At 57.8% G+C, this 115,343-nt stretch carries 94 protein-coding genes and 5 tRNA genes (2 of these 99 cut by a window edge); 76 read left to right on the forward strand and 23 right to left on the reverse strand.

From position 1 onward, the window contains the following. The 4 genes from metE to AC1AX7_RS02295 form a co-directional block, all read left to right on the forward strand. Nucleotides 1-536, forward strand: partial view of a 5-methyltetrahydropteroyltriglutamate--homocysteine S-methyltransferase gene (gene metE, locus AC1AX7_RS02280; RefSeq protein WP_476508495.1) — the 3' end only. The gene continues 1,789 nt to the left of window position 1, outside the view; 536 of the gene's 2,325 nt are visible here — the last part of the coding sequence; its start codon lies beyond the left edge, outside the window; its stop codon occupies nt 534-536. A gap of 5 nt (nt 537-541) precedes the next feature. Continuing rightward, nucleotides 542-1,396 carry a methylenetetrahydrofolate reductase [NAD(P)H] gene (gene metF / locus AC1AX7_RS02285; protein ID WP_476508496.1) on the forward strand — a complete coding sequence of 285 codons (855 nt, stop codon included), beginning with the start codon at nt 542-544 and terminating at the stop codon, nt 1,394-1,396. Nucleotides 1,397-1,516: 120 nt separating this feature from the next. After that, nucleotides 1,517-4,678: a bifunctional [glutamine synthetase] adenylyltransferase/[glutamine synthetase]-adenylyl-L-tyrosine phosphorylase gene (locus AC1AX7_RS02290; RefSeq protein ID WP_476508497.1), complete on the forward strand. Its 3,162-nt coding sequence runs from the start codon at nt 1,517-1,519 to the stop codon at nt 4,676-4,678. A gap of 68 nt (nt 4,679-4,746) precedes the next feature. Further along, a complete protein-coding gene (locus AC1AX7_RS02295) occupies nt 4,747-5,430 on the forward strand; it encodes a class I SAM-dependent methyltransferase (protein WP_476508498.1) in 684 nt (227 codons plus the stop codon). A gap of 1,104 nt (nt 5,431-6,534) precedes the next feature. On the opposite strand, the gene AC1AX7_RS02300 is transcribed toward AC1AX7_RS02295, so the two are convergent. Further along, nucleotides 6,535-7,377 (reverse strand): SDR family NAD(P)-dependent oxidoreductase, encoded by an 843-nt coding sequence (locus AC1AX7_RS02300; protein WP_476508499.1) that lies wholly within the window; start codon nt 7,375-7,377, stop codon nt 6,535-6,537. A gap of 286 nt (nt 7,378-7,663) precedes the next feature. Between AC1AX7_RS02300 and AC1AX7_RS02305 the strand changes: the two genes are divergently transcribed. From AC1AX7_RS02305 to AC1AX7_RS02370, 14 genes are all read left to right on the forward strand, one after another. Then, nucleotides 7,664-9,106, forward strand: a complete 1,443-nt coding sequence (locus tag AC1AX7_RS02305) for a competence protein CoiA family protein (RefSeq protein ID WP_476508500.1) — start codon at nt 7,664-7,666, stop codon at nt 9,104-9,106. 44 nt (nt 9,107-9,150) lie between these two features. Further along, nucleotides 9,151-11,220, forward strand: a complete 2,070-nt coding sequence (locus AC1AX7_RS02310) for a cell division protein ZapB (protein WP_476508501.1) — start codon at nt 9,151-9,153, stop codon at nt 11,218-11,220. 16 nt (nt 11,221-11,236) lie between these two features. Further along, nucleotides 11,237-11,986: a hypothetical protein gene (locus AC1AX7_RS02315; protein ID WP_476508502.1), complete on the forward strand. Its 750-nt coding sequence runs from the start codon at nt 11,237-11,239 to the stop codon at nt 11,984-11,986. A 193-nt stretch (nt 11,987-12,179) separates the two neighbouring features. After that, nucleotides 12,180-12,896, forward strand: coding sequence for a DUF1819 family protein (locus AC1AX7_RS02320; protein ID WP_476508503.1), 717 nt, complete (start codon nt 12,180-12,182; stop codon nt 12,894-12,896). 113 nt (nt 12,897-13,009) lie between these two features. Further along, nucleotides 13,010-13,717, forward strand: coding sequence for a DUF1788 domain-containing protein (locus AC1AX7_RS02325; RefSeq protein ID WP_476508504.1), 708 nt, complete (start codon nt 13,010-13,012; stop codon nt 13,715-13,717). Nucleotides 13,718-13,856: 139 nt separating this feature from the next. Continuing rightward, nucleotides 13,857-17,477 (forward strand): BREX system P-loop protein BrxC, encoded by a 3,621-nt coding sequence (gene brxC, locus AC1AX7_RS02330; RefSeq protein WP_476508677.1) that lies wholly within the window; start codon nt 13,857-13,859, stop codon nt 17,475-17,477. 67 nt (nt 17,478-17,544) lie between these two features. Next, on the forward strand, nt 17,545-21,174 hold the full coding sequence (pglX, locus tag AC1AX7_RS02335) for a BREX-1 system adenine-specific DNA-methyltransferase PglX (RefSeq protein ID WP_476508505.1): 3,630 nt from the start codon (nt 17,545-17,547) through the stop codon (nt 21,172-21,174). A 122-nt stretch (nt 21,175-21,296) separates the two neighbouring features. Continuing rightward, nucleotides 21,297-23,948 (forward strand): BREX-1 system phosphatase PglZ type A, encoded by a 2,652-nt coding sequence (gene pglZ / locus AC1AX7_RS02340; protein ID WP_476508506.1) that lies wholly within the window; start codon nt 21,297-21,299, stop codon nt 23,946-23,948. Between the two features lie 60 nt (nt 23,949-24,008). Then, nucleotides 24,009-24,692 carry a sce7726 family protein gene (locus AC1AX7_RS02345; protein WP_476508507.1) on the forward strand — a complete coding sequence of 228 codons (684 nt, stop codon included), beginning with the start codon at nt 24,009-24,011 and terminating at the stop codon, nt 24,690-24,692. 14 nt (nt 24,693-24,706) lie between these two features. After that, nucleotides 24,707-25,720 (forward strand): sce7725 family protein, encoded by a 1,014-nt coding sequence (locus tag AC1AX7_RS02350; RefSeq protein WP_476508508.1) that lies wholly within the window; start codon nt 24,707-24,709, stop codon nt 25,718-25,720. Then, entirely contained in the window at nt 25,717-26,811 is a 1,095-nt protein-coding gene (locus AC1AX7_RS02355; RefSeq protein ID WP_476508509.1) for an RES family NAD+ phosphorylase, read from the forward strand. Before AC1AX7_RS02350 ends, AC1AX7_RS02355 begins: the two co-directional genes overlap by 4 nt. Nucleotides 26,812-26,873: 62 nt before the next feature. Beyond that, nucleotides 26,874-29,084: a BREX system Lon protease-like protein BrxL gene (brxL, locus tag AC1AX7_RS02360; RefSeq protein ID WP_476508510.1), complete on the forward strand. Its 2,211-nt coding sequence runs from the start codon at nt 26,874-26,876 to the stop codon at nt 29,082-29,084. Nucleotides 29,085-29,160: 76 nt separating this feature from the next. Continuing rightward, nucleotides 29,161-30,132 (forward strand): restriction endonuclease, encoded by a 972-nt coding sequence (locus AC1AX7_RS02365; RefSeq protein WP_476508678.1) that lies wholly within the window; start codon nt 29,161-29,163, stop codon nt 30,130-30,132. Between the two features lie 168 nt (nt 30,133-30,300). Further along, nucleotides 30,301-31,488, forward strand: a complete 1,188-nt coding sequence (locus tag AC1AX7_RS02370; protein ID WP_476508511.1) for an MFS transporter — start codon at nt 30,301-30,303, stop codon at nt 31,486-31,488. 643 nt (nt 31,489-32,131) lie between these two features. On the opposite strand, the gene AC1AX7_RS02375 is transcribed toward AC1AX7_RS02370, so the two are convergent. Further along, on the reverse strand, nt 32,132-32,383 hold the full coding sequence (locus tag AC1AX7_RS02375) for a hypothetical protein (RefSeq protein WP_476508512.1): 252 nt from the start codon (nt 32,381-32,383) through the stop codon (nt 32,132-32,134). Here AC1AX7_RS02375 and AC1AX7_RS02380 point away from each other — a divergent pair. Both AC1AX7_RS02380 and AC1AX7_RS02385 read left to right on the forward strand, forming a co-directional pair. Next, the gene (locus tag AC1AX7_RS02380) at nt 32,369-32,698 is read left to right on the forward strand and encodes an acyltransferase (RefSeq protein ID WP_476508513.1); all 330 of its coding nucleotides are present in this window, start codon (nt 32,369-32,371) and stop codon (nt 32,696-32,698) included. The two genes, AC1AX7_RS02375 and AC1AX7_RS02380, sit on opposite strands and share 15 nt — an antisense overlap. Nucleotides 32,699-32,758: 60 nt before the next feature. After that, entirely contained in the window at nt 32,759-33,637 is an 879-nt protein-coding gene (locus AC1AX7_RS02385; RefSeq protein ID WP_476508514.1) for an aldo/keto reductase, read from the forward strand. A gap of 297 nt (nt 33,638-33,934) precedes the next feature. Here AC1AX7_RS02385 and AC1AX7_RS02390 read toward each other — a convergent pair whose 3' ends face one another. Both AC1AX7_RS02390 and AC1AX7_RS02395 read right to left on the reverse strand, forming a co-directional pair. Further along, nucleotides 33,935-34,330 (reverse strand): hypothetical protein, encoded by a 396-nt coding sequence (locus AC1AX7_RS02390; protein WP_476508515.1) that lies wholly within the window; start codon nt 34,328-34,330, stop codon nt 33,935-33,937. Continuing rightward, complete coding sequence (locus AC1AX7_RS02395) at nt 34,320-34,532, reverse strand: helix-turn-helix transcriptional regulator (protein WP_476508516.1); 213 nt, start codon at nt 34,530-34,532, stop codon at nt 34,320-34,322. The genes AC1AX7_RS02390 and AC1AX7_RS02395 overlap by 11 nt, the downstream gene beginning before the upstream one ends. Nucleotides 34,533-34,874: 342 nt before the next feature. On the opposite strand from AC1AX7_RS02395, the gene AC1AX7_RS02400 reads away from it, so the two are divergent. Beyond that, nucleotides 34,875-35,210, forward strand: a complete 336-nt coding sequence (locus AC1AX7_RS02400; RefSeq protein ID WP_476508517.1) for a rhodanese-like domain-containing protein — start codon at nt 34,875-34,877, stop codon at nt 35,208-35,210. Nucleotides 35,211-35,281: 71 nt separating this feature from the next. Here the strand turns inward: AC1AX7_RS02400 and AC1AX7_RS02405 are convergent, their stop codons facing one another. Next, nucleotides 35,282-35,866 carry a methylated-DNA--[protein]-cysteine S-methyltransferase gene (locus AC1AX7_RS02405; protein WP_476508518.1) on the reverse strand — a complete coding sequence of 195 codons (585 nt, stop codon included), beginning with the start codon at nt 35,864-35,866 and terminating at the stop codon, nt 35,282-35,284. 85 nt (nt 35,867-35,951) lie between these two features. On the opposite strand from AC1AX7_RS02405, the gene AC1AX7_RS02410 reads away from it, so the two are divergent. The 9 genes from AC1AX7_RS02410 to AC1AX7_RS02450 all read left to right on the forward strand — a co-directional run bounded on the left by AC1AX7_RS02410 (nt 35,952) and on the right by AC1AX7_RS02450 (nt 46,489). After that, nucleotides 35,952-36,341, forward strand: coding sequence for a DUF4186 domain-containing protein (locus tag AC1AX7_RS02410; RefSeq protein ID WP_476508519.1), 390 nt, complete (start codon nt 35,952-35,954; stop codon nt 36,339-36,341). A 363-nt stretch (nt 36,342-36,704) separates the two neighbouring features. Continuing rightward, entirely contained in the window at nt 36,705-39,182 is a 2,478-nt protein-coding gene (locus tag AC1AX7_RS02415; RefSeq protein ID WP_476508520.1) for a DUF4855 domain-containing protein, read from the forward strand. Between the two features lie 281 nt (nt 39,183-39,463). Next, the gene (locus AC1AX7_RS02420) at nt 39,464-40,201 is read left to right on the forward strand and encodes a GntR family transcriptional regulator (RefSeq protein WP_476508521.1); all 738 of its coding nucleotides are present in this window, start codon (nt 39,464-39,466) and stop codon (nt 40,199-40,201) included. A gap of 348 nt (nt 40,202-40,549) precedes the next feature. Continuing rightward, on the forward strand, nt 40,550-41,857 hold the full coding sequence (locus tag AC1AX7_RS02425) for an ABC transporter substrate-binding protein (RefSeq protein ID WP_476508522.1): 1,308 nt from the start codon (nt 40,550-40,552) through the stop codon (nt 41,855-41,857). A gap of 68 nt (nt 41,858-41,925) precedes the next feature. Continuing rightward, complete coding sequence (locus AC1AX7_RS02430; RefSeq protein WP_476508523.1) at nt 41,926-42,831, forward strand: carbohydrate ABC transporter permease; 906 nt, start codon at nt 41,926-41,928, stop codon at nt 42,829-42,831. Continuing rightward, nucleotides 42,824-43,711: a carbohydrate ABC transporter permease gene (locus tag AC1AX7_RS02435; protein WP_476508524.1), complete on the forward strand. Its 888-nt coding sequence runs from the start codon at nt 42,824-42,826 to the stop codon at nt 43,709-43,711. Before AC1AX7_RS02430 ends, AC1AX7_RS02435 begins: the two co-directional genes overlap by 8 nt. A gap of 137 nt (nt 43,712-43,848) precedes the next feature. Continuing rightward, nucleotides 43,849-44,796, forward strand: coding sequence for a DUF4434 domain-containing protein (locus AC1AX7_RS02440; RefSeq protein WP_476508525.1), 948 nt, complete (start codon nt 43,849-43,851; stop codon nt 44,794-44,796). 29 nt (nt 44,797-44,825) lie between these two features. Continuing rightward, nucleotides 44,826-45,758, forward strand: a complete 933-nt coding sequence (locus AC1AX7_RS02445; protein WP_476508526.1) for an ROK family protein — start codon at nt 44,826-44,828, stop codon at nt 45,756-45,758. Nucleotides 45,759-45,805: 47 nt separating this feature from the next. Next, nucleotides 45,806-46,489, forward strand: coding sequence for an N-acetylmannosamine-6-phosphate 2-epimerase (locus tag AC1AX7_RS02450; protein ID WP_476508527.1), 684 nt, complete (start codon nt 45,806-45,808; stop codon nt 46,487-46,489). Between the two features lie 157 nt (nt 46,490-46,646). On the opposite strand, the gene AC1AX7_RS02455 is transcribed toward AC1AX7_RS02450, so the two are convergent. After that, nucleotides 46,647-48,749 (reverse strand): SWIM zinc finger family protein, encoded by a 2,103-nt coding sequence (locus AC1AX7_RS02455; protein WP_476508528.1) that lies wholly within the window; start codon nt 48,747-48,749, stop codon nt 46,647-46,649. 195 nt (nt 48,750-48,944) lie between these two features. Here AC1AX7_RS02455 and pyrB point away from each other — a divergent pair, with 195 nt between their 5' ends. From pyrB to pyrE, 7 genes are all read left to right on the forward strand, one after another. Then, the gene (gene pyrB, locus AC1AX7_RS02460; protein ID WP_476508679.1) at nt 48,945-49,907 is read left to right on the forward strand and encodes an aspartate carbamoyltransferase; all 963 of its coding nucleotides are present in this window, start codon (nt 48,945-48,947) and stop codon (nt 49,905-49,907) included. After that, the gene (locus tag AC1AX7_RS02465; RefSeq protein ID WP_476508529.1) at nt 49,907-50,335 is read left to right on the forward strand and encodes an aspartate carbamoyltransferase regulatory subunit; all 429 of its coding nucleotides are present in this window, start codon (nt 49,907-49,909) and stop codon (nt 50,333-50,335) included. The genes pyrB and AC1AX7_RS02465 overlap by 1 nt, the downstream gene beginning before the upstream one ends. After that, nucleotides 50,335-51,732 carry a dihydroorotase gene (locus AC1AX7_RS02470; protein WP_476508530.1) on the forward strand — a complete coding sequence of 466 codons (1,398 nt, stop codon included), beginning with the start codon at nt 50,335-50,337 and terminating at the stop codon, nt 51,730-51,732. The genes AC1AX7_RS02465 and AC1AX7_RS02470 overlap by 1 nt, the downstream gene beginning before the upstream one ends. A 67-nt stretch (nt 51,733-51,799) precedes the next feature. Then, nucleotides 51,800-52,762 (forward strand): orotidine-5'-phosphate decarboxylase, encoded by a 963-nt coding sequence (gene pyrF / locus AC1AX7_RS02475; protein ID WP_476508531.1) that lies wholly within the window; start codon nt 51,800-51,802, stop codon nt 52,760-52,762. Between the two features lie 127 nt (nt 52,763-52,889). Further along, the gene (locus tag AC1AX7_RS02480) at nt 52,890-53,702 is read left to right on the forward strand and encodes a dihydroorotate dehydrogenase electron transfer subunit (RefSeq protein ID WP_476508532.1); all 813 of its coding nucleotides are present in this window, start codon (nt 52,890-52,892) and stop codon (nt 53,700-53,702) included. 1 nt (nt 53,703) lies between these two features. Continuing rightward, entirely contained in the window at nt 53,704-54,660 is a 957-nt protein-coding gene (locus tag AC1AX7_RS02485) for a dihydroorotate dehydrogenase (protein ID WP_476508533.1), read from the forward strand. A 48-nt stretch (nt 54,661-54,708) separates the two neighbouring features. Next, nucleotides 54,709-55,404, forward strand: coding sequence for an orotate phosphoribosyltransferase (gene pyrE / locus AC1AX7_RS02490; RefSeq protein ID WP_476508534.1), 696 nt, complete (start codon nt 54,709-54,711; stop codon nt 55,402-55,404). A gap of 127 nt (nt 55,405-55,531) precedes the next feature. Here the strand turns inward: pyrE and AC1AX7_RS02495 are convergent, their stop codons facing one another. The 7 genes from AC1AX7_RS02495 to AC1AX7_RS02525 form a co-directional block, all read right to left on the reverse strand. Then, entirely contained in the window at nt 55,532-56,836 is a 1,305-nt protein-coding gene (locus AC1AX7_RS02495) for a chloride channel protein (RefSeq protein WP_476508535.1), read from the reverse strand. A 157-nt stretch (nt 56,837-56,993) separates the two neighbouring features. Beyond that, nucleotides 56,994-57,917 carry a LysR family transcriptional regulator gene (locus tag AC1AX7_RS02500; RefSeq protein WP_476508536.1) on the reverse strand — a complete coding sequence of 308 codons (924 nt, stop codon included), beginning with the start codon at nt 57,915-57,917 and terminating at the stop codon, nt 56,994-56,996. A 78-nt stretch (nt 57,918-57,995) separates the two neighbouring features. Next, a complete protein-coding gene (locus AC1AX7_RS02505) occupies nt 57,996-58,631 on the reverse strand; it encodes an HAD family hydrolase (RefSeq protein ID WP_476508537.1) in 636 nt (211 codons plus the stop codon). Nucleotides 58,632-58,771: 140 nt separating this feature from the next. Beyond that, nucleotides 58,772-59,764 carry a class 1b ribonucleoside-diphosphate reductase subunit beta gene (nrdF, locus tag AC1AX7_RS02510; RefSeq protein ID WP_476508538.1) on the reverse strand — a complete coding sequence of 331 codons (993 nt, stop codon included), beginning with the start codon at nt 59,762-59,764 and terminating at the stop codon, nt 58,772-58,774. Between the two features lie 69 nt (nt 59,765-59,833). Continuing rightward, nucleotides 59,834-62,026: a class 1b ribonucleoside-diphosphate reductase subunit alpha gene (nrdE, locus tag AC1AX7_RS02515; protein ID WP_476508539.1), complete on the reverse strand. Its 2,193-nt coding sequence runs from the start codon at nt 62,024-62,026 to the stop codon at nt 59,834-59,836. Next, the gene (gene nrdI, locus AC1AX7_RS02520; RefSeq protein WP_476508540.1) at nt 62,023-62,517 is read right to left on the reverse strand and encodes a class Ib ribonucleoside-diphosphate reductase assembly flavoprotein NrdI; all 495 of its coding nucleotides are present in this window, start codon (nt 62,515-62,517) and stop codon (nt 62,023-62,025) included. The genes nrdE and nrdI overlap by 4 nt, the downstream gene beginning before the upstream one ends. After that, nucleotides 62,517-62,798, reverse strand: a complete 282-nt coding sequence (locus tag AC1AX7_RS02525) for a glutaredoxin family protein (RefSeq protein WP_476508541.1) — start codon at nt 62,796-62,798, stop codon at nt 62,517-62,519. Before AC1AX7_RS02525 ends, nrdI begins: the two co-directional genes overlap by 1 nt. 311 nt (nt 62,799-63,109) lie before the next feature. Here AC1AX7_RS02525 and AC1AX7_RS02530 point away from each other — a divergent pair, with 311 nt between their 5' ends. Further along, nucleotides 63,110-64,276: an SLC13 family permease gene (locus AC1AX7_RS02530; protein ID WP_476508542.1), complete on the forward strand. Its 1,167-nt coding sequence runs from the start codon at nt 63,110-63,112 to the stop codon at nt 64,274-64,276. Nucleotides 64,277-64,338: 62 nt separating this feature from the next. On the opposite strand, the gene AC1AX7_RS02535 is transcribed toward AC1AX7_RS02530, so the two are convergent. The 5 genes from AC1AX7_RS02535 to AC1AX7_RS02555 all read right to left on the reverse strand — a co-directional run bounded on the left by AC1AX7_RS02535 (nt 64,339) and on the right by AC1AX7_RS02555 (nt 71,431). Continuing rightward, nucleotides 64,339-66,234: a bifunctional ADP-dependent NAD(P)H-hydrate dehydratase/NAD(P)H-hydrate epimerase gene (locus AC1AX7_RS02535; protein ID WP_476508543.1), complete on the reverse strand. Its 1,896-nt coding sequence runs from the start codon at nt 66,232-66,234 to the stop codon at nt 64,339-64,341. Between the two features lie 73 nt (nt 66,235-66,307). Then, entirely contained in the window at nt 66,308-67,423 is a 1,116-nt protein-coding gene (locus tag AC1AX7_RS02540) for a 5-methyltetrahydropteroyltriglutamate--homocysteine S-methyltransferase (protein ID WP_476508544.1), read from the reverse strand. 232 nt (nt 67,424-67,655) lie between these two features. Next, nucleotides 67,656-69,257 (reverse strand): ABC-F family ATP-binding cassette domain-containing protein, encoded by a 1,602-nt coding sequence (locus AC1AX7_RS02545; protein WP_476508545.1) that lies wholly within the window; start codon nt 69,255-69,257, stop codon nt 67,656-67,658. 166 nt (nt 69,258-69,423) lie between these two features. After that, the gene (locus AC1AX7_RS02550; RefSeq protein ID WP_476508546.1) at nt 69,424-70,788 is read right to left on the reverse strand and encodes an MATE family efflux transporter; all 1,365 of its coding nucleotides are present in this window, start codon (nt 70,786-70,788) and stop codon (nt 69,424-69,426) included. 121 nt (nt 70,789-70,909) lie between these two features. Then, a complete protein-coding gene (locus AC1AX7_RS02555; protein ID WP_476508547.1) occupies nt 70,910-71,431 on the reverse strand; it encodes an NAD(P)H-dependent oxidoreductase in 522 nt (173 codons plus the stop codon). Between the two features lie 239 nt (nt 71,432-71,670). Here AC1AX7_RS02555 and AC1AX7_RS02560 point away from each other — a divergent pair, with 239 nt between their 5' ends. From AC1AX7_RS02560 to AC1AX7_RS02585, 6 genes are all read left to right on the forward strand, one after another. Further along, nucleotides 71,671-74,235 (forward strand): excinuclease ABC subunit UvrA, encoded by a 2,565-nt coding sequence (locus tag AC1AX7_RS02560; RefSeq protein ID WP_476508680.1) that lies wholly within the window; start codon nt 71,671-71,673, stop codon nt 74,233-74,235. Nucleotides 74,236-74,311: 76 nt separating this feature from the next. After that, on the forward strand, nt 74,312-75,304 hold the full coding sequence (locus AC1AX7_RS02565) for a DMT family transporter (protein ID WP_476508548.1): 993 nt from the start codon (nt 74,312-74,314) through the stop codon (nt 75,302-75,304). Between the two features lie 195 nt (nt 75,305-75,499). Continuing rightward, on the forward strand, nt 75,500-75,898 hold the full coding sequence (locus AC1AX7_RS02570; protein WP_476508549.1) for a histidine kinase dimerization/phospho-acceptor domain-containing protein: 399 nt from the start codon (nt 75,500-75,502) through the stop codon (nt 75,896-75,898). A gap of 336 nt (nt 75,899-76,234) precedes the next feature. After that, complete coding sequence (locus AC1AX7_RS02575; protein ID WP_476508550.1) at nt 76,235-76,837, forward strand: transglutaminase domain-containing protein; 603 nt, start codon at nt 76,235-76,237, stop codon at nt 76,835-76,837. A gap of 196 nt (nt 76,838-77,033) precedes the next feature. Next, nucleotides 77,034-77,105 (forward strand): hypothetical protein, encoded by a 72-nt coding sequence (locus AC1AX7_RS02580; protein WP_476508681.1) that lies wholly within the window; start codon nt 77,034-77,036, stop codon nt 77,103-77,105. 11 nt (nt 77,106-77,116) lie between these two features. Beyond that, nucleotides 77,117-77,671, forward strand: a complete 555-nt coding sequence (locus tag AC1AX7_RS02585) for an MBL fold metallo-hydrolase (protein WP_476508551.1) — start codon at nt 77,117-77,119, stop codon at nt 77,669-77,671. Nucleotides 77,672-77,898: 227 nt separating this feature from the next. Here the strand turns inward: AC1AX7_RS02585 and AC1AX7_RS02590 are convergent, their stop codons facing one another. Continuing rightward, nucleotides 77,899-78,438, reverse strand: a complete 540-nt coding sequence (locus tag AC1AX7_RS02590; RefSeq protein WP_476508552.1) for a DNA-deoxyinosine glycosylase — start codon at nt 78,436-78,438, stop codon at nt 77,899-77,901. Between the two features lie 248 nt (nt 78,439-78,686). Here AC1AX7_RS02590 and uvrA point away from each other — a divergent pair, with 248 nt between their 5' ends. From uvrA to AC1AX7_RS02645, 11 genes are all read left to right on the forward strand, one after another. Next, nucleotides 78,687-81,626 (forward strand): excinuclease ABC subunit UvrA, encoded by a 2,940-nt coding sequence (gene uvrA / locus AC1AX7_RS02595; protein WP_476508682.1) that lies wholly within the window; start codon nt 78,687-78,689, stop codon nt 81,624-81,626. A gap of 35 nt (nt 81,627-81,661) precedes the next feature. Continuing rightward, nucleotides 81,662-84,070 (forward strand): excinuclease ABC subunit UvrC, encoded by a 2,409-nt coding sequence (gene uvrC, locus AC1AX7_RS02600; RefSeq protein ID WP_476508553.1) that lies wholly within the window; start codon nt 81,662-81,664, stop codon nt 84,068-84,070. A gap of 25 nt (nt 84,071-84,095) precedes the next feature. Next, complete coding sequence (locus tag AC1AX7_RS02605; protein ID WP_476508554.1) at nt 84,096-85,022, forward strand: shikimate dehydrogenase family protein; 927 nt, start codon at nt 84,096-84,098, stop codon at nt 85,020-85,022. Then, complete coding sequence (gene rapZ / locus AC1AX7_RS02610) at nt 85,023-85,964, forward strand: RNase adapter RapZ (RefSeq protein ID WP_476508555.1); 942 nt, start codon at nt 85,023-85,025, stop codon at nt 85,962-85,964. A 139-nt stretch (nt 85,965-86,103) separates the two neighbouring features. Beyond that, nucleotides 86,104-87,051: a DNA-binding protein WhiA gene (whiA, locus tag AC1AX7_RS02615; RefSeq protein WP_476508556.1), complete on the forward strand. Its 948-nt coding sequence runs from the start codon at nt 86,104-86,106 to the stop codon at nt 87,049-87,051. 167 nt (nt 87,052-87,218) lie between these two features. After that, nucleotides 87,219-88,424: a phosphoglycerate kinase gene (locus AC1AX7_RS02620; RefSeq protein WP_476508557.1), complete on the forward strand. Its 1,206-nt coding sequence runs from the start codon at nt 87,219-87,221 to the stop codon at nt 88,422-88,424. Nucleotides 88,425-88,507: 83 nt separating this feature from the next. After that, nucleotides 88,508-89,302 (forward strand): triose-phosphate isomerase, encoded by a 795-nt coding sequence (gene tpiA, locus AC1AX7_RS02625; protein ID WP_476508558.1) that lies wholly within the window; start codon nt 88,508-88,510, stop codon nt 89,300-89,302. A 149-nt stretch (nt 89,303-89,451) separates the two neighbouring features. Next, nucleotides 89,452-89,700: a preprotein translocase subunit SecG gene (gene secG / locus AC1AX7_RS02630; RefSeq protein ID WP_476508683.1), complete on the forward strand. Its 249-nt coding sequence runs from the start codon at nt 89,452-89,454 to the stop codon at nt 89,698-89,700. Nucleotides 89,701-89,796: 96 nt separating this feature from the next. Beyond that, the gene (locus tag AC1AX7_RS02635) at nt 89,797-90,747 is read left to right on the forward strand and encodes an L-lactate dehydrogenase (protein ID WP_476508559.1); all 951 of its coding nucleotides are present in this window, start codon (nt 89,797-89,799) and stop codon (nt 90,745-90,747) included. Nucleotides 90,748-90,758: 11 nt separating this feature from the next. After that, nucleotides 90,759-91,610: an HAD family hydrolase gene (locus tag AC1AX7_RS02640; RefSeq protein ID WP_476508684.1), complete on the forward strand. Its 852-nt coding sequence runs from the start codon at nt 90,759-90,761 to the stop codon at nt 91,608-91,610. 228 nt (nt 91,611-91,838) lie between these two features. Further along, entirely contained in the window at nt 91,839-93,392 is a 1,554-nt protein-coding gene (locus AC1AX7_RS02645; RefSeq protein WP_476508560.1) for an aminotransferase class I/II-fold pyridoxal phosphate-dependent enzyme, read from the forward strand. A gap of 158 nt (nt 93,393-93,550) precedes the next feature. Here AC1AX7_RS02645 and tal read toward each other — a convergent pair whose 3' ends face one another. Together tal and tkt are read right to left on the reverse strand one after the other, a co-directional pair. Then, nucleotides 93,551-94,654 (reverse strand): transaldolase, encoded by a 1,104-nt coding sequence (gene tal / locus AC1AX7_RS02650; RefSeq protein WP_476508561.1) that lies wholly within the window; start codon nt 94,652-94,654, stop codon nt 93,551-93,553. A gap of 98 nt (nt 94,655-94,752) precedes the next feature. Then, nucleotides 94,753-96,849: a transketolase gene (gene tkt / locus AC1AX7_RS02655; protein WP_476508562.1), complete on the reverse strand. Its 2,097-nt coding sequence runs from the start codon at nt 96,847-96,849 to the stop codon at nt 94,753-94,755. 291 nt (nt 96,850-97,140) lie between these two features. Between tkt and hrcA the strand changes: the two genes are divergently transcribed. Continuing rightward, nucleotides 97,141-98,250, forward strand: a complete 1,110-nt coding sequence (gene hrcA, locus AC1AX7_RS02660; RefSeq protein ID WP_476508563.1) for a heat-inducible transcriptional repressor HrcA — start codon at nt 97,141-97,143, stop codon at nt 98,248-98,250. A 50-nt stretch (nt 98,251-98,300) separates the two neighbouring features. Beyond that, a complete protein-coding gene (gene dnaJ, locus AC1AX7_RS02665) occupies nt 98,301-99,449 on the forward strand; it encodes a molecular chaperone DnaJ (protein ID WP_476508564.1) in 1,149 nt (382 codons plus the stop codon). 154 nt (nt 99,450-99,603) lie between these two features. Here dnaJ and AC1AX7_RS02670 read toward each other — a convergent pair whose 3' ends face one another. Further along, nucleotides 99,604-100,395, reverse strand: a complete 792-nt coding sequence (locus AC1AX7_RS02670; RefSeq protein ID WP_476508565.1) for a fructosamine kinase family protein — start codon at nt 100,393-100,395, stop codon at nt 99,604-99,606. Nucleotides 100,396-100,590: 195 nt separating this feature from the next. On the opposite strand from AC1AX7_RS02670, the gene AC1AX7_RS02675 reads away from it, so the two are divergent. Continuing rightward, nucleotides 100,591-101,472, forward strand: coding sequence for an undecaprenyl-diphosphate phosphatase (locus AC1AX7_RS02675; protein ID WP_476508566.1), 882 nt, complete (start codon nt 100,591-100,593; stop codon nt 101,470-101,472). Nucleotides 101,473-101,553: 81 nt separating this feature from the next. Here the strand turns inward: AC1AX7_RS02675 and AC1AX7_RS02680 are convergent, their stop codons facing one another. Then, nucleotides 101,554-102,399, reverse strand: a complete 846-nt coding sequence (locus tag AC1AX7_RS02680) for a PAC2 family protein (RefSeq protein ID WP_476508567.1) — start codon at nt 102,397-102,399, stop codon at nt 101,554-101,556. Nucleotides 102,400-102,600: 201 nt separating this feature from the next. Between AC1AX7_RS02680 and AC1AX7_RS02685 the strand changes: the two genes are divergently transcribed. The 18 genes from AC1AX7_RS02685 to purH all read left to right on the forward strand — a co-directional run. After that, nucleotides 102,601-102,673: transfer RNA gene (locus AC1AX7_RS02685), tRNA-Gly, on the forward strand. A 31-nt stretch (nt 102,674-102,704) separates the two neighbouring features. Next, nucleotides 102,705-102,775, forward strand: a tRNA-Cys gene (locus AC1AX7_RS02690). A gap of 42 nt (nt 102,776-102,817) precedes the next feature. Continuing rightward, nucleotides 102,818-102,889 (forward strand) — tRNA-Val (locus AC1AX7_RS02695). Between the two features lie 35 nt (nt 102,890-102,924). Beyond that, nucleotides 102,925-102,997, forward strand: a tRNA-Val gene (locus AC1AX7_RS02700). Nucleotides 102,998-103,031: 34 nt separating this feature from the next. After that, nucleotides 103,032-103,107: transfer RNA gene (locus AC1AX7_RS02705), tRNA-Gly, on the forward strand. A gap of 175 nt (nt 103,108-103,282) precedes the next feature. Next, on the forward strand, nt 103,283-105,319 hold the full coding sequence (gene thrS / locus AC1AX7_RS02710; RefSeq protein WP_476508568.1) for a threonine--tRNA ligase: 2,037 nt from the start codon (nt 103,283-103,285) through the stop codon (nt 105,317-105,319). Nucleotides 105,320-105,492: 173 nt separating this feature from the next. Further along, the gene (locus AC1AX7_RS02715; protein WP_476508569.1) at nt 105,493-106,095 is read left to right on the forward strand and encodes an HIT family protein; all 603 of its coding nucleotides are present in this window, start codon (nt 105,493-105,495) and stop codon (nt 106,093-106,095) included. A 10-nt stretch (nt 106,096-106,105) separates the two neighbouring features. Next, entirely contained in the window at nt 106,106-106,753 is a 648-nt protein-coding gene (pgsA, locus tag AC1AX7_RS02720) for a phosphatidylinositol phosphate synthase (RefSeq protein WP_476508570.1), read from the forward strand. A gap of 112 nt (nt 106,754-106,865) precedes the next feature. Further along, nucleotides 106,866-107,621 (forward strand): YebC/PmpR family DNA-binding transcriptional regulator, encoded by a 756-nt coding sequence (locus AC1AX7_RS02725; protein ID WP_476508571.1) that lies wholly within the window; start codon nt 106,866-106,868, stop codon nt 107,619-107,621. A gap of 6 nt (nt 107,622-107,627) precedes the next feature. Beyond that, entirely contained in the window at nt 107,628-108,209 is a 582-nt protein-coding gene (gene ruvC, locus AC1AX7_RS02730; RefSeq protein ID WP_476508572.1) for a crossover junction endodeoxyribonuclease RuvC, read from the forward strand. 55 nt (nt 108,210-108,264) lie between these two features. Then, nucleotides 108,265-108,879: a Holliday junction branch migration protein RuvA gene (gene ruvA, locus AC1AX7_RS02735; protein ID WP_476508685.1), complete on the forward strand. Its 615-nt coding sequence runs from the start codon at nt 108,265-108,267 to the stop codon at nt 108,877-108,879. 11 nt (nt 108,880-108,890) lie between these two features. Beyond that, nucleotides 108,891-109,943, forward strand: a complete 1,053-nt coding sequence (gene ruvB / locus AC1AX7_RS02740) for a Holliday junction branch migration DNA helicase RuvB (RefSeq protein ID WP_476508573.1) — start codon at nt 108,891-108,893, stop codon at nt 109,941-109,943. Nucleotides 109,944-110,024: 81 nt separating this feature from the next. Further along, complete coding sequence (gene yajC / locus AC1AX7_RS02745) at nt 110,025-110,447, forward strand: preprotein translocase subunit YajC (RefSeq protein WP_476508574.1); 423 nt, start codon at nt 110,025-110,027, stop codon at nt 110,445-110,447. A gap of 104 nt (nt 110,448-110,551) precedes the next feature. Further along, nucleotides 110,552-111,133 carry an adenine phosphoribosyltransferase gene (locus AC1AX7_RS02750; RefSeq protein ID WP_476508575.1) on the forward strand — a complete coding sequence of 194 codons (582 nt, stop codon included), beginning with the start codon at nt 110,552-110,554 and terminating at the stop codon, nt 111,131-111,133. A 46-nt stretch (nt 111,134-111,179) separates the two neighbouring features. After that, nucleotides 111,180-112,373, forward strand: a complete 1,194-nt coding sequence (gene sucC, locus AC1AX7_RS02755; protein ID WP_476508576.1) for an ADP-forming succinate--CoA ligase subunit beta — start codon at nt 111,180-111,182, stop codon at nt 112,371-112,373. 5 nt (nt 112,374-112,378) lie between these two features. Then, complete coding sequence (gene sucD / locus AC1AX7_RS02760; RefSeq protein WP_476508577.1) at nt 112,379-113,299, forward strand: succinate--CoA ligase subunit alpha; 921 nt, start codon at nt 112,379-112,381, stop codon at nt 113,297-113,299. Then, complete coding sequence (locus AC1AX7_RS02765) at nt 113,296-114,681, forward strand: cell division protein PerM (RefSeq protein ID WP_476508578.1); 1,386 nt, start codon at nt 113,296-113,298, stop codon at nt 114,679-114,681. Before sucD ends, AC1AX7_RS02765 begins: the two co-directional genes overlap by 4 nt. Continuing rightward, nucleotides 114,629-115,343, forward strand: partial view of a bifunctional phosphoribosylaminoimidazolecarboxamide formyltransferase/IMP cyclohydrolase gene (gene purH, locus AC1AX7_RS02770; RefSeq protein WP_476508579.1) — the 5' end (the start) only. 914 nt of this gene lie beyond the right edge of the window; only the first 715 of its 1,629 coding nucleotides appear in the window; its start codon is at nt 114,629-114,631; its stop codon lies beyond the right edge, outside the window. The genes AC1AX7_RS02765 and purH overlap by 53 nt, the downstream gene beginning before the upstream one ends.

Consider the following 115,343-nt stretch of genomic DNA (forward strand, 5'->3'; position numbering starts at 1 on the left):
TCGACTTGGAGGCCGCCGGCATTCGCATCATCCAGATCGATGAGGCCGCGTTGCGCGAAAAGCTGCCGCTGCGCCGCTCCGACTGGCATACGCGGTATCTTGACTGGGCTATCCCCGCGTTCCGTCTCGTCCATTCCGGCGTCAAACCGACCACACAGATCCACACGCATATGTGCTATTCGGAATTCAACGACATCATCGGCGACATCGACGACATGGACGCCGACGTGATTTCGTTCGAAGCGTCCCGCGGCGACCTGGTCGTGCTTGACGCGATCCATGACGCGCGTTTCGAGACCGAGGCAGGCCCCGGCGTATACGACATCCACAGCCCGCGCGTGCCGTCCGTCGCCGAAATCAAGGAACGCCTCTACTCGATCCTGGACCGTATGGACACCGACAAGGTGTGGGTCAATCCGGATTGCGGCCTGAAGACACGCGGCAACGACGAAACATGGCGGAGCCTCGCCAACCTTGTCGAAGCCGCGCGCGAAGTGCGTGACGCAATCAGCAGGGCACGAATCGGCAAGGCGTGACGATCATGACGAAACCGGAACGAAAACCGATTTTCTCGCTCGAAGTCTTCCCTCCCAAACGCACGGCGCCGATCGGCACGATCTACGATACGCTCGACGGACTGCACGGACTGGAACCGGCGTTCATCTCCGTGACGTACGGCACCGGCAAATCCGCCGACCGGACCGCCACCGCGCGCATCGCGAACACGATCCGCAGCGAATACGGCATTCCCGCAGTCGCGCATCTGACCGCGCAGTATCTGGATTCGCAAACGGTCGACGAGGCGCTGGACCTGTTCGATCAGGCGCATGTGGCCGGCATATTGGCGCTGCGCGGCGACCGTGTGGAAGGCCGCGAGCCGACCGGCGAGTTCAAGCACGCCAGCGATCTGGCGGCATATATCCGCGAGCATCGTCCCGACATGCCGATCTACGGCGCGTGCTATCCGGAGAAGCATCCGCAGGCGGCCACGTTGGATGAGGACATCGACTTTCTGAAACGCAAGGTGGATGCCGGCGTCACCCATCTGATCTCACAGCTGTTCTACTGCAACGACGATTTCCTGCGCTTCCTCGACAAGGCTCGCGCCGCCGGCATCACCGTGCCGATCGAAGCGGGCATCATGCCGGTCACCACGCCGCGTTCGGTCAGGCGCATGGCCGGCATGTGCCAATCCCACGTGCCGGACGAAGTCGAAACGATGATGCAGCGGTGGGGCGACGATCCCGAAGCGATGAAGGAGGCCGGCATCATCTACGCTTCGGAGCAGATCAGCGGACTCATGGCGCACGGCGTGGACGGCATCCACCTGTACACGATGAACCACCCCGGCGTCAGCCGCCGCGTCTGGGCCAACGTGCGCCCGCTGTTCAGCTGACCGGTTCGGCAGACAAGTGTGAAAGCCCGGCTGCGAAACCCCGACATTTCACGGCCGGACTTTCCGAATCAATATGGATTCGGAAACGCGATATGGCGACCGGGCTAGTACATTGGAGTCATGGCATCTTTTGAGACGACGCATACGACACCGCAATTCAAAGCCCTTGACCTGATCCGCGCAGGACTGCAGGACCTCGACGCCGCACGCGACGCCCTCAAACAGCTTTCCGACAGCGGCCTCGACGAAAGCCGCCTCCACTATCTGCTCGCCGTCCTCGGCCATGCCTGTGACCCGGATGCGGCCTTGCGTAATCTCATCGACATCATTCGCGTTTTCGAAGTGCAAGGCCAATCCCTTTCCGGCATCATCCATAACGAAGACGCATTCGCCCGGCTTATCACCGTGCTCGGCGCATCCGACGAAATGGGCAAGAACATGCGGTTCCGCCCCGACCTTGTGGAAGCGGTCGCATATGACGCCTGCCATAGCTGCGACTTCACCCCGGAGGAGCGCCGCGCCCACGTCCTTGCCGCCGTCGGAGCCAATCCCGACGACCGTACGGCGCCACGCGCCACAATGCCCCTGGCCGAAGCGACGACGGCGCTGCGCCGCACCTATCGCAAGCAGCTCGCCTCCATCATGGCGCAGGATGTGCTCGCCGACGACCCCGTCGCAATCCAGCCGATCATCAGCCGCAAGCTTTCCGACCTGGCCGATGCCGCTTTGGAAGGCGCATTGGCCATCGCCCGCCATGAAGTCCCCGGCAGCAGACAGGTGCGTTTCTCCGTCATCGGCATGGGCAAGCTGGGCGCGCAGGAATTGAATTACGTATCCGACGTGGATCTGATCTACGTCGTCGAACCGGCCGTCGAAGACGTAGACGGCATGACGCTGACCCGCGTCGGCACGAAAATGGGCATCACCTTGCAGCGCGTCTGCCAGTCGGTCATCATGGGTGTGGCCGAACCCGCCCTGTGGCAGATCGACGGGGGGCTGCGCCCGGAAGGCAAGGACGGCCCGCTGGTGCGCCGGCTGGAATCGCATCAGGCCTACTACGAGCAGTGGGCGGAGAATTGGGAGTTTCAGGCACTGCTCAAGGCGCGCCCGGTGGCGGGCGACATGCAGCTTGGCCAGGCGTATATGGATATGACGCGCCCGTTCGTATGGGCCGCGTCCAAGCGTGACAATTTCGTGCACGACTGCCAGCAGATGCGCAAGCGCGTCGAAGACCTGATCGCACCGCCGTTGAAGGATCGTGAAATCAAACTTGGGCGCGGCGGTCTGCGCGATGTGGAATTCACCGTGCAGATGCTGCAGCTGGTGCATGGCCGTTCGGACGAGACACTGCGCACGCGCTCCACGCTGGAATCGTTGCAGCGCCTTTCGGCGGGCGGATACGTGTCGCGCAAGCAGGCTGCGAAGCTGTCGTGGGACTACCGTTTCGAACGCGTGCTGGAACACCGGCAGCAGATGTGGGCGTTGAAACGCACGCATCTGTTCCCCGATCTGGGCGCGGCCAGCATCGGGGGATTGGACCGCAAGCGCGACATCGACCCGGACGAGCTCGGACGCAATGAGGAACTTCGCCGACTCGCCCGCGCGTTCCGCATGCATTCGGAAGAACTTGTCGCCAAATACGATGAGGTGCGCCGTGAAGTGCGCAATCTGCACTTGGACATCTACTACCGTCCGATGCTGCCGATCGCGGCCGGTTTGGACGACGAGCAGGTGGCGCTGAGCACGCAGGCCGCGCATGACCGTTTCGAATCCATCGGTTTCGCCGACGCCGATGCCGCCATGCGCCACGTGGAGGCGTTGACCGCCGGCCTCACGCGCGCCGCGAAAATCAACCGCATCATTCTGCCCGCGGTCCTCCAGTGGCTTGGAGAGGGGCAGAATCCCGACATGGGATTGCTCAATTGGCGCAAGCTGGAGGAGAACTTCGGCGACGAAAGCGAATACTTGGGATTCCTACGCGATTCCACGTCAGCCGCGCAACGCCTGTGCCATATTCTGTCGAATTCACGGTTCCTCGGCGATGCGCTCAACAAGTCCGTCGAATCGGTGACATGGCTGGGCCATGAGGAGCGTCTGCGGGCGCGATCCCGTGAAAGCCTTGACGTGCAATGCCGTTCCGCTTTGGAGCGTCATCCTGATGTGATCGACGATTTCGCGAATTCGATGCGCTCGATGCGCCGACATGAGATCGAACGCATCGGATTGGCGTGGATGAGCGGTGTGATCGACGATGATGCGTCATTGCGCGGCATGACCGACGTGTATGACGCGATCCTGGACGCGTCGCTGGATTGGGCGATCCGGCATCGGATGCAATCGCTTGCTGGTTCGAGTCCCGCTGGGGGCGGCGACGGCACCGGCATGTCTGACGGAAACGCGACGCCGCCTGCGGCAATCGCCGTGATCGGCATGGGCCGCTATGGCGGGCGCGAAGTGAACTTCAGCTCCGACGCGGACGTGATCATCATCTACCGGCCCGCGGAAGGCGCTGACGACGGCGAAGCGAACCTGTTCGCCCGTAAAGTGCAGGAAGACGTGCGCAGCATCCTGCAGGGCCCGGTCAGTCTGGAACCGAAGATCGAGCTCGACATGGACCTGCGCCCCGAGGGCAAGAACGGCCCTGTGGTGCGCTCGTATGCCTCCTGCGAGGAATACTACCGTTCATGGGCCAGCACATGGGAGCATCAGGCGCTGCTGCGCGCCCGCTTCGCCGCAGGCGACGAACGGCTGGCGAACGATTTCCTCACCAACATCGCCGACCCGCTGCGGTATCCAACGGCCGATCTGACTGATGCGGAATTGGGGGAGATCCGCAAGCTGAAGGCTCGCATGGAAGCGGAACGTCTGCCAAGAGGCGTACGCCGCGAACGCCATCTGAAGCTCGGCAAGGGCGGCTTGAGCGACGTCGAGTGGACCGTGCAATTGCTGCAGCTGCGGCATGCGAGCGCGGATGCCGCATTGCGGGTCAATTCCACGTTGGAGGCGTTGGACGAATTGGAGCGCAAACGCTTCATCGGCAAGAACGACGCCGCGGTATTGCGCAAGGCATGGCGTATGTGCACGGCGGCCCGCAACGGCAACTACCTGTGGAGCGGACGCGCCACGCAGGCGGATATCCTGCCCGATGATTCGTATTCGCTGGGCGGCATCGCCGTCTACTTGGGCTACGGATCGAATCATGGGCAGCAGTTCGAAAACGATCTGCTCGCCGTCATGCGCCGCGCCCGCGACGTGTGCGAACGCGTGTTCTACGGAATCTAGAAGGGGAAAGGAATCGGCATGACGAGCGGCGCATGCGATGACGAACGCTTTTTCAACGAATACGCGCAATGGCACGCAGCCGGGACGGACTGGACGCCGCCGGGGAATGGCACCAGCTCAAACCCCTGTTCCCCGAACTGAAGGGGAAGAAGGTCCTTGACCTGGGCTGCGGCTACGGGTGGCATTGCAAATTCGCCGCCGACCAGGGTGCCGAACAGGTGCTGGGCATCGATCTGAGCCGGAGAATGATCGCGGAAGCCAGAAAACGAAACGCCGACGAGCGCATCACATACCAGGTCGCCGGCATCGAATCATACGATTATCCGACCGACGCATGGGATTGCGTCATATCCAACCTGGCGCTGCACTACGTGGAAGACCTCGACGCGGTCTTCGCCAAAATACACCGGATGCTCACAGCCGACGGCATTTTCCTGTTCAACATCGAACATCCCGTATTCACCGCGGGAGTCGGTCAGGATTGGATCTACGGAGCCGACGGACGTCCCCTGTATTGGCCCGTCGACGACCACTTCCGCCCCGGATTGAGAAACACCCGTTTCCTGGGATGCGAAGTACCGAAATACCATCACACCCTCACCCAGATCATGATGGGCCTGCTGAACAGCCGATTCGAAATCGCCGCCGTGGAAGAAGCCCAACCGCCGAAGACCATGATGGACATCCCCGGCATGGAAGACGAACTGCGACGCCCGATGATGCTGCTCGTCAAAGCAACGCCAAAAGGATAGGAAAGCTTTGATGCGCCGCCGGCAGGATTCCGCTCGAACGCTGTTTATGCCGACTGTGGTGTTTCCCGATGCCTTCAGCTCCAGTTCTGGAATTCCGATCATGTGGCATCGTCGGCGAAACGATTACGGACCTTTGATTATTCTAAGTCTTTTGGTGTTTTGAAGTTTTTGCGGTTTACTTCACACCTATAAGGCTTGCTCGCTGTTTTGGGAATCGTCCGAAATCGCCCGAATCCTATGCCGCCCGTTCCGATTCCTTCGCATGGCTTCTGAACACACCGCTGGGAGGTTCCCGTTTCCGCGTCGTTTCCCTGACCGCTCTGACTGATATGCGGATTTGCCGACATATGGCCATTCCAAAATACCATCAGTATGAAATGATTTCAGGCCAATAGGTTGAAGTGCGTCTTGTCGGAATGTGTTGCCGTGCGTGCCTCATAACCTTCCGACCCATCACTTCCCGATTCCAAGACCTCCCTCGTACGTGTCGACACCGTCCGCGGGGACGCTACGCATTGACGGCGGCGACAAGCTGCTCCATCAGGTCATCACAGGCAGCTACGGGAGACGCGGCATCCGTCTTCACGACGAACATCGAGTCCGGCAAGCAAGGCGCGGCGATCTCGGACGACAAACCCGCCGCTGCGACATCCCGCTGCCGGTCTGACCGAGGTCGAATTGGGGGAGATCCGCAGGCTGAAGGTACGCGTAGAAGGGCATCCGCCAAAAGACGTACGCCGCAAACGAGCCGCATGTGAACGCGTGTCCTACGAGTTGAAACCGTAGGGGAGCCGGAAGAGATTTCTTGCATCATTTGCCCAAGGCAACGACGGATTCCCTTCTGAAGCTCGGCGCGTCTTCAAAGAATGCCGAGTTTTGGAGACCATTTTGCGATTGTGTGTACACGTCTGGCTCACCGGACCTCAAACCGTACGGTTTTCCTTGGAATTCCAATGACGGGAAACCCGCTCTATTCGACCTGAGTACGCACAATCGCAAGATGCCTTTGAAACGATAACGTTTCACGGCCAGAATCGCACCAGACGGATGCGAGACGGCGCTTGCACATGCATTCCCGAACTGGAAAATGCAATGTCCTGCACATTACATGTACAGCCTGCGCATAATCGCCTCCAGAACATGGTCCGGAAGGAGGCGTTTGATTTGCATGAGAACCTTATAGGAAGAGCCCACAACGACGCGCACCGGAGGATTCCGCTTGGAGAGCGTTGCGGCGACGGCTTTTGCCACGATTTCCGGCCCGCCGCCGGTTTGCTCGTCATGCTCCATCTGCCCGACCGAGTGTGAGAGTTCCCTAGTATATGGAGAATTCTTCGATTCGGCCACCACGCGAGCTTTCGTGAATCCTGTGGATAGGTCGCCCGGTTCGATGATGGTGGCGGTAACGCCGTGACGATGGCATTCCAGTCGCAACGCTTCCACGTAGCGTTCCAGCGCGGCTTTTGTGGACGAGTAATGCGACTGGAAAGGTATGCCGATCCGACCGGCAATCGATCCGATGACGACGATTTTGCCGATTCTGTGATTATGTGCGGCGGTTTTCCGCAAAAGCGGCATGGCGGCTGCGTTCACCTGCAGCACACCGAAATAATTGACTTCGAACTGACGTTTCGCCGCTTCGATCGGCGTGCACTCGGCGGAGCCTGCGATGCTGAATCCGGCGCAATGCACGATCGCGTCCAAACGGGGGAGCGTCGCGATGATTCCGCTTATTTCTGCGGGAACAGTGACATCCATTGATTCGACGATGAGCCGTCCCTTGCGCTGGGCGGAATCCGTTTCGGCTTTCAGCGCTTCGGCGTTCAATCCGACCGCAATCACCGTGTTGCCTTGTTCGGCGAGCAGTCGCGCCGTCGCCAATCCGATACCGCTCGTACCGCCGGTAATCAGAATGACCGGCATCCCATCATCGTTAATCCGTTCCATGGGACTCATTATGTCATCAAGAACCTCAATGCATCATCCATTTAACAGACATGCCGTAAAGGCAAGCCATACCCCTGCATTAATCTTCGAAGTCGGTTCCCGCATCGGCTTCACGGTACAAGCCTGACGCTCGGATGCATGTCGATTTCCCAACGATCCACGACTCATTGAGGGATTGACGGTTCTGCTTGCATTCATTGAGATGATTACGCCGGATTCCCACCGTTGCATGTGTTCACGCTGTATGATGAAGAACATTCAACGTTGGCGAAAAGGGGCGGGGAACATGGATGTGGCCGTGCGGATGGTGCCTTCGGCGGCATCGCAATTGGTCACTGCGCAAGAGGCATGCGAACAGTATGCTCGCCGGATGCCCAAACAGGTTCGCTTCATCTGCCCCTGCTGCGGACGGCCGGTAGATGCTTTCGCTTTCCACAACGACATACGGCCGTCTCTGCGCGGGCATAGGACGGCAGGCGCTCAATCACCGCATTTTCGGCATCGTAAAAATGACGAATGGGCGAAAAGTTGTGAATTGTATCGGACGGGAACTTCAAACGAATCCAGCCATTATATTCCACCTCTGCTCATGTTTCTGCGTAGGATTGACCCGTCTTCCAATCATTTCCGCATCGAAATCGGATTTCGCAGGCGTGGCATTCGCAGACAGTATCATCCTTTTCAAGAAAACGATGTCGTAACGGTCGACGGCACCGAATATTCGCTGGCAGCGTTGATGCGGTCGCGCTCGAATCATGTCGTCATCAATGGTCCGACATTCGATTTGCGAAAGCGCATTACGATTCCGGCACGCTGGGAGAAAACAGTGGACAGGGTAGAGAATGCTTCCGACGTGTTCATCTTTTCGGATGTTTTTGGCGGGAATGGCGGCCGTCGTCTGCCGTGGGGGTCCAGCATGCTGCTGGGCGAATATTATTTTCTTGTTGTTGAGCGTTCGCTTGAGCGCAAAATGTATTCGCTGTTCCACAGTATATTGCCTGCCGGTTCGATTCGACGTAAGAAGGGTGGCGATCTTGGCGTATATCGCGTTTGCGTTCAGCCGAACGCCAGCAATATCAGAGACGTTGATGATTGGCTGTATGACCGTGGATACAATCTTGCCGGCTTCGACAGGGAGGCGCGATTGCTGTGGCCTCCAAGCCTGCAGGCTTCCGGCGTGGATGAGCCGTTGTTCCTGGAATCCATTCCCGTCTATCAGGCGCCGTTCAAGACCGGAGCGGACCCTGATAAAGATGGACGGCTTGTGCGGAAGGATTTCACGGGCGAACGCCAATCCGATCTGCGCGCCGTCAAGCTTCTCGACTGCGATTTCGGATCATCGTCCTGCAGTGAAATGCTGGGCGATTGCCTTCTGTTCAAGCCGGGCGAATTCCTGCCTTGGAAGGCAGTCAATCTGGCGTACACGCAGCCGGGTGAAATCCACCCAATGCCTGTGGACCAGAACATAGGCCAGACTGTAAGCGATACCGCAATCCGGAAAGAATCGCAGCCGTCTGAAACCGACGTTCCGATTGTCGAGGCCAATGCCGATTCCGTAACCGATGAAGATAGTATGGCGAAGATACCGTCTGTGCCATGCACGACCTTCGCTGCAATGCCCGTATGCAGTCGAGGCATGTGTATTGCACGTCGACGCAATGGAGAAGCCGTCGCTTATACGACATCGATTGGAGTTAGCGTCACACAAAGACGAGGGGAGGCTGTCTGATGGCTTGGATGAATGATTCGCAGTTCACGCGGGAATCAGTGTGCTTGGCACAGCGCAATTCGCGTGGTGGAATCAACTACCTGATGCGCATCATGGATTATCGTACTGATTTGCAGGGCAATCCTTCCTATGAATGGGTGTACAGGCCCGTCTCGTATGGCGAGCTGCAAAACGGCAGCGGCATCGCCGACGACCCGTTTTCCTTGTACAGCCGTGAATTGGTCGAATCCGTGGAGCGCGCCGACACGGATTTCGCGTTTGTGCAATGGGGGCCGCGCGATGAGGCGCCGAACCGCCCTTTGGTGCGGCCGATACCTGACCAGCCTTATGCGGATACGCCGAAAATCTATGAAGTGATCGATTGTCCTGCGGTCAATTCGTCGGCCGAGCTTCGTGCCGCGCTTCAACAAGGCTGGGAGTATGACGGACTTCCTACGGACCAGGTGCTGTTCATCTACGCCGAGCATGATGAAGACCTCGATGCTGCGCTTATCGACCGCACCTCATTGGATGCCTCCAATGGAAGAATTCGCTTGCGCGGCCGTGGCCCGGTGGACGTGCCACGCTATACGTTTACGAGAAAACACGTGAAGGTATTGCCTAAGCACCTGTTCGGCAACCGCCTGGTATTCGATAGTCCCGTTCTACCGTCCAGTACAGGTAAAGTGCTGCTGCGGCCGTTCGAAGAATATGCGGATGATTATGTGCGATGGTTTTTCGAGCGGGAACGCATTCCGCTGAGTGAGCTTGAGCTAGATCATGTGCGTGTGATTCTGGAAACCGCATTGAATTCGCCTTCGCGGCTGGAAGAATATACCGGCTTCCGCCCGCACACAGGCGATAAAGCGAAGTTGAACAGATTAGTGGCTCGGACGTTGGATGAACGTGACGGGTTAATGGATTCCCTGATCCATGAATCATTGCAGAACAACGATGATTTTGCGAATCGTTTTCGCGATGAGCTGCTTGCCGGCATGGATGAGAGAATCAAGGCCAAGCAGCAAGAGCTGCAGACCATTGAGGACAATGTACAGCATGCCACTGCCGAGAACGAGCAGTTGATGAGCCTTCATGACGAGCTTCAGCAGGAAATCGACAAGCGGAATGCGGAGCTTGCCCAGCTTCGCGAAGAGCAGGATTCCTTTACCAGCCGTTTCGAATCTGATATCGCGTTGCGGCTTGGATTGAAGACCATCGCCAACGCGGTTGTGCGGACGAATTCGCAGGCTGGCGGCAGCAACAGCAACAGCAGCTTGCCGACGGAAAGCCCCAAGACAGCAGCAGGCGTGCGTTTGCAACCACAGCCTTTGCGATCGTATGCTTCGGTTTTCGAACGTCACACCGTTGAAGCGGTATTCGAAAAGAACATGCATGATGCAGGCCTGATATCCACGAATAACAATGTGTTGCAATGCGGCGAATTCGCGTCGAATATGCTGCTCACATTACAGCATTGCCGTATTCTCGCTTTGGATTCGGCAATCGTCGCTCCCGTCGCCAGCGCGTTATCGTATGCGCAATATGGAACGGCCGCCCAACATGCCAGCATTCCTCAAGACTGGAATGACACCAACGAATTGAATCGCATATTGAAGAATGCTGAAGGGGGAGTGCTTGTTCTGGATAATGTTTTCGACACCGTCAACGAGAGCCTACTGTTCACCTTGGCGCGCTGCAAGCCTGCCGCCACGCTGATCGTGCCGGTTGGCGCCTATGACAATCTGAAACTGTTCGCCAAAGAAATCTGGAACAGCGTATTCTACGTGCCATCCGAACAGTTCGTCCATATACCAGCGCATCCGGCAAGCATGGCTCAATCAACCTACAAACCGACCGCAGCGAGCTTCAACGCAAAAGAGACCGGGAGAACAATCAAACAACTTTACAACGGCAAGCTTAATGCCGCCCTTGCAATGCCATCATTGGCAATGCCGGCGTCCATTCTCAGCTCTTTTGCGGATCGCGATCAGGGCATGCGTTGGATCACTCCGCATATCGCCTTGCAGCTTCGCGCCACCGTCGGCGCGCAGCAGGCTCGCGAGATCATGCAACACTGGAAGCATGGCGAGGGGCTTATGCTGCTCAACCGCATCGGAGAGAACACGCATGCGTAACAGTCTTATCGATGACATGGCGTTCGACCTGCGCATCGAGCAGGCTGATGGCGAATCCTTCGAGCATTTCAGCTGCCGCGTAGCATGGTCCGGCATACGCTTTTGGATGCAGGCCTACTGTTTGGATGACGGATATGGCGGCATCTACGGTGTAAGCCGCAGCACCATCGAACGTAAGACCACTCGCTGGCTCAACAATCTTGCCGACTCCTACCCGGCAATACGCAAATGGTTCGGGCTAAAAGCGACCAAATCACAATGTGCAAGCAATATTTGTTCCATGCTGATTGCGGCAGGCGATTTGAAGTCCACGCCTGAAAACCTCTACCGCTGCACGCAGCCGCACACTACACCGATTACCGAACATTATGATGCGATACTCGGATTGACCGATCCCACGCATATGACCATGCCGACATACCCGATATCCGGCATGATGCATGCGGCCCCGCACGAGACTGATGCGAGCGCGAACAGCATCGTTCAGACGCAGGAGCCTGTTGCTGCGCAGCCGCATTCAAGGACGCGTGCACAGGCGAGCTCCGGCAAGTTCGAGAAGGCAGAATTTCAGTCGATAGATTCGCGACACATACAGATTACGCTGCCGACGACATTGCAATCGCTGCCTGAAAAGCAGCAGCGATGGATCGCCATGATGACCTGGCCTTACCAGAACGCCGACGATCAGACAACACGATGGCTGCGCTCGCAGTATGAGCCGATTCTGCGGTCTTTGCTGGCGCAGTGCAGCATTGCTTGCGCTTAGTGGCTTTTACATATACAGCTTGCGCATGATTATTTCCACGGCACAATCGGAGAGGAGACGTTTGCCACAATTTCTGGTCCGTCGTCGGTTTATTCGCCAGACAAAAGATTATATAAGGTCATTTTGATTCGATTCGTCTTTGGTGTATTCTGAAATATTTCGCGGGATTATGATGATGCTGAGGAGGAACCTGATGGCAGCTGCTTATGGGGCGGAGCGACCGGATACGGAGCGGTATCGCCTGTCGTTTACCGTTGGCGGGCTGCTCATGGAGCAAAGCAGAATCATCGCACGGTTATTCCTTGAGGAACAGTCGCACGAGGAACAGCCGTTTGAAAAGCAGCTGTCCGAAAAACAATCGCCGGGCAACAGGCAGTTAAACGACATCGAGGTGGGGGAACGGATCGGCATCATCCGGAAACGTGCCGTTGAGGAAAACGTATTGTCGGTTCGCACAAGAGCGGCAACAAGCCGCATGGTCAGTGAAGTGCTCAAGCGCGTAAGCGCGTTGACGTTCAGGGAACTCACGGCATTGGCGGACAACGACACCTTCGCCTCGGATTGCCGCACCCTGATGTGGATGGCGATGTGCCGGTACTACGCTTTCATCGGGGACTTCGCCGAAGAGGTGCTGCGCGAACGTTACCGACTCGGCGAAATGACCATTTCATACGAGGAGTATGACCGGTTCGTTTTCTCCAAGTCGATGTGGCATCCCGAGTTGGATGGGTTGAGCGAGGCAACGAAGAAAAAGCTCCGCGGCAATGTGTTCAAAGCCATGCGTGAAGCGGATCTGATTGAAGCCAACACCAACACGATTATGCCTTCTATAATCAGTCCGAGCATGCGTGATCTGCTGTCGCACAGGCCGGAGTCTTTCCGTTTCTTCCCTTTGAGGGAGACGTTCTGACCAACGGGCGTTATAGCGAACAACACGCACCAGCATCCGTCGTACCGGCCGTTTCGTATGCTTGAATAGACTGTGTCCATGCAGTTGTGAGCTGACGTAACGGGAGAGAAACGATGACTGATTCCACGCCGGGATTGGATGCAGCGGTAAGCGAACGGCGTGATCTGGACACGGAATTCAGCGCGTTGTATCGCATAATGAGGAATCGCAGTTTCCGTAACAGCACCAATATGGGCGGCGAGCAGGCGTTCTACATTTACGATTATCCACCTGCACAGGAGTTGGAGGCTCGTGGCCATATCGCGAAGCTCGCTTCGCAATTGCAGACCATGACTCCCGAAGAGCCTGATGATTATGCGCCGAAAGTGCTGATTATCGATCTATACGATGTTGCTATCGATATTCTTGAGCAGCGCGGTAGATTGAATCAAATACTGGAAAAAGAACCGCAGCGGCACACAGTCATGTCTTCAAATGCCAGACAAGATAAATTTCTATCCATGTTGGACCCCATTCTTGGGGCCGACACGGACCTATTGCCCAATGCGATCCGTGACCGTTATGTTGACGCGCGGGAGCAGGGCGACGCGGATCTTGTGTTCATTACCGGCGTGGGCAAAGTGTATCCGATCGTCCGCGCGCATATGCTGCTGGAGATGCTGCAAGGGCGTATCGATGATTGCCCTCTGGTGATGTTTTATCCTGGCCGTTTTGAAAGCAATTCCGTCTCCGGTTCGACGATGAGCCTGTTTGAATGCGTGCCTGCGGAAAACTACTACCGGGCAAGAAGCTTGAGGGAGATGATTGCCCATCAAGCATGACAGCATTCCTTTGATTTGACGCAGCATCGACGGCATCCGATGATATGCGCCGACCACATGTAATTAATTCCATTCACACATCACAAGGCAATAAAGGATCCCGATCATGGCAAGCACTTCATTGAACATCAACGCTGATATGAAGCTCGAAGACCTGTTCGTCAAGGATATCGACAAGAAAATCAACGGCGTCATCAAAGCCAATGACGAGAAGGAACTTCGCGATGAGGTGAATGAGTATGTGCTTACGGATGAGATTCAGCTGAATCTGCTGAATTTTTTGGAGGAGTACAATGATCCGGCGAATCATTCGACTAATGGCGCTTGGATTTCGGGCTTCTTCGGTTCCGGTAAATCGCATTTGCTTAAGATGCTGTCGCATATTCTGGGTGACGTGCCGCGCTCTTTGGTCAATGGCAATGACGGTTCGCTGACTCGTGATGACATTGTTCGCACGTTCATCCGCAAGGCCGGTGAGCAGAATAATGAGATGCTTGCCGGCTCGTTGGAACGTACGCTGACGATTCCGGCCACGTCCATTCTGTTCAATATCGATCAGAAGGCCGGTCAAAGCAATGATGATGCGCTGCTGTACGCATTCAGACGCGTGTTTGATGAAGCGTGCGGATATTTCGGCAAGATTCCGTTTTTGGCGCAGTTCGAGCGCGATCTTGACAAGCGCGATCAACTTGAGGAGTTCAAGCGGCAATTCGCGCATTTTGCCGGACAATCCTGGGAAGAGGGCCGCAGCGACACGATTCTTGTGGATGATGAAATCGGCAAGGCTTATGCCGCGGTGACCGGGGGAACGGAACGGGATAACATCATCGAACGGTATGAAAGCACGGATACAAGCTACAGTGTCGATGATTTCACCAATACCGTGAAGGAATGGCTTGATCAGCAGGCGCCGAATCATAGAATCGTGTTTCTGGTTGATGAAGTCGGTCAGTTCATTGGCTCTCAGACCCAGCGCATGCTGAATCTGCAGACCATTGCGGAGGATCTGGCATCCAAGACGAATAACCGTGCGTGGGTGGTGGTCACTTCGCAGGAGGATATGGACACCATCGTCGGTGATATGTCGAAGCGGCAGAGCTTTGATTTTTCAAAGATCCAGGCTCGTTTCGCGATCAAATTGAAGTTGAACAGCGCGGATGTCATCGAAGTGATCCAGAAGCGTCTGCTGGCCAAGAAAGACAGCGTCATGCCGGTTATGGACGCGCTTTGGGATGAGCAGAACGCGAATCTGCGTACCATGTTCGAATTCACCGGCGGTGAGAAGTTCAGCAATAACCGCGCCTATGACGCCGAGGATTTCATAGCGTCGTATCCGCTGGTGAACTATGAGTTCGAATTGTTCCAGTCGGCGCTTCGCGGCATGAGCGAGTTCAATATGTTCGAGGGCCGTCATGCGTCGGTGGGCGAGCGTTCCATGCTGTCCGTGGTCAGCTCCGCGTTGCGTGAGTCGAAGGATCGCAAGGTCGGCGACATTATTCCGTTCGACAAGCTGTATGACGGCATTCGCGATACGTTGCGAAGCACGTCGAATTTCCGCATTCATGATGCGCAGGAACGTCTCGAACCGGATGTGAATGAGATCGGCGTGCGTATTCTTAAAGTGCTGCTGATGGTCAAGCATGTGGACAGCTTCGCTGCGACGCCATCCAATTTGAGGATTCTTCTTACCGACCATTTCAACACCAATGTGGCCGAATTGGATGCGCGGATTAGTAAGGCGTTGGACAGTCTCGAACGGAATACGTATGTGCAGCGCAACGGTAATACGTATTGTTATCTGACCAATGAAGAGCAGGACGTCGAAAAGGAAATCAAGAACACCGACGTCGATCCCGTACGAGTATCGAGAACGATGAACCAAATCATCGTTCAGGATATCATCGGTTCGACGACGGTTCTTTATGGCCCGCAAAAAGCATCGTTTTCTTTCGGTGTGCGCATCGATCAGACCCCGTTTATGTCATCGGCCAAACGTCAAATCTGGTTGGATATCATCACGTCTCGTGATAAGGGCGATAGAGAAAACGCCGTTCTTCAATCATCCGGCGTGCGTGATTCCATCACTTTACTGTTGAGCGACCGTGACGCCACGTTGCTTTACGATTTGAATCAATATGAAAAGACGAAGGCGTTTCTTGCGCATCAGGGAGGCAAGAACCCTTCTGAAACACGCAAACGCATTATCGAAAACCGTCAGACAGCGAATGGGGAGTTGTACAAATCCCTGATAGAACGCTTTAAAGCCGCTATCAGCGAAGGTCAGTTTGCCTATAACGGCAGTTTGGTCGAAATAAAGGCTTCTGATGCTTTGATGCGCATCAATGAAGCGCTGCAACTGCTGGTCAGCAAATATTACACGAATTTCGCCCTACTTGACGGAGCAAAATATGAGGAAAAGGAATTGTCCGCTTTCCTTGCGAATGACGACACTCTCGACATCACCGTCCAGGAGAAGATCGAAACGCCCGCCGCGGAAGTATTGTCGTTCGTTCAGCGGAAGCAAAAACAGGAAAACCTGGATGCAACGGTTAAGACGATTGTGGAGGAATTCTCCAATGCACCGTACGGCTGGCCGTATCCTGCGACTTTGGCGTGTCTGACCTATCTGTACGGGAAGGATCGGCTTACGCTGATGCTGGACGGTAAACCGGTGGAGCGGACGGCTGCCATCAAAGTGCTGCGCGATACAAAAAAGCAGGAATCCATCCACGTTTCATTGCCGCGTACCTTTGATGAGCATCTGGTACGTAAATTGCGTGATTTTGCAACCGAGTTCTTGGACATGCATTCTTCTGACCTGCCCACGTCACCGCTTGACATGGCCATCATGATCAAAAGCGGATTGGAAGCCAAGGCGGAACGTCTATGCACGCTGCAAACGGCGAATTCATCCTTCACGTTCATGGACATGCTGGATGAGCCGATCAGTCGGATCCGATATGCGGCCAACCAGTCTGAAATCTGGCTGTTGGAGACTTTCACCGATACCGCCGACAACGACAATGTGAATGTTGATGAGCTGCTGGATGATAACGACAATATCATTAGGCCAATTTCCGAGTTCATCCATGGCTCGCAGTCCAAAATGCTGAAAGACAGCACCACTTGGCTGCAGAACAATGCCACGAATATCGAGGTCGCTTCCGCGGAAATCCAGCAGTTGAACGAGCAGGCCCGCATTCTTGCCACCGATCGCAATATTTTCCGCGGGAAAAAGATAAACCAGCTGAAAAATACAATTGATGAATTGCGCGAAAAGATCCAGAACTTCGTGGACAACAAGCGCGATATGGCTGTGTCGTCCATGCAGGATTTCCGCTCTCAACTGCAGGATGGCGAAACATTCGTGAACGCCACCGATGAGGTGCAGGCACAGGCGTTGCATTCAGTGGACAAGACCATTGATTCAATCAAACAAGCTTCACTTGTGGTGGTCATGCAGCGTGAGGTTAATACGTTCAAGGAAGTGACGTACCCTAAGCTGATCGATATGCTGGCGAAATCCGCAGAGCCCGTTCTTCCGGAAACACCCGCCGAACCGAATGACGTCTCACCGTCCGCTCCCGCGCCGGAGCCGGCACCGCCTGTTGTGAAGAAGACCGTGACGATTACGCAGATTCACCGTCCGCACACCAAGGATGTGCTGGAAAACGCCGATGATGTGGATGCGTTCCTGAATACGTACCGTCAGGAGCTGATCGCCGCCCTTGACGAAGGCAAGCGCATTCTTTTGATCTGACGCCGCCGGCAAGGCAACACAATAAGCAATATGACCAACCACACGAACCGATGAAGGGCATGGAGTGATGAACACCTCGAAATTACAGTCGTTTGCTATGGACGCTCGTCAGCAGTTGATGCGTGCGGTGCAGGCGAAGCTGAATGCCGCATTGCAGCCGAATTCCTCGGCTCGTGTGGACATGCCGGAGGTTCTCCAACTGCTTGCGAACGAAATCACAATGCATGGAGGCGGCAAAGAAGGCCAGCAGTATGTGGTGGAGCATTACGCGTATCGCTGGTTCAACCGTATTGTCGCATTCCGTTATATGGATGTGCATGATTACACGTCGCCGCATGTGGTGTCCGCGATGAACGTGACGGATACGGTCGCGTTGCCGGAGATTCTGACCGCCGCCAAACGCGGCGAATATGATCCGAATATTTTCGACGATTCCGATAAGGTAAACGCACGGCTGCGCAACACCATCGAGGGTTTGTTCAATGGCACGGTGCAGTCAGATGATCCCCAGGGCCAGGCGTACGGCTTGTTGATGCAGGCAGCCTGCCATTATTGGAGCAAGTCGATGCCGTTCATGTTCGAAAGCAGGACGAATGTGGATCGTGTGGACGAGCTGCTGATGCCTGCGGACTTGCTGGCTCCGGATTCCGCATTGCGCAAAGCTGTCGAGGTGATAACGCCCGAGGATTGCATCGTCGATTATGACGATGCCGATGAAGCCTCCAATGTCGAAATCATCGGCTGGCTGTACCAGTTTTATATCGCCGAGCGTAAAGACGAGGTGATGGCCGGTTTCAAAAAGAACAAGAAAGCCGGTCCAGCTGAAATTCCCGCTGCGACACAGTTGTTTACGCCGGATTGGATCGTGCGCTACTTGGTGCAGAATACGGTAGGGCGTTTGTGGATGCAGAACCATCCCGAATCCGAACTGTATCGTCAGTGGGAATACTATATTCCGCCCACTGATGGGAACACTCAGGACTATTTGCATATCACGTCGCCGGAAGAGCTGACGGTATGCGATCCGGCCTGCGGTTCCGGCCATATGCTCACGTACGCGTTTGATGTGCTGTATTCGATCTATGAAGAGGAAGGCTATAGTCCAAGCGAGATTCCCCAGCTGATTCTGAAGCATAACCTTTTCGGCATGGAGATCGACGAGCGCGCGGCCACACTCGCCAGATTCGCTTTGACGATGAAGGCCCGCGAAAAGTCCCGCCGCTTCTTCCGCAATCCGGTTGAACCGCATATCGAACAGATTACAAAGGTGGAGAATTTCACTGCATCCGAAGTGGACTCGTTGAACGACCATTACGGGGTTATGCTTGGCAGCGAGGAATGGAATCTGTATGCGAACGCCGACATATACGGTTCGCTGATTCAGCCGAGCAGAGCACTGGCGGAAGCAGCAGCGAAAGCCTGCGACACGGAAGAAAATGAATTCGGTACGAGCCATGTTGAAAGCTTCACACTCGTCGACCGCGCTGGCGTTGTTTTCCGACATACCCGATATCTGACGCGCAAGTATGCTGTCATGGTCGCCAACCCGCCATACATGGGTTCGAAGAATATGAATTCTGAATTAAAAAACTTTGTGAATGAGGTTTACACTTTAGGTAATAAAGATTTAATGACCTGTTTTATGCTCAGGGCAAGTATACTTGTTTTGCCGCAAGGATATTGGGGAATGATTAATCTTCCTTCATGGACATCACTATCATCTTTCTCTGAGCTACGTAATCATCTACTGACTACTTCACATATTGATTCTTTTATTGATTTAGGTCGTGGCATATTTGGTTCCGATTTTGGTAGCGTTGCATTTGTAATTCATCAATCAACTAGTGATGAATGCGCTGGACTTTACAGAAGATTATTTGAAAAACATGTCGATGTTCGTTCTGTCGAAACTATACGTCAGCTTTTCTTAAACAAAAAATACAATACTTATATTGTAGACCAACAGGATTTTGCTCAAATTCCTGGCAGCCCAATCGCGTATTGGGTATCTGATACATTTCGTGCCGTCTTCTTCAATAATCCTAGTCTTATAGAAATTGCAGCGCCTAAACAAGGACTGGCAACGGGGAATAACGATCGTTTTCTACGCTTTTGGTGGGAAGTATCGACTAATAATATCGGACTTGGAATGAATTCACGAGCTGCCGCAAAAGAAAGCGGACGCAAATGGTTCCCGTGTAACAAGGGCGGAGACTTTCGTAGATGGTATGGGAATCGAGAATACATCGTCAATTGGAAAAATGACGGATCTGAATTACAGCATTTTCGTCCCCATTCGGTGATTCGTAATGCGCAGTTTTATTTTCGTGGTGGACTAACTTGGAGTACATTATCAACGGGCGATTTTGCAATGAGAATCAGTCCTGAAGGAACACTGTTTGAAACCAAAGGATCCGTATGTTTCCCAAATGATATGAATCAAATATCATATTTGCTGGGTCTGCTCAATTCCTCTGTTGTTCAAGCTATCCTGCAAATATTATCTCCCACAATTGACTATCATGAGGGTCCTCTTGGGAAAGTACCCATTGCCATAGTGGCTCGAGACTACAAAGAAATATCGGCAAATGCCGATCAATCAGCGCAAACTGCAAAAAGGGACTGGAATTCATACGAAACATCGGAGGATTTCCAAAACTCAGAAATTATTTCTGTCGGTTTAAGAAGACTGACGGATAATAATTCATCGGACAAAACTTTAGCCGAAATTATTACGGCCTACACAAAACACCACAATCAATTCGCTGTCGAACAACAATCTCGTGAAATTGAAAATAACGAACTTGTTGCCGACGCGTATGGAGTGCGAGGCGAAGTGCCATGCGATGTGCCGATTGAACGAGTGTCGTTGAAACGTAATCCGGCGTTTACGTATCCGAATAAAACGCCGGAGGAACGCGATGCGTTGTTTGCCGTCGACCTTGTCAAAGAGCTTATCTCCTATGCGGTCGGCTGCATGTTCGGCCGGTATTCGCTTGACAAGCCAGGGCTGATTCTTGCTTCCCAAGATGAGACGATTGCCGATTATCATGCGCGGATTCCTGAACCAACGTTTGAGCCTGACGCTGATAATGTCATTCCGATTACGGCCGATGATTATTTTGAGGACGATATCGTCGCGCGTTTCCACAAATTCGTATCGGTGGTGTTTGGCGAAAATACGCTGCGACAAAACATCGACTATATTGAACAGGCTTTGGGCAAGGATCTGCGTTCGTATTTCATGAACGACTTCTATGCCGACCATGTGAAAATGTATAAGAACCGTCCGATCTATTGGCAGTATTCAAGCAGTTCCACGAATCGTGGAGCGTTCAAGGCCCTGATGTACGTGCACCGGTATACGACGAAGACCCCGAACATCGTACTGAATTATCTTCGCGATTTCGTCGCCAAGATAACGAATCAGGCGGAGCAGTTGGAGAAGTCCGAGCGTATGCAGGACAAGCGCGCTGCCGAAAAACTGCGTAAGGCCATCGCCGAGTGCGAAACGTATGAGGATCAGATTCTGTATCCACTGGCGACGCAGAAGCTTCCCATGGACCTCGATGACGGCGTTCTTGTCAACTATCTGCGTATGGGCGACGCCTTGCAGAAAATCCCCGCCATTGAAAAGAAGCGCAAAGACGTCCAAACCTGGACTTGGCCCCATTACCCACTGCAGCAGGAGCAGTAGGGGAGTATCTGCAGAAAGGCTGAGCATACGCAATACTTTTAGCGAACATGCGATGCCTTAGAGTTTTACTGCGACCGGTACAGAAGACGCATCAAACAGGCACGGCAAAAGGAGTTGGAAGAGTGAGCGGAATCGATCAGGTGTCGAAACTGCTGGCGGAGCGATTCGCTCGGCCGGGGGAGCGCGGACGTATCGTATTCTGGCGCGACACCGCTGGGGATTATGCCGACACTGTCAGCGCCATCGTCGGCGAGGAAGCCACTGATCCCGCTCTGCGGAATGTGGAACTGATTCGCCCATACGACACGTTCGACGGGAAAACCACATACACACCTTTCGCCGCCCGTTACCGTATGACGAAGGAAGAGCCGGATAGTAAATTCCTCGTGTATCTGACCGGTCCTGTTCCGGACGCCAAAGACGATTGGCTGCTGGATATGGAACTGGCATACGGACCGGTGTTTTCGGCGGACCGTCTCACCATGATCGCCACCGAACTGTTGCCGGAGGCATCGCCGGACACCAAACGCGCATGGCTGGAGATCATGCAGCGGACAACCGAGTTCTTCACGAGCGATGCGCGCATCAGCAAGCTCGCTGCGCGACTCACGCCACAGGACGATGCACAGCTGTTCCAAGCGAAGATGATCGCCGTGCTGCTTAATCTCGAAAACGGCAAGCACAGTCTGCAGGATATTTGGCGCAAACTGCTGGAACAGTATGCCGATGACGACGATTCCGGCATCCAACTGATCACCGACATGGGTCTTGCCGACTTCCATTGGCAAGGCACCAAGCATATCTACCATTTCGTCGAAAGCGATTCGAAAGACAAGGCGCCTACGCCGGAGCAAATCGTCGGAGATTTCGTACTGTGGATGTTCGACCTTGCATGGCATGGATTCGACGGAGAGAAAACCGGCATCACACCGTATGCGAATATCAAGCGCGATTTTGAAAACTGGTATAACGACCGTACGTTCACAAGCACATTCAAAGAGCTTGCCCGACGTGCGGTGGAAGGCCTGTCACTGAGTTCCGCCATCGTCGACATGAGCGTTGATGAGCTCGTCACACATGACTATTTCGAGGGAGTCGACGACACGCTCGTGCACAAACTGTACGAGCTCATCTCCACACATGACATCAGCAACGAAACAATCCTGAACATCATCCAGCAGCGCAAAATGCGCCTATGGTACGACGAATACGCCAAGGATTATCAGGCCATCGCCCAAGCCAGCGCATTGCACCAGCAATTGGAGTCAAGCGGCGCCATCATCGATTCCATCAACAGCGCCGAAGACGGATTCGAAAAATACCGCAGGCAGCTGTACAAAGTGGATGCGGCATACCGTTCTTTCATCACCGCATGGAATCAGGTCGGCGATGAAAGAACGGCGATCGCCAAAGACCTCGAACACGACTACTGCGTCTATCAGCGGGAACTCAACCAGACATGGCAGTCGCAAATCGAAAAACTGCCGAAATGGGATATTCCGAACACACCCGCACAATCGGACTTCTACATGAACGTCATCATGCCGGTCACAAAATCCGGCCGTAAGATCGCGGTCATCATTTCCGACGCACTGCGATACGAAGTCGCCCGGGAATTCACGGAACGGCTGAACTCCGAACAGCGCTTCACCGTACAATGCGATGCGCGATACAGCGTACTGCCCTCGTATACGCAGCTGGGCATGGCCGCGCTATTGCCGCATTCCGAACTCGCCTTGAATTCGGACCACGAACACGTGCTAGCTGATGGGCGAAGCACCAAAGGCACGGACAACCGCAACCAGATTCTTTCCGAGGTTGACGGCAGGGCAATCCAAGCCGAAGACTTCAAATCATTGGATCGGATCGCGCGACGCGAACTGATGAAATCCTGCAGCGTGCTATATGTGTATCACAACGTCATCGACAGCACCGGCGACAAGGAAGGCACGGAAGGCGAAACGTTCAACGCATGCGAGCGCGCCATCGCCGATCTCATCAAACTGGTCAAGGATCTCGCCAATGCGAATGTGACGAATATGATCGTCACGGCCGATCATGGATTCCTCTATCAGAATTCCAATATCGGCGATGCCGACTGGCTGAGTGAACAGCCTCAAGGCGATGAGGTCTGGGTCAGGAAGCGTCGTTTCAGCATTGGCGCGAATCTGGCGAAAAGCAATGCTTTCCTGACGTTCACCAGCCAGCAGCTTGGCTTGGCTAATGATGCGGCCGAACATGTGACGGTGCAGATTCCCAATTCGATTCTGCGTATACGCAAGCAGGGGACCGGTACACGTTACGTGCATGGCGGCGCATCGTTGCAGGAGATCGTCGTGCCGGTTGTGCATATCAATAAGGGGCGTACCGCCAACGGTGATATTCGACCGGTTGAATTCGATATTCTGCAGCAGACCGACCGTATTACGTCCGGTCAGATTACCGTTGAATTCTTCCAAAAGGAGCCGGTCGGTGGCAAGCATGTCGAGAGGACCGTGTGGGCCGGCCTGTGGGGCGTGAAGGATGGTAAGCCGATGCTTATCTCCAATGAGACGCCTGTCACGTTCAACATGACGAGCAAGCATTCGCAGGATCGACATCAGCGTGCGACGCTTGTGCTTACCAGTGAAGCCGAACAGTTCAATGGGCATAACGTCGAGCTTCGTCTCCGTGAAGACCAGGCTAAGTCTTCGCAGAAGAAGGTGTTGGATCTGAAAGCAAACTACCTGCTGAAGCGCGGCATAATCGCCGACGACGGCTTCGATTTCGACTAGTCGGCTTGTTTGCCGGGGATTCAAGGCTATACTTGCTATGAATTCCCGGCAGGAGTCAACATGGTGCGAGACGAGGCTTTTTATCAGGACGTGGTGGCGCGTCGCCTGTTGCTGCGTCCTTCCTGCCGCTTACGTAACATCAAAGGCTTCCGGCAGCTGCATGTGGCTGATTCCATTGCGGATACGGTCATCATCAACGGACATGGAACCGTGTATGAGATCAAATCCGACTTGGATACGTTCGACCGCCTTGGCAAACAGTTAGAGGATTACTACAAAGTGTTCTCCTATGTGAATGTTGTCATTCCGGAGGAAAAACTTACCTGCCTGCAACGCCGTCTCAACGATCTGAACGAGTTCGGCGAACATGTCGGCATTTATGTGCTGACCCGTCGCAATGCGCTGAGAAATGTTCGCAAACCACGCGAATACGACGGCATGCTGAGCGGCGCAGAATTGTTGAAGATGCTGCGCAAGCCTGAGTATTCCGCCATATTGAAATCCGAGTTCGGCAAGCTTCCGGACACCACTCCGGCGTTCTATTACGACGCATGCCGGAAATGGTTTCTCCGGATTCCGGTAGCGGAAGCACAGCAGAAGGTTATGCACGCTCTTAAGCAACGTAATACTTGGACGCGTGAAGAACTGGACCGTTTTCCTGCCGGGCAACGCGTCTCTCTGTACTTTGCGTACAATAGTGCACACAAGGTTCCGAAAGAGGGAGCAGTGCTTTCATCGGAATGATTAACGGGAGGTCGATGATGCCATATTATCCGTACTTGCGCGGTAGACAATACGAATTGTTGGCAGTCAGGGACCTGCTGGAATCCAATCGGCTGACATCAGAGGTTTGTCCCATCATCGAGCCGGTGAAAATGACTCCGCAGCTTCTTCAGCTTATCCAACTGTTTAAAGGCAGAGAGGGATATCAGCTGGGCGTGGTGCTCAACCCTGCGGTCGGTGATCTGACAGAATGCGTGGACTTGGATGCGCAACTGCACATATATTCCGATGTGGCCCAACCATCCTTTTCGGATGAAGAGCAGGGTGATATTCTTCCCGTTGTTCTTCTGAACAATGACGCGACCACTGTTGCACAGCGTGTCAATCAACATGACGACACCTTGCTCAAGGACAAAGGCATCGTTTTTATAACGGACAATGACCGTGCTCGAATCAAGCAACTGAGCAATCTTCCTTTCCATGCAATCGCGACATCCGGCAATGATCGAATCAGCAGGGATCTGGAACGTAATAAAGTCTCCGGTCTGCGCATATCATTCTCCGACCCCTTCATCAAACGTGAAAACAATGCGGCTTACTCGGATGAAGGCTGTCAGGACGAATTCTTCTCAGATGATCATCTGGCATTCATGGAGACGCCGGAAAACACTTTGGGATTTGGCGACTACTCAATCATCGGGGACAATTATAACGAGCATGGTGGCATGCCAAAAGCCGTAGCGATTCACATCGTCTACTTCGATGACGATTGGGCTCTACGAATTCATCATTTCGTTTCACGCGTCAGCAATGATTCGCATGAGACTCCTGCAAAATTCGTTGAAGCAGCGCAGCAATTACGCGATTGGTGGCATGGCTATGAATCGAAAATGGATTCCGCTTATACTCGCATGACATACGGTCTCGAAACGCTCATACGGTATGCGGAAGCCGAAGCATACCCAGGCTTGCCAACGATCAAGAAATTATCGATGATGCATCATCTCGAACTCATGGGATGGTTCCTCACAGAGAGGCCAGACCGATGAGCAACTGCTGCCAACACTGTTTTCAAGATCCGCATCTGCAGGGCGTCATTGCAATCTCCGGCGCCCATGGTGATTGCGATTTTTGCGGTGCCACTGACACAGGAATCTATGATCTGCAACAGCATGACGATATGCAACACTACATTGCACAAGTATGTTCGCTATATGCGCTTGATACAAATCCTTCTTCCGGGCAGCAACAACCCTATACGTTGCTGACAGCTTTGTGCGATACCTGGCAGTTGTTTAATCTTTCGCATCAGCAAAGCGAACGACTGCTGCAGACCATGTATGAAAGCGGCAGGAACGATATATTCGGAACCGATTTGCTCGCCATGCTGCATAAGCCGATCCAGCTCAAAACCGACGACGAGCAACCGGAGCAACCGAGCTGGGATAGTTTTACGGATCAGGTAAAGCATCATAATCGTTTCTTTCCCTCGATTATCGACTTTGAGCATATCGCTCAATACATCACTTATGTCCGTGACGGCTACGATAAAGGAACCATACTGACAAGAGCGCGTATCGCGCCCAACAGTAACGGCTTCCGACCGGAAGAAATGGGCGCGCCGCCATACGGGAAAGCCAGCGCAGGAAGAATCAATCCCGCCGGAATCAGTGAACTGTACACGACCATAGACACAGATAAAGCCAATGCCGACGATACCGCTGTGCATGAAATACGTGCCGGCATGCATGATTATGTATCATTCGGCAAATTCGAGCTCACACGCGACATCACCATCATCGATTTGACACGCATCTCCACAATCAGTCCATTTGACTTCGATTCAGACAGACTCATGGATCTCGCCATCTACAAAGACATACTCAACGACATGGCCAAAGATATCTCGAAACCTTTGCGGCGCAGTGACAGTCCTTTGGAATACGTGCCCTCACAGTATATTGCCGAATTCATCAAAAGCATCAAACCAGAAGACGGCGGACCCTATGATGGCGTGAAATACAACAGCACATTAAAGACCGGCGGCGTTAATCTGTGCCTGTTTGACCCGGAAGTGTGCCATTGTGTCGACGTATACACCAAGCAAGTAAGCGAGATTGCGTATTCCATGCGGGAATAGCGTCTGCCATCACAGCAGACAATGCCGGTAATATGCTTATTTCTCTACTAGGATGAACAATCATGACGGACGAAAACGAGAATTCCACGACGACGCAGACCGCACCAGCTCTCAGCGAGCTGGATAAGAAAATCACCGACGTGTTTTCCGGATACACGGTACGCAAAGATCTGGTCAGCGCCGTAAAAGGGAACGCGATGGTGCCGTCATATGTATTGGAATATCTATTAAGCAAATACGCCACTGTCACCGATCAGGCCAGCATTGAAACCGGCATTGAACGTGTCCGTAAAATCCTGACCGACAATTACGTGCATCGCGAGGAAGCGAATCTCATCCAATCACGCATCCGCGAACGCGGGCATTATCAGATCATCGACAAAGTGCAGGTCGCTCTCAATGAAAAGCTCGACCAGTACGAAGCATCGTTCGAAAATCTTGGCATCAGCCGCGTCATTGTTTCTCCGGCAATGGTGAAGGATAATCCGAAACTGCTCGTCACCGGCATTTGGTGCCAATGCAGCATGGTATACGCATATTCGGGCGACTCGAAGGAAGTGCCGTGGCGGCTGCAGCGTCTCGTACCGGTGCAAATGTCACACGACGACCGCGAAACTTATCTTGCGCTACGCCCGCAACTTACAGCGGAGGAGTGGATCGACCTGCTTATGCAGTCGATAGGTTTTAACCCATACCTGTTCGGAGAGCGAGCCAAGCTGCTGCACTTGGTCCGTATGATTCCGTTCGTCGAACGCAATTACAATCTGGTGGAATTGGGGCCGAAAGGCACCGGCAAATCACATATCTACTCGGAATTCTCGCCGCACGGCATACTGATATCCGGCGGCGAAGTGACCGCCGCAAAGCTGTTCGTCAACAACGCGAATCGTCAGATCGGCCTCGTCGGATTCTGGGATATCGTCGCATTCGATGAGTTCGCCGGCAAAGCGAAGAAAGCCGACCGTGCGCTCGTCGATATCATGAAGAACTACATGGCGAACAAGTCGTTCTCCCGCGGTACCAACATCATGCAAGCGGAGGCATCCATGGTTTTCGTCGGCAACACTTCGCACAACGTTCCGTACATGCTGAAGAATTCCGACCTGTTCGAAGAGCTTCCCGCACAGTACCATGATTCGGCGTTCCTGGACCGAATTCACTACTACGTTCCTGGTTGGGAATTTGAACAGATCCGTTCGGAAATGTTTACGCAAGGCTATGGCTTCGTCGTTGATTATCTGGCGGAGATTCTGCATAATCTGCGAGACATCGACTATAGCTCGCTGTACGAGAAATATTTCACGCTCTCTCCGACACTGTCCACGCGAGACAAGGACGGAATCCGGAAAACATTTTCCGGCCTGATGAAACTTATCTATCCGACAAGCGACGCCACCATGGATCAGATGGAGCCGCTGCTGCGCTGCGCCATCGAAGGGCGTAAACGTGTCAAAGACCAGCTTTGCCGCATCGATCAGACCATGGCGGAAGTCGACTTCTCCTACACGAAAGTCGGCACCGCAGAGCCCATTCATGTGGAGACCTTGGAGGAGATCGAATATCCGTCGCTGTACCGTCGTGGTACAGTAGGCGTGCAGGAAGAAACGTCTTTGGAGGAGACGGAACAGGCTGAACAGATTATTGCGCAATCTTCTTCCGAATCCGATGCCGCTACTGCTGAAGCGTCTGCCGCTCAGGATTCTGCATCTGCACCCGATGCTGCGGTACAAGAGAAGCAGAACGAGCAAATGCAGTCCGCAGATCCGTTGGAGCGATATGCCGCAAAAGCCAAAACCGGACGTAAAGAGATTCAAGAAGGACAACGCGGAGTCTCATATAATCAGCTGTTCGGCCCCTGGATTGCCGGAGCCACGCAAATCACCATTCAGGATCCGTATATCCGATTGCCATATCAGATTCGCAATCTCGCCGAATTCCTGGAAACTGTACTCAGCGTCACTCGCCGCACCGACGAAGTCAAAGTGCATCTCGTCACAGGGCAAAATGACGACGAACACATAAACGAACAAATCGACAATCTGAAGTTCCTACAGGAAAGCTATCTTCAGTTCGGTATCGCATTCACCTTCGAATTCGGCAACGGCACCATTCATGACAGGTTCATCAAAACCGACACCGGCTGGACCATCGACCTTGGCCGAGGCCTCGATATCTACCAGCCAATCGACATGAACTGGTTCAACCCGCTACTTCGCCAGCAAAGACTGCGCCACGTCAAAGCGGCCACCTTCAACTATTCGAAAAATGGATGATGGGTAAAAGCCGTTAAGTTAGCGATGAATATAGCATAATCGGCAATCTATCTTTATTGGGGAGCGAACTGTGGCAATGCCAACTTGGGATCAGACGATGTTTCCGATCATGAAGGAACTGTCTGATGGGGAAGTCAAAGATGCGGCGCAGCTTCGCTCCGTCGTGATCGACACCTTCAATATGACGACCGCCGAACAGAATGAAACGCTGAAAAGCGGGCAGACGCGTATTTTCAATCGCGTTGCCTGGGGCATCACCGATCTTCGCAAGGCACTGCTTATCGAAAATGGCAGCAAGCGCGGAACATATCGCATCACCGACGCGGGCAAAGCGTTCCTGCAGGCGCATGGCGAAGGTTTTCTGCTGAAGGAATTGGAAACCGTTCCCGCGTTCATCGAATGGAAGAAAAGCTATCAGAACAAAGACAAGAATCTTGTTTCTTCCAATGCGACCGATACTGCGAGTGCTTCCAAGAATTCGGCTGTAGCGTCCAATCTTGCCGTCGATGAAATCACGCCGGAAGATCAGATGGAGAAGGCCGCGGAACAATTGAACGCGGTGCTCGCCGCCGAACTGCTCGACCGCATCATGGCCAATGACCCGTATTTCTTCGAACGACTGGTGGTTCGCCTGGTGCTGAAGCTCGGCTATGGGGATCTGTCGAAAAGTTCGGCCGAAGTGACAAAGAAAAGCGGCGATGGCGGCATCGACGGCGTGGTCAGATTGGATAAGCTCGGCCTGGATTCCGTATATATTCAGGCGAAACGGTGGGGGAGAGACCATGCCGTCGGCGCGCCCGACATTCAAGGATTCGTCGGCGCACTGATCGGCAACGGGGCAAGCAAAGGCGTGTTCATCACCACCTCGCATTTCTCCAAGGACGCGCACCGGTATGTTGAGGAAAGCATGCGCGCCAGCAATGTCAGCGTCGTGCTCGTCGACGGCATCACATTGGCGAATCTCATGATCGAATACAACGTCGGCGTGAACGTCAAAACCGTCTACGAAGTCAAAGCAATCGACAGCGACTTCTTCGAAGGAGAGTAGGCCGTTATCATCTGTTCGTTCGTTGCAGCCATCACGCAGGCGTCAGACTAATGTTGCTACCAGCGGCGAAGCACAACCGAATGTGCGCAGGATTGCAGGCGCTACCAGGGGCAATACCAATGAAGCCAACAAAATAACGCCGACAATATTGCTGTGGAGAAAGTGGATATGACGAAGACGAATTATGATTCGACCATCTATGCCTGCTACTTGGGCTATATCACCCAGGCCATCGTCAACAATTTCGCGCCGCTGCTGTTCCTGACGTTTCAGCGCAGCTATGGCATCTCACTGGATCGGATCGCCCTTCTCGTGACCTTCAATTTCGGCGTCCAACTGTGCGTGGATTTTCTGGCGGCAAAATACATGGATCGGATCGGCTACCGGCGCTGCATTGTGGCGGCTCACCTGTTCGCAGCGGCGGGACTGGTCGGAATGGGCCTTTTGCCGGATATGCTGCCGAATCCATACGCGGGCCTTCCGATTGCCATCACCTGCTACGCCATTGGCGGCGGTCTGATAGAAGTGCTGGTCAGCCCCATCGTGGAAGCCTGCCCCACGGAACATAAGGAAGCGGCCATGAACCTGCTGCACTCCTTCTATTGCTGGGGTCATGTGTGCGTGGTCATCCTCTCCACACTGTACTTTGTGCTGATCGGCGTGGAATACTGGAAATATCTTGCATTCCTATGGGCGATCCTGCCGCTCGCCAATGCATTGCTTTTTTCAAAGGTCCCCATTCGCGTGCTCGTGGAGGAATCAGAAGGATTGTCCATCAGGCAGCTTCTGAAACAGGGGATCTTCTGGACGCTGGTCGTGCTCATGATGTGCGCCGGAGCTTCGGAGCAGGGGATGAGCCAATGGGCGTCCATCTTCGCGGAAGCGGGACTTCATGTTTCCAAAACGATGGGAGACCTGCTCGGACCGTGCATGTTTGCCACAATGATGGGCCTTGCACGAATCCTCGCCTCCAAACTCAGCAAACATGTCGACCTGAAAAAGTACATGGTGTCGTGCAGCATGCTGTGCATCGGAAGCTATCTGGCGGCGGGCCTGCTCCACAATCCGCTGCTGGCTTTGGCCGGATGCGGCATCTGCGGTTTCTCGGTAGGCGTCATGTGGCCGGGCACCTTCAGCCTTGCCGCGGCCTCCTGCCCGAGGGGAGGGACCACCATGTTTGCGCTGCTGGCGCTCGCCGGAGATTTGGGATGCGCTTCCGGGCCGGCCGTGGTCGGAATGGTTTCCGACCATTTGGGCAATGACCTGAAGCCGGGAATCCTCGCAGCCACCGTATTCCCGGTATTCATGATCGTTGGAGTCATGGTTGTTCTGGCCGGGGCCAGGAAGAATCAATGAGAGAAGGCAAAGTAAAGCGGGCGAATAGGCTTCGACTGGGATCTTGCGCACATCCATCCGCGCACCACCCATATTTCCCGTATCTGAGAAGCAGTCCAATTACCCGACGGATCAAACGTCACCTGTCCATCTACGCCACGACTAGGTTTTCGGATACCAGCGAACCTGTTTATAGCATCAATCATGCCGATTATCTGCCTTCAACACCCAACTCGCTCATTCAGTGGGCACTTTTTGCGTTCAGTGGGCAACTCATTTGGAAACCCCGACAAACACGCATAAGGAAATACAAGGAATTTCAAGCCAATGTTTCAGGAGACGTCTCAATTTGACTGCCCACTGAACGCAAAAAGTGCCCACTGAAAATGAAATATTGAGGCAAAGAGGGAATTAGACCCGAAATCCTGTGCAGGTTCGGCTGCGCTCATCCACAATTTCTCTATCCGAGCAACATTCAAGCCTTTACTGAAAACTCCAGAATTCGGCATGACGCTACATCGCCATTCTTGCATATAAAGTCCACAAAAACTCGGCTTCACATGATTTGACTTGAAGTGAACTTCAACTTGTAAGGTGCCAAATGCATCACTGAAACGCCAAGAAAGAAGGGCACATAGTCAATGGAATATGAAGAGGGATACGTCTACAAACTCATGGACCAAGGTGGCCCCACCGATGTGAGGGAGCCGTATTTCACGGAAGCCGTGAACGAGATGATGCGCGCCCGGACCCTGTGCGCGAAGGCCAATGCCACAATGCCGGACGATCCGTCATATATATACAATATCTGGAGGAGCTCTTCGGCAGAAAACTCGATGACGTCCGCATTCTGACGCCGTTCATCTGCGATTTCGGCAATCGTGTCACGTTCGGGAAGAACGTGTTCATCAATCATTCAGCCATCCTGTCGGCATCCGGCGGCATCGAATTCGAGGACGGCGTCATGGTCGCCCCGGGAGTGCGCATCGCCAGCATCAACCATGACATGAACGAACGTCATGCGGTGTACACATATGGAAAAGTCCTGATCAAGAGGAACGCATGGATCGGCATGAACGTAACGATCTGCCCGGGCGTCACCATCGGCGAATACGCCGTCGTCGGAGCCGGAGCCGTCGTCACGAAGGATGTTCCCGATTATGCGGTGGTCGCCGGCGTCCCCGCGAAGGTTCTTCGCTATCAGAATCCCGAAGAGCAAAAGGAACTGTAAAACAAAACGACGGAACGTCGAAATCACGACAATATGCGATCAGATGATATGGAGGAAAATATGAGTGTTCCGACTCTGCTCGGTGAAACCTATACGCTGCACAATGGCGTGGCCATTCCGAAGATCGGCCTGGGCACATGGTGCATCGCGGACGACCATACCGCACAAGCCGTGCGTGATGCCGTGGAAGTCGGCTATCGTCATATCGATACGGCGCAGGCGTATGAAAACGAACATGGGGTGGGCGAGGGGATCCGTACTTGCGGCATCCCGCGCCAGGAGCTTTTCATCACCACCAAGTTGGCGGCGGAAATCAAAACCTATGCCGAAGCGGTCAAGGCGATCGACGGCTCGTTGGAAAAGCTTGGCCTTGATTACATCGACATGATGCTCATCCACAGCCCGCAGCCTTGGGTGAATTTCCGCGAGAATCCGCGCAGCTTCGACGAAGGCAACCGAGAAGCGTGGCGGGCGATGGAGGACGCCTACACAGCCGGCAAGATCAAAGCCATCGGCGTTTCCAATTTCGAAAAGGAGGACATGGAGAACATCCTTGCTTCCTGCACGGTGAAGCCCATGGCGAACCAGCTGCTGGCCCACATCAGCAATACGCCGCAGGACCTGATCGCATACAATCAGGAAAACGGCATTCTGGTGGAGGCGTATTCTCCGATCGGACATGGCGAAGCGTTGAAGAATCCGACCATTCAGACGATGGCCGCAAAATACGATGTTTCCGCGGCTCAGCTTTGCATTCGCTACACCCTGCAGCTCGGACTGCTGCCGCTGCCGAAGACGGAGAGCAAGACGCATATGCTGGACAACGCGAATGTCGACTTCACGATTTCCGACGACGATATGCAGGTATTGAAGAACATCGAGCATATCAAGGACTACGGCGAATTCGGAGGATTCCCCGTCTACGGCGGCAAGCTGTGAGTCCGCGTCAACGCTGATTACAGATACAGCAAAACCGGCCCGAGCTGAACGTTGCAAAGTCGGCGCGGGCCGGTTTTGTGTTGTTATGCCCGTCGTCCCCATCCATCGTTGCTTCGATAAAATTGCCACCCTAGCGTGCTTCAGTGAGAGACATCGGCGGCTTTCAACATCGTCAATTGTAGCGAACGCGTCACTTTTCGCAAAAATATAGAACACTCCGTACGTCTGGCATCCAAAACCGAATATGGGATATTGTCTGAAAATTGTGCGATTCGGACATCATCCCATCTCTTTCCTTCAATACTGTTTCTCAATCACCCTGCTGACGATAATCAAAATAATCGGCTGCAAAGCGACGACCGCTCCTGCAATGATTGCCGGAACCATATAATCAAGAGCGATGAATACAACCGTCATAAGACCCAGTAATACCGTGTTACATATATTCGTAATATTTCCGACCTTTTCCTTAATCAATATATTGCGTTCGTCCATTACGTTGACCCGATAATCTGCATCGTTCTTCATTAATCGACTGTGCAAAAGTTCCACATGCGAAACACCAAAAACGGCACTGCACAAGACCGCTAATCCCAAATCCACAGTTTTAGGAAAATCCGTAAAGAAAATAATTACAACTATAGCGACGGATAGGATATAGCCGACATACCAAATCGTGTTTCTATTTCCCATCTTCAGACTCCTCCTCGTATATGAAAATTTCTTCAATGCTCATTTGAAAATACTTCGCAATTTTAAAAGCCAATATGATTGATGGGTTGTAACGCCCATTTTCCAAAGAGCCTATTGTTTGACGAGATACGTTAAGAGCTGCAGCCAGATCCTCCTGCTTGACACCCCTTTCTTTTCGCAATTCTTCTAAGAGATTCTTCACGACACACTCCTCAATCGTATGGAAAGCATACTTTCCATTTCTGTTTTTATGCTATCAATGGCGACGCAAAATGACAAGCAAGCTTTCCAATTTCGATGTGCGTCTCTCCGCGAACCCTGCATGACGCCCTATATCACCAGCTCGCCAATACTCTGAATCGCAGTAATACCGAATGGGGGAGATGCTGCATTATCGTCGGTCTTATCGATATTCGCTTCGACCACACAGGAAGGCCACACCGTCATACGAAAACCAAGCCCACGTATCGCCGCCGCATTGTTGGCTGGAGTATTGGCACTGGCCGGATGCGCCGGCAACGATTCAAATAATGGAGGGGAAGATATGAATACCGCCACTTATTCGCATATCGACATGGACCAGGCCGTCGAAATGATGCTGGAGGAATCCGACGAGATCATTCTCGACGTGCGCACGGTCGAGGAATACGAGGACGGGCATATTCCGGGCGCCATCAACGTTCCGAACGAATCCATCGGCACGACCGCGCCCGAGGAGCTGCCGGATAGGGATCAGCTGATCCTCGTCTACTGCCGTAGCGGCAATCGCAGCCGCCAGGCCGCGGAAAAGCTGGCAGGCATCGGCTACACCGACATCGTGGAGATCGGCGGCATCATCGACTGGACCGGCGACGTCGTCACCGGAGCCGACCCGCAGTAGTCGTCACCGAAACCGTAGCGGAGGCGGTTCAGACGAAGACCATTAGCGTGAGGCGCGCGACGTCTTACGCGTTATCCTTCGGGAGCAGTCAGCGATTCCATGCCGGCTTTCTCCAATCGCAGCAGTTGCAGCTTACGCTCAAGGCCGCCGGCGTATCCCGTCAGATCGCCGTTTGCACCGACGACGCGATGACAGGGGATGATGATCGAAATCCTGTTGCGTCCGACCGCGCCGCCCACGGCCTGCGCGGACATGTGCGGCACACCGCGCAGGTCGGCGATGCGCCGCGCGATCTGACCGTACGTCATGGTCGCGCCGTATGGGATCGTACGAAGGATTCCCCACACGTCATTCTGGAACGAGGTGCCGGTAAGATGCAGCGGTGGCGTGAATTGCGACTCCCGCCCGGAAAAATATGTGTCGAACCATTGTTTCGCCTGCATGAAAACAGGGATTGCGGTTTTCTCGGCATCCTCAGTGACGACATTCAAAACGCCTGCATCATCGGCGTTCAAAAATCCAACGTCTTGGATGTCGTCGCCCAAACGAGCGGCATAGTATTTCTGCCCTTCGAACCATGCTCCGGTCAATCCGATGCCGTCCGCGGACAGAAGCATGTCGCCCAACGGGCAACGATAATGGCTGACATATTGCATGCGCAATCTCCCATATCAATTTGGCGACATCTTGAAATGCATATTTCGGACACCATCATACTGCCGACGCGCATACCATGTAATCATGAATGACCAGGCATGGATCGACGCGACGATGGAGCGTCTGTCGCACTCCGCGTTCCGCTCCAGATTCGGACTCAGCGACAAGGATCGCGCCTACGCCCGCGCGAAAGGCAAGGAGACGGTCGCGCGGCACGCTCACGAAATGCTGCGCAACCGCGTGGGCGCCGCCGAACCGTTGCATGACGGCAAGCAGACGCCGTGGCGCGGACATCCCGTGTTCACCGCGCAGCATGAGACGGCGACCTGCTGCCGGGGCTGCATCGAAAAGTGGCATCACATTCCGAAAGGACGCGCCTTGAGCGACGAGGAGATCGATCGCCTCGCCGCTCTGATCATGGCATGGATCGAACGGGACCTGCTGCGGCATATGCCTCAGCAGAAAAACAAGTAAATAGCAATGAAGGCATTCCCCGCACCGGCGAAAATAGCGACAATCTCCAGGATTCATTGCTTTCAAAAGGCAAAGCATTCATACTGCCCGCTTATACGCATTCACAAATGTTTAATCCAATTGAAGCGATTCGCCTTAACTCGCTGTCCAACGATAACTTATGCACGCTTTTGGTATATACCAATCGTGTCGCTATGTTAAAATGGTAATGCGATATTCCAAAGATGCAAAGTTGCATCAGATGATGACTCTCCCTTCGGGTTATAAAAGCAACACGACCTTACGGAGTGAGACGAATCCCCAAGTCGAACGAGTAATCGCTTGACGGAACTTCCCCTATTCGTATACAACGTTTGGTGAACAATGCAACAATACAAAAAATCAGGCAATAACATTTTCCAATCCATAGCAGCAGTTGCGTCCGCCATGGCATGCATACTAGCATTTCAAGCTGCGATGCCGTTGACGGCCCAAGCTGAAACTCAAGAAGGATATCCAGACCCTGATGAGGTCGGCTTTCATAACGCCGCGCTCATTTATCTCGATGACGCCATACCGACAGAGGACGCCCTGAAACCGCTCGTCACACGGACAAGCACAGACGGTTCAAGCCAGGGCAATCGCATGTTCGACGCATTTCTTATGCTGCAATTTTGGGTAGATGGCATCCAAACTGACTACGGCGCGACGACCAAAGACCATTGGCTGAAAATTCTAGACAACTTATTCGCCATAGACGGACCGCTAGATGCTTTGGAAAATACCACCTTGAAATTGCTTGGCAATACATCCGACAAAAACTCTGCAATCATCATGATGCCTTGGATGAACCCTGAAGTGTCGTCGTTCGGAGTAGTGAACGGAAAAGATCGCAACCTGTCCAATGCAGAGGACCGGCAGGCCGTGGCTCAATGGTATGCCGAGGAGGTGTCTTCACGTTTCGAGCAAAAGCAATATCAAGGTATCGACTTATGGGGTTTATACCGCATGAGGGAAGACATCACACCGTTTGAAGAGCATCTCGTATCCTCGGATTCTCGGGGTGTGCACGAGGCCGGCTTGAAGTACCTATACATCCCTTACTACTTGGCGAACCACTGGGATAAGTGGAAGGCAGACGGTTTCGATGTTGCAATCATGCAACCCTCATATGCATTCCGATCACCACTTGATGGCGGCGAGGTCAATGCATCGAGACTGGAAGCCACGGCTGAACTTGCGCGTAAATACGGACTGGGCGTGGAGCTGGAATTCCGTGGATGTGCGGAACTGTCAGCCGAACAACACATGGCCAAGCAATATCTCTCCATTGGCACTTCCAGCGGCTACCAACATAGTGTTTCTGCAACGTTCCTAGGCGCGGGTTTTGGAACATGTGGTATTGTCACAAGCCAAGATTCCAAGCAACGCCAAGTGTACGACGATTTGGCCGATTACTTGAACGGTCAATCGATAAAGAGCCCCGATCGGCTGTTCTCATGGCGCCGAACCGACACGGATTCTGAAACACTATTCGAAACTTCATTGGATTCGTTCGCCGAAATCAACGCATTGCGCGTAGATTTTTCCGAATCGTCTGGAACATGGATCGGAAAGATTATCGTTACGGTCCGCGGCAAAGAAAGCCGATGGCGCCAAGTGGCATGGGCTGACCGTGTTACAGCTGATGCGCTCGGCTATGCGGTGGATGGCATTATGTTGAACCTTGACAAGGACCAGCTTCCCGACAGCGCGGGAGATTTGCGCGTCACATTGCTCACCTCACAAGACAGTCCGGTTCATGCTCCTGACATAATTCGCATTGTGGGTGACAATGGAATGGATCCGGTCACGCATAATCCTCTTGCCGGTTCACTCGTCGTTGTCGAAACCCCGACATCCGATGCAGGAAATTATCCGGATAGCGCAGAAGGCAAACTAAACGATGGCGTGATTTCAAATTCCGGATGGAACTCCGGCGTAACGCTTGGCTGGGAGTCCAATCCCGGATGGACCGCCGTCGTACTCGATTTTGGCAATGAAACAGACATCGGAGGAATACGAATCCACACCCAGGGCGGCACCGATGCGGCAGTTAACTGGCCTTTAAATCCCAAAGTCATATTTTCCAATACCCGCATAATGGACACAGCTGGTTCCGGAATCATGCCCGAATTCGAAGCCAGAGGATTCAGCGAGCCAACAATAACAGGCAGCCATGCGTCCGGTCTGACAAATTCATTACCGATAGTTGACGGCATCTCCTGCAAAACAGGAAACGAAGTCATGTGCACAAATCAGGATGGGTACATCGACATGCTAGGCTCTCCCACAAAAGCGAGATACGCAGTAATCGCTTCTTCGACGAATTCGTGGCTAATGCTATCGGAAATTGAAGTGTTCGACAACAGCGGGAACCCGATTGCATACACCTACGAACTGGCTCGCCCTACCGGCGGATTGAATAATTACGCCGACGACGGACACAGGTTGTTGGATGGCCGGTACGCAGATGCTTTTGCTTGGAAGGAACTCAGTGGTTGGACAGGCGACCAAGACGTATCTATTCGATTTGATTTCGCCTCACCGTTGGACATAACCGCCTTACGGTTATACGGCATAGATTGCATGGATTATGGCATCGGCATAATCCCTGAGATAACCGCTGAAATAAAAACTGGCAACGGTTGGATACCCATATCACAATTCAATTATGCCTCATTCGGATCGCATGGCGTACAATATTCAGCTTTTGCCGAAGCCAACCAGGCATCAGCACTTCGAATCCGCATCTCAGGTGATTCGAATCGAGGGTGGGCATGGAATATGCTATCCGAAGTGGCTGTGAGTGTGAGAGGCTAAGATTACGACACGCCAAATGGTTGTTCTCATCGATGCCATTGAGGGAACAACCATTCCCGATAAATTACGTCATTGTTTGCCGACACTGAAATATCTGCTTAATAGATACGACGATGCGCACTCCAGAGTTCAACCTATGACGATTTCGAATAGCAGAAAGAGGTATTCTTATGTAAAAGCCATACCCGTAAAGAGGCGAGTAGCGTAAAGGGGTACATCGGATTGCCGTTTCCGGCAATTGGAGGCGATAGTCCGAAATGGCTATGCGGAAAGGATTAATGATGACTGACTCCGATTCTGTTCCCCGACTTAGGTCAAAGACACCAAGATACCGGGAAATACGCGATGAGCTGGTTCGTCGTTATATCGAAGGGCAGCCGGCCGATGTGGCTTTACCGCCCGAACGCGTGCTGTCCGAAGAATTCAGAGTAGTGCGCGCCACGGTACGTCGCGCTCTGGACGAACTCCAATCGGAATCACTGATTTATCGTGTCAGGGGAGGTGGTACATATACCACGGGCCCGGGTATCGTCAAGTCTCTACGACTGACTTCATTCTCCGAAGACGTAATCAGCCGCGGTCATACACCAAGTTCGAGGGTACTACAGGTTCGCAAAATTTCTGCGGGAGCAGCGCTGTCCGCGAAACTTGAGCTGACTCCCAGCGACGAATTGCTGGAGATTCGTCGCTTAAGGTTTTCCGACGATACGCCATTGTGCGTTGAAGTGGTGTGGTATCCCAATGTTTTGGTCCCTGGACTTGAAAATCGGGACCTGACCCAATCGCTGTACGCCACACTGGAAAAAGAGTATGGCATACAGACGGAACGTGCCGAGCAGAAGGTCTGGGCCGCCGCCTTGGGACCCTCCGATGCGGATCTGCTAGGCATGGAGCCGTTTTCTCCGGCATTGTGTATGGAGCGAACCACATATGACGCTTCAGATCGTGCCGTGGAGTGCTCATTGACGACGTATCGAGGGGATGTGTACTCAATGCGTTATATGATTCGCAGGGATTAAGAAACCCTTTTCTCAACAGCGGATTCGGCTCTGTGCAGATCAATGCACAGAGCCGTTTTTCTGAACTGTATAGACCAATTCTATAAAATATGCGTGTCAAGTTGCATCAACAAGCAAATTGGTATATACCAGTTATATGCTGTTCGAGGACAAGGGAACTCAATGGATGAGTAACCTCTGAGAAAACCTCGTCGGCACCAAACAAAAGGAAGTTTAAACATAATCAGAAAGCATGTGCTGGTCGACTACCGCAAGGATTAGCCAACTTCAACGGAGAAGGTTAGACCAATCGACCATCGCAGGAACAGATGAACGTGCATCCATGCACAGTCTGTAAGGAGTAAGAAAATGGGTATTATGGGGCATTCCGGACGCGGATTCAAACGTTTCGGAACCACAGCAATAGCTTTGGCTGCAGCAATTTCGATGGCAGGTTGCAGTGGATTCACCGTCAAATCAGACAACACTTCCGAAGATGGCAAGGTTATCGTCAAGTTCAGCTACCTATGGACCGGCGATGAAGGCAAGCAGGTTGAAGCGCTGATTGAACGCTTCAACAATTCTCAGGACAAAATCGTCGTCGAAGGCACTTCCAATCCCGATCAGCAGGCACAGGTGCTATCGATGCAGGGCGAGAATCCACAGTTTGACATCACTTCCACTGGCAACTCCCAGATTGGACCATGGGCCGAAAGCGGCGCATTGATGTCGCTGGATGATTTCATCGAGCAAGACAGCTACGATACGGATGATTTCATTGATTCAGCCATCACCAACAATACTGTTGACGGCAAGCTGTACGCTTTGCCGCTGGCCACCAACACCTACCAACTTCTGTACAACAAGGACATGCTGGCGTCAGTCGGATACGATTCGGCTCCGGAAACGTTCGAGGAATGGGCCGATATCATCGCCAAACTCAACAAAGTCGAAGACGGCAAGATTGTTTCGATGGGCACCAACCCGTCTGTCGACTACCAGCTCATCGCACAGGCCTACGGTGGTGCATGGTATGACGACACGGGCAATCCAACCCCGAACAATCCGACAAACATAGAGGCCATCAACTGGTGGCTTGACAATGTCATCAAGCCGAACGGCTTCACGGAGACCCAGGAATTCATCTCCGGCTTCGGTCAGTACGGCACCGCTCAGTATTCGTTCTATACTGGTGAATTCGCAACGATGATTGATGGCAACTGGCAGTCCTCAATGATTCAGCTGTATGCCCCCGATCTAAACTGGGGTGCCGCTCCGCTGCCGTATCCGTCAAATCATCCAGAGCTCAAAGGCGTATCCCGTCTTGACCTGTCGAATCTGGTAATTCCGCAGAATTCAGCGCACCCGAAAGAAGCTTGGGAGTTCATGAAGTTCATGCTCAACAGCGAGCAGATGCTGAACTTCACCTCCGCCTTGGCGAATCTGCCCGGCCGTGAGTCCCTGCTTGATAATGACGCCTACTCGGATCTGCCGAACTTCGACGTCTTCCTTGACGCCGTGAAGAGTCCGCTCGTCGCTCCTGCATATTCCACGAGCTACAGCTCCGAGTACACCCAAGATCTGGGCACCGCGCTGAACAACATCGCAGCAGGCTCCGCGGATACGCAAACTGCCTTGGACGAGGTCGCGATCAAGGCAGAATCCTACGAGAAGTAATCCGCCGATCTCGCGGCTGATGACGGCCCGAGATATTTCGGGCCGTCATCTTCACGAAAGGATTAAACATGCACAAGCATAAGGGGATTCTGCGGGAATCAGGCTGGGGTAAAGTCTTCGCCGCGCCGTATATTATTGGATTTACGGTGTTCACTGGCATTCCTATGGTAGCGTCGCTGTACTATTCCTTCACCGATTTCAATATCATGCAGTCACCTAAATGGGTTGGTCTTCGCAATTTCAAGGAAATCTTTTCTGACCCGCTGTTTTATCGATCTTTGGAGAACACCGCATACCTCACCTTTATCGGAGTTCCACTTGGCCTAGCCTTCGCGCTGGCAACGGCTTTGATTCTGAACCTCAAGCACGCACCTCTTAAGGGTGTCACCACCGCACTTGCCTATATGCCGGCCATCATCCCGGCGGTCGTGGTCTCGTTCCTGTGGCGATGGATGTTCAATGGCCGCTATGGCCTAATCAATCAGATTCTGGGTTTCCTTCACATTCCCGCACCTAACTGGCTGCTCGATCCGGCTTGGACTCGGCCTGCCGTCATTCTGATTAGCTTGTGGACCGTAGGTGGTACCACAGTCATTTACCTGGCCGCGCTGAAAGGCGTGTCTGTTGACCTCTATGAGGCCGCGGAACTGGATGGCTGCAACGCTTGGGGAAAGTTTATCCATGTCACATGGCCCGCGATCATGCCGGTTACCGTGTTCCAGCTGATCGCCGGTTTGCTGGGCGGTCTGCAGAACTTCACAATTCCATATTTGCTTGGATCTGGCGGATTCAATATGTCCGTCGGCGGTCCAGACAATACTTGGCTGACATATGCAGTGTATCTGTATCAGAATGCATTCTCTTACTTCAAGATGGGTTATGCCTCCGCTCTGGGATGGATTATGTTCATCCTGGCATTGATTCTCACTGGCATCATCCTGTACATGACAAGGGAGGTGGAGGAAAATGCGTAAGACCACTCGCGTCCAGCGCCAAGCCACCGAGTTTGCAGCAGTTCGATCTCACGACTGGGAATCCTTGCGAAAAGTACGCGTCAGAATGCTGTCAATGCTGGCGATTCTGGGCATCATCCTACTTTTTGGTATGCCTCTGGTCGTCATGTTGGCGACTTCGCTGACTCCGGCGAATGAAGTCGGTCATTCCCTATTTCCAGAGCACATCGACTTTTCGAATTACATCTCCGCATTTGAACAGATACCGCTAATGAAGTATCTGAGCAACACGCTCGCGCTCGTGGCATTCAACGTCGCAGCCGTTGTAATTATCTGCCCGATTGTGGCGTATTCACTATCGAAGCTGCGCTGGAAAGGGCGAAAGGTCGTAACCTTCCTCGTGTTGGCCACCATGATGCTGCCTAGCCAGATTACGCTAATTCCTGTGTACGTCATGTGGGACCGTCTGCATCTGGTCGGAACGTTCTGGCCGCTGATCATCCCATTGTTCTTCGGATCACCGTTCTACATCTACATGCTTCGCCAGTTCTTCATGACGATTCCGACTGAATACATCGAAGCCGCTCGACTGGATGGCGCCGGCGAACTGCGTATTCTGTTCACGATCATCATGCCGATGGCCAAGTCCTCCGTAATCACCGTGGCACTGTTCCAGTTCGTTTCCACATGGACTGACTTCATGGGACCATTAATTTATCTTCGCGACGATGATTTGTACACGCTGTCGATGGGAATGTATTCGTTCTTCTCCAGCCATGGCACGAATTGGGCTCCGCTGATGGCCGCCTGCTCAATTTTCACAGTTCCGACATTCATTCTTTTTGTCTTCGGGCAGAAGTTCTTCGTTGAAGGCGCAACAGTGGGAGGTCTGAAAGCATAATTCTGACACGGCAGCCATGATATGACCGCGCAACACAAACACATATTCGCGCCGATATTCCTAGTGACATTCCGACGCGATCAACAACCTTGACTATTAGACGCACGATTGTGCGAAATTATGCAAAGGAGCATGCAATGATCAAACCGCTGCGCATTACTGGCACGTTTCTTGACGAAGTGACCTGCGACATCGCCGGACACAATTGGGGAATCGAGGAATGGACCCGCGAATTCGACACCTTCGTCAGAACCGGCATCGATACGACGATTCTAATTCGATCGGGCTGGGGCCCACGCATGTCCCATAAATCCGAGGTCATCAATTCGAGAGTGAATACGATTCCGGTCTATATGGATATGCCGGAACTGTTCATGACACTGGCCGACGAACGCGATATCAAGTTTTATTTTGGTCTCTACGATTCTGGCGTGTGTTGGAACCGTAATGACTGGAAGGGCGAGGTCGAATTCAACCGCGACTATATTCCGGAAGTCTGGAAGAAGTACGGGCATCATAAGTCATTCGCCGGTTGGTATCTACCTCATGAGACCTACGATTCGGGGCAACGCATCATTGAGCTTAACCGCGCGCTGGCTACGTTGTGCAAGGAAACAGCAAACCTTCCGGTACTCTCCAGCCCATATTGGCTGGGACGATACGACATGAATATGGGTTGGTCGCTGCCTGGGCCGTCTCCGCGCTCTCTGGATGAAATCGTGACGCAGTGGGATGAAATCTTCGAGGCGTATTCCGGTTTGGTAGATGTCGCCGCATTCCAGGATGGCACGGTGTATGAGACCGATTTGCCCGGCACGCTGCACGAGATGCGCGAACTCGCCGACAAGCATGGCATTACATTGTGGACCAATGTGGAAACATTTGACCGGGATATGCCAATTAAGTTCCCGCCGATTGAATGGCGCAAACTCATTCATAAGCTCACTTCGGCCGAAGGTTTGGTCGACAAGGCGATTTGTTTCGAATTCTCGCACTTCCTGTCTCCGAATTCGATGTGGCCGTCGGCCCGGTCGTTGTACGCCCGATATCAAGAATATCTCAATGGAGAACATCGTGCGCTGTAATTCGCATCGTAAATTCGAAAGGATTTGATATGGAAACTGGGACACGTGTTTATATCGCGCTGGATATCGGTGGCACCAAGATTTCCGGAGCACTCATCGATATGGGGCATATTGCGTCGCCCCAGTTTCTGCAACGTGAACGTGTTGATACTAATGCCGCAGCCGGCGGCAAGAGCGTACTGGCAACAGTCAAACACCAGGTCAGATCGCTGATCGATATAGCTACAAATAAGGGCATGCATCCCGCTGGCATCGCCGTGGCATCCGCCGGCGTTGTGGCGGTTGACGGCAGCATTGCATCGGCCACGGCTTTAATGCCCGGATGGGGCGGCATCGCCCTTGGACCAGAGCTGCATAATACATTTGACTTACCGATTCAGGTCACAGGCGACGTGCATGCCCATGCTTTAGGTGAGGCGCATTGGGGATCGGGCCGTGGCTACGATTCGATGTTGCTGGCCGCGGTAGGTACAGGACTGGGCGGCGCGATGGTGACGCATGGCGACGTACTCCGCGGTGCGCATGGAGCCGGTGGACATATCGGTCATATACAACATCCGCTTGCCGTGGAGGAGTTGTGCTCCTGTGGCCGCATGGGCCATGTGGAAAGCGTATCTTCCGGCAGCGGACTGACACGATTGCACGAACACCGTACCGGTGAGATTGTCAGCGGAGCCGAACTTTCCAAGCGTGCCGCAAACGGCGATACCGAGGCAATCCGAACCTTGCATGATTCAGGCAAAGCCCTAGGCGATGTGCTGGGATCGTTGGCCAATGCATTCGATCCCGATCTCATAGTGCTGTCCGGTTCGGTATGTTCCGCGGGAGCGCAATGGATGAATGGCGTCAAGGAGGGCTATGAGGAACAAGCAATGGACGTCGTACGCAATGTCCCCCTGCAAATGGGAACATTGGCAGACGACGCCCCATTACTAGGAGCTATCTGGCCGTTGCTGTCGTGATTACGCAATCACACACATTTCGGCCTATGAGAGTTGAAGGTGTCACAATGAATGAAATTATCCAGTCGATGCACGGCCAACTCATTGTGAGTTGCCAAGCATATCCAGGGGAGCCCATGCGGCATCCGGAAACCATGGCGCAAATTGCATTATCTGCACAACTGGGCGGCTCTTGCGCCATCCGCTGTCAGGGTCTGAGCGATATCAGTGCCGTAAAGAACGCTGTGTCCATTCCAGTCATCGGCCTCTGGAAGGACGGAGAAGATGGCGTTTATATCACGCCTTCCGCTCACCATGCGCGCGCCTGTTATGAAGCGGGCGCGGACATCGTAGCGATGGACGCTACGAATCGTTTGCGACGCGACGGACGAAGTCTCGAGGAAACCGTCAAGGAACTGAAGGACAATGGTCTGACGCTTATGGCTGACTGTGGTTGCCTCGATGATGCAAAACGATCTGCTGATCTTGGCTTTGATATTGTTTCCACTACATTGGCTGGATATACCCCCGACCGCAAGATGACTGCAGGTCCTGACTGGGAATTGCTACAGCAAATGGTCGAAGAATGTGACGATACCCCTGTGATTTGCGAAGGCAGGATTCACAGTCCACAAGATGCTGCCCAGGCAATTCGTTATGGCGCTTGGTCGGTGGTCGTTGGTACAGCGATCACTCATCCCATGCGTATCACCCGTTGGTATGCGGCCGCTGTGCATAATGTTTCAGTATGACACTGTAATGTCAGTAAGGGAGCATTGTCTTTCCGCAAAATCTGCAATACAGCAATGCTCCCTCATCAAATAACGTCCAAACTCTGTACATGTTTGATTATGCTCCGGCATCGATGATAGTTTCGATATCCCAGCTTGGACTCAGATGCGGCGGCGTTTACAATATGAACTCCAATTCCTCGCGCAGCGCCTTACGGCGGGGGTATTGCGCGAGAATCCTCTTGGCCAGATCGCGCGCGGCGGCGTCGCCGAGTACGGAGGCGCAGCGGCGAATCTGTTTGGCGACCTGCCGGTACACGTAGCGCTCCGTCGACATGCCACGGCGGCCGCCGCATGATGTCGTCATCTTCGCATCCAATGCGCCAAGCGGCAGCGCGTCCTCGATCACCTGCTTCGCCTTGTCGGGGTGTTCCTTCGCCATCGCCTTCAGCAACGCCATCGGCGGGTAGTCGACGATTGCGCAATAGGCGACCGCATCATCGGAAAGGGATTCGCTGGCGATCAGCTCCTCATACGCGCGGTTGCGCCACATATTGTGGTCCGCGTGGTTCTCCTTCACCCACGCCGGCCCCGCCTTCATGCGACGGGCGACCTCTTCGGCGCATTCACGCGCCAATGATTTCACCTGTTCGCGCCATGCCTGTTCGGAGGCGGCCTTTGCCTCGGCATGCAGCCGTGCGGCGGCATCGGCGTCGCCTGCCGCAATGTCAGCGGCATGGGCTTGCCTGTATTCGGCGAAAGAGACTCGCTTCACCAAAGCACGCAGCTTCCGCACATACACGGCTTCCGATTCCGTATCGAAATCGCAGTGCACGATGTAGTGGCGGTATACGTCGATCAATGCCGTCGCATCCTGTGCTCCCTCCGCGCAGGCTTCCAATATGGTGTGCCAGCCGTGCGGCAGCGCTTCGGGGAAGATGCCGTTGCGCATGATGCGGCGGTCCTCATGCTGCATATCGTCGACGTTGCGCAGAAAATCGGAGGCCACCGCATGGGCGTCCATGTATCGGCGGTCTCGCAGCAGTTCGGCGACGTGCATCAATGTCAGCGGCCCGTCCTGCGATTGTTCATGCCAGAGGCGTTCGCAGCCTGCTTCGTCTTCCGCCAGACGATAGAGGTCGTATTGTGCCATCCGCAGGAATTGATGCATGATCCGCTGCGGAGCGATCAGGCATTCAGCCTCCAATTCGTCGTCGTGCCTGGGGCAGGTGCGTTCCACTGCGGTTTCGATCGCATCGTATGCCCATAGCGTTTTGTCGGGGTGCCGCGCGTATGCGAGTGCGCCTGCGATCAGCAGCGCGCCGCCGACGGGATTGCCGAAACGCATGCGCGCCGAGAACGCCGCTTTGAGCAGCGGTTCCAATGCGGCGCCGGCGGTGGCGGAATCCGCGTATCGCGCGACGTTTTCCATATAGCATCGTGTCTGCCCGATCAGAATGTCGACGTACCGGTCGGCTTCCGTCGCCCCTTCGAAGGTTTCGTCCAGGAATCGTTGCGTGGCGTAGACGCAGGAGGCGAGATTGTTGCAGGCGTCCGCATATCGCCGTGATTGCAGGGCGTTGTCGGCGACCATGCACACGCCGGAAAGCGCGGTTTCGACGTCTTTCATGCATTGCGGATTATATGGGCTGGCCTTGCCCTCGCCATACATGTCAAGGAATGTGTTGAAGGCCGACACGATGATGGGGAAGATGTTTCCGAAATTGATCAGCGTCTGTTCCGGCTGCGAGGGATCGTTGAAGCCGCGCGCGACTTCCAGGCTTTTTTCGGACCAGAGGAAAAGCGGATGCTCGCCATCGGACTCATCGATGCATCGCCTGAGGCTTTGCATCACGGGATCATGGACGGTTTTCGCCAGTATGATGCGCGCGTTTTCTCGGTCTGGCCGCTGGGCGCGTTCGCCGCTTTCGCGCGGCTCGATGCCGGGCAGCGCGCCGCCGGCGGGGTTGTGCCCGCCGCCCGATCCGTCTTCGCGCATCGCATACAACACCGCGCCCACATGCTTGCAATACGGCGTTTTCTTGTATGGGCAGGTGCAGGCGGCCGACAGGATATGCAGTTCATCGTCGAGGCGGATGTCGACGTCGTAATCGTTGGATTCGCTGCCCGCGACGCTCGCATGGAACAGGTTCGGCGCGACCTGTTCGACTGCCGACACGAACCCGGAACCCCAATATTCGAATGCGCGGCCGAGTATCGCCGGCGTGGAATCGAACATCGTTTCGAAACGGACGAGTCGCGGTTTGGCGGGCAATGTCATAATCCGAGATTAGCGCGTTTTCCGCCGTTTTTCCGGCGATACGCCGGCGATGGCGCAAATGAACACGCGGTGAACCGGGGCGTCCCGTTTGTGGTCTATAGTTGGCTAGGTCACTTCAGGTGGCCACCTTCAACCACAAGTTGCATGAAAGGTGAGCCGTTGTCCTCTGAACACGTTTCGGCAGTCGAAACGCCGATGATCGGTAAAAGCGTCATCACGCTTGATGATTTGTCCGTTCCGCAGATCCAAGATCTTCTGCATAAGGCGCAATACATTGATTCTCATCGTAAGGAAGTGGCGCACACCTGTGATGGCAGGGTGCTCGCCACTTTGTTTTATGAGCCGAGCACGCGTACCCGCCTGAGCTTCGAAACCGCAATGCTGCGCCTCGGCGGCAAGGTGATCGGTTTTGCCGGCGCGCAGCTCGCCTCCGTGACCAAGGGCGAATCCATTGCCGACACGTTGAAGACCGTGTCCAATTACGTTGATGTCGTCGCGATCCGTCATCCGAAGGAGGGCGCCGCTCTGGTCGCATCCCGCGCGGCCGGCGTCCCGGTGATCAACGCGGGCGACGGCGGCCACATGCATCCGACGCAGACGCTCGCCGATCTGGCCACGCTGCAGTCGCGTTTCGGCCGCGTCGATAACCTGACCGTCGGCCTGTGCGGCGATCTGACGTTCGGCCGCACCGTGCATTCGCTGATCGAAACGCTGTGCCGTTTCGGCAACGTGAACTTCGTGCTGATCAGCCCGGACGAGCTGAAGACCCCGCAGTATGTGCTCGACCGCATCGACGCGACGCCGTCCTGCTCCTATACGGAAGTGCGTGACCTGGTTTCCGTGATCGGCGACCTGGATGTGCTGTACATGACCCGCGTGCAGAAGGAACGCTTCTTCAACGAGGACGACTATCTGCGTCTGCGCGACACCTACATCCTCGACGAAGACAAGATGGCGTTGGCGAAGCCGGACATGGCCGTGCTGCACCCGCTGCCGCGCGTCAACGAAATCGCCGTCGAGGTCGACGACGATCCGCGCGCCGCCTATTTCGAACAGGTCAAGAACGGCATGCTGATGCGCATGGCGTTGGAAAGCACCGTGCTCGGCGACGAACTGCCGGGATATGAACCGCTCGAAGCCAAGGAGGTCCAGGCCTGATGGAAGTCACCAGCATCCACAACGGCATCATCATCGACCATGTGCCGGCCGGCACCGCGTTGAAGGTGTTGGAATATCTGAAGATCAATCCGGCGAAGACCAAGCTCGCCCTGATCATGAACACGAACAGCCACCTGTACGGCACGAAGGACATCATCAAAATCGAAGACGAATCCAGCGCGGACACCATCGACCTTGACGTGCTCGGCCTGATCGCCCGCCAGGCGACCGTCGGCATCGTGCGCGAAGGCAAGATCGTCGAGAAGAAGCAGCCGACCCTGCCTGAGCATGTGGTCAACATCATCAAATGCGCGAACCCGCGTTGCGTGACCACGACCGAACGCGGCATCGACCAGATGTTCCACCTGATGCATACGGAACGCCAGGAATACCGCTGCGATTACTGCGATGAGGAGGCGAAGTTCTGATGGCGCTCACCCTGCACGGCATTACGGTGTGGGATACCGGCGAGGTCATCGATCTGGTCGTTCCCGCCGACGAGACGCGTGACGTCGACGCTTCCGGCATGACGGTCGCTCCGGGTTTGGAGGATCCGCACGTGCATTTCCGCGATCCGGGCCAGACCTACAAGGAGTCGATGGTTTCCGGCTGCGCGGCGGCCGCTTCCGGCGGTTACACGAATGTGCTGATCATGCCGAACACGCTGCCCGCGATGGACGGCGACACGATCGACGCCGACGAGCCGGGCGCCGAAGAAGTGACGAAGGCAGGCTACGACAACGTCATCGACTATCTGCAGCATTACGAGCAGGTCCACGGCGTCACCCTGCCGGTGCGATACGACCTGTGCGTGAGCGCTTCGAAGGATCGCGCGGGATCCGAGGCTTCCGACCCGGCCGATTGGCGTCGTTACATGCGGGGTGTCGACGAAACGTCCAAGGATGACGCGCAGTTGGCTCATCCCGTGACCGCGATGAGCGATGACGGCGCCGCAGTGACGCCGCGGATCCTCGACCAGGTGTTCGCCAATCTCAAAGAGACCGGCCTGTATCTGATCGAGCATTGCGAGCATCATGACACGGGCGCCGTCAATGAAGGGCCGGTGTCGCGTGAGCTGGGCGTCCCCGGCATTCCCGAGGATACGGAGCTGCGCATCGTCGAACGCGATATCGAAATGGCGCGCAAAACCGGCGTGCACGTGCATTTCCAGCATGTCAGCACGGCGATCTCGTTTGATGCGATCCGCAAGGCGAAGGCCGAAGGATTGCCGATCACCTGCGAGACCGCGCCGCATTACATCGCGTTGTGCGATGAGGCGTTGCTCGAATACGGCACGTTGGCGAAGATGAATCCGCCGCTGCGCAGCGAAGCCGATCGTCTGGCGACGATCGCCGCCGTGGCCGACGGCACGGTCGACCTGCTGGCCACCGATCATGCGCCGCACACGTTGGAGGAGAAGGCGCTGGGATTCCTTGAAGCGCCGAACGGCATCATCGGATTGGAATGCGCGTACGGCGTATGCCACAGGATCCTGGTTGACGGCGGCCATATTTCCGACCAGCGTCTGATCGAACTGATGTCGACCGAACCGGCGAAGCTGATGGGGCACGCCACCACCGACATCACGGCGTTGCTCGGCGGCGAAAAGGCTGACGGCAATGGCGAAACGCGCGTGCTTGATCTGAACGATGCCGCCGGAGCCGAAACCGCCGACCTGGTCGTGCTGAACCCAGCGGAGGAATGGACCGTCGACCCCGACCGGTTCCGTTCCTCCGCGCGCAATACGCCGTTCGGCGGATGGAAGGTCACCGGACGTCCGCTTGCCACCGTCATCGGAGGCAAGCTCGCCTTCTCGCGCGTGTGAAATCCATCAAACCGCATGACCGCAACCGTATCTGACCGATATCTGACCCGAATCCGAAAGGACAATCATGGATCGTCTGATCGAAGCCATCGAATCCAAGCAGAATCCGAGCGTCGTCGGACTCGACCCGACCGAAGCTTTGGTGCCGCCGCAAGTGGTGGCATCCTTCGCCGACGAAATCGCCGAACAGGTCGAAGACCCCGGTGAGGCGCCCGCAGCACAGCTGGCCGTCGCCTTCTTCGAATTCAACCGTGCGATCATCGACGCCGTCGCCGACGTCGTGCCGGCCGTCAAACCGCAGATCGCCATGTATGAGGCGCTCGGCCCGGCAGGCGTCGACGCCTATACGATGACCTGCGAATACGCGCAGCAGCAGGGACTGTATGTGTTGGGCGACGCCAAGCGAGGCGATATCGGTTCCACCGCGGCCGCATACGCCCATCATTTGAGCGGCGTGAACGCGGGGGAGAGCGTTTTCGACCCATGGCACGAGGACGCGCTGACCGTCAACCCGTATCTGGGCACCGACGGCATCACGCCGTTCGTCGACGCGGCCGAAGCCACAGACAAGGATGTGTTCGTGCTTGTGCGCACGTCGAATCCCTCCAGCAGCGAACTGCAGGAGCTGGAATTGGCCGACGGCAAGCGCGTGTATGAGCACATGGCCGATCTGGTGGAAGGCTGGGGTTCCGGCGGCGTCGGCTCGCGCGGCTACTCACGCGTCGGTGCCGTGGTCGGCGCGACGCATCCGGAAGAGGGCGCCGCATTGCGCGCGCGCATGCCGCACACGTTCTTCCTCGTTCCCGGATACGGCGCGCAGGGCGGCACCGCAGCAGGCGTGGCCGGCATGTTCGACCGCAACGGTTCCGGCGCGATCGTCAATTCGTCGCGCGGCATCATCGGCGCATGGAAGAGAACCGGCGAATACAGCGAATCGATGAGTGCGGATTCGGCCCTTGACCTGGTCGCCTCCGCGGCGCGTGACGCCGCCATCGCCATGCGTGACGATCTGCGCGTCAACGCATACTGATCCGCGGCATGCGCAGCGCGAATAGCGCCGGCATCCGTTTCACACCGGTGTCGGCGACTGCGAATGCCGGCCGCCGACACTTCCCGACACAATCAAATCGCAATCGTTCATAAGGATGACACCACCCATGAGCATCACGTTCCGAGCCACCACGGAGGACGCGCTTGCGGCCGGATTCGTTCCAAGCCGTCGCACCGTGGAAGTGACCGACAATCGCGAGCTTGCCGCCGGCGTATGGCGGCTGACGTTCCGCGACGAATACATCGCGAAGCATGCCAAGCCGGCGCAGTTCGTCGACGTCTACACATCCGACCCGTTGAAGCCGATGCCGCGCCCGTTCGGCGTCAGCGAAGTCGACGACGACCAGGTCAGTCTGATGTTCGCCGTCGTCGGCAAGGGCACGGATGAGTTCTCCGATCTTCGTGCAGGCGACCATATCGACGTGCTCGGCCCGCTGGGTCGTTCCTTCGATATGAGGCAGCCCGCCAACTATGTGCTGGTCGCCGGCGGTTTGGGCGTGCCTCCGCTGGTCTATGCCGCACAGCATCTCGCCGGCGTCGAAGGCTCGACCGCCACGGCGGCGTTCGGCTATCGCAACGTGCATTTCGGCGACGAGTATGTGGCCCGCTATGCCGATGCGGTGCACAGCATCGACGAGTCGGAGGGCAACGTCATCACGCTGCTCGACCGTTTGGAGGATGAGCTGATGGGCGCCGAGCTCAAGCCTGTCATTCTCTCCTGCGGCCCGCTGCCGATGATGAAGGCCGTGGCCGAATGGGCGGCGAAGCGAGACCTGCCGTGCCAGCTGAGCCTCGAACAGCGCATGGGCTGCGGGTACGGCACTTGCGTGCTGTGCACTGTCGACACGGTGGACGGCCGTTTGAAGGTCTGTTCGGACGGTCCCGTGTTCACGCGCGAACAGCTGGGATGGGGTGAGTGAAATGAGCGAAACGATGAACGATACCGTCGTCAACCTGTATGAGCCGCACGAATGGAGGCATTCCACGCAGGTGGCGGGCGTCACCTGGAAGAATCCGGTGGGCACCGCTTCCGGCACGTTCCAGTATGCGGCGGTCCGCTGGTTCTATGATGTGGCCCAATTGGGCGCGGTAAGCACCAAAGGCGTGTCTCCCGTACCGTGGGAGGGCAATCCGGGCGTGCGCACCGCCGAAGGCCCGGCCAGCAACGTCAACGCGGTCGGTCTGCAGAATCCCGGCGTCGACCATTATCTTGTCGACGATCTGCCGAAGCTGAAGGCTGCGGGCGCGACCGTCGTCGCCAACGTCGCAGGCCACAGTGATGACGAGTATGCCGAAGTCGTCGCCAAATTGGATGATTCTCCGGCCGACATGCTGGAGATCAATGTGAGCTGCCCGAACGTGAGCCACGGCGGCATGAGCGTCGGCACCGATCCGGTTGCCTTGAGCAAGCTGATCGCCCGCCTGCGCGCGATCACCAGCAAGCCGATGATCGTCAAGCTCACGCCGAACGTCACCGACATCACCGTTCCGGCGCGTGCCGCCGTGGAATCCGGCGCCGACGCGTTGAGCATGATCAACACGCTGATGGGCATGCGCATCAACAACCGCACCGGCAAGCCGATCATCGACCATGTGACCGGCGGCGTTTCCGGTCCGGCCGTGCTGCCGATCGGTCTGGCCTGCGTGTGGCGTGTGCGCCAGGCGTTGCCGACCGTTCCGATCATCGGCATAGGCGGCATCGATTCCGGTGAAAAGGCGTTGGAATATCTGTATGCCGGCGCGAACGCCGTCGAAGTCGGCGCAGCGGCCCTGTTCGATCCGATCGCGCCGCTGCGCATCGCCCACGAATTGGAAGTGCTGCTGGACGAACGCCCCGAACTGGCGGCGAAGCTCGCCAGGGGGGAGACCTGGCGCTGACGCGATACGCAGCGGTATCATTCATGTCATCTGACGAAAGGACAACCAATGACCGATAGCCTCGATATTCGTTTCACCCGGTTCCTTCTGGAATCGAACGCGTTGAAATTCGGCGAGTTCACGTTGAAATCCGGCCGCAAGTCGCCATATTTCATCAACGCCGGCGCGTTCAACGACGGCCGTAAGATCGCCGCATTGGGCGCCTTCTATGCGGAGAAGATCGTCGAGGAGATCAAGGCGGGCAAGCTGCCGGCCGATATCGACACCGTCTTCGGCCCGGCTTATAAGGGCATCCCGCTGGGCGTCTCCACCGCGATCGCTTTGACTTCCGCGCACGATATGCAGGTCGGCTACACCTTCGACCGCAAGGAGAAGAAGGATCACGGCGACGGCGGCATGATGGTCGGCACGCAGCTGGCCGACGGCATGAAGGTGCTGCTGGTCGATGATGTGATGACCGCCGGCACCGCGGTACGCGAAGTGATTCCGAAGCTCAAGGCCGAAGCCGATGTCGAAGTCGTCGGCCTGGTGCTGTCCGTCGACCGCATGGAGAAGACGAAGGATTCCGACATGTCCGCGGTGAAGGCCATCGAACAGGAATTCGGCTTCCCGGTGTTCGCCATCGCGAACGTACGCGAGATCTTCGAAGCCGGCCGTCAGATCGAAACCGCCGACGGCACGCCGTACGTGACCGATGAGATCGCCGCCGCCGCCGACGCCTATCTGGCGCAGTACGGCGCCTGATGCCCTTCAATGCGGATGCGGCCCGTACCGATGATGTCGATGACGCATCACCGGTACGGGCCGCCGCATTCGACATGGCGGTCATGTTTGGATCGGGTTTGCTATGACGCCGATCCGCAATTCACTGTCATGCAGTCTCCGCCGCCCCGGCCCTCGCCGACGCCCTACGCATCGTCTTGGCCGGCATGAAACCGAACGAAGCGGGCAACGGCATCAGGCTCACCGCATAGGAGACCGGCAATAGCACGACGACCGCAGGCAACGGCATGACCAGTATCATCAGCAGCGTCGCCATCAACGGCTTACGGTTGTAGGCGCCCAGCATCGCAGCGGACGACACGGCCGCGCAGAACACCGGATCGACGGGGGCGGCGCCGGTCAGCTGCGGAATGCATGCGACCGCATATCCGGACATCACGCCGATGAAGATCAGCGGGAAGAACTGTCCTCCGTACCATCCGAAGCGGATGCACAACGGCGTCAGCACGCATCGCGCCACGATCAGCAGCACGATCATTCCCAAACCCAAATCGCGCCACCCCATGGCGGCATCGTCCAGGTCGGATTCGCCGGAAAACAGCGTGAACGGCACCACCGCGGCGACCGCGGCCAGCACGACGGCCACGACGATATGGCGCAGCAGCACATGCCGGTCGAACCACGGTCCGATCTTCGCCACGGCACGGTTGCACTGTACGAAAAGCATCGCGGCTGCGACGCCGGCAAGCACGCACGGGATGATCCATGCCAGCGTGTTCCAGGACCATGCGATCCGCGGCAGTCGGGGAATCGTCATGCCACCGCCGAACAGCGACGACATCGCGGCGAATATGCCGATCGAGCAGAGGGTGACCAGAGCGTAGGTCACGGTCTTCACCGGCTTCGACAGGACCGGCACGCCGTCGGTGTTGTCGCAACGCCAGTCTCCGCCCGTCACGTCGTGCCATGTGATGCTGCCGCCGTCATGCCATGTCGCCAGAAGGCGGGTGACGGTACGTTTCAACAGCGCGCTGTAATGCGTGGCGAACGATGCGATCGCATTCGTCAGACCGGCTTCGGGCCCCACCGACGAGCCGAAGGCCAACGGCAGCAGCGCCGTCGCGAACAATGCCGGGGCATGGCCTTTCTCATAGGAGCCCTCGCGGCGCATTTTCGCCAGCACTTCCGTCATAGTCAGGACTTTGCGGTCGTTGAACCGGGCGTTCACCGTCAATACCACGGCACCGACCAAAGTGACGGCAAGCGTGAACCAGAACGGCCAGGTCGGACCGATCCGCAGTCCCAGGAACTCGGGCAGCACCTGCCAGATCAGGTGCAGCGCCTCCTGCATCAGCCACAGAAACGCCCATGACATCACGCCGATGACCGTGCTGAACGCGACGATGACCGCGGCGGTTTTCATAACATTCCAGACGCGTTGCATGACGATCATTGCGAACAGCCGTCCTTTCGGAGTCGAGACATCATTGCGGCGAGATCCGCATACAGCTACGTGCCGTATACGGTCGCTATGACACTATCACCGGTCTTTGAAGGAAGCTGGACGTCACCTTGAATAATCCCGAAAGCGCGACGGGGCCGGCCTTCGGCTATTCGATCAGTCCGTATCCGTGCGACGAGATCACCGTCTTCAGCTGCTGCAGATATCGTTCCGCCTCCCGCGACAGGCGTGCGCGGCTATGGCCGATCCAGCCGACCAACATGGTCTCATCGCAATCCAATGGCACCGTGACGATCTTCTCGTTGTTCAGGTCGCCGTTGTCGATGCCCGTGCACACCGTATACCCGTTCAGGCCGATGATGAAATTCAATATCGTGGCGCGGTCGGTCACGTTGATCTGTTTGGGGGAGTATTCCGGCCACACCGCCTCTTCCGCGAAGTAGAAACTGCCTTCGTCGCCCTGCTCGTATTGGATGAACGGATACGGTTTCAGATCCTCCATCGTCAGTTTGTCCCGTGTGGCCAGCGGATTCGTCTTCGACAGGAACACGTGCAGGGGGGCGCGGAACAGCGGGTGGAAATCGACGTGCTTTTCGCGCAGCAGTTTGCCGATGACATGCTTGTTGAAATCCGACAAATACAGGATGCCGATTTCCGACTGCAGGCCGGCAACCTGGTTGATGATGTCGCGTGTGCGCGTTTCGCGGATGGTGAATTCGTATTCGTCGGAACTGCTTTCGTTGATCATGGCGACGAACGCTTCGACGGCGAACATGTAGTGCTGCGTCGACACCGAACACAGCTGTTTGCGCGGCTTCGCGTTCTTGTATCGTTCCTCAAGCAGCGCCGCCTGGTCGAGCACCTGACGGGCGTAGGTCAGGAATTCCACGCCGTCCATGGTCAGGGTGATGCCTTGCGACGAGCGGGTGAAGATCTCAATGCCCAGCTCGTTCTCCAGTTCCTTGACGGCGGAGCTCAGCGCGGGCTGCGACACGTACAGTTCGCGAGAGGCTTCGTTCATCGATCCGCATTCGACGATTTTGATGATGTATCTCAACTGCAGCAATGTCATATACGTATCGCTTCCTCGGCCGATATCAACGCCATCCAACCGACACCGAATACGGTGCCGTACCGTGAATCATTTCGATTATAAAGTCACCCCGAGCGCCGCGAGGTCGGCACGGGCCTGTTCGGCCGTCGTGAAACGGAAGGCGTGCATGCCTACGGCCTGCGCGCCGGCGACGTTTTTGGCGGTGTCGTCGAAGAACACGGACGTTTCGGGCTTGAGCCCGAAACGCCGCATCGTCAATTCGTAGATGTCGGCGTTGGGCTTATGCATCTTCTCCACGCCGGAGACGACGGTGCCTTCCAGCAGCTCATTCAGCTGCGGGTATTTGTCGAACGCGATATGGATCGTTTCATGCGACCAATTGGTCAGACCCCATACGCCGTATCCGGCGGCCTTCAGATCGCGCAGCAGCTGTTCCATGCCCGGCAGCATGCGGGGGAGCGCGTCGCCGTAATGATCGATGTAATAACGGAAAATCGCGGCGATATCCTCTCCCTGCTCACGAACTACATCGGGGAGGATGTCATCGAAATCCTCGCCGGCGTCCATCCGATCCTCATATGCGAAGAACTTGTGGGGATCATCGTCGGCGCAGATGCGGTCGACAACGGCATCGTCGAAGCGCCCCTCCAAGCAGGCCCTGGTACGCCAATCCAGCAGCACGCCGCAAAAATCGAAGACAACGTCGGTGATGGTCGTTTCAGCGCAGTCCATGTCATATCCTTCGCATAAGGCCCGATGATCGGTGCCGGTGACCCGGCGTCCCGATCGAAAGCATTCCGATCATCGGGGCGATGTAATCGGCACGGCCAGTCTATCGCATGCCGTGCGCACGGATCGGGAATTCCGCGGAATCAGAAATCCCAATCGTCATCGTCGGTTTCGACCGCCTTGCCCATCACGTAGGAGCTGCCGGAGCCGGAGAAGAAATCATGGTTTTCGTCGGCGTTCGGGCTCAACGCGGCGAGAATCGACGGGTTCACGTCGCAGATCTCCTGCGGGAACAGGGCGGGGTATCCCAGGTTCATCAGCGCCTTGTTGCCGTTGTAGCGCAGGAACTTTTCGACGTCCTCCTCAAGGCCGACCGGGGCGTACAGGCTTTCCGTGTACTCCACTTCGTTGTCGTACAGTTCGTTGAGCAGATCATACGTGTAGTCGCGCATCTCGTCCTGTTCGGCCTGCGACGCCAAGGCGAGGCCCTTCTGGTACTTGTAGCCGATGTAGTAGCCGTGCACGGCCTCGTCGCGGATGATCAGGCGGATCACGTCGGCGGTGTTGGTGAGCTTCGCATGCGCGGAGAAATACATCGGCAGGTAGAAGCCCGAATAGAACAGGAACGATTCGAGCAGTGTGGAGGCGACCTTGCGTTTCAGCGGATTGTCGCCCTCGTAATAGTCGAGCACGATCTGTGCCTTCTTCTGCAGGTATTCGTTGTTCTCGCTCCATTCGAACGCCGCATCGATCTGCTTGGTGGAGCACAATGTCGAGAAGATCGACGAATAGCTTTTCGCATGCACGGATTCCATGAACGCGATGTTCGTGTAGACGGCCTCCTCATGCGGGGTGAGCGCGTCGGGGATGAGGCTGACCGCGCCGACCGTGCCCTGGATGGTGTCGAGCAGGGTCAGGCCGGTGAACACGCGCATGGTCAGCGTCTGTTCGGCTTCGCTCATGGCCTGCCAGCTGGGGATGTCGTTGGATACGGGCACCTTTTCCGGCAGCCAGAAATTGCCGGTGAGCCGGTCCCACACTTCGAGGTCCTTGTCGTCTTCGAGACGGTTCCAATTGATCGCGGTGACGCGGTCGATGAGCTTCAGCGGCTGTCGGGGGATGGAGATGGGTGCCATGATGGCGTCCTTTCGGTGACATGATGAATGACGGATGGTAGGTGGGCGGATGACGGATGGACGAATCGTCTACAGCATGCAGCTGACGCAGCCCTGCACTTCGGTGCCTTCGAGCGCCTGCTGGCGGATACGGATGTAGTACAGCGTTTTGATGCCTTTGCGCCACGCGTAGATCTGCGCCTTGTTGAGGTCGCGCGTGGTCGCGGTGTCGGGGAAGAACAGCGTCAGCGACAGGCCCTGGTCGACATGCCTGGTCGCTTCGGCATACGTGTCGACGATGGCCTGCCATCCGATTTCGTATGCGTCCTTGTAGTAGGCGAGATTGTCGTTGGTCATGTACGGCGCCGGGTAGTAGACGCGGCCGGTTTTGCCTTCCTTGCGGATTTCGATCTTCGATGCGATCGGATGGATCGAGCTGGTCGAATGATTGATGTACGAGATCGAACCGGTCGGCGGCACGGCCTGCAGGTTCTGGTTGTAGATGCCGTCGCGGATGACGGCGTCGCGCAACGCGGCCCAGTCTTCGGCGGTCGGCAGGGTCACGTCGAAGCGTGCGAACAGTTCCCGCACGGTTTCGGTGCGCGGCTGGAGTTCGATGCCGCCGTCGATGTACTTGTCGAAATAGTTGCCTTCGCCGGCGGGCTTCGCGTAATCGGAGGCCGCGAAGCCGGCGAATGCGCGGCCGCGTTCCACGGCCAGGTCATGCGAGGCGCGGTAGGCGTGGTAGGCGACGGTCATGAAGTACAGGTTCGTGAAGTCGAGCGCTTCGTCGCTGCCGTACATGATGCCTTCGCGCGCGAGGAATCCGTGCAGGTTCATCTGTCCCAATCCGATGGCATGGCCTTCCTCGTTGGCGCGGCGGATGGACGGCACGCTGTCGATGCTGGTGTGTTCCGATACGGCGGTCAGTGCGCGGATCGCGGTTTCGACGGTGGCGCCGAGGTCTCCGTCCATGGCTTTCGCGATGTTGAGCGAGCCGAGGTTGCAGGAGATGTCGCGGCCGACATGCGCGTAGGTGAGGTCCTCGTTGAAGGCGCTGGGCTCCTGCACCTGCAGGATTTCGGAGCACAGGTTGCTCATGGCGATGCGGCCTTCGATCGGGTTGGCGCGATTCACGGTGTCTTCGAACACGATGTACGGGTAGCCGGATTCGAATTGGATTTCGGCCAGGGTCATGAAGAATTCGCGTGCGTCCACGTAGGTTTTGCGGATGCGGTCGTCGGCCTCCATTTCGCGATAATGTTCGCTGATCGCGACGTCGGCGAACGGCTTGCCGTAGACGCGTTCGACGTCGTAGGGGCTGAACAGCGCCATCGGCTCCTTGTTTTTCGCCAGTTCGAAGGTGATGTCGGGGATCACGACGCCCAACGCCAGCGATTTGATGCGGATCTTCTCGTCGGCGTTTTCGCGCTTCGTATCAAGGAACCGCATGATGTCGGGATGATGGGCGCTCAGATAGACCGCGCCCGCGCCCTGACGGGCGCCCAACTGGTTGGCGTAGCTGAAGGAATCCTCCAGCAGTTTCATGACGGGCACGACGCCGCTGCTTTGGTTTTCGATGTGTTTGATCGGCGCGCCCAATTCACGCAGATTGCTCAGCAGCAGCGCGACGCCGCCACCGCGTTTGCTCAGCTGCAAGGCTGCGTTGATGCCGCGTGAAATGGATTCCATATTGTCTTCGATGCGCACGAGGAAGCAGCTGACGGCTTCGCCGCGCTGCGCCTTGCCCAGATTCAGGAATGTCGGAGTGGCCGGCTGGAACCGTCCGGAGACGATCTCGTCCACGTAGCGCATCGCGGCCCGTTCGTCGCCTGCGGCGAGCTCCAACGCCACTGCGGTCGCGCGCTGCGGGAAATCCTCCAGATACCGTTTGCCGTCGAAGGTTTTCAAGGCGTAGGAACGGTAGAATTTGAACGCTCCGAGGAAGGTGGAGAATTCGAAGCCGAGGCTTTCGGCATGCCTGTAGATGTCTTCCAGGAATTCGGGGGAGTACTGTTCGAATACGCCGCCGTCATAGTAGCTATTGTCGATCAGATAGCGCAGTCGTTCGGCCGTGGAATCGAAGTGCATGGTGTTTGCGGCGACATGCACGGTGACGAATTCGCGTTCTGCGGCCTTGTCCTTGTCGAATTGGATGCGTCCGTCCGCGTCGTACAGGTTGAGCATGGCGTTCAACGCGTGGAAGTCGTGGGCCGGGTCGTAGCGTTCCGCCGTGGTCGAGGCCGTGCGGTCGAGGTCGAGCGTGGTGTCGTTGAGGGTCATGTCTGGTCCTTGAAAAAATTGATGATGCCGTTGCGTACTGTGTTGATGTCTTCCGTGGTGCCGAGCAGTTCGAAGCGATACAGCAACGGCACCCGGCATTTTGCGGCGATGATGTCGCCCGCCATGCAGTAGGCTTCGCCGAAATTCGTATTGCCCGATGCGATGACGCCGCGTATCCATGCGCGGTTTTCCGGGTCGTTGAGGAATCGTTTGACCTGGATGGGCACGGCCTTGCGTGCGACGCCGCCGCCATAGGTCGGAGCGATGAGCACGAACGGTTCGCGCACGTCAAGCGGCGGCGCCTGCGGCATCAGCGGGATGCGATACACGTTGACGCCTTCTTCGTGCAGCGCGCAGGATTCGATGAATCGGGCCGTGTTTTCGGATGCCGACGAGAAATACACGACTGCGCCGATCGTGGGCTTGGTCGCCGCGTATTCCGGCATGGACGCGCTCGGCGTCGCCGTTTCGGCGAGGTGTTCCCGCGTCATCATGCCGCCTGCACGGCCTGAAGCGATGCGGTCCGAATCGGCGCCGCGCTCTCCGCGGTCGACGTCAAGGCGCGGATCTTGTCCGGACGATAGCCCGACCATGAATCGGTGTCGGTGATCACGACCGGAGCCTGCATGAAGCCCGCCTCCTGCAGGCGCGCCAGTGCGGTCTCGTCCTGCGTGATGTCGACGGTCGTGTATTCGATGCCGCGCTTGTCGAACTGTCGTTTGGTGGCATCGCACTGCGGGCAGCGCGGCTTGGTGTACACGGTCACATGCATGGTCGCTCCTTTTGTCGCTCTCGTATGACTGCTGTGACTGGCTACGATACAGGCATGCCGCGCAAAATCAATGGCACTACCTGTAGTGGCGTGTCGAATCAGCAAACACTAGATATAGTGATTTTGGCGGTTTTTCAGTGATAATCAGATATCTTCAATCAATCAACAATCCATCAAATCGAATATCACTGTGGCATTAATCACACGCCACGCCGACGCCGTCACCAAGAGGCGACGCGATGGCACTGCGAATCGGGCAAACGCCTTGTTACGATACGGATTCGGATAAGCAGCAGAGAGAAAGCCGGAATATGCGCAGCCTGGTGGAATTCGCGAAACACGACATGGTGATGACGATTGCGTTCTTCGCAGCGGTGATTTCATGTTTCATCATTCCGCCCGACACGCAATATGCCGGATATATCGATTTTCATACGCTGGCCTTGCTGTTTTGCCTGATGCTGGTCGTCGCGGGCTTCAAACATCTTGGCCTGTTCGAAGCGTTGGGCGGCGCGCTGGTCGGCCGCGTCACATCGCCGCACGGCATTGCGCTGGCGCTGGTGATGCTGTGCTTTTTCGGCAGTACTTTGATCACGAATGATGTGTCACTGATTACTTTCGTGCCGTTCGCGATGCTGGTGCTGCGCATGACGGGATTGCAGTCGCAGATTTACATGACGGTCTGCCTGATGACGATCGCCGCCAATCTTGGCAGCATGCTGACGCCGATGGGCAATCCGCAGAACCTGTACCTGTATGCTTCCAGCGGATACGACCTGACGGAATTCGTCATGTTGATGCTGCCGTATTTTGTGGCCGCGTCGCTGCTGCTGGCGGCCTGCACGTTGCTGATTCACCGCGATAACAACAAAAAGAATGATGATTCCATTGCCGATTCCGCCGCGACATTGCCGGATGGCGGCGCGGCGATCACGCAGACCCGTTCGCTGGCTGAAACGATTGGACCGGAAATGTACTGGTATGCGGCGCTGTTTATTCTGTGCCTGTTCGCCGTGGCCAAGGTGCTGCCGGTGTGGATGCTGCTGATCATCGTGTCATGCGCGGTGGCGGTGCGGCGGCGCAGCCTGTTCCGTAACGTGGATTATGGTCTGCTGGCCACCTTCGTGTTCTTCTTCGTATTCGTCGGCAATATGAGCCGTATCGACGTGATCAACACGTGGCTGTCGACGCTGATGGACGGGCATGCGCTGACCGTGTCGATTCTTTCCAGCCAGGTCATCAGCAATGTGCCGGCCGCCGTGTTGCTGTCGCATTACACGGATGACGCCGCGTCGATGATCATCGGCACGAATCTGGGCGGCCTCGGCACATTGATCGCCTCGATGGCGAGCCTGATCTCCTACAAGCAGATCGCGGCGGAATATCCGGAACGCAAAGGACGCTATCTGCTGGTCTTCACCGTCTGGAACGTCATATTCCTGGCCGTGCTGTGGGGGATGGCGCTGGTACTGCGATAGTCCCTGCACCCCGGCGACGCCTGTCCCGCCGCGAATATGCCCGTCACGCGAGGCTGCCCGCCTTACTGCACCAGTTCCGCAAAGGCCTGCGGGATCGCGGCGACGACGTCCCCGGCCACGATCGGATGACCCAAAGACGAGAACCGCGACTTGGACGAGCGCCCATACAATTCCGGACGATGCCATCCCCGCTGATCCGATTCCGACGCCAGCGCACCAGCCAGGCCGTGCATGTAGGCCGCGGCGGCAACGACTTCCGGCATCAGCGCGGCGTCCTCGGTCACCATATCGTCCTGCTGCGCCAGCAGGGCGCCCGTAATGCCCGCCAGCACGTCGCCCGACCCGGCGGTGCCCATCCAGACCGGGGCGCGGCCCGAAAGGATCACGCGCGTATCGCCATTGCCGTCGGCACCGGCCACAATGGTGACGGCACCCTTCAACAGCACGGTCGCGCCGGTCAGTTCATGGGCGCGACGCGCAAAATACAGAGGGGAGGCGGCGACGTCGTCGCCGGTCAGAGCACCGTCCGTCTCGCCGTCGATGCGGTTGAGCAATCGCGCCAATTCACCCGCATGCGGCGTGATCGCCACCTGCGGAGGCACGCGGTCGGGCAGCAGGTCCAATGCGCCAGCATCCACGACGATCGGCGGCATGGCGTATGCCGCTTCATCCGCATCGTCATCGTCCATGCCATGCGGCACCGGGTCGACGCCGGCCGGGGGCGCGGCATGACGGCCATGGCCTTGCAGGTCGTTCGCTGCGGCGGCCAAGGCATCCGCGGCCTCCACGTCCACGTCATCGTCCGCAGCGTCGGACAACGCATAGTGGCGCAGCAGACGCGCGATCGTCTCGCTTTGCAGATCGGCGCGGCCGTCATCGTCGTTCTGCGCGGGCACGCCGGAGCCGACCACCCATGATTGCACGCGTCCCTTGCCGAGCACCGCTTCCGGCAACGCGGAAAGCACCATGTAACCGGCGCTCTGCGGCCCCAGATAGCGCACCATGCCGGCATTCGCGCGGGCCGCGGCCTTCGTCGAAAGCACGGCGGCGCCGGGGTAGCGGTCCGAACCGGTGACCAGGCCGACGACGCCGCGCGAATATTTGGAATCATCCAAACGCGGCAGGCGAATCGAATCGGCGACGAAATCGCCGTCCGTCATTTCCACCGCAGGCGTCGCGTCGTCGATATCGAATCCGAAATCGACCAGTATCGTCTGCCCGCAGGCGTATGAGGCCGGAGGCACCATCGCACATGGCTTCATCGCGCCGAACATCACCGTCACGTCGGCGGGAATATACGCGCCCGGCAACGTGCCGTCGTCGACGCCGACGCCGGACGGCGTATCCACGGCGACCACCAACGGCAGATCGCTGTCCGTCTCATTGTGGGGCAGCGCCGGGCGATTGGGGGTCTCGCCGTCCAAGCCCAGCGACGAGGCGATGGTGGCCGGAATGCCACGCAATGCGCTGTTCAGGCCGATGCCGGTCATCGCGTCGATGATCACATGGGAGCTTTGCGCATGCGCGATCGCGGCCTGCAGACGCTCTCCGGCCTCGCCTGCGGAAAAGCCCGCGGCGCAGCCTGGAATGTCGGCGGCGGGGTCCAGCACAAAAACGCGGCCGCCCGCGTGGACGAACGCGTCGAACGCCTCCTCATGAAGCGAGCGCCCGACTGCGATCGAGGTGACGTGCGCGCCTTCGTTCGCCAGTTCGGCCGCCGCATACAGGCCGTCGCCGCCGTTGTCGCCGGCTCCGGCGAGCACGACGATGCGCGCATCCTCCACGGAAAGGCCTTCGTCGTCCAGAAGACGCATCGTCGTATGCGCGACGGCCGAGGCGGCGGCCCGCATCAGCGGCACGCCGTCCTCGAGCAGGGGGCGTTCCATGTCTCGCACCGTCGCCGCGGCGTAGGCGCCGTACAGTAAGGTACGCAGGCGATCATCGTTGACGATATCCATAAATCCCCCTTGGAAGATTGGCTTACGTACCTTACTGTAGTCCGATTTGCTCCGCCGGGTGGGCAGGCGCGCGTCAGTCTTCGCCCCACACGTCCCGGGCGATGGAACGCACGAGGGCGATCTTGGCCCACTGCTGTTCCTCGGTCAGGCGGTTGCCTTCCTCGGTGGAGGCGAACCCGCACTGGGTCGACAGGCACAGGCGTTCCAGCGGCACATACCGGGAGGCCTCCTCGATGCGGGCCTTGATGGCGTCGGCGTCTTCCAGTTCCGGCTTCTTGGACGTGATCAGGCCGAGCACGACCTGCTTGTCTCCCGTCACTTCGGCAAGCGGGGCGAAATCACCGGAACGGTCGTCGTCGAATTCCAGATAGTACGCGGCCGGATGCTCTTCGCCGAACAGCACTTCGGCGACCGGCGCATAACCGCCGGAAGCGAACCACTGGGACTGGAAGTTGCCGCGGCACACGTGCGTGGTGACGGTCATGCCTTCGGGGGCGGCGTCGATGACGGCGTTGTTGATGCCGGCGTACTGGCGCTGCACTTCCTTCGGGTCGCGGCCGAACACGGTTTCCTTGAATCCTTCGGACACGAGCATGCCCCACGTACAGTCGTCCAGCTGCACGATGCGGCATCCCGCCTCGTGCAGGTCGGCGAGCACCCGGGCGTATGCGGCCACGATGGCGGCGGACAGCTCGTCATCGGTGGCGTACGGATTCTCGAACCGTTCGGCGGCGCCGGCCTGCAGCAGGAACAGCGTCTGGGCCGGGGATGGGATGGTCTGCTTGGCGACGGTGTTGTCGTCTTCGAACTGCTTGACGAACTTGAAATGTTCGACGAACGGGTGGTTCTTACCGCCGATCGCGCCGCACACGGCAGCGGTTTCCAGCACTTCGGCGCCGGCGGAGCCTTCGACGGCCACCGGATTCGTGCCCTTGGCGACGCCCTGCAGCCCCCACATGAAATCGAGGTGCCAGTAGGCACGACGGAATTCGCCGTCGGTGATGACGTGCAGGCCGGCGGCCTTCTGCTTGGCGACCAGATCCTCGATGCAGCGGTCTTCAACGGCCTTCAAGGCGGCGGCGTCGATCGCGCCGGCCGCGAAATCGGCGCGGGCCTGCTTCAACGCTTCCGGGCGAAGATAGGATCCGACGACGTCCGCGCGGAACGGTGCGGTCTGTGCATGCGACATGTTATGTCCCCCTTTGTCATTCGGTTACGGCGAAATACCTTGGGCACGATACCGAATGGGGTTCGACGTCGAGGCGGCGGTGTCCATATTCAGGACACCGCCGCCTATAGATAAAATCGATACGCCGTAATCAATGCGCAACGTCGCTAGTGCGAAGTCCAAGTCGCGAAATCACGAATCATCATGGAATCTTGGATCCGAATCATGAATCGCGAAAGCCCTGCGATCGGCGTCACTCTTCGGCGACCAGTTCCAGATAGGAGTCGTTCCACAGGTCCTCGTCGCCGTCCGGCATCAGCAGCACGCGTTCCGGATTCAACGCCTGCACCGCTCCTTCGTCATGCGTGACCAGAACGATGGCGCCCTCGTATTTGGCGATGGCCTTCAGGATCTCATCGCGTGATGCTGGGTCGAGGTTGTTGGTCGGTTCGTCGAGCAACAGCACGTTCGCACGCGACGTGACCAGTGTGGCCAGGGCGAGTCGCGTCTTCTCGCCGCCGGACAGCACGCTTGCCGGCTTCAGCGCGTCGTCGCCGGAGAACAGGAACGAGCCCAGAATGGAGCGGGCCTGGGTGTCGTTCAATTCCGGCGCGACATGGATCAGATTCTCCAATACGGTCGCATTCAGATCCAACGTGTCATGTTCCTGCGCGAAATAGCCGATCTTGCAGCCGTGGCCGTATTCGACCTCGCCGGTGTCCGGGTCCTCCAGGTGGGCGAGCAGACGCAGCGTCGTGGTCTTGCCGGCGCCGTTGTAGCCGAGGATGACCACGCGGGATCCCTTGTCGATGGCGAGGTTCACGCCGGCGAACACGATGTTCGAACCGTACGCCTTGGAGATGTCCTTCGCCATGATCGGGGTGCGGCCGCATGGGGCGGGTTCCGGGAAGCGGATGTCGGCCACTTTCTCCTTCTTCTGCGCTTCCGAGGTTTCCGACAGCAGACGTTCCGCACGGCGCATCATGTTCTGCGCGGCGACGGCCTTCGTGGCCTTCGCATGCAGACGGATGCCCTGCTGCATCAGACGTTCCGCCTTCTTTTCGGCGACTTCGCGTTCGCGGCGACGACGCTCCTCGTCCACCGCGCGCTGATGCAGGTAGGCTTTCCAGCCGAGTGAATACATGTCGATCTGGCCAAGTTGCGCGTCCAGATGCCACACCTTGTTCACCACCTCGTCCAGCAGTTCGGTGGAGTGGGAGATGACGAGGAATCCGCCTTCATATTTCTTCAGATAGCCGCGCAGCCATTCGATGGAATCGGCGTCCAAATGGTTGGTCGGTTCGTCGAGGATCAGCGTGTCCGCGTCGGAGAACAGGATGCGCGCCAGTTCGATGCGGCGACGCTGGCCGCCGGACAGCGTGCCGAGCTGCTGGCTCATCACTTCCTGCGGCAGACCCAGACTGGCCGCCATCGCGGTCGCTTCGGACTGGGCCGCATAGCCGCCGGCCTTGTCGAAATCCTGCATCGCCTTGTCGTAGCGGTTCATCGCACGCGTCATCACGTCCGGATCGGGATCGGTCATTTCCTTCTCCGCCTTGCGGATACGGCTGATGATCGTCGCGATGTCACGGGCGCTCATCATACGGTCGAGCGCGGTCTGCTCCGGATCGGCGGCATGCGTATCCTGCGGCAGATAGCCGAGTTTGCCGGAGACGCGCACCTTGCCGGCCGTGGGCAGCAGGTCGCCGGTGATCACGCGGGTCAGCGTGGTCTTGCCGGCGCCGTTACGCCCGACCAGACCGATCTTGTCGCCCTTCGTGACATGAAAATTGGTGGGATGCAGCAGCGTGCGTGCACCGATCTGGATCTCAAGTTCCTGCGCTTCAATCGCCATATCGTCTCAGCCTTCGCTCATGGTCATTGCCGTCATCAATACGTTCATGTTGCTTCATATTGCAGGATTTCGCCTCATCATCCCGCAAAACACCAAGGAAACATCATAGCGAATGCCCGCCGACCTCCACGTCCGACAGGCCTTCGCGCTCCGGGGCGCCGCACCGTCATTCCGACAGCAGGGCCGGCGTCAGCTTCCAGAAGAGGAAACCTGCGGTCAATGCGGATACCACATCCGAAATCGGCTCGGCGACGAACACGCCCAACGTGCCCATGCCGGCGATATGCGGCAGGATCAGCGCCAACGGCACCAGCAGGATGATCTTACGGAAGATCGCAAGGAACAGCGACGGCTTCGCCTGCCCCATGCCGACGAACGCGCACTGCACCACGTTCTGGATGCCGAACACGCCCATGCCGCAGCAGAAGATCGGCAGCATCGCCACGACGATGTCGGTGATGCCCGCATCCGAGGTGAACATTCGCGCGAAAGTCGCCGGGAAAAGCATGAACAGCGCGACCATCGTGCTGTTGATCGCCACCTGCACCACCATCGTGCCGCGGTATGCCCGACGGACGCGTCCGAAACGGCGAGCGCCGAAATTGTAGCCGATGATCGGCTGCACGCCTTGCGTGATGCCATTGGAGAACACGGAGATCAGCTGCATCAGGCTGGTGATGATGGTCATGGCGCCTACGTAGGCGTCGCCGCCGTAGCGTTGCAGACTGGAGTTGAACACGACCTGGATCACGCATTCGGTGAATTGCATGATGAACGGGGAGACGCCCAGCATCAGCACCGGGCCGAGGATGCGTCCCGGACGGATATCGCGCCGATGCAGGCGGATGACGCTGCGTTTCGACGAGAGGAACGCGATCACCCAGACGGCCGACAGCGCCTGCGCGATGACGTTGGCCAGTGCCGCGCCGTATACGCCCATGTCGAGAACGAATATGAACAGCGGGTCGAGCGCCACCGATACGAGCGCGCCGATCAGCACGGACACCATTGCCGTACCCGCCTTGCCTTGGGCGGTGATGAAGGTGTTCAGGCCGAGCGCGAATTGCACGAAGACCGTGCCGGACAGGTAGACGGACAGGAATTCCGTCGCGTAGGGGATGGTGTCGGCGCTGGCGCCGAAGGCGAGCAGGATCGGCTCCTTGAATATCTGCAGGATGGTCGGCAATACGATGGCGATGACGATCAGCGCCGCGACGGATGAGCCGAGGATGCGTTCGGCTTTGCGCGCGTCGCCTTGGCCGAGCGCGATGGAGGCGAGCGGGGCGCCGCCCGATCCGACCAACGCCGCGAAGGATGAGACGGCCAGCAGTATGGGGAAGCAGACGCCGACGCCGGTCATGGCGAGGTCGCCGATGCCGGGGATGCGCGCGAGGAACAGGCGGTCGACGATGGTGTAAAGCGCGTTGCATGCCTGTGCGACGATGGCGGGGAAGGCAAGGGATACGGCGAGCCTGCCGATCGGCATGACGCCGAGTCTGTTCCGCTGTCCCTGCCGTGCCGCCGTCGCCATATGTCACCGTCCTTGTGTACATGAAAACGCGCATGACGTTTTCCTACGCCATGCGCATATTATGCGCGCCTGTCCGACAATCGCCGTTCGATGTCGGCGCCCGTCGAAGAGCGTCGTCGGTCTATTCGACGACGGCCTTCACGTATTCGGCGGCGGCCTTGTCCAGGGTCGTGTCGTCGATGGTCGAGCAGCCTTGCACGAGGAAGGGGTCGCAGTAGTTCATGCCGATTTTGCGGGCCACCACTTCGAAGGGGCTGAGCAGTTCGCCCATCGTGCGCCTGTAGTCGCCGTCCGGGCTGAATTTGGAGGCTTCGGAGCCCGTGGTCACCACCAGTTTGAGTTCCTTGCCTTCCAGACTGCGGGCGCCGCCGAACGCCCAGCCCGAGGCGATGACGCGGTCCTCCCATTCCTTGAGCAGCGCGGGGGAGCTGTACCAGTAGAAGGGGAACTGCAATACGATGCGGTCGGCGTGTTCCATCAGCCGTTGTTCGGCGTCGACGTCGATGGCGAAGCCCGGGTTTTCCGCATATTCGTCGCGTACCATCACGTTGGCGGGCTTCGCCGCTTCCAGTTCGGCGATCAATCGGGCGTTTACGCGTGACGCGTTCAGGTCTGGATGGAAAACGAGCACCAGGGTGTTCATAGCGGTCCTTTCATATGCGTGTGCCATGCGTGCGTTCGCCGTATACGCACACGTAATATCGATTACGTCAACGCCTTCAGCTTATCGTGTGTGGCGGCGTCGGATAGGCAGGCGGTCGCCGTTGGCGTAATCCGTATGCGGGATCCCCGGCACCCGGGCGAAAAAGACCGGTATGGGGGATCATGGGAGGATGCCGGGGAACGCGAAGGACGGTGACTGGCGGTAAGGAGGACGGACCGATGGATGGAACCGGCCATATCATCGACCATATCGAAGTGCGCGGCGCGCATGTCAACAATCTGCGCGGCTTTGACATCGACATTCCGTTGCGGCGTCTGGTGGGCATCGCCGGCGTTTCGGGTTCGGGCAAATCGTCGTTGGCGTTGGGAGTGCTGTATGCGGAGGGGTCGCGGCGCTATCTGGACGCGTTATCCACGTATACGCGGCGGCGGATGACGCAGGCGGTGCGCCCGCAGGTCGACTCGGTGCGTTTCCTGCCTCCCGCGTTGGCGTTGCGGCAGCGTCCCGGCGTGCCGGGCATGCGGTCGACGTTCGGCACGTCGACGGAATTGTTGAATGTGCTGCGTCTGATGTTTTCGCGTTTGGCGAGCCATCGTTGCCCGAATGGGCATTATGCGCCGCCTTCGATGAATGTGGCCGCGGAGCTGCCTCTGGCCTGCCCGGAATGCGGCGTCGCGATCCATGCGCCGGGCGCGGAGGACCTTGCGTTCAATTCGACGGGCGCCTGCACGGTGTGCCAGGGCACGGGTTCGGTGCGTGAGGTGGATGACGCGACGCTGGTGCCGGATGATTCGCTGACGATCGACCAAGGGGCGGTGGTGCCGTGGCGCACGTTCGGTTTCAACGTGCAGCCGGATATCGTGCGCGAATTCGGCGTCCGCACCGACGTGCCGTGGCGTGATCTGGAGGATTGGGAGAAGGACATCGTCTTCTCCGGCCCGGAGGAGAAGAAGCATATCACGGTCACGTCGGTCAAGGGTGTGCATGAGTTGGATTTCACGTTCCGCAATGCGCGGCTGACGGTGCTGAAGGAGTTGGAGCGCGCGACGGACGAGAAGCGTCTCGCCAAGGTCGACAAGTTCCTGACGGAGCATGTATGCCACGCGTGCGGAGGCACGCGATTGAGCGAGGCCGCAAGGGCAGCGCGCATCGGCGGTCTCGGTTTGGCCGACGTCACCGCCATGTCGTTGTCCGACGTGCTGGACTGGGCTCCGACGGTGCCGCGGACGCTGCCCGGGCCGATGCTCCCGATGGCGGATGCGCTGATCGCGACGCTGCGCGATATGGGCTGTCGTCTGATGCAGCTGGGCTTGGGGTATCTGACGTTGGACCGGGCGAGTGCGACGCTGTCGACGGGGGAGCGGCAGCGCGCGCAGCTCGCCCGCGCGGTGCGCAATGAGACGACGGGCGTGCTGTATGTGCTGGACGAGCCGTCGACCGGTCTGCATCCGGCGAACGTCGAAGGTCTGATCGGCGTGATGCGTGACCTGTTGGACGAAGGCAATTCGGTGGTGTTCGTCGACCATGACGTGCGCGTATTGCGCGCCGCGGATTATTTCATCGAAATGGGGCCGGGAGCCGGCGTCGAAGGCGGTCATGTGATCGCGCAGGGCGCTCCGGCGCGGATCATGGAGAATCCGGATTCGCGTATCGCGGATTTTCTGGATGGTTCGGCGAATACGCCGGTCCGTGCGCGCATGCCTCTGCCGGACGCGGATGATGACGATGGATGGATCCGCATGCACACCGGCCCCATCCATACCGTGCATCCGTTGCGGGTGGCGATTCCGTACGGGCGTCTGACCGCGGTGACCGGAGTCTCCGGTTCGGGTAAGACGACGATGGTGCTGGAGTCGCTGGTTCCGGCGTTGGCCGCTTTGGAAGGGGCCTGCGACGCCGGCATGGCATCGTCGCAGGCCGAAGCGGCCGCCGCGCATGCGATGCCGGCGCATGTGCGTTCGCTGAAGCCCGGACTCGTCAATCGCGTGCGCATCGTCGACTCGACGCCGATCGGCATCAACGTGCGTTCCACAGTGGCCACCTATACGGGGATCATGGACGTGCTGCGCCGTGCGTTCGCCGCCGTGCCGGCGTCCCGCGAGCGCGGCTGGAAGGCTTCGGCGTTCTCGTACAACACGGGCTCGCTGCGTTGTCCGCAATGCGACGGCACTGGCCGTATCGGCCTGGACGTGCAGTTTCTGCCCGATGTGACGATCGTGTGCGATCGTTGCGACGGCTCGCGCTATCGCGCCGAGGTCGCCGAGGCGCGCCTGTCGACGCCGGTATGCCCGGAGGGGCTGTCGATGCCGGACGTGCTGGCGTTGTGCGTCGACGACGCGCTGCATGTGTTCGAAGACTGCCGGGATGCCGCCGGCCGGCGTGTTCACGCGATGTTGTCGACGTTGTCAGAGCTTGGCTTGGGCTATCTTGCGCTGGGCGAGGATACGCCGTCGCTGTCGGGCGGCGAGGCGCAGCGTCTGAAGCTGTCCACGGAATTGGGCCGGCGTCAGCATGATGCGCTGTTCGTATTGGATGAGCCGACGACGGGCCTGCATCCGTTGGATGTGCGCACGCTGCTGGACGTGCTGCAGCGTCTGATCGACGCCGGTGCGACCGTGCTGGTGATCGAGCATGATCTGGACATGATCGCGAATGCGGACTACGTGGTCGACATGGGGCCCGGCGGCGGCTCGGAGGGCGGCCGTATCGTCGCCGTCGGCACGCCGGATGATATCGCGTGCGATCCGGCGTCCGTCACCGGCCGTTATCTGCGCGGTCGGTGAACGCGGAAATGAATATTGCGCGAACACGGTTCCCGTTGGGCATGGCGCGCGTCATGCTGCGTTACGATGGCTCGCTGTGAGTGAGCAGAGCGAGTCGGGAGACGGTATGGCGTCGTATCGGGAGAGTGTGGATCCGGTCACGGATGGTCAGGCGGAGGCGATGAGCCGCAAGGTGTCGCCGAACACGGCGCGTGTCATGCTGATCGTCAACGCGGCCGTGTGGGGTTCCGGCTATACGCTGCTGAAGATGATCCAGGAGACGATCCCTACGCAGTGGATGATGGCGATACGTATGCTCCTGGCCTCCGTCGTGTTGGGATTGGTGTTCCTGCCCCATCTGATGAAGCTGGGACTGCGCCGTTACATCGTGCCGGGGCTGGTGCTGGCGGTCACGTATTGGGCGGGCTACCTGCTGCAATTGCGCGGTCTGAAGGACATGGCCCCGGGACGCAACACGTTTCTTGTGGACACGTATTGCGTGATGGTGCCGTTCTTCGTATGGGCGTTCACCAGGAGACGCCCCACATGGCAGCATGTCGTCGCCGCGTTCGTCTGCATCGTCGGCATCGGCTTCGTGTCGTTGGACGGCGACGGGGCCTCCGGATTGCTGTCCGTCAGCTTCGCCGACGCGATCACCATCGTCAGCGCCGTGTTCTATGCGGTCAACATGGTCTGTGTCGGCATATTGGGGTCGCGTTTCGACGCGATCGGTCTGATGGTGATGGAATTCGTCTGGTGTTTCCTGCTGTTTTTCGCCGGCGCGGTGCTGTTCGAAGGCGCGCCGTCCGTGTCGTGGATGCGTTGGGACATCGTATTGGGTTTCGCGTATCTGGTGATCGGTTCGACGGTGATCGGACAGGTGTTCCAGACCGTCGCCATACAAAGCATCCCCACGTCGCAGGCGTCGGTGCTGCTCAGCACCGAATGCATTTTCGGCGTGATCGCGTCGATGATCTTCTATCATGAACGGATCGCGCCGCGCGCCGTCATCGGATTCGTCCTGATCTTCGGTGCGATCCTGCTGTCGCAGGTCCAATTGAAGAAGCGGCATCACGCACGGACCGCCTGAATGCCGACGATACAAAACCCCGCCACAAAACGGGTGTTTGGCTGTGTGGTAATGGGGATTGTTCTCTCTATGTCTGGAATCACCATAGCTCTGTTTCTTATAACAAAACAGACAGCGGTGGTGCTGACTGGCGGGGCGCTGCTACTATGTACTCTTGTAGGGATTTTTATATAGACACAGGCGTTTGGAAAGCGGTTGGTACAGTTTACCGCTGACCTGTGCCAAACCTTAGACCACATGATCGCCGGAAATGAAGCACCAAAACACCCAGAGGACAGAGAAACCCAGCTTGCCAGAATCGGACACCGGCTGGCAAGGCTTTACCAGATCATGCAAGAAAACCGCCGCCGGGTGGACGAGGAACGACAGGAGTTACAGGCTCTCGTATCGGATATTTCCCATCAGGTAAAAACGCCGGTGAGCAATCTGAAAATGACGACGGACACTTTGCTGGAAAAACCAATGTCCGAGGCGGAGCGCACCGACTTTATTTGGGGAATACGTAGTCAGACAGATAAGTTGGATTTTCTCTTTCAGGCCCTTGTAAAAACTTCCCGATTGGAAACTGGAGTTTCCCAAACAAAAGGATATTAACGAATAACCTGTGCTTACCTGCTTGCGGATAAAAGAATAATGCTATTAAGTTAGAGATACTGCATAAATGTGCTGGTATCTCTTTTTCGTTGGCTTGATACAACAAACTATTTCATTTCTGCCTGATTACTCTAAACTTATCGGGATATGATTTGTCAAGGGCTTGTTGCGTAAGCAATGCTGAATAGCACCCTTTACAAATCATAGACGGGTAAGTAATTTTTCAAAAGCAGAAAAATAGTAATCTTAAGATTTTGAAACATTGTTGCAGGTATTGGAAAATGGTATAATGTAAATAAAGAGAAACATATAAATTGAAATTTTTGGAGGTGTTACATGTTGAAGATTCAAGATGATATGAATAGATACCTTGCCTTTTCACACTATATCGATTGGAATGAACCAAGTGTACAAAGAAAAGCCAAAGAACTAAAAGACTCTACTGAATGCGAAATTGAACTGGCAAAAGCTACCTACTATTTTGTTAGAGATGAAATCAAGCATTCATGGGATATCCAAGATAAAAGAGTTACGGTAACAGCCTCTGATGTATTAAGAGAGGGTGTTGGTATTTGTTGGGGAAAGGCTAATTTATTGGCCGCACTATTAAGAGCAAATGGTATTCCTTCCGGAATATGTTATCAAAGGCTTACATTAGGCAGTACACCTGAAAGCGGATACTGTATCCATGCTTTAAATGCTATTTATCTAAAATCCATTGACCGATGGATTCGTATAGATGCAAGAGGAAATAAAGATGGTATACGAGCAGACTTCTCTATTGACGATGAATGTTTAGCTTTCCCCATTCGGAAAGAGTACGATGAGGTGGATTATAAAGTTATGTATGCTGAACCGTTACCACAGACAATGAACATTCTTGAAAATAGTACAGATGCGATATATATGTATCTGCATTTGTTGCCCGAAAGAATTTGACAAATTAGAATTGTAAAGGAGATTTTATGAGAATAATTTCATTAGTTGAAAATACGACTAAGTCAGAACTTGAACCAAAACACGGACTTTCCTTATATATATCCTTTATATATTGAAACGAAATCACATAAAATTCTATTTGATTTAGGTTCAGATAGCACATTATTTGAAAATGCTATGAAAAAAAAATATAGATATTTCAAAAGTGGATACTGTCATTATTTCTCATAGGCATTTTGACCATGGAGGAGCATTGAAAAATTTTTAGATATTAATTCTGTGGCAAATATCTATGTACAAAAAGAAGCCTTTGAACCACATTACAGTAAAATCTTATTCCTTAAAATACCAGTTGGAATTGATAATAAGCTTAAATCTAATAGGCAAATCAAACTATTAAATGGTAATTATAAAATTGATGAAGAATTATCGCCATTTACAGTAAGTAAAACAAATAAATTTTATTCTCCTACCAATAATGCTCTTTATGATAAAAAGGGCAAAGATACTTTTATACACGAACAAAACTTGATTATTTCAGAAAATAAAGTAGTAGTTATTATGAGGTGCGGGCATGCTGGTGTTGTAAATATCATGAAAGAAGCAGAGAAGTATCAACCACATTTTTGTATTGGTGGCTTTCATTTGTTCAACCCGCTTACAAAGAAAATAGTATCAAAAGAATTGTTAAACAGTATTGCAATGGAATTACAAAATTATAAAGATATTGAATTTTATACTTGTCATTGCAATGGCGAAAAGGCATATCATTATCTATCTCAACAAATGGATAATATGAATTATATGTCTTGCGGTGACGTTATTAAAATCTAAATATATAGATAGTTTTCAAAAGCATATTTGTGAAAAAGCCTGCACCCAACAGAGATCAGTTCCGGCCACCAGCATAAACCGTATTTGCCAAAAAACACTTTCATATTCGCCCGGTAGCCCTGCGACCCGTCAGGCGAATTTTGTCATTTCCCGCGGCATCAAATTTGTTCTGGAAGTTTCCCAAAAATCAAAAAAGCGGAGTTTTATTTTCGGCGGTTTTCCAAAAATCATGCCAAGGCCGGCAGGATCGCAGCCCCATACGCTTCGGTCAATCGGTCCAGATCCATGGCCGCATTGGCTGGGCTCGTCGACGGCAATGCGACCATCGGCACGCTGACGCCCGCCTGCCGCAAATAGGGGAGACACAGGCGACGGTATAGTTGCGCGGCTTTCGCGCCGGTGGTGAAAATCACGCCGATCCCGGATCCGCGGAGCAGCGGCGTCAGATCATTGCCGACGGCGTTGCGGATGCTGGCATCGCTGGCGCCGGCGATATCGCATGACGCGATGACGTCCCATAACGCGATGTGGTGGCGCAGCACGAAATCGCGGCGCGTTTCGACGCCGTCGCCCGGCACGTCGTCCGGATCGGCCGGGTCGGCGAACAACCGTTCCAGAACCGGCCAGAATCTATTGCGCGGATGCGCATAGTAGAAACCGTCCTCACGCGATTTCGGACTGGGCATCGACCCCAGAATCAGAATGCGGCTGTTCTCATTCCATACAGGGCCGAATTCATGTTCGACATGCGTGCAGTGTTCGTTCATGTGCGTCATCTTACCCGCCGCACATCGGAACACCTCGGTTTACGCGGTTTCCCATAGCGCCCCGCCTTCGAATCGCTTCGCGCCGGCGGACCCCGTTTCGCCCACAACACACCATCGAACAACTGTTCGAATTCTGGGCGGCGCATGCGGTATCCTTGTTCGAAGACATCATTCGAGCAGGGCGGAGGAATCCGATAGTGGTGAAGCATACGGCTCCCAAAAACGGCGAAGTGACAGTGGAACGCATCATGACCAGCGACGTGTTCCTGTCGCGCGAAATCAAAAAGGCGCCGCTGGTCAACGCCGACGGATCGTTGGTGGCGGATTTGAAACGCCTGCCCAACGATCTGAAGATCGTCATCCAGGGCGCGCGCGAACACAATCTCAAGAACGTCGATCTGGAGTTTCCCCGCAACCGTATGGTGGTGTTCACCGGGCTGTCCGGCTCGGGCAAGTCCTCATTGGCGTTCGACACGCTGTTCGCCGAAGGCCAGCGTCGATATGTCGAATCGCTGTCCGCCTACGCCCGCCAGTTCCTTGGGCAAATGGACAAGCCCGACGTCGATTTCATCGAGGGCCTGAGCCCGGCGGTTTCCATCGACCAGAAAACCACCAACCGCAATCCGCGATCGACCGTGGGCACGATTACGGAAATCTACGACTATCTGCGCCTGCTGTTCGCCCGCACCGGCATCCCGCATTGTCCCGAATGCGGTTCGACGGTCAGCGCGCAGACACCGCAGCAGATGGTCGACGCCTTGCTGGCATATCCCGAACGCACGCGTTTCCAGATTCTCGCCCCCGTGGTTCGCGGGCGTAAGGGCGAATTCGAGGACCTGCTGAACCTGCTGAGAACGGACGGCTATGCACGCGCGTTGGTCGACGGAGAAATGGTGCAACTGTCGGACGACATCAAGCTCGCCAAACAGAAGAAGCACACCATCGAAGTGGTGATCGACCGTCTGGTCGTCAAGGACGGCATCCGCCAGCGTCTGACCGATTCCGTCGAAACGGCGCTGAGGCTCGCCAAAGGCATCATGGTGGCCGATTTCGTCGACCTGGACGCGAACGATCCGGAACGCCGCAAACCGTTCTCGGAAAAACGCGCCTGCCCGAACGGCCATCAGCTTGAGCTCGATGAGATCGAACCCCGCACGTTCTCGTTCAACGCGCCGTATGGCGCCTGCCCGGAATGCACCGGCATCGGCTACAACCTGGAGATCGACCCGGAACTGGTGATCCCCGATCCGGACAAGACACTGAACGAGGGCGCCATCGAACCATGGGGCATCGGCAAAGGCACCAGCGACTATTACCGTCATGTGCTTGAAGGCCTTGCCGACGAAATGGGATTCGATCTCGATACGCCATGGAAGGACCTGCCGCAGGATATCCGCAACGCCATCCTGTACGGCCACGACTTCCAGGTGCAGGTGTCCTATCGTAACCGCTGGGGCCGCATGCGCGAATATTCGACCGGCTTCGAAGGCGTCGTACGCACGCTGATGCGCCGCCATGACGAGACCGATTCCGATCAGATGAAGCAGTATTACGAATCGTTCATGCGTGAAGTGCCCTGCCAGGCCTGCCATGGGCGTCGTCTGCGCCCCGAAGTGCTCGCCGTTACGGTGGGCGGCGAATCCATCGCCGACGTGTGCGACATGTCTGCGGAGAACAGCCTCACATGGGTGAACGGACTGGAATTGGAAGGCTCCGCGGCCCAGATCGCCGGCGAGGTGCTGAAGGAGATCCGCGCCCGTTTGGGATTCCTCAACGATGTGGGCTTGAATTATCTGACGCTTTCCCGCGCGGCGAAGACGTTGTCCGGCGGCGAAGCGCAGCGCATCAGGCTCGCCACGCAGATCGGATCGGGTCTGGTCGGCGTCATGTATGTGCTTGACGAGCCTTCGATCGGTTTGCACCAGCGAGACAACGAACGGCTGATCGGCACGTTGCATCATCTGCGTGACCTGGGCAATACGCTGATCGTCGTCGAACATGACGAGGATACGATTCGCAACGCCGACTGGGTGATCGACATCGGCCCGGGCGCCGGCGAGCATGGCGGCGAGGTCATCTATTCCGGACCGGCGAATCATCTGACCGACGCGTCGCGTTCCGTCACCGGCGACTATATCGCCGGACGCCGCGCGATCGAAGTGCCGCAGCAACGTCGCAAGACGGACCGTACGAAACGGCTTCGCGTGGTCGGCGCACGTGAGAACAATCTCAAGAATCTCACCGTCGACTTCCCGTTGGGCGTGATGACCTGCGTCACCGGCGTCTCCGGTTCGGGCAAGTCCACGCTGGTCAATCAGATCCTCTACCCGGTATTGGCCGACAAGCTCAACGGCGCGCGCATCGTGCCCGGCAAGCATACGCGCGTCGAAGGCGTCGACCAATGCGACAAGGTGATTCACGTCGACCAGAATCCGATCGGACGCACGCCCCGTTCGAATCCGGCCACGTACACGGGCGTGTGGGACAAGATCCGCACGCTGTTCGCGAAAACGCCGGAGGCGCAGGTGCGCGGCTACGGTCCGGGCCGATTCTCCTTCAACGTCAAGGGCGGCCGCTGCGAAGCCTGCCATGGCGACGGCACGTTGAAGATCGAGATGAACTTCCTTCCCGACGTCTACGTCGAATGCGAGGAATGCCATGGCAAACGCTACAACCGCGAGACGCTGGAAGTGCATTACAACGGCAAATCCGTAGCCGACGTGCTTGACATGCCGATCGAGGAGGCGGCGCGGTTCTTCAAATCGTATCCGTCGATTTCCCGCTACCTGGAAACGCTGGTGCAGGTCGGTCTGGGCTATATCCGTCTTGGTCAGCCTGCGCCGACGCTGTCGGGCGGCGAATCGCAGCGCGTCAAGCTCGCCACCGAACTGCAGCGTCGGTCGACCGGCAAAACCGTCTATATCCTCGACGAGCCGACCACGGGCCTGCACTTCGAGGATGTGCGCAAACTGCTGCTTGTGCTGCAGGGCCTGGTGGACAAAGGCAATACGGTCATCGTCATCGAACATAATCTCGACGTCGTCAAATCCGCCGACTGGATCATCGACCTCGGCCCCGAAGGCGGCGACGGAGGCGGCACCATCGTCACGGAAGGCACGCCGGAGCACGTGGCCCGATGCGAACGGTCCTGGACCGGCGGATTCCTCAAACCGATGCTCAACGCGTAGGGACGTGCAGCTCGGGAACAGCGGAAAGGAGACATGTGTCCTCTGGATTGGTGGAACGGCATAGTCCGGGCGAATGGCGCAGGACGGCGGCCGCATTGCAGGCGGATGCGAGCGCCTCGGCTCACGCCGCCGATGCGCAGACGGATGCGGCGGTCAACAAAAACGGCGCGCCGCTGCTCGGCGACACCCGTGACCTGTTCCGGCCCAGAACCAGCGATATCCCGGCACAACCCGGCGTCTACAAATGGCGCGACGGCGAAGGGCGCGTGATCTATGTCGGCAAGGCGAAGAATCTGCGCAATCGTCTGACCAACTATTTCCAACCGCTGCATCTGCTGCATCCGCGCACGCAGACCATGGTGCTTACCGCACGTTCCCTGGAGTGGACGGTGGTCGGCACCGAGCTGGAATCGCTGACGCTGGAATACACGTGGATCAAGGAATTCGCCCCGCGCTTCAACGTCGTGTTCCGCGACGATAAGACCTACCCGTATCTTGCGGTGTCGGCGGGGGAGAGCGTGCCGCGCGTCTGGATCACACGAAGCCGCAAGCGCCGTGATACCCGCTATTTCGGTCCGTATGCGAAGGTATGGGAGCTGCGGCACAGTCTTGACGGACTGTTGAAGACTTTTCCCGTGCGCACCTGTTCGGACAGCGTGTTCCATAAGGCCGAGCTGACGAAACGTCCCTGCCTGCTTGCCTCGATCGGCAAATGTTCGGCGCCGTGCGTCGGCAGGATCGGCGCCAAGGAGCATCGCAGACTGTGCGAGCAGCTGGCCGGCGTGCTGACCGGCCGCATCGGCAGATCGTATATCGCGCAGCTGACGAAGGACATGAAGGCCGCAAGCGCCGAACTCGAATTCGAAAAGGCAGCCCGCATCCGCGACCAGATCCAGATGCTGCAGACCGTCGTCGAACAGAACGCCGTCGTGCTTGACGATCAGGTCGACGCCGACGTGTTCGGCATGGACAGCGACGAGCTGGAAGCGTCGGTGCATGCGTTTTTCGTACGCGCCGGCACGATTCGCGGCGAACGCAATTGGAGCGTGGAGCGTGTGGAGGACGTCGGCGACGACGAGCTGATCGCCGATCTGATCGTGCAGGTGTATTCGGATATCGCCTCCGATGACGCCGGCCGTATGAAACCGGAACAGGTGTCGGCGTCGCAGGGAACGACGGTGATCAGCGAGCGTCGCAACGCCATCGGGGTCACGCAGTCGGCGACGGCCACGGATGCCCTGGCTCGCGCGCAGGCCACCAGGACGCGCAATGAGCGTCAGGAGCAGACGGGCCGTGACGATCTGCTCGCCCCGATCGCCCCGGTTCCTCGCGAAGTGATCGTGCCGGTCGAGCCAGCCCGCCGCGAGGAGCTGGAATCCTGGCTCGGTTCGCTGCGTGGCGCGGGCGTGACGATTCGCGTCGCCGCCCGCGGCGATAAGAGGCAGTTGATGGACCGCGCCACGGAGAACGCGAAGCAGGCGTTGCAGCGCAGCAAGATGAGCCGTGTCAGCGATATGGCGTCGCGTTCGACGGCGATGAACGATGTTGCGGATGCGTTGGGACTGGAGCAGGCTCCGCTGCGCATTGAATGCTATGACATTTCCAATACGGTGGGCGGCGCTTTTCAGGTGGCGTCGATGGTCGTATTCGAGGATGCGATGGCGAAGAAGAGCGAATATCGCCGCTTTTCGATCCGCGGCGCGGACGGCGCGGGAGCGTTGGATGATCTGAGCGCATTGTATGAGACGCTGACGCGCCGATTCCGGCATGGCAATATCGCCGGCGATTCGGGCGACAGCATGGACAACGAGAAGCGTGCCGCCGCCGCGCGGAATACGTCCGATACGGCGTCGGATGGCGATCCGCGCCCGGACGGCGACGCCGGCACGACTGTGGTGCAGCAGAATACCGACCGTCGCCATTTCGCGTACAAGCCGAATCTGGTGGTCGTCGATGGCGGCAAGCCGCAGGTGATGGCCGCGGCCAAAGCGCTTGAGGATTGCGGCGTCGACGACGTCGCCGTCTGTGGGCTGGCGAAGCGCCTGGAGGAAGTGTGGGTGCCGGACGACGATTATCCGATCATTCTCAAACGCCAGTCCGAGGGCATGTATCTGCTGCAGCGCGTGCGTGACGAATCGCATCGCTTCGCCATCACCTATCATCGTCAGTCACGTCGCAAGGGCGCGCTGCGTTCGGCGTTGGACGATATTCCGGGCATCGGACCCGCCTACCAGAAGCGTCTGCTCAATCATTTCGGCTCGGTGCGCGCTATGCGTCAGGCCAGCGTCGAAGAACTGGAGCAGGTCAGGGGCGTGGGCAGGGCCAAAGCGGAATCGATATACCAGGCGCTGCACGCGGATGCGCGAACGGCAGCGGCGAACGGCGAAGCCGAGGCGGAAGAAGACGCCTCCCATGCTTCCGCCTCGGCTGGTAGCATGGAATGAAACGCTTCGGGAAGGGGGGATCGCAGTGTCGGGCATCAATCATCGTTGCGCCGTTCTGGGCAAGCCCATCGCGCATTCGCTGTCGCCGGTTCTGCATAACGCGGCCTATCGTGCGCTGGGATTGGCCGATTGGCGGTATGACCGCCACGAAGTGGGGCAGGATGATCTGGACGGTTTCCTGCGTTCCCTGGACCCCACATGGGCCGGTCTGAGCCTGACGATGCCGTTGAAGAAGACGATTCAGCCGTACGGAACGCCCGACGATTTGTGGGCGAGGGAACTGCGCGTGGCCAATACTGCGATATTCGACTGGGAGCATCGACATGAGGACGGCTTGCCTTCCATTCGCCTGTACAACACCGACGTCAAAGGCATCGTCGATGCGATCGGCCATGCGATAGGCGTCGTCGCTTCCGATGCGACGGCCACGGGGGAGGCGCTGGTCATCGGCAACGGCAATACCGCGACGTCGGCCGTCGCGGCCTGCACGGCATTGTCGAATCCCGGTATCACGCATATCACCGTCGCCGCCCGCCATCCTGACCGGAACGCCGGGGAATTGCGCCGCGTCGCCGGTCTTCTTGAATCCACGCCGCTTGATGTGATTGCATTGGATGATGTCGCGCCGGCGCTGCATGCCGCCGACGTCGTCATCAGCACGATTCCCGGCCATTCCGCCGATCCGGTCGCAGACGTCATCGCGCGGGACGGCATCCATCCGCATGGTCTGCTGCTGGATGTGCTGTACGACCCGCGCCCCACGGCGTTGATGAAGGCCTGGCGCACGGCCGGAGGGCAGGCGATCGGCGGCGAGGAGATGCTGCTGTATCAGGCGATACTGCAGGTCGCCGTCATGACCGCGCCCGCCGGTACCGACGATCCGTTCGCCGGGTTCGACGACGATGGCGCATTGGAGGCCGCGATGCGCGCGGCACTCGAGGAGGTGCTGTAAATGACACAGAGGAACGCGCTGTCCGCGGGCACGCCCGCGCCAGCGGAAGGTTTCGAGGTTCTGCTGATCACCGGCATGAGCGGCGCGGGCCGTTCCCATGCCGCCAACAGTTTCGAGGACATGGGCTGGTATGTGGTCGACAATATGCCGCCGAAGCTTATGGTCCCGCTGGTCGACATGATGACGGCGTCGGATTCCGGCGTGCACAAGCTCGCCGCGGTCATCGACGTGCGCACGCGCGACTATTTCACCGACGTGTCGGCCGTGCTCAGCCATTTGGACGATCTGGGCGTGAAAACCCGCATCTTCTTCCTAGACGCCAGCGATGAGGTGCTGATCAAACGATATGAATCCGTGCGCAGACCGCATCCGCTGCAGCATGGCAACCGTCTGATCGACGGCATTCTCGAAGAGCGCGACATGCTGGAAAGCCTGAAGGAGCGCGCCGACATCATCATCGACACTTCGGAATTAAGCATCCACCAGCTTTCGACCAAACTGTACGAGGCCATGCTCGGGGCGGGTCCGCAGACGGTTTCGGTGCATATCTTCAGTTTCGGATTCAAATACGGCATTCCGATCGACGCCGATTTCGTCGCCGACGTCAGATTCCTGCCCAATCCGTTCTGGGTGCCCGCGCTGCGCAATCTCAACGGCAAGGACCAGCCCGTAAGCGATTACGTGCTGTCGAGCGACGGCGCCGAGGATTTCCTGACCGCATACGAGAAAGCCATTGCGGTCGCCATCGAAGGCTATGCGCAGGAGGACAAGCATTACGTCACGATCGCCATCGGCTGCACCGGCGGCCAGCATCGTTCCGTGGCGATGAGCGAGGCTCTGGCCAAACGTCTGCGCGCAAGGGGGTTGTCCGTGACCGTTTCCGCACGGGAATTGGATAGAATGGATAACGTCGTCGGCCACACGACGGCGACCGAATCGTGAGAAGGATTCGTCCGAATACGGAAAAGCACCGGGGCTGTTGTCCACTATGTTAGGTATCACAGTAAGCCGGTAACAACGCGCGACACACCGACATGTTGCGCGGAAAAACGAGAAGAACGGGATACGAGGAGGCTGGCTCTTGGCTCTTCTGGATGATGTCAAAAGCGAACTGTCCGCAATCGACAACGAGCTGCCCGCAGCGAAGAAGGCGCAGGCGACGTCGATGATTCGATTCGGCGGCGGTTTGCACCTAGTGCAGCGTCAGATCATCGTGCAGGCGCAATTCGACTCATTGGACGCCGCACAATGGCTGCAGGACACCATCAAGAACCTGTACGGCCATGAGGCCACCCTGACGCAGGTCGCCCGTCAGACCCCCAACGGCGTCGTCCAGCGGTATCTGATCCGCGTCGAGCGCGGAGGCGCGGCATTGGCGCTGCAGACCGGTCTGCTCGACCGTCGTAAGCATCTGGTTCTGGGCCTTCCCGCCGATATCATCAGCGGCAACATCGCCCAGGTCAAGGCCGCATGGCGCGGAGCGTTCCTCGCACACGGCGGCCTGTCCGATCCGGGCAAGGCCAGCTATCTGGAAATCGTGTGCCCGACCAACGAGGCCGCCTTGGCATTGGCCGGAGCCGCTCGTCGTCTCGGCATCAGCGCGAAGCCGCGGCAGCTGCGCAGCTCCGAGCGCATCACGCTCAAGGACCCCGATTCGATTGAGCGCATGCTGATCCTTATGGGCGCCCCGCATTCCGCCCGGGAATGGACCGGCAAGCGTTCCGACGGCGAGGCCCGCGGCAAGGCGAACCGTCTTGCCAATTTCGACGATGCGAATATGCGCCGCAGCGCGAAGGCGGCCGCCGAAGCAAGCGACAAGGTCCGCAAGGCCTTTGAGATCCTCGGCGACGACATTCCCGAAAACCTTCGCGCGGCTGGCCAGCTGCGCCTCGACCACGGCGACGCCAGCCTCGAAGAGCTGGGCCGTCTCGCCGATCCGCCGATCACGAAGGACGCCATCGCCGGCCGCATCCGCCGACTGCTGCAGCTGGCGGAGAAAACGGAAAAGGCCCGTCGTCAGGACGCCTGACCGCCGTATGCCGGCGCGGCCCATTGCAGCGTGACCATATGTCCTACAGCGAAACACCGCATCCGTTTTCTTCCCGGATACGGTGTTTTGTTCGTTAAAGCCTGTATTATCGTAAATTGGCAAGATTCAAGCCATTCCACGCACCATGCGGCCAGGAAAGGAAATTCATGAAGACACTCAAGGATCTCGGAGATCTCAAGGGCAAGCGCGTCCTCGTCCGCGCTGATTTCAACGTTCCGCTGGACGGCACCACGATCACCGATGACGGCCGTATCAAGGCCGCCCTGCCCACGATCAAGACCCTGCGCGAAGAAGGCGCCAAGGTCATTCTGATGGCCCACCTGGGCCGTCCGAAGGGCAAGGCCGTTCCGGAGCTGTCCCTCGCCCCGGTCGCCGCTCGTCTCGGCGAGCTGCTCGGCGTTGACGTGCCGCTGGCCGAAGACACCTACGGCGAAGACGCTCAGGCCAAGGTCGCCGCAATGAACGACGGCGACGTCGTTCTGCTGCAGAACGTTCGCTTCAATCCGGAGGAAACCAGCAAGGATCCGGCCGAACGCGCCGACTACGCCAAGAAGATCGCCGCCCTCGGCGACGCTTTCGTGTCCGACGGCTTCGGCGTCGTGCACCGCGCGCAGGGCTCCAACTATGACGTTGCCGCCGATCTGCCGGCCGCCGCGGGCCTGCTGGTCGAGAAGGAAGTCACCGCCCTGTCCAAGGCCACCGTTGAGCCGGAACGCCCGCTGACCGTCGTGCTCGGCGGCTCCAAGGTCTCCGACAAGCTCGGCGTCATCGAAAACCTGCTGTCCAAGGCCGACCGTCTGGTCATCGGCGGCGGCATGGTGTTCACCTTCCTCAAGGCCAAGGGCTATGAGGTCGGCACCTCCCTGCTGGAAGAGGATCAGCTGGACAAGGTCAAGGGCTACATCGCGACCGCCGAAGCGAACGGCGTCGAACTGGTGCTGCCGACCGACATCGTCGTGAACCCGGGCTTCCCGGCAGGCGAGACCCCGATCGCTCCGGAAGTCGTTGCCGCTGAGGCCATTCCGGCCGACAAGATGGGTCTGGACATTGGTCCGGATTCCCAGAAGCTGTTCCACGACAAGATCGTCGATTCCAAGACCGTGGTGTGGAACGGCCCGATGGGCGTGTTCGAGATCGCCGAATTCGCCGATGGCACCCGCGCCGTGGCCCAAGGCCTCGTCGATGCCACCGCGGCAGGCGCATTCACCATCGTCGGCGGCGGCGATTCCGCTTCCGCAGTCCGCAACCTCGGTTTCCCGGAGGATGGCTTCTCGCACATCTCCACCGGCGGCGGCGCCTCCCTCGAATTCCTCGAGGGCAAGGAGCTGCCGGGCCTGAAGGTGCTCGACTGATTTTCGGCTGTCAATGAGCTGTGCCCCGGTCCTTCACGAACCGGGGCACAGCCTTGTTTATCGGGGAATTACACTTTATTGCTATGGCATCACAACGCATTCCGCTGGTCGCGGGCAATTGGAAAATGAATTTCGACCATCGCGAAGCCACCTATTTCGTACAGAAACTGGCGTGGCTGCTTCGCGATGCCCACTTCGACTATCGAAAATGTGAAGTCGCGCTTATGCCATCATTCACCTCATTGCGTAGCGTCCAGGTGCTGGTCGAAGCGGACGATCTTGACATCCGATACGGTGCACAGGCGGTTTCGGTCACATCGCAGGGCGCGTTCACCGGCGATGTCTCAGCCGATATGATCGCTCATCTGGGTTGCCGCTACGTGATCGTCGGGCATTCGGAACGCCGCAAGTACCATCCCGAAGACGATGCGACCATCGTCGATCAGGTGCGCGCGGCATTGGCCGCCGGCATGCAGCCCATTCTGTGCGTGGGCGAAAGCTATGAGGAACGCCGGCAAGGCATCGAATTGGATTTCGCGGTCGGTCAGGTACATGATGTGACCCGTGACCTTTCCGACGAAGAGGCTTCCCGTCTGATCATCGCCTACGAACCGGTGTGGGCCATCGGAACCGGCATGGTCGCCACTCCCCAGACCGCGCAGGACGCCGCCCAGGCGATTCGCGCCGATCTGTCCGCCATGTTCGGCGCTCCGGTCGGCGAGGCAGTGCGCATCCTGTACGGCGGCTCGGTCACGTCGAAGAACGCCGTGGAATTGATAGGGGAGCCGGACGTGGACGGTTTCCTTATCGGCGGCGCTTCGCTGAACGTCGACGAATTCGCTCGCATCTGCCGGCTCACGCTGAAAGCGACGGACTGATACGCGCAATAGACGGCATCCATGGCCGCTTGGAACATAGGGGCACCAGCGGATGGCGGAAACATGATCGTGCGTCGGTCGTTTACTTTTCATGCCCTTGCGCTATCCTTATCAGCAGTGTTTACAAACTGGAGGTTCCTGTGACTGCTATGGCCATCGTCAAGCTTGTGCTGCAAATCATTCTCGTCATCGCCAGCTTGCTGCTCACCTTGCTCATCCTCATGCATAGGGGCAAGGGCGGCGGCCTGTCCGATATGTTCGGCGGCGGCCTGACCCAGAATGCGGGCTCCTCCGGCGTTGCGGAAAAGAACCTGAACCGTTGGACCGTCATCATCGCCCTGATTTGGGTGGCGATCATCATCGCCCTTGGCCTGATGGCGAAATTCGGCCTCATCTAAGCATTGCGACCATACGACGTCGGCCCATGATTCGCAGGAACCATGGGCCGACGTTTCATATTATGCGCACCCGTAATCACAGATCGGAGAATCGTTTTGGTGACCATGAATACCAACAAAGTCGCTGTAGTCGGAGCCGGCCAGGTCGGTTCCACCGTCGCGTTCAGCATCATCACGCAGGGCCTGTGCAATGAGGTGGTGCTCATCGATCCGGCACAGGCCAAGACCATCGGCGAATGCCATGATCTTGGCGACGGCAGTGAGTTCCTCGACCGTCATGTGAAGATCAGGGTCGGAAGCTACGCCGACTGCGCGGACGCGGACATCGTCGTCATCACCGCCGGACGCCGTCCGCCGCAGAACGCCAATCGACTGGGGGAGCTCAAATTCACGTTGAGCATCATCGACGATATCGTGGACGGCATCATGGACTCCGGTTTTGACGGCGTCATCATCATGGTGTCGAATCCCGTCGATGTGATGTCCTGGTATGTGTGGAAGCGCAGCGGTCTGCCGCGCACTCAGGTGCTGGGCACCGGCACCGCGCTCGACACGTCCCGGCTGAAGACCATCATCGGTGAGGAAACCGGCTTGGACCCTCGCAACGTCGGCGGCTTTGTGATGGGGGAGCATGGCGAATCCCAATTCGTGCCGTGGTCCACCGTTTCCTTGGGCGGCAAGCCCTTCACGCAGTTCCTCGACGATAATCGCGACCGTTTTTCATCCGTCTCCACGCAGGACCTCGAAGACAGGACCCGTGCGCGCGGCAATGTCATCAAGGACGCGAAGGGCGGCACGAATTTCGGCATCGCGTCGACCGTCGCCGGCATCGTGCAGACGATCCTGTGGGACGAGCGCCGCATCGTTCCGGTGTCGACGTTGCTGGACGGCGAATATGGACTGCATGACGTCTTCCTTGGAATCCCGACCGAGCTGCGGGCGAACGGCGCCAACGAAATCGTCGAGTTGTCTTTGACCGATGAGGAATCGGCGAAGCTCCACCGTTCCGCCGCCATCGTCCGCTCGTACTGCGAAGGCCTGCTGTGAGCGCCATCGATATGACGGATGATACGGCGCGTACCATGCCACGGCTGGTGGTCGCCGATCTGGACGGCACGCTGCTGCATGACGGCGACACCTTCGAACAGCGGTTCATCACCGAACGCGCAATCCGCACGATTGAACGCCTGCACGAGGCGGGGATTCGTTTCGCCGTATCGACGGCACGGCCAGTCAGCACGGGTTTGGGCATCGTCGAGCGTCTGCCGGTGGACGCCTGCGTGTATCTGAACGGCGCATTGATCGATTTCATGCCGGCCGAATCGGATTACGACCTGTTGACGGGCGCAAGGCCCGCACAGGACGGCCATCTGCTTCAGATCGGCTTTTCCTCGCAGCGTGCATGCGAGGTGTGCCGTTTTCTGATCGAGCGGCTGCCGGGGCTGAAAATCGGCATCGTCATGAACGACGTCCGATACACGAATTTCGATGTCAGCGTGTTCTGGCGAACGCAGACCTGGCGGTATACCGATTTCCACGATGTGCCGCAGGGCGTCGCCGACAAGCTCATCATCTTCCCGGAGCCGGAGCAGTGGGCGCCGTTGCGCTCGTTGATTCCTCCGGATTTCGACGTGCATATCTCCGAAGGGTCATTGTGGATGCTGATGAATCCGCAGGCGAGCAAGGAGCATGCCCTGGATATTCTGTGCGAACGACTGGATGTTCCGTTGGCGCAGACCGTCACATTCGGCGACGATCTTATCGATATCGCGATGATGGAACGTTCCGGCCGATCGGTGGCAGTCGCCAACGCGAATCCGAAAGTATTGGAGATCGCGGACGCGGTATGTCCCGCGAACAACGAGGACGGCGTCGCGCAATGGATTGAGAGGCATCTGCTGCACACATAGAGTTCAATCCAATATCATCGACATCGGGAGAATCCTGCCATGCTATGCGAAATGTATGGCAGGATTTCTTTTTGTTCATTTTCCATCGTTGTAAAAATTAAATTGAACTTTTCTACATCGTTGTAAATATCTCGAAATATGGCCATATCGCATCGGAAAACAGCGGAAGTGCCCCCGACACGTGTTAAGCTTTGAACTGTCCTTAAGAAATTGAACCGAAGGAGCGTTATGGCTGATCCTAGTTTCGCCGAACGGTTGAACCAAGCGATGGCGCTGCGCAAGTTCAAGCAGATCGATTGCGTACGGCAGGCATCACAGCTGGGCGTCAAACTCGGCAAAAGCCATATGAGCCAATATGTCAGCGGAAAGACCACGCCGCGGGCGGACATCATCGAAGCGCTGGCCCGTATTCTTGACGTGGACGTTCGCTGGCTGCGCGGCGACGATGTTCCCATGCAGCGGCCCGACACGGAGACGACTCCGTCCGACGTATCGACCGTCACGTCACAGCCGAAAGAAACACCGGCCCACACAACGACAACATCCGTTTCCATGGAAGGCACGCCCATGCGTCGTTTTACGAAATCCCACAAACTCGACAACGTCCTCTACGACGTGCGAGGCCCGGTCGTGGAGGAGGCCGCCCGCATGGAAGCGGCGGGCACCCACGTCCTGAAGCTCAATATCGGCAATCCCGCGCCGTTCGGCTTCCGCACGCCGGATGAGGTCATCTACGACATGGCCCAGCAGCTGACGGAAAGCGAAGGATATTCCGCGTCGAAGGGCCTGTTCTCCGCACGCAAGGCGATCATGCAGTACGCCCAGCTCAAAGGACTGCCGAACGTCACCATCGAAGACATCTACACCGGCAACGGAGTCAGCGAACTGATCAATCTGTCCATGTCCGCTTTGCTGGACAACGGCGACGAGGTGCTCCTGCCGTCGCCGGACTATCCGCTGTGGACCGCATGCGTGACGTTGGCCGGAGGCACTCCCGTGCATTACGTCTGCGACGAGGAATCGGAATGGTATCCGGATATCGAGGACATGCGTTCCAAGATCACCGACAGGACGAAGGCGATCGTCATCATCAATCCGAACAACCCGACCGGCACGCTCTATCCGAAGGAAGTGCTGGAGCAGATCGTCGAACTCGCACGCGAGCACCAGCTGATGATCTTCTCCGATGAGATCTACGACCGTCTGGTGATGGACGGCCTGGAGCACGTCTCCATCGCGTCCCTCGCCCCGGACCTGTTCTGCGTGACCTTCTCCGGCCTGTCCAAATCGCATATGATCGCCGGCTTCCGCGTCGGATGGATGGTGCTCAGCGGCAACAAGGCCATTGCCAAGGACTACATCGAGGGCCTGAACATGCTGACCAACATGCGCATCTGCTCCAACGTCCCGGCGCAGTCCATCGTGCAGACCGCATTGGGGGGACACCAGAGCGTCAAGGACTATATCGTGCCCGGAGGCCGCATCTACGAGCAGCGCGAATACATCTACGAGGCGTTGAACTCCATTCCGGGAATCACTGCGAAGAAGCCGAAGGCGGCGTTCTACATCTTCCCGAAGATCGATACGAAACGGTTCAACATCACCAACGACGAACAGTTCGCCCTGGACCTGCTGCGCGACGAAAAGCTGCTGGTCGTGCATGGCGGAGGTTTCAACTGGCACGAGCCCGACCATTTCCGTGTCGTCTACCTGCCGCGTATCGAAGTGCTGAAGGACGCCTCCGACAAGCTGGAACGTTTCCTGAGCTATTACCGGCAGTGATTTCGATGGCTATTTGTGATTGAGGGAGGGAACGGCATTCACCGTTCCCTCCCTGATCGTATTGACGTGTTTATACGGCAAAGCCCTGTTGGGAATCCTCTCGGAATTCCCAACAGGGCTTTGCCGTCAGTGGATGAGACCTACCTGGAGTTCAGATCTCAGCCGTTGACGCGGTCGATGCCGGCCTGGACGTCGGCGAGGACGGAATCCCAGGACTTGATGAAGGCGGCGACGCCGTCGGCTTCCAGCTTGTCGGTGACGGCCTTGAAGTCGATGCCCAGCTCGGCGAGCTTGGCCATGATGGCGTGGCTCTCTTCGTAGGTGCCGGCGATGGTCGGAGCGCCGTTGCCGTGGTCGGCCAGAGCGTTCAGGGTCTTCTCCGGCATGGTGTTGACGATGAACGGGGCAACCAGCTCGTCCACGTACACGCAATCGGAGTAGTTCGGGTTCTTGGTGCCGGTGGAGGCCCACAGCGGACGCTGCTTCTTGGCGCCCTTGGCTTCGAGGGCGGCCCAACGCGGATCCTCAGCGAACTTCTTCTCGAACAGCTCATAGGCCAGGCGGGCGTTGGCGATGGCGGCCTTGCCTTCGAGGGCCTTGGCTTCGTCGGTGCCGATCTCTTCCAGCTGCTTGTCGACAGCGGTATCCACGCGGGAGACGAAGAAGGAGGCGACGGAGCCGATGTGCTTGAGGTCGTGGCCGTTGGCGTCAGCCTGGGCGATGCCTTCGATGAAGGCGTCGATGACCTGCTCGTAGCGCTCGAGCGAGAAGATCAGGGTGACGTTGACGGAGATGCCCTTGGCCAAGGTGGCGGTGATCGCCGGCAGGCCTTCGAGGGTCGCCGGGATCTTGATCATGGCGTTCGGACGGTTGACCTTCTCCCACAGTTCCACGGCCTGGACTTCGGTGGCTTCGGTTTCGTGGGCGAGACGCGGATCGACTTCGATGGAGACGCGGCCGTCGACGAAATCGGTGGCTTCGGCGATCTCACGGAAGATGTCGGTGGCGTTGCGCACGTCAGTGGTGGTCAGTTCGCGAATGGCGGTCTCAACGTCGACCTTGCCGAGTTCCTTGAGCTGAGCGTCGTACGGGCCGACCTGGCTGAGAGCCTTCTGGAAGATGGACGGGTTGGTGGTGACGCCAACGACGTTCTTGTCCTTGATGAGCTCCTGCAGGTTGCCGGATTCGATGCGGGTGCGGGACAGGTCGTCCAGCCAGATCGAGACGCCGGAGTCAGAGGTGCGCTGAGTTGCTTCAGTCATTTGTTTTTCTCCTTGATACCTATTTGGATCAAATCTTTACAAGAACCGTCGGGAGGGACGACGTTCTTCCTGCAGCCGTATCGTCCCTCCCGTGCGGATCACTTGGCTTCTTCGATGGAGGCCTTGGCGGCTTCGACCACGTGCTCGGCGGTGATGCCGAGGTCGATCATGTTCTGGCCACCGTCGCCCTGCAGGCCGAACTGCTCGATGGAGACCGGCTTGCCGTAGGAGCCGAGGTACTTGTACCACGGCATGGCCAGACCGGCTTCGACGGAGACGCGGGCCTTGACGGAGGCCGGCAGGATGGCTTCCTTGTATTCGGCGTCCTGCTCCTCGAACCATTCCATGGAGACCATGGAGACCACGCGGGCCTTGATGCCTTCGTCGGCCAGGGTCTTGGCTGCGGCCACGGCCCACTGGACTTCGGAACCGGAGGCCATGATGATGACGTCCGGGGTGCCTTCGGTCTCGACCAGCACGTAGGCGCCGCGCTTGACGCCGTCCTTGGCCTTTTCGGCGGTTTCGGCGAGAGTCGGCACGCCCTGGCGGGTCAGCACCATGGCGGTCGGCAGCGTGTTCTTCTTCTCGAAGAAGTAGCGGTATGCTTCGGCGGTTTCCCACTGATCGGCCGGACGCACGACTTCGAGCTGCGGGATGGCGCGGAAGGAGGCCAGGTGCTCGATCGGCTGATGGGTCGGGCCGTCCTCGCCGAGGGCCACGGAATCATGGGTCCACACGTAGAGGTTCGGGATCTCCATCAGAGCGGCCAGACGCACGGCGGCGCGCTCGTAATCGGCGAACTGGAAGAAGGTGCCGTTGAACGGACGGGTGTCGGAGCCCAGCAGGATGCCGTTGGTGATGGCGCCCATGGCGAACTCGCGAACGCCGAAGTGCAGCTGACGGCCGTACTCGGAGCAGTTCGGATGCTGGGTGGTGGCGAACTCGGCCGGCACGAAGGACGCGGCGCCCTTGATGTCGGTGTTGTTGGAGCCGCCCAGATCGGCGGAGCCGCCCCACAGTTCCGGCATGACGGCGGCCAGTGCGTTGAGCACGGCGCCGGAGGCCTTACGGGTGGCGACCTTGGCGCCGGCTTCGTAGCCGGCTTCCAGCTCGTCGATGGCCTTGTCGAAGTCCTCAGGCAGCTTGCCGGCCTTGATGCGCTCGTACAGGGCGGCCTTGTCCGGGTTGGCGGCGGCCCATGCGGCGAAGGCTTCGTCCCATTCCTTGTGGGCTTCGAGACCGCGCTCGGCGACCTTGCGGGCGTGGGCGAGGGCCTCTTCGTCGACCTGGAAGTCGACGTTCGGGTCGAGGCCCAGGGCTTCCTTCAGGCCTGCGACGGCTTCGGCGCCCAGAGCGGAACCGTGGGAGGACGGATCGTTGGTCTTGCCCGGGGTCGGCCATGCGATCAGGGTGTCGACCTTGATGAAGTGCGGACGGTCGGTGACCTGCTGGGCCTTTTCGAGCACTGCGGTCAGGCCGTCGAGGTCTTCCTTGTAGGAGCCGTCCGGCTGGATGAAGCTGATTTCGTCGGTGTACCAGCCGTAGGCTTCGTAGCGCTTGAGCACGTCCTCGGCGAAGGCGATCTTGGTTTCGCCTTCGATCTGGATGTGGTTGGCGTCGAAGATCACGAACAGGTTGCCGAGCTTCTGGTTGCCGGCGAGGGAGGAGGCTTCGCCGGAGACGCCTTCTTCGACGTCGCCTTCACCGCAGATGACCCACACGTTGTGATCGAACGGGGAGGTGCCGGCCGGAGCTTGCGGATCCAGCAGGCCGCGTTCGAAACGCTGGCCGTAGGCGAAGCCGACGGCGGAAGCGACGCCCTGGCCCAGCGGGCCGGTGGTCATTTCGATGCCCGGGGTCAGACCGACTTCGGGGTGGCCCGGGGTGCGGGTGTCGGCGCCGCCGCGGAAGTACTTGAGGTCATCCAGCGTCAGACCGTAGCCGGAGAAATACAGCTGGACATACTGAGTCAGCGATGCGTGACCGCCGGACAGGATGAAGCGGTCGCGGCCGGCCCACTTCGGGTCGTTCGGATCATGCTTGATGAAGCGCTGATACAGGGTGTAGGCGATAGGAGCCAGGGAAACCGGAGAACCGGGATGGCCGTGGCCGGCCTTCTGAACGGCATCGGCGGAAAGAGCCTTCGCCATCTTGATGGCGCGCTCATCCAACTCGGACCAGGTGATATCGGTCATAGGTGATCTACTTTCCTTCCAATACTTCGGGAGCCATGCTTCCGGCTTATGCCATGCCATAGGCACCCTCACATTGCTCTTACATACTAGCCACCTCAACCGACTAATTCGTTAACTTTTGACACGATTATGGGCGATTGTGTTCTGTTAACGCTCACAATTGACATAAATACACATTCGCTACTCTCAAGGACGAACGGCTAGCACTCGACACGCAAGAGTGATAAAACAATATCTTGCAGGAAAATGCTTTACGCACGCATGTTGGCAACGATGTACGGGAGGCTCACCATGGCGCAGACACGACGCATGCTGGTGCTTCGTGCGATTGTCGAAGACTACATCCGCTCCCAGGAGCCCGTCGGTTCCACTGCATTGGCGCGCGACCACGACCTCGGGGTCAGCTCCGCCACCATCCGCAACGACATGGCGGCGCTGGAGGACGAAGGATACCTCACCCAGCCGCACACATCCGCGGGACGGATCCCCACGGAAAAGGGATACCGATATTTCGTCGACAGATTGTCCACCGTCATGCCGCTGAGCGAGGCGCAACGACGAGGAATCAACAATTTTCTCTCCGGTTCGGTCAATCTGCAGGACACGCTGCAGCGCGCGGCGCGCCTGCTGTCGCAGATCACCGGCCAGGTGGCGATCGTCGCGGCGCCGTCGCTGGCGAAATCCGCCATCCGACACGTCGAAATCGTCCCGGTCGCCACCAACGCATTGCTTGCGGTCGTCATAACCGACACCGGGCGAGTCGCGCAGCACATGCTGAGCGTCCCCGCACTGCCCGGACCGGAGACGCTCAATCGCCTCGGCAAGGAAACCAACGCCAAATGCGCGAACATGCCGCTTGCGCATTGCGCGGAAATACTGCACGCCATGGCGCTGCGACCGGATTATCGCGACGCCAGGCCTCTTGTCGAGGCACTGGCGCAGGCCCTCGCCGGCATGGCCGACGACGAACGCGCAGGCGAACTGTACATGGCGGGCACATCACATCTAGCCCATCAACGCGCGCTTTCCGACCTCGCCTCACTCTTCGACGCCCTTGAAGAACAGGTCGTTCTGATGAAGCTGATGAGCGCGCTGAGCGAAACCCCGTCGGCCGATGGGGTGGGTGTGGCCATCGGCTCCGAAACCCACACCCCGGGATTGCTGCATGCGTCGGTCGTCTCCAGCGGATACGGAACCGCACGCGCGACGAACCCGGACGAAAACACGCATCATGACGACGATGCGGCCGACGGCGCCCACGGCGACGTCACGCCGCTGGCCTTCGTCGGGTCGATAGGACCGACGCATATGGATTACGCGGCCACGATGGCGGCCGTGCAGGCCGTGGCCCACTATTTGTCGTCCATCGTCACGCATGACGACGAACGGCAATCGTTCTGACCCCGCCTTATGGCACAATAACTGCGAATCAACAGGAAAAAGGAACGGCATTGGCAGATTATTACGAAGTTCTGGGCGTGGACCGCTCAGCCAGCGACGACGAAATCAAGAAGGCATACCGCAAGATGAGCCGTAAATATCATCCCGATATCGCCGGCCCGGAGTTCGAAGACAAATTCAAGGAAGTCAACAACGCCTACGAAGTGCTTTCCGATCCGCAGAAGCGCCAGATGTATGATGCCGGAGTGGATCCGAACAACCCGAATGCCGGCGGCTTCGGAGCCTCGGGCTTCAGCGGCATGGGGGATATGGGCGATATCTTCGGACAGTTCTTCGGCGGCGCGTTCGGCGGCGGAACCCAGGGGCCGGTTCCGCGCACCCAGCCGGGACGTGACGCGCTGGCCAGCACATCCATCGATTTGAAGACCGCCGTATTCGGCGGCACCGCGCATGTGCGCATCAACACATTCGGCCTGTGCCGGGAATGCTCCGGCTCCGGCGCCCAGGGCGGCGGCCAGCCGACGACCTGCCCCGACTGCCACGGTCAGGGTTTCATGCAGAAAGTCGTTCACACCATGCTCGGCCAAATGATGACTTCCGCACCATGCGAACGCTGTGAAGGCCACGGTACCATCATCCCGAATCCATGCCCGTCCTGCATGGGGCACGGACGCGTCCGCACCACGCGCAACGTCGGCGTCACCGTTCCCGCCGGCATTCGCGACAATTCCCGCCTGCGTCTGGCGAACCAGGGCGAGGTGGGCGAAGGCGGTGGCGCCGCCGGCGACCTGTATGTCGATATTCGCATCAAGCCGGATAAGCAGTTCACCCGCGACGGCGACGACCTGCATTGCTGGGTGCAGATTCCCATGAGCTGGGCCGTGCTTGGCCATGATCTCGAGATCGATACGTTCGACGGCAAGCAGAAGATCACCATTCCCGCCGGCTGTCAGCCGGAACAGACCGTCACCATGGATGGTCTGGGCGTCACACGCCTGCAGTCCGGCGGCGAGCGCGGCGATCTGATCGCGCATGTCGCCGTGCGGATTCCGACCAAGCTCAGCGATGAGGAACGGGAGCTGATCGAGAAGTTCGGCGCCAGCCATGACGAGCACGCCGAGCATATCGCGCAAAGCTCGCGCCCGACGCCGCCTTCGAAGAAGGGCTTCTTCTCCAAACTGAAGGATGCCCTGAGCTGAGCGTATTACCGGAAGCCCTCAGGCAACGCCGCTCAGCGACGTGGACGAAGCCGCGTGAATGGGTATATGGATGATGGCGGCCCTCGCACATGTGGGGGCCGCCATCATCCATATATGCCCGTATGCAGACGCATGCCGATCCTATGCCGAACGATCAGCGCAGCAGAGAGCGGCACATCGCGCGGTACTGGCTCACGTAACCGCCGCCGAAGAACACGCAATGTCCGGCGATGGGGTAGAGCTGCCATAGCGTGGCACGTTCCTCATACCCCGCTTTCAGAGGATGCACGCTCTGGTAGCCCTCGGTGATTTCGGTCATGTACGGCATGCCGAACAGATGCAGCATCGCAAGGTCTTCTTCGCGATGGCCGCCATGCGCGGCCGGGTCGATCAGCACTGCTTCGACTTCGCCGCCGTCGGCGGTCCACATCACGTTGCCGCTCCACAGATCACCGTGCACGCGGGCAGGCCTGTCGCCGGCGGCACGTCCCAGGATCTCAGGCAACGCCGCGATCACTTCCTCGGTCAGATCCATATCGCTTTGCCGTAATTCGCCGCGGTGCATGCCAAGCTCGACCATCGGACGCAGCCGGCCTTCGGCCAGATATGTTGCGACGTCATTCCATTGGCCGCAATCCATCGGAACGGGATCCTGCAGAGGCCCGAAATAGCAGATGCCTTCATAGCCTTCCGGCGCCGAACCGAAATACGGGGCTCCGGCGTCATGCATGCGGGCCAATGCCGCGCCGAACGCGCGTGCGGCTACGGGCGTGGGGGAGCAGGAGTCCACTCGCTCGATGTCCAGATGGTCCTTTCCCCATTCATATACGTCCACGACGCGGGGGCCTCCCAGCGGATGGGCCTGTCCCAGCCACTGCAACCCACGGCCTTCGCATTCGAAGAAGCCTTCCGGGCTGAACGCCCTGCTTTTACGGTATTTCGCCATCGCATTCCCGCCTTACCATCGATGCTCTTCCAATATCCGGCATCATGCCCGTCGTATTTTTGCCGGCGCGGCAGCCGTTTCCCGGCTCCCATTGTGAATATGCTGCGCGACAATCCCGTATGCCTGCACACGCACTTAGAGGCCATTCGCTAATCTTAGGTGTCGTTAGCATACGCATACAGCAAGAAGGGTCGTATGAACTTTCTCCAAGCCATCTTCTTAGGATTGGTACAAGCACTGACCGAATATCTTCCGGTCTCCTCCAGCGCGCATATTCGTATCATCGGCGATCTGATGCTGGGATCGGATCCGGGCGCCGCTTTCACCGCGATCATTCAATTGGGCACTGAATTGGCCGTCATCCTGTATTTCCGCCATGACATCATCCGCATTCTCAGCGCATGGTTCGGATCCCTGTTCGGCAAGGAAGGCAAGGATTGGAAGAGCCGTCTCGGCGCGCACAACCGCGATACGCAGATGGGATGGTTCATCATCATCGGCACGCTGCCGATCCTGATCGCCGGACTGGTTTTCAAGGATATAATCGAAACGACGCTGCGCAATCTGTGGATCACCGTCACCGTGCTGGCGCTGTTCGGCGCTTTGCTGTGGGTGGTCGATGCCCGTTGCAAGCAGATAAAGACCATGCAGGAGCTGACGGCAAAGGATGCGCTGCTGTTCGGAATCGGGCAGATGCTCGCGCTGATCCCCGGCGTTTCCCGTTCCGGCGGCACCATCACGTTCGGACGAGCGTTGGGCTATACCCGTGAGGCATCGGTGCGGCTGAGCTTCCTCATGGCCATTCCGGCGGTATTCGGCGCCGGGATTCTGGAAACCGTATCGGCCATCCAGGATGTCGCCGCAGGGGACGCCGGCATGTTCCCCGGCTGGGGCGCTACGATCGCGGCCACCGTCGTCGCATTCGTCGTCGGCTACGTCGTCATCATCGGATTCCTGAAATTCGTATCCACCTTCTCGTATCGCGCCTTCGCCATCTATCGCATCGTATTGGCCGTCATCGTCGCGATCCTGCTGATTTCGGGCGTCCTGTCGCCAGTCGAAGCGGCCGCCGTCTGAATCGGCCGGCAACCGAACCATTCCGACGAAAAGGCCGGGCCGTATGGCTTCATCCATACGGCCCGGCCTTTTCGTCTTTCGTCAGGACGCGTTGCCTTGGCCGAAATCATGAAGAAAGGCTTCGGCCTCCCTGACCAATTGCTCGCATGCAGGCGTGCCCAGAGAGGCGAGCCGTTTCGCTTTTTCGCGCAGATCGTAGTCGCGCTCGATATGCTGCACGTACTGCGCCAGATCGTCGTCGCAGCACGTCAGCACCGACGCACGCTCCTTCCATTGCTCGGCCTTGCGCGGCAGATCACCCAAATCCAATACGACGCCCAATGCGTCGCCCAATCCCTGCAGAAGACGCACGGCGCCTTCGGGGCATTCCTCCGAGTCGAGATACTGCGGCACCGACACCCACATCGTCGTGGTCGCGAATCCCTCCTCGCAGGCCATGACGTCCAATACCGTGGGAATCCCCACCGGCCCCTCATATTCCCTGTCCAGATCGCATTGGCACATGCAATCGGTCACGTCCAACGGCAATGGCCTGGTATGCGGGCAATTCGCGAACATCGAACCCATCGTGACGATGTTGTCGACCTCGAACTCATCGGCGAAGCGCAGACTGGCCCGGCAGTAATCCTCCCATCGGTAGTTCGGCTCCGGGGCGATCTGCACCAGAAGATGCAGATCGGGCGAGACGACGACCTCATAAAACGTCGTCTGCGGCCACAGTATGCGGCGACGGCCCTGTACGCGGCATACCATGGGGCGGGCCGTCTGGTAGTCGTAAAAACCGTCGCGGCGGATATGCCGCACCTCACGCGACTCATAGTGCGACACCAGATGCATCGCAGCCGACGAGGCGCACTGCGCCGCATCGTTCCATCCTTCAAAAGCCGCCACCATGATGGTTTTCGGCTTGCTCACTTGCTCGCTCATAGTTCCAATGTAACGTGCGACGCAGCCTTGGAAGCATCGCTTCGCGCTCGGTGAATCGTTGATTTTCCAACGATTCACCGAGCGTGAAATCATAGGGGGACGGCAGCGGCGAAGATCGCGACACGCCGGATTTGCAAAACCGGGCATCGCGGTTATAGTAGTTACTCGTGCTCAGGCAGCGGCAAGCTGCAGGAAACACACGCGGACATAGCTTAGTTGGTAAAGCGCAACCTTGCCAAGGTTGAGACCGCGGGTTCGAGTCCCGTTGTCCGCTCTAAGGTCCCGAAGAGTTAAACGACCTTTACGGTGGGTTAGCCAAGCGGTTAGGCAGCGGCCTGCAAAGCCGTATAGACGAGTTCGACTCTCGTACCCACCTCTCGGATTGCAGTTTCGGATATTGCATGAAGAAGCCAGCTTTGGGCGGTTGGCGCAGTGGTAGCGCACTTCCCTGACACGGAAGGGGTCACAAGTTCGAATCTTGTATCGCCCACTTGGCATCACATTGATGCCAATATAAATGAATATGGGTGATTGGCGCAGCGGCTAGCGCACTTCCTTCACACGGAAGGGGTCATAGGTTCGATTCCTATATCACCCACTGGAGTCTCGCTTCTCACGGCGAGAGTCCTTTTGCGGACATAGCTTAGTTGGTAAAGCGCAACCTTGCCAAGGTTGAGACCGCGGGTTCGAGTCCCGTTGTCCGCTCCATTTGAAAAGCCTCCCAGACGGGAGGCTTTTTCTTTTTCCCAGGCGGATTCACGCCGCCCCGCCGCACGACGCGGTCCGCATGAAATGTCGCGTCTCGCTTTTATCTTGTGTAATCGTTGATATGAAGTCCAGGCCTGCACATTGGTACCGCGGGCCCCGATAGCAAAGGACAACCATGGCTGAACAAACCATCTCCATCACACTCAACGGCGAAGCGAAGGAGGTGGAATCCAGCCAGACCGGCGTCCAGCTCTTCGCGCAAGACAAGAACATCATCGCCATTCGCCTCAACGGCGAGCCTCGCGATCTGTATACTCCGCTGCATGACGGCGATGTCGTCGAACCGATCGCGCTTGACAGCGAGGACGGCGTGGCCATCATGCGCCACTCCGCCACCCACGTCATGGCGCAGGCCGTGCAGGAGATCCGTCCGGACGCCAAGCTGGGTGTCGGCCCGGTCATCAAGAACGGCTTCTACTACGATTTCGACGTCAAGGACCCGTTCACCCCGGAAGACCTCAAGGAAATCGAAAAGCGCATGCAGCGCATCATCAAATCCTCCCAGTCCTTCCGTCGCCGCACGGTGACCGAGGAGGAGGCCATCGCCGAGGAAGCCGACCAGCCGTACAAGCTGGAGCTTATCCGAGACAAGGAGGCCGCACTCGACCCGGAGGCGGCCACCGAGGTCAGCAAGTCCGAGCTGAGCATGTACGACAACGTCGACCGCGAAGGCAACACGGTCTGGAAGGATCTGTGCCGCGGCCCGCACCTGCCCAACACCCGTTTCATCAAGGCCTTCAAGCTGGAACGCGCGGCCGCCGCATACTGGCGCGGCTCCGAAGCCAATCCGATGCTGCAGCGCATCTACGGCGTGGCGTTCGCCAGCAAGGAGGAGCTGAAGGATTATCAGACCCGCATGGAGGAGGCCGCCAAGCGCGACCACCGCAAGCTGGGCCAGGAAATGGATCTGTTCTCCTTCCCTGACGAGATCGGCCCGGGTCTGGCCGTCTTCCATCCGAAGGGCGCCGCCATCATCAACGCGATGGAGGACTACTCCCGCCAGCTGCATCGTACGCACGGCTATTCCTTCGTGCAGACGCCGCATATCACCAAGGGCCACCTGTACGAGATCTCCGGCCACCTGTCCTGGTACAAGGACGGCATGTACCCGCCGATGCGCATGGATGAGGAGCGCGACGAGAACGGCAACGTCACCAAGCAGGGTTTCGACTATTACCTCAAGCCGATGAACTGCCCGATGCACAACCTGATCTTCAAGTCCCGCCAGCGTTCCTACCGTGAGCTGCCGCTGCGCCTGTTCGAGTTCGGCACGGTCTACCGCTACGAGAAGTCCGGCGTCGTGCACGGACTGACCCGCGTGCGCGGTTTGACGCAGGACGATTCCCACATCTACTGCACCCGCGAGCAGATGAAGGACGAGCTGAAGAACCTGCTGTCCTTCGTGCTGGGCCTGCTCAAGGACTTCGGCCTCAACGACTTCTACCTGGAGCTTTCCACCAAGGACGAGCACAAGTTCGTCGGCTCCGATGAAATCTGGGAGGAAGCCACCAACACGCTGGCCGAAGTCGCCAAGGACTCCGGTCTTGAACTCGTGGACGATCCGGGCGGAGCGGCCTTCTATGGTCCGAAGATCTCCGTGCAGGCCCGTGACGCCATCGGACGCACCTGGCAGGTGTCCACGATTCAGCTGGACTTCAACCTGCCAGAGCGCTTCGGACTGGAATACATCGCAGCCGACGGCACGCATCAGCGTCCGGTGATGATCCACCGCGCGCTGTTCGGCTCCATCGAGCGTTTCTTCGCGATTCTGCTCGAACACTATGCCGGTGCGTTCCCGGCATGGCTGGCCCCGGTGCAGGTGCTCGGCGTTCCGGTCGCCGATGAATTCGCCCCGCACCTCGAATCCTTCGTCAAGGATCTGGAAGCCGACATGGTGCGTTGCGAAATCGATTCCTCCGACGACCGCTTCGGCAAGAAGATCCGTAACGCCTCCAAGTCGAAGGTGCCGTTCATCCTCATCGTCGGCGAAGAGGACATGAACAACGACGCGGTCAGCTTCCGTTTCCGTGACGGCAGCCAGCTCAACGGCGTTCCGGTCGAACAGGCCAAGGAATGGATTCTGCGTTCCATCGAGAATCATGCTTTGGTCAACAGCGCCGACGACTTCAAGGCCGCCACCGGTCAGGAATGATCCGCTGAAGGATGAAACGGTATGAAAGGGAGAATCCTCCACGGGGATTCTCCCTTTCATGTATCGCAATGTACCGAAGCGCACGCGCCGCATATCGGAATGCCGGCGAGACCATTCGAACGGCTGCGTTGCCATGTGTGCGCTTATCATATGCAATATAAAGGAGCGTCTCTATGAACGACGAACAACCGCGTATCGATGACCCGGCCGGTTTCCCGCCGCAGGAGGATACCGTCGAGCGCCTGTGGACGCCGCAGCGCATGACCTACGTGCTGCGTAATTCCGAAGACCGGCCGACGAAGCCGAAGACGAAGGAATGCCCGTTCTGCGCCGGACCCCGGAAATCCGATGAGGACGGCCTGATCGCCTGGCGCGGCACCTACGTGTTCGCCATCATGAATCTGTATCCGTACAACGTCGGCCATCTGATGATATGCCCGTACCGTCATGTCGGCATGATCACCGAGTTTGACGACGCGGAGCTGTTCGAATTCGAAAAGGCGACGACGCTGGCGATGACGGTGATGCGCGACGTGTCGCATCCCGACGGCTACAACATCGGCATCAATCAGGGCGAGGTCGCGGGCGCCGGCGTCGCCGCGCATCTGCACCAGCATGTGGTGCCGCGCTGGAACGGCGACGCCAATTTCATGCCGATCGTCGCGCAGACCCGTACGATGCCGGTTCTGCTGTCCGACCAGCGTGCCGCGTACGCCGAAGCGTTCACGCGCCTGGCGCCGTCATTCGCGTTGCCTTCGGAGCGATCCGCACAGTAGGGGAGCGATGATGCTGGAACGTTTTCGTTCGGGTTGGAAACGCATTATCAATCCGATCGCGGTATTGTGCGTTCGCCTGTCGATCAGCGCCGATACGGTGACGGTCGTCGGTTCGCTGCTGACGATCGTCGTCGCCGTCGTCACCGGCATTACCGGCTGGATGTTCGCCGGGGCTTTTGTGCTGACCATTCTCGTGCTGTTCGATTCGTTGGACGGTTCGGTCGCGGCGTTGACGAACGGCGGCACGAAATTCGGCGCCTTTCTGGATTCCACATTGGACCGCATCGCCGATTGGGCGCTGCTGGTCGCGGTGATCCTGTTTTTCGTACTGCACGCCGACTGGTGGCATGACGCGTCCGATCCCTCCAACGACTATGTCGCGATGATCGGCATGGGCGCCGCGCTGGTATCGATCATGACATCGTTCGTGACCTCGTATGCCCGCGCACGCGCCGAATCCGTCGGATACGAGGTGAAGGTCGGCGTCGCCACGCGCGCCGACAGGCTCGCCATCATTCTGATCGGCATGGCCGTCACGGGATTGGCCCATCATGGCGTCTGGCTGTGCATCGCGATGGTGCTGCTTGCCGTACTCGGCGTCGTCACGGTATGCCAGCGCGTCGCCGCGGCATACCGCCTGATGAGGCAGGATCGATAGCGTCCGTCCAAGCCATCCGCGCCGCCGGTATTCGGCCGTTTTGCGGCTTTTGTCTGCAAACCGCTCTAAAATCATGTCGTTTGTCTTATCCGTCTAACCTGATCGGAGCAATATGTCAGGGCATTCCAAGTGGGCGACCACCAAGCACAAGAAGGCCGCCATCGACGCCAAGCGCGGCAAGCTGTTCGCCAAGCTGATCAAGAACATCGAAATCGCGGCCCGTATGGGCGGCGGCGACCCGGACGGCAACCCGTCCCTCGCCGATGCGATCTACAAGGCCAAGAAGTCCTCCATGCCGGCCGACAACATCAAGCGCGCCGTCAAGCGTGGCTCCGGTGAGGAAGCCGGCGGCGCCAACTACGAAGACATCGTGTACGAGGGCTACGCTCCGGCCGGCGTCGGTCTGATCATCGAATGCCTGACCGACAACCGCAACCGCGCCGCCGCCGACGTGCGCTCCACCCTGGGCAAGGGCGGCGGATCCCTGGCCACCACCGGTTCCGTGAGCTTCAATTTCGAACGCAAGGGCCAGATCGCGATCCCGTCCGAAGGCGTTGATTTCGATGACCTGTTCGAAAAGGCCGCCGAAGCCGGCGCCGAAGACGTGCAGGACGAGGGCGAGATGTTCGTCGTCGTCACGGACCCGTCCGACATGCACACCGTTCGTCAGGCCCTGCTGGACGCCGGTTTCGAATACGATTCCGCCGATCTGGTGATGGCCCCGAAGACCGAGATCGAGCTGGGTCTGGAAGACGCCCGCAAGGTGTCCCGCCTGATCGACAACCTCGACGATCTCGACGACGTGCAGAACATCTACTCCAACTGGACCGCTTCCGACGAAGTCATGGCCCAGCTTGACGAGGAGTAATCAAGCGTGATTATTCTTGGCGTCGACCCCGGGCTGACTCGCTGCGGGGTCGGCGTGATCGAAGCCGGCGCATACCGCCGGCTTTCTTTCGTTCATGTGGATGTCGTCCGTTCCGATCCGAAAATGTCGCAGGATCTTCGGCTTCTGGCCATCTACGACGGCCTTGCGGAAAAGATCGAACGCTTCTGCCCGGATGCGGTATCCATCGAACGGGTGTTCGCCCAGGAGAACCGCAATACGGTGTTGGGAACGGCGCAGGCGGCCGGCGTGGCGATGCTCGCCGCGGCGCAACGCGGCATCCCCGTGGCGTTGCATACGCCGACCGAGTCGAAGATGGCCATCACCGGCAACGGGCATGCCGACAAGCCGCAGATGGAACGCATGGTGGCACGAATTCTTGGTTTGAACACCATTCCGACGCCCGCGGACGCCGCCGACGCCCTGGCCGTCGCGATTTGCCATGCGCTGCGTCCTGCCGGCGCCTTGCAGGGCGGGGAGCGCGAACAGCATCTGACCGCGGCGCAACGCCAATGGGCGAAGGCCGCGCAACAGGCCGCGCATCGTTCAGGGGTCCGCAGAGGCATGTAGACTATCGAACAGATGTTCTATTCGATGGTCTGATGGCGACAGGGGAGTGACGATCATGATCGGAATGCTGACCGGCCGAGTCGAATCGGTCGACGCGACGGCCGCCCTGATTGATGTGGGCGGCGTTGGGTATGAGGTGCGCATGCCCTCGGCGGATTTATCGGCCATTCACGCGGGGCAGGAGCATCGCATCCACACTTCGTTGTCGGTTTCCCAGGACGCCGTGACGCTGTTCGGCTTTCTGTCCCCGGCTTCGAAGCGCATGTTCCTTCGTCTGCAGAAGGTCAACGGAGTCGGCCCCAAGGTCGCGCTGTCTCTGCTCTCGGTGTTGCCGGCCGACCGTCTGGCCAAGGCGATCGCCGACGGCGACGCGAAGGCTTTGACGAAGGCTCCGGGACTGGGCAATAAGGGCGCGCAGAAGATCATTCTTGAGCTCAAGGGCTCGATCGACCTTGAACAGCTGAACGAGGATCCGGCCGGTACGCCGACGCAGGATACCGGCGCGCAGCAGGTGATCGAGGGACTGATGTCCCTTGGCTGGAGCCAGCAGGACGCTCATCACGCATTGGAGAGCGTGCGCGCCGAACGGGGATTCGACGGGCCTCTGCGCGCTCAGGACGTGCCCGACGTGCTTCGTCTTGCGTTGGCGTCCCTTGATCGAGGTAGGTGATCGGCCCCATCATGGCCAACGAAACAACGATTTCGAAGAATTCCGGCGCCAACGAGGAATCGCTGCGCATGGTCTCCGCGGCACCGATCGCGGGTGAGCCCGTCAGCGACGAAGAGCTGCGCCCTCACGTCCTGGATGGCTTTATCGGGCAGCCTCTGCTGAAAGCCCAGCTGCAGCTGTTCCTGGACGCCGCACGCAAACGCGAAGTGCCGCCGGACCACATCCTGCTTGCCGGCCCTCCGGGCTTGGGCAAAACCACGTTGGCGATGATCGTCGCCAACGAGCTCGGAGTGCCGATTCGCGTCACTTCGGGACCGGCCATTCAGCATGCGGGGGATCTGGCTTCGATACTCAGCTCGCTGGACGCCGGCGAAGTGCTGTTCATCGATGAGATCCACCGTCTGCCGCGCGCTGCCGAAGAACTGCTGTATATCGCGATGGAGGATTTCCGCGTCGACGTGATGGTCGGCAAGGGACCGGGAGCCTCATCCATTCCGCTGACCCTGCCTCGTTTCACCGTCATCGGCGCGACGACGAGGGAGGGCATGCTGCCTTCCCCGTTGCGCGCACGGTTCGGATTCACCGCCCATCTGGACTTCTACCCGCGCGAGGAGCTCGAAAAGCTCATCGAACGCTCCGCGGCGGTCCTCGGGCTTCTTTTGCGGGAAGGGGCGGCATCGCAGCTGGCGATGCGTTCCCGAGGCACACCGCGCATCGCCAACCGCCTGCTGCGGCGCGTGCGGGATTGGGCCGTCGTCCACGATCTGGATTCGGTATCCGCCGAAGCCGTCAAAGAGGCGCTGGCTCTGTATCAGATCGATACGGAGGGCCTGGACCGCCTCGACATCGCCGTGCTGACGGCGATCACCACCAATTTCAACGGCGGGCCGGTCGGGCTGAACAATCTCGCCGCCATGGTGGGGGAGGAATCCGAAACCGTTGAGACCGTGTGCGAACCGTATCTGGTACGCGAGGGCTTCCTGATCCGTACGCCCAAAGGACGCGTCGCCACGCCGAAGGCGTGGTCGCATCTCGGCCTCCAACCTGAGAACAATTCTCAATAAGATGTCAGGCGGATATCATAAAATCATGCGGTTGGGCAAACGGCCCACGCAGCATCCGATCGGCAAAAGGAGAACCCCGGTATGGAAATAATGATCATCATGATCGTCGTCATGATCGGCATGATGTGGTGGCAGTCCCGTTCCGCGAAAAAGCAGCAGGCAGAGAAGAAGAACTTCCGCGCCAGCCTCCAGCCGGGAACCCAGATCATCACCATCGGCGGCATCATCGGTACGGTGGTTTCCGTGGATACCGAATACGAGGAGATCGTCATCGATTCCGAAGGCTCGCTGCTTCGCTTCGGCTTCAACGCCATCAGCCGCGAATACACGCGCCCTGCCTACATCCATGACGACGAGGTGGACGAGAACGGCAATCCGCTGCCGCAGGATTCCGACGGCGACGCCCAGGTTCCGATGGAGGAGGTCATCGAAGCCGAACCGCTGGACAACGACACCGTCCCGCAGGACAACGACGCCGACGAGTCCGCCGAAGAAAACAAGTGACATATGGATGCGCTCGATACGAGCGCATCCGTTTTTTGTCACCGCGCGACGACGTTTCGAACACGAAGCACCCGAACATCACAATCAAAGGATTTAGCAGCACCATGACGCAAGCGGACATCATCCCCGCCGATCTGAACAAAATAGCGCCTCAGGACGCCCAATATCTGGTTTCCTTAATCCGTTCGATTCCGGGTTTCCCCAAAGAAGGCATCATTTTCCGCGACTTCATGCCGGTCCTGGCCGATGCGCGCGCGCTCGGCATCCTCATGGAGGCTCTGGAAGCCGCGCTGCCTGTGCCGGCGGACTCCTTTGACGCCATCGCCGGCCTGGAGGCGCGGGGATTCCTGTTCGGCCCCGCTCTCGCCGCACACCTCGGCAAAGGATTCATCGCGGTCCGCAAAGCGGGCAAGCTGCCTCCTCCGACGGTCGGAGAGTCCTATGATCTCGAATACGGACAGGCGACGGTCGAAATCGAGGTCAAGGCGGTGCATGAGGGATCGCGCATTCTCATCGTCGACGATCTGATCGCGACGGGAGGCACCGCCAAGGCCGCCGCGAATCTCATCGAACGTTGCGGAGGCACCGTCGTCGGCTTCAGCTTCGTCATGGAACTGCTCGGCATCAATGGCATCGCCTCCCTTGGCGACTACCCGGCCAGCCGTCTCATCACCATGCCGGCCTGATCGATTTTCAAAGCCATAACGGTTTTCATTGCATAGGGAGTCCAATATGGATCTTTACGAATATCAAGCGCGTGAACTGCTTGAAGAGCAGTCGATTGACGTTCCGAAAGCGATTTTCGCCGAAAACTCTCATGAAGTCGCCGAAGCGGCGGATGCGCTCGGCTATCCGTGCGTGATCAAGGCACAGGTGAAGATCGGGCATCGCGGTCAGGCAGGTGGCGTGAAAATCGCCAGAACACGCGACGAGGCCATCCTGCTTTCCGAACAGATCTTTCCGATGACCATCCGCGGCCACAAGGTCAACGGCGTGCTGGTCGCCGAAGCGAAGAACATCCTGCACGAATACTACGTCTCCATCTCCGTGGACCGCTCCTCGCGCGATTACGATGTGCTCGCCACAGCGGCAGGCGGCACCGAAGTCGAAGAAGTGGCGCATGAGCATCCCGAAATGGTCAAGCGTCTGCATATCGACCCGCTCGGCGACTTCGGCATCGAAGAGGCGCGCCGCATGGCCCAGGACATCGGCTTCTATCACGCCGACGTCGAGCAGGCCGCGGAAGTCCTGCTGAAAATGTGGCGCTGCTTCATCGAAAACGATGCGACATTGGTGGAGATCAATCCGCTTGCCAAAATCGGCGATCCGGATGACGAATCCTCGAAGTCGCTGTGCGCATTGGACGCGAAGATTTCATTGGACGGCAATGCCGCGTTCCGTCACGACGGATGGGCACGTTTCGACGACCCGATCGCATCGGACCCGTTCGAACAGAAGGCACGCGAATTCGGATTGCACTATGTGCATCTGGTCGGCGAAGTCGGCGTCATCGGAAACGGCGCCGGACTGGTGATGAGCTCCCTTGACGCCGTTTCCGACGCCGGACAAGACCAGGGAACGGGCGTCAAGCCGGCGAACTTCCTTGATATCGGCGGCGGCGCTTCGGCGCAGGTCATGGACACCAGTCTGACGATCGTGATGTCCGACCCTCAGGTCCGCTCGGTGTTCATCAACGTCTACGGCGGTATCACCGCATGCGACGAGGTCGCCAAGGGCATTCTTGAAGCGCTGGACAATCTCAACGCGAACAAGCCCATTGTCGTGCGTTTCGACGGCAACGCGGCGACGGAGGGCCTGAACATTCTGACACAGTCGAAGAATCCGAATGTGCGGGTTGCACGAACCATGGAGGAAGCGGCTCAGGAAGCCGCACGTCTTGCCGCGATCGGCATGGAAGGACGCTGAACATCATGACCGTGTTCATTGAAGATGATGCTCCTGTTATCGTTCAGGGCATGACAGGCCATCAGGGCATGACCCATACCGCACGCATGCTCAAGGCCGGCACCAATATCGTGGGAGGCGTCAATCCGCGAAAGGCCGGCACCTCGATCGATTTCGAGGGAATGGACGGCAAGACCCGTTCCGTTCCGGTCTATGCGACGTGCCAGGACGCTCGCGAAGCCACCGGCGCCGTCGCCAGCGTCGTCTTCGTTCCGCCGCGATTCGCGAAAGACGCCATAATCGAAGCGATCGAAGCCGGACTGCAGACCATTGTGGTCATCACCGAAGGCATTCCCGTCGTCGACAGCGCGTATTGCGTGGCCCTTGCCCGCAGCAGGGGGGTGCGCATCGTCGGACCGAATTGCCCCGGCCTGCTCACGACGACGGCCTCCGACATGACGCATGGCGTCAATCTCGGCATCATTCCGGACGGGATCGTGGGCCACGGCCCTCTCGGCCTGGTTTCGAAATCAGGAACGCTGACGTATCAGCTGATGGGAGAATTGTCGGACATCGGATTCACCGCATGTCTCGGCGCCGGCGGCGACCCGATCGTCGGAACCACGCTGCAGGAGGCCTTGGAGGCATTCGAAAACGACGATGCGACCAAGGCCGTGGTCATGATCGGCGAAATCGGCGGCAGCGCCGAACAAGAGGCTGCGCAGTGGGCCGCAGAGCATATGACCAAGCCCGTCATCGCCTATATCGCGGGATTCACCGCTCCGGAAGGCAAGCAGATGGGCCATGCCGGGGCGATCGTTTCCGGCGGGAAGGGAACGGCGCAAGACAAAAAGGATGCGCTTGAGGCGGTAGGCATCCGTGTCGGAGCGACCCCGGGCCAGACTGCGCAATACATGCGTGAGGTTCTTGCCTCGTTGCCGCTATGACAGTCACCCGCTTCAAACATTGGATCACGGGCGCCATCATCGCCGCGATCACGGCACTGGCCTATATCGCGGCGATGTGGTGTTTCATTTCCTTGCTTCTTCTGGTCGTTTCCATGGAGGAAGGCGGGGACAATCTTTCCTCCTTCGCGATCCCGCTGACCCAGTCCGTGATGCTGCTCAGCCAAGGTGCGGGCCTCCACACCGGATCCGTGACGCTGACCATCATCCCGCTGTCGTTGACGCTGCTGCTCATCGGCGCGATACGCGCGATGGCACTGCGTTTCGACACCGATTGGCGGGCGTATCTCAGCGGCATTGCGGTTTGGAACATCATCACCATCGCAATGCGGAACAATACGGCGGCGCCCCTGATCGATGGGCCATGGATGGTCCATGCAAAGACATCGCTGGTATTCACCATCGGGTTCCTTTTGGCCGCATTGCGCTCACAAGCCGTTCACGATGCCATGGACCGCATGGCGCATCACATATCCGAAAGGTTGCGGAAAGCCCTGATCTGCGGCATCACGATCGCCGTGGTTCTCCAAACCGTCTATCTCGTTATCGGACTGATAACCGTACTGGTTTGGATCGGCGCCGGATGGTCATCGGTGACGGAGATTTTCGACCTCGCCGGCATGCAGACCGGATCGTCCGTCCTCGCTTCGATCGCGTCACTGGCCTGGCTGCCGAATATCGTTTTATGGGCACTCGCATGGCTGTTCGGAAGCGGATTCTCCATCGGTCAGGCGGCCTCATACAGCCTTTGGTCCGAATACGTGGATGTTTTGCCGCCGATCCCCGCCTTCGGCATTTTCCCCGACGCTTTGCACAACGATCTCGTCCGGATGCTGTTCGTCTCCATACCCATCATCTGCGCGGTGGTGTGCGGCATCGCGGCCATTTTCATGAAACGTGGGTTCGGACTGCGTATACCGGCACCCGCCCAGCCACATCCCGACTATAAGTCGCTGATATTCGCATTCGCATATCCCGCCGGCGCGTTCTGCCTGGCCAGCGCGATGATTTCCGTGTGCGCGAGTCTGCTGTTCGCCTTATCGAACGGTTCGCTCGGCGTCGAAAGGCTTTCCCGCATCGGCGTTGACGTCATCGCCGCCACGCGCCGCGTCGGACAGCCGACCGCATTGGGACTGATCTTCGCCTGGATGATCGCCGCGATTGGCGTCGCGGCGGTTTTCGGGATACGCTGGATTTCCAGACGTGTTCGCACGCGGCATGACGCCTCCGGCGCGCAGCCATCAACCGTCGACGAAGCGGCCGCATCCCCACGCGTAGCGGCTTCGACCCCACAACAAAAGGAGGAACAGGGTGACAACAACGAATCGTCCAATACGACGAGCTCTGGTATCGGTCTTCCATAAGGAAGGCATCGAAGTGCTTGCCGAAGCCTTCAGGCAGGCTGGCACCGAAGTGGTGTCCACCGGCTCCACGGCCAAGAAGCTTGCGGAGCTTGGCGTGCAGGTCATCGAGGTTTCCGAGGTGACCGGTTTCCCGGAGAGCCTCGACGGACGCGTCAAGACCCTTGACCCGCATATCCATGCCGGCATTCTGGCCGACATGACCAACGAGGACCACGCCCGCCAGCTTGAAGAGCTCGGCATCAAGCCGTTCGATTTGGTCGTCGTCAATCTGTACCCGTTCGCCGACACCGTCCGCTCCGGAGCCAACGAAGCCGACACCATCGAAAAGATCGATATCGGCGGCCCGTCCATGGTCCGCGGCGCCGCAAAGAACAGCGCCACCGTCGCCATCGTCACCGATCCGGCCGATTATGCGCTGGTGGCAAAGCGCGTGGCCGACGGCACCGGTTTCTCCCTTGAAGAACGTCGCTGGCTTGCGGCGAAGGCCTACGCCCATACCGCGGCCTACGATGCCACGATCAGTGAATGGACGTCCAAGCATTGGCCGAAGCCGGCCTCGGTCGTATCCGCCGATGCCGAAACGGAAACGGTCGTCGATGAGGCGAAGTTCCCGGCTGCGTTCACCCGCACATGGGACCGTGCGAATGTTCTGCGCTATGGAG

The sequence above is a fragment of the Bifidobacterium sp. LH_449 genome (genome assembly GCF_056356755.1).

Excerpts from the sequence above, each read along its gene's own strand:
- AC1AX7_RS02300 (WP_476508499.1), bottom strand. The coding sequence starts at position 7,377 with ATGGAACGGATTAACGATGATGGGATGCCGGTCATTCTGATTACCGGC.
- AC1AX7_RS02505 (WP_476508537.1), bottom strand. The coding sequence starts at position 58,631 with ATGGACTGCGCTGAAACGACCATCACCGACGTTGTCTTCGATTTTTGC.
- AC1AX7_RS02385 (WP_476508514.1), top strand. The coding sequence starts at position 32,759 with ATGAGTGTTCCGACTCTGCTCGGTGAAACCTATACGCTGCACAATGGC.
- AC1AX7_RS02450 (WP_476508527.1), top strand. The coding sequence starts at position 45,806 with ATGAATGAAATTATCCAGTCGATGCACGGCCAACTCATTGTGAGTTGC.
- brxC (WP_476508677.1), top strand. The coding sequence starts at position 13,857 with ATGAAGCTCGAAGACCTGTTCGTCAAGGATATCGACAAGAAAATCAAC.
- AC1AX7_RS02295 (WP_476508498.1), top strand. The coding sequence starts at position 4,747 with ATGGCACGCAGCCGGGACGGACTGGACGCCGCCGGGGAATGGCACCAG.
- ruvB (WP_476508573.1), top strand. The coding sequence starts at position 108,891 with ATGGCCAACGAAACAACGATTTCGAAGAATTCCGGCGCCAACGAGGAA.
- AC1AX7_RS02575 (WP_476508550.1), top strand. The coding sequence starts at position 76,235 with ATGTTGAAGATTCAAGATGATATGAATAGATACCTTGCCTTTTCACAC.
- AC1AX7_RS02465 (WP_476508529.1), top strand. The coding sequence starts at position 49,907 with ATGGAAGTCACCAGCATCCACAACGGCATCATCATCGACCATGTGCCG.
- rapZ (WP_476508555.1), top strand. The coding sequence starts at position 85,023 with ATGACACAGAGGAACGCGCTGTCCGCGGGCACGCCCGCGCCAGCGGAA.
- AC1AX7_RS02365 (WP_476508678.1), top strand. The coding sequence starts at position 29,161 with ATGCCAACTTGGGATCAGACGATGTTTCCGATCATGAAGGAACTGTCT.
- AC1AX7_RS02345 (WP_476508507.1), top strand. The coding sequence starts at position 24,009 with ATGGTGCGAGACGAGGCTTTTTATCAGGACGTGGTGGCGCGTCGCCTG.
- AC1AX7_RS02415 (WP_476508520.1), top strand. The coding sequence starts at position 36,705 with ATGCAACAATACAAAAAATCAGGCAATAACATTTTCCAATCCATAGCA.
- nrdF (WP_476508538.1), bottom strand. The coding sequence starts at position 59,764 with ATGGCACCCATCTCCATCCCCCGACAGCCGCTGAAGCTCATCGACCGC.
- AC1AX7_RS02550 (WP_476508546.1), bottom strand. The coding sequence starts at position 70,788 with ATGGCGACGGCGGCACGGCAGGGACAGCGGAACAGACTCGGCGTCATG.
- nrdE (WP_476508539.1), bottom strand. The coding sequence starts at position 62,026 with ATGACCCTCAACGACACCACGCTCGACCTCGACCGCACGGCCTCGACC.
- AC1AX7_RS02670 (WP_476508565.1), bottom strand. The coding sequence starts at position 100,395 with ATGGCGAAATACCGTAAAAGCAGGGCGTTCAGCCCGGAAGGCTTCTTC.
- AC1AX7_RS02430 (WP_476508523.1), top strand. The coding sequence starts at position 41,926 with ATGCACAAGCATAAGGGGATTCTGCGGGAATCAGGCTGGGGTAAAGTC.
- AC1AX7_RS02375 (WP_476508512.1), bottom strand. The coding sequence starts at position 32,383 with ATGATTGATGAACACGTTCTTCCCGAACGTGACACGATTGCCGAAATC.
- AC1AX7_RS02540 (WP_476508544.1), bottom strand. The coding sequence starts at position 67,423 with ATGTCGCATGCACAGACCGCACCGTTCCGCGCGGACGTCGTCGGATCC.
- AC1AX7_RS02405 (WP_476508518.1), bottom strand. The coding sequence starts at position 35,866 with ATGCAATATGTCAGCCATTATCGTTGCCCGTTGGGCGACATGCTTCTG.
- AC1AX7_RS02440 (WP_476508525.1), top strand. The coding sequence starts at position 43,849 with ATGATCAAACCGCTGCGCATTACTGGCACGTTTCTTGACGAAGTGACC.
- AC1AX7_RS02400 (WP_476508517.1), top strand. The coding sequence starts at position 34,875 with ATGAATACCGCCACTTATTCGCATATCGACATGGACCAGGCCGTCGAA.
- sucD (WP_476508577.1), top strand. The coding sequence starts at position 112,379 with ATGACCGTGTTCATTGAAGATGATGCTCCTGTTATCGTTCAGGGCATG.
- AC1AX7_RS02390 (WP_476508515.1), bottom strand. The coding sequence starts at position 34,330 with ATGGGAAATAGAAACACGATTTGGTATGTCGGCTATATCCTATCCGTC.
- AC1AX7_RS02305 (WP_476508500.1), top strand. The coding sequence starts at position 7,664 with ATGGATGTGGCCGTGCGGATGGTGCCTTCGGCGGCATCGCAATTGGTC.
- AC1AX7_RS02725 (WP_476508571.1), top strand. The coding sequence starts at position 106,866 with ATGTCAGGGCATTCCAAGTGGGCGACCACCAAGCACAAGAAGGCCGCC.
- pyrB (WP_476508679.1), top strand. The coding sequence starts at position 48,945 with ATGATCGGTAAAAGCGTCATCACGCTTGATGATTTGTCCGTTCCGCAG.
- AC1AX7_RS02485 (WP_476508533.1), top strand. The coding sequence starts at position 53,704 with ATGAGCGAAACGATGAACGATACCGTCGTCAACCTGTATGAGCCGCAC.
- AC1AX7_RS02640 (WP_476508684.1), top strand. The coding sequence starts at position 90,759 with ATGACGGATGATACGGCGCGTACCATGCCACGGCTGGTGGTCGCCGAT.
- brxL (WP_476508510.1), top strand. The coding sequence starts at position 26,874 with ATGACGGACGAAAACGAGAATTCCACGACGACGCAGACCGCACCAGCT.
- AC1AX7_RS02325 (WP_476508504.1), top strand. The coding sequence starts at position 13,010 with ATGACTGATTCCACGCCGGGATTGGATGCAGCGGTAAGCGAACGGCGT.
- AC1AX7_RS02590 (WP_476508552.1), bottom strand. The coding sequence starts at position 78,438 with ATGAACGAACACTGCACGCATGTCGAACATGAATTCGGCCCTGTATGG.
- hrcA (WP_476508563.1), top strand. The coding sequence starts at position 97,141 with ATGGCGCAGACACGACGCATGCTGGTGCTTCGTGCGATTGTCGAAGAC.
- AC1AX7_RS02410 (WP_476508519.1), top strand. The coding sequence starts at position 35,952 with ATGAATGACCAGGCATGGATCGACGCGACGATGGAGCGTCTGTCGCAC.
- tpiA (WP_476508558.1), top strand. The coding sequence starts at position 88,508 with ATGGCATCACAACGCATTCCGCTGGTCGCGGGCAATTGGAAAATGAAT.
- pglX (WP_476508505.1), top strand. The coding sequence starts at position 17,545 with ATGAACACCTCGAAATTACAGTCGTTTGCTATGGACGCTCGTCAGCAG.
- thrS (WP_476508568.1), top strand. The coding sequence starts at position 103,283 with ATGGCTGAACAAACCATCTCCATCACACTCAACGGCGAAGCGAAGGAG.
- nrdI (WP_476508540.1), bottom strand. The coding sequence starts at position 62,517 with ATGACGCGGGAACACCTCGCCGAAACGGCGACGCCGAGCGCGTCCATG.
- uvrA (WP_476508682.1), top strand. The coding sequence starts at position 78,687 with ATGACCAGCGACGTGTTCCTGTCGCGCGAAATCAAAAAGGCGCCGCTG.
- AC1AX7_RS02455 (WP_476508528.1), bottom strand. The coding sequence starts at position 48,749 with ATGACATTGCCCGCCAAACCGCGACTCGTCCGTTTCGAAACGATGTTC.
- AC1AX7_RS02435 (WP_476508524.1), top strand. The coding sequence starts at position 42,824 with ATGCGTAAGACCACTCGCGTCCAGCGCCAAGCCACCGAGTTTGCAGCA.
- AC1AX7_RS02715 (WP_476508569.1), top strand. The coding sequence starts at position 105,493 with ATGAACGACGAACAACCGCGTATCGATGACCCGGCCGGTTTCCCGCCG.
- AC1AX7_RS02765 (WP_476508578.1), top strand. The coding sequence starts at position 113,296 with ATGACAGTCACCCGCTTCAAACATTGGATCACGGGCGCCATCATCGCC.
- AC1AX7_RS02675 (WP_476508566.1), top strand. The coding sequence starts at position 100,591 with ATGAACTTTCTCCAAGCCATCTTCTTAGGATTGGTACAAGCACTGACC.
- AC1AX7_RS02350 (WP_476508508.1), top strand. The coding sequence starts at position 24,707 with ATGATGCCATATTATCCGTACTTGCGCGGTAGACAATACGAATTGTTG.
- AC1AX7_RS02645 (WP_476508560.1), top strand. The coding sequence starts at position 91,839 with ATGGCTGATCCTAGTTTCGCCGAACGGTTGAACCAAGCGATGGCGCTG.
- AC1AX7_RS02495 (WP_476508535.1), bottom strand. The coding sequence starts at position 56,836 with ATGATCGTCATGCAACGCGTCTGGAATGTTATGAAAACCGCCGCGGTC.
- AC1AX7_RS02425 (WP_476508522.1), top strand. The coding sequence starts at position 40,550 with ATGGGTATTATGGGGCATTCCGGACGCGGATTCAAACGTTTCGGAACC.
- AC1AX7_RS02320 (WP_476508503.1), top strand. The coding sequence starts at position 12,180 with ATGGCAGCTGCTTATGGGGCGGAGCGACCGGATACGGAGCGGTATCGC.
- yajC (WP_476508574.1), top strand. The coding sequence starts at position 110,025 with ATGGAAATAATGATCATCATGATCGTCGTCATGATCGGCATGATGTGG.
- AC1AX7_RS02370 (WP_476508511.1), top strand. The coding sequence starts at position 30,301 with ATGACGAAGACGAATTATGATTCGACCATCTATGCCTGCTACTTGGGC.
- pyrE (WP_476508534.1), top strand. The coding sequence starts at position 54,709 with ATGACCGATAGCCTCGATATTCGTTTCACCCGGTTCCTTCTGGAATCG.
- AC1AX7_RS02555 (WP_476508547.1), bottom strand. The coding sequence starts at position 71,431 with ATGAACACCCTGGTGCTCGTTTTCCATCCAGACCTGAACGCGTCACGC.
- tkt (WP_476508562.1), bottom strand. The coding sequence starts at position 96,849 with ATGACCGATATCACCTGGTCCGAGTTGGATGAGCGCGCCATCAAGATG.
- AC1AX7_RS02290 (WP_476508497.1), top strand. The coding sequence starts at position 1,517 with ATGGCATCTTTTGAGACGACGCATACGACACCGCAATTCAAAGCCCTT.
- AC1AX7_RS02500 (WP_476508536.1), bottom strand. The coding sequence starts at position 57,917 with ATGACATTGCTGCAGTTGAGATACATCATCAAAATCGTCGAATGCGGA.
- AC1AX7_RS02480 (WP_476508532.1), top strand. The coding sequence starts at position 52,890 with ATGAGCATCACGTTCCGAGCCACCACGGAGGACGCGCTTGCGGCCGGA.
- AC1AX7_RS02535 (WP_476508543.1), bottom strand. The coding sequence starts at position 66,234 with ATGGATATCGTCAACGATGATCGCCTGCGTACCTTACTGTACGGCGCC.
- secG (WP_476508683.1), top strand. The coding sequence starts at position 89,452 with ATGGCCATCGTCAAGCTTGTGCTGCAAATCATTCTCGTCATCGCCAGC.
- pgsA (WP_476508570.1), top strand. The coding sequence starts at position 106,106 with ATGCTGGAACGTTTTCGTTCGGGTTGGAAACGCATTATCAATCCGATC.
- AC1AX7_RS02530 (WP_476508542.1), top strand. The coding sequence starts at position 63,110 with ATGCGCAGCCTGGTGGAATTCGCGAAACACGACATGGTGATGACGATT.
- AC1AX7_RS02525 (WP_476508541.1), bottom strand. The coding sequence starts at position 62,798 with ATGCATGTGACCGTGTACACCAAGCCGCGCTGCCCGCAGTGCGATGCC.
- AC1AX7_RS02680 (WP_476508567.1), bottom strand. The coding sequence starts at position 102,399 with ATGAGCGAGCAAGTGAGCAAGCCGAAAACCATCATGGTGGCGGCTTTT.
- metF (WP_476508496.1), top strand. The coding sequence starts at position 542 with ATGACGAAACCGGAACGAAAACCGATTTTCTCGCTCGAAGTCTTCCCT.
- sucC (WP_476508576.1), top strand. The coding sequence starts at position 111,180 with ATGGATCTTTACGAATATCAAGCGCGTGAACTGCTTGAAGAGCAGTCG.
- pyrF (WP_476508531.1), top strand. The coding sequence starts at position 51,800 with ATGGATCGTCTGATCGAAGCCATCGAATCCAAGCAGAATCCGAGCGTC.
- AC1AX7_RS02315 (WP_476508502.1), top strand. The coding sequence starts at position 11,237 with ATGGCGTTCGACCTGCGCATCGAGCAGGCTGATGGCGAATCCTTCGAG.
- ruvA (WP_476508685.1), top strand. The coding sequence starts at position 108,265 with ATGATCGGAATGCTGACCGGCCGAGTCGAATCGGTCGACGCGACGGCC.
- AC1AX7_RS02620 (WP_476508557.1), top strand. The coding sequence starts at position 87,219 with ATGAAGACACTCAAGGATCTCGGAGATCTCAAGGGCAAGCGCGTCCTC.
- AC1AX7_RS02560 (WP_476508680.1), top strand. The coding sequence starts at position 71,671 with ATGGATGGAACCGGCCATATCATCGACCATATCGAAGTGCGCGGCGCG.
- tal (WP_476508561.1), bottom strand. The coding sequence starts at position 94,654 with ATGACTGAAGCAACTCAGCGCACCTCTGACTCCGGCGTCTCGATCTGG.
- AC1AX7_RS02545 (WP_476508545.1), bottom strand. The coding sequence starts at position 69,257 with ATGGCGATTGAAGCGCAGGAACTTGAGATCCAGATCGGTGCACGCACG.
- AC1AX7_RS02445 (WP_476508526.1), top strand. The coding sequence starts at position 44,826 with ATGGAAACTGGGACACGTGTTTATATCGCGCTGGATATCGGTGGCACC.
- AC1AX7_RS02420 (WP_476508521.1), top strand. The coding sequence starts at position 39,464 with ATGACTGACTCCGATTCTGTTCCCCGACTTAGGTCAAAGACACCAAGA.
- AC1AX7_RS02355 (WP_476508509.1), top strand. The coding sequence starts at position 25,717 with ATGAGCAACTGCTGCCAACACTGTTTTCAAGATCCGCATCTGCAGGGC.
- AC1AX7_RS02470 (WP_476508530.1), top strand. The coding sequence starts at position 50,335 with ATGGCGCTCACCCTGCACGGCATTACGGTGTGGGATACCGGCGAGGTC.
- AC1AX7_RS02750 (WP_476508575.1), top strand. The coding sequence starts at position 110,552 with ATGACGCAAGCGGACATCATCCCCGCCGATCTGAACAAAATAGCGCCT.